This is a genomic window from Candidatus Omnitrophota bacterium, from assembly GCA_041649175.1.
GTDB lineage: Bacteria > Omnitrophota > Gorgyraeia > Zapsychrales > JBAZNR01 > JBAZNR01.
Map to the genome: position 1 here is coordinate 346,030 of JBAZNR010000001.1, position 115,343 is coordinate 461,372.

30 protein-coding genes (2 of these 30 only partly in view) are annotated in these 115,343 nt (G+C 44.0%); 1 reads left to right on the top strand and 29 read right to left on the bottom strand.

Translation table 11 applies throughout. The annotated features are described in order from the left end of the window. The 15 genes from aceK to WC676_01500 all read right to left on the bottom strand — a co-directional run. Positions 1-85,267, bottom strand: the 5' portion of a protein-coding gene (gene aceK / locus WC676_01430) for a bifunctional isocitrate dehydrogenase kinase/phosphatase (protein MFA5059275.1). 47,123 nt of this gene lie to the left of the window's left edge; only the first 85,267 of its 132,390 coding nucleotides appear in the window; the start codon lies at positions 85,265-85,267; its stop codon lies beyond the left edge, outside the window. Between the two features lie 944 nt (positions 85,268-86,211). After that, positions 86,212-87,117, bottom strand: coding sequence for a type II secretion system F family protein (locus WC676_01435; protein MFA5059276.1), 906 nt, complete (start codon positions 87,115-87,117; stop codon positions 86,212-86,214). Positions 87,118-87,271: 154 nt separating this feature from the next. Then, positions 87,272-88,129: a type II secretion system F family protein gene (locus WC676_01440; protein MFA5059277.1), complete on the bottom strand. Its 858-nt coding sequence runs from the start codon at positions 88,127-88,129 to the stop codon at positions 87,272-87,274. A 221-nt stretch (positions 88,130-88,350) separates the two neighbouring features. Further along, complete coding sequence (locus tag WC676_01445; protein ID MFA5059278.1) at positions 88,351-88,869, bottom strand: hypothetical protein; 519 nt, start codon at positions 88,867-88,869, stop codon at positions 88,351-88,353. Positions 88,870-88,872: 3 nt separating this feature from the next. Then, a complete protein-coding gene (locus WC676_01450; GenBank protein MFA5059279.1) occupies positions 88,873-92,022 on the bottom strand; it encodes a hypothetical protein in 3,150 nt (1,049 codons plus the stop codon). 10 nt (positions 92,023-92,032) lie between these two features. Further along, complete coding sequence (locus WC676_01455; protein MFA5059280.1) at positions 92,033-92,362, bottom strand: hypothetical protein; 330 nt, start codon at positions 92,360-92,362, stop codon at positions 92,033-92,035. Between the two features lie 168 nt (positions 92,363-92,530). Further along, positions 92,531-94,054: a hypothetical protein gene (locus tag WC676_01460; GenBank protein ID MFA5059281.1), complete on the bottom strand. Its 1,524-nt coding sequence runs from the start codon at positions 94,052-94,054 to the stop codon at positions 92,531-92,533. Positions 94,055-94,061: 7 nt separating this feature from the next. Beyond that, a complete protein-coding gene (locus WC676_01465) occupies positions 94,062-94,388 on the bottom strand; it encodes a hypothetical protein (protein MFA5059282.1) in 327 nt (108 codons plus the stop codon). 2 nt (positions 94,389-94,390) lie between these two features. Next, positions 94,391-94,720, bottom strand: coding sequence for a hypothetical protein (locus tag WC676_01470; protein MFA5059283.1), 330 nt, complete (start codon positions 94,718-94,720; stop codon positions 94,391-94,393). 3 nt (positions 94,721-94,723) lie between these two features. Next, positions 94,724-95,095, bottom strand: a complete 372-nt coding sequence (locus tag WC676_01475; GenBank protein MFA5059284.1) for a hypothetical protein — start codon at positions 95,093-95,095, stop codon at positions 94,724-94,726. Between the two features lie 236 nt (positions 95,096-95,331). After that, on the bottom strand, positions 95,332-95,655 hold the full coding sequence (locus WC676_01480; GenBank protein MFA5059285.1) for a hypothetical protein: 324 nt from the start codon (positions 95,653-95,655) through the stop codon (positions 95,332-95,334). A gap of 46 nt (positions 95,656-95,701) precedes the next feature. Next, positions 95,702-96,103 carry a hypothetical protein gene (locus WC676_01485; protein MFA5059286.1) on the bottom strand — a complete coding sequence of 134 codons (402 nt, stop codon included), beginning with the start codon at positions 96,101-96,103 and terminating at the stop codon, positions 95,702-95,704. A 48-nt stretch (positions 96,104-96,151) separates the two neighbouring features. Next, the gene (locus WC676_01490; protein MFA5059287.1) at positions 96,152-96,385 is read right to left on the bottom strand and encodes a class III signal peptide-containing protein; all 234 of its coding nucleotides are present in this window, start codon (positions 96,383-96,385) and stop codon (positions 96,152-96,154) included. Between the two features lie 60 nt (positions 96,386-96,445). After that, on the bottom strand, positions 96,446-96,601 hold the full coding sequence (locus WC676_01495; GenBank protein ID MFA5059288.1) for a hypothetical protein: 156 nt from the start codon (positions 96,599-96,601) through the stop codon (positions 96,446-96,448). 383 nt (positions 96,602-96,984) lie between these two features. Continuing rightward, positions 96,985-99,468, bottom strand: a complete 2,484-nt coding sequence (locus WC676_01500; GenBank protein MFA5059289.1) for a helix-turn-helix domain-containing protein — start codon at positions 99,466-99,468, stop codon at positions 96,985-96,987. 172 nt (positions 99,469-99,640) lie between these two features. On the opposite strand from WC676_01500, the gene WC676_01505 reads away from it, so the two are divergent. Beyond that, on the top strand, positions 99,641-99,877 hold the full coding sequence (locus WC676_01505) for a hypothetical protein (GenBank protein ID MFA5059290.1): 237 nt from the start codon (positions 99,641-99,643) through the stop codon (positions 99,875-99,877). Here the strand turns inward: WC676_01505 and WC676_01510 are convergent. From WC676_01510 to WC676_01575, 14 genes are all read right to left on the bottom strand, one after another. After that, positions 99,874-100,218 carry a DUF192 domain-containing protein gene (locus WC676_01510; protein ID MFA5059291.1) on the bottom strand — a complete coding sequence of 115 codons (345 nt, stop codon included), beginning with the start codon at positions 100,216-100,218 and terminating at the stop codon, positions 99,874-99,876. The two genes, WC676_01505 and WC676_01510, sit on opposite strands and share 4 nt — an antisense overlap. 10 nt (positions 100,219-100,228) lie before the next feature. After that, positions 100,229-102,394, bottom strand: coding sequence for an ATPase, T2SS/T4P/T4SS family (locus tag WC676_01515; GenBank protein MFA5059292.1), 2,166 nt, complete (start codon positions 102,392-102,394; stop codon positions 100,229-100,231). A gap of 8 nt (positions 102,395-102,402) precedes the next feature. Next, the gene (locus tag WC676_01520; GenBank protein MFA5059293.1) at positions 102,403-104,022 is read right to left on the bottom strand and encodes a TonB family protein; all 1,620 of its coding nucleotides are present in this window, start codon (positions 104,020-104,022) and stop codon (positions 102,403-102,405) included. Between the two features lie 35 nt (positions 104,023-104,057). Then, a complete protein-coding gene (gene cpaB, locus WC676_01525) occupies positions 104,058-104,867 on the bottom strand; it encodes a Flp pilus assembly protein CpaB (protein MFA5059294.1) in 810 nt (269 codons plus the stop codon). A gap of 4 nt (positions 104,868-104,871) precedes the next feature. Then, positions 104,872-105,801 (bottom strand): peptidyl-prolyl cis-trans isomerase, encoded by a 930-nt coding sequence (locus WC676_01530; protein ID MFA5059295.1) that lies wholly within the window; start codon positions 105,799-105,801, stop codon positions 104,872-104,874. Between the two features lie 148 nt (positions 105,802-105,949). After that, complete coding sequence (locus tag WC676_01535; GenBank protein MFA5059296.1) at positions 105,950-106,996, bottom strand: hypothetical protein; 1,047 nt, start codon at positions 106,994-106,996, stop codon at positions 105,950-105,952. Continuing rightward, on the bottom strand, positions 106,950-108,017 hold the full coding sequence (locus WC676_01540; protein MFA5059297.1) for a hypothetical protein: 1,068 nt from the start codon (positions 108,015-108,017) through the stop codon (positions 106,950-106,952). Before WC676_01540 ends, WC676_01535 begins: the two co-directional genes overlap by 47 nt. 99 nt (positions 108,018-108,116) lie before the next feature. Further along, the gene (locus WC676_01545; GenBank protein ID MFA5059298.1) at positions 108,117-109,280 is read right to left on the bottom strand and encodes a response regulator; all 1,164 of its coding nucleotides are present in this window, start codon (positions 109,278-109,280) and stop codon (positions 108,117-108,119) included. A gap of 97 nt (positions 109,281-109,377) precedes the next feature. Next, positions 109,378-112,572, bottom strand: coding sequence for a PAS domain S-box protein (locus tag WC676_01550; GenBank protein MFA5059299.1), 3,195 nt, complete (start codon positions 112,570-112,572; stop codon positions 109,378-109,380). Positions 112,573-112,576: 4 nt separating this feature from the next. Beyond that, positions 112,577-113,155 (bottom strand): response regulator, encoded by a 579-nt coding sequence (locus WC676_01555; GenBank protein MFA5059300.1) that lies wholly within the window; start codon positions 113,153-113,155, stop codon positions 112,577-112,579. A gap of 148 nt (positions 113,156-113,303) precedes the next feature. After that, positions 113,304-113,561 (bottom strand): hypothetical protein, encoded by a 258-nt coding sequence (locus WC676_01560; protein MFA5059301.1) that lies wholly within the window; start codon positions 113,559-113,561, stop codon positions 113,304-113,306. Next, positions 113,562-114,539 carry a malate dehydrogenase gene (locus WC676_01565; GenBank protein MFA5059302.1) on the bottom strand — a complete coding sequence of 326 codons (978 nt, stop codon included), beginning with the start codon at positions 114,537-114,539 and terminating at the stop codon, positions 113,562-113,564. A gap of 11 nt (positions 114,540-114,550) precedes the next feature. Beyond that, entirely contained in the window at positions 114,551-114,907 is a 357-nt protein-coding gene (locus WC676_01570; protein MFA5059303.1) for a hypothetical protein, read from the bottom strand. Between the two features lie 8 nt (positions 114,908-114,915). After that, a protein-coding gene (locus tag WC676_01575; GenBank protein MFA5059304.1) for a carbon-nitrogen hydrolase family protein crosses the window boundary here: on the bottom strand, positions 114,916-115,343 show its 3' portion. The gene runs 367 nt beyond the window's last position; the window shows 428 of its 795 coding nt (coding positions 368-795); the start codon falls outside the window, past its right edge; the stop codon is at positions 114,916-114,918.

Consider the following 115,343-nt stretch of genomic DNA (forward strand, 5'->3'; position numbering starts at 1 on the left):
CGAACATGTTGAATTTATCCGCAAAGTCATCACGCAGATCCGTAAGTGATCTGATGTCTCGGTCTATTCCGTAAGCTTTGCTGCGGGCAATAGTAAGCAATTCGTCAATGATGGGTAAAATAATTCTTGTCTGGTCATGGATATTAATATACTCCCCGACGTGCCCTTGTAATTGCGGGCTGTCCAAGCGATCAAGATAGATCTTCTTTAAGGCTTCGCTTAATTCTTCTTGTGACGGCCGAACAAAATTGTAAGCAATTAACTCTACGGCTAAGACTTTACTGATCATTTCGATCCAGCGCATCGACTTCATAAAGCGTTTTTCGTTGGAAGGAATTTCGGAGTTTCGGATGTAATCAAGAGAACGGCTTTCTTGGATCACGCCGCTAACAAGCGTGATCAATTCCTCAATGCTAAAGCCTAAAATAGCGTTTAATTGAGCGGCGTTCGCGTTTCTATTGGGATCGGTGGAATAAAAATAGTTCGCGCCGAAATTCGCCATTATTAGAGAAGCTGTCGCATCCACCGCTTCATAGCGGAAATTGCTCGGCCAAATGCCGTCTTCGGGGCCGATCATGGCCCAAAGTCCGCCGGTCGTTTCGTTTTGAGTTTCTGAAATAGAATCGATAATGGCGGCGGCCTCTTGTTCACCGCCCAAGGCTTTAAAGGCCGCCGCCATCCCTAAAGTCGCTTCCAGCCAAACGGATGTAGTGTCACCCATCTTTTTGGCATAACCGATAAGTTCTACGCCGTTAATGGAAACATGATTGGCATTGATCCAATGAAGCGCGGAAATATAATGAATGGGGTCAATATTAAGAATCGCGCGCGCCTGATGAAGCGCTAAAATGCTGATATATTGAACGTCTAATTTTTCATCCGTCGCAAAATCAATGATACCGTCGCGCGACCAAACAGATTCAAAATGTGTGGGGCGCCACATTTTCCCGGTTAACCAGTTAGCCAGTTCGCGGGTTATGTTGCGGTAAGATTCACGGGTTTCTTCGGAAATGGAAGTTTGTTGAGATAAAACATTGAATAACATAATAGCGCGGGCATTGTGTTCGGTAGAACTCCAAATGAAAGCTTGTCCTTGAGCATCTTCCCCGCCGCGCAGGAAATGATAAACAGTTTGCGTTTGAGGATCTGTCCAGTCGCCGTAAAAACGCATCATCCAAGTAGCGGCGCGCTGAGCGGCGTTTAAGAATTCTTCATTGCCGGTTTTTGTATAAAGATCTACCAAGGCGCGCGCCATCGTTGCCACCGGCCCAACCATACGAAGTTCGCGGACATAATTGACTAAAATTTCTCCACTTGTCACATCGTAGGCATTGGCCCACCAACCATCCGCGTGTTGAACATTGATAGCGCCTTGAGCCAAACGGCTGGCATTTGCAACATCATCCATCGCTAAAAAGGCACCAATTGCCAAAGCATTATTAAAGATCCATGACGCATTGTAAGACGCGTCTGTTTCGGGAACGCCGATAAAGCTGCGGATAAGATTGGTATCAGAATTAATATTATTCACCAAGAATTGTTTGGCTAAGGCGTTTCGTTCTTCCGGTGTTAAGGGTTCTTCTTCTTGCGGTTCGGTAGGATTTTTCTTACTGCAACCTTCTAATAATGGGCCGGAAACAGCCGCTAAGGCCACGATCACCGCGAATTGCTGAAGGAATTTCCGACGAGAGATCGCGCGCAAAGGCAGCGTTTCCTTGCCGAATAAAATAAATAAGGATTCAAAGATTTTTGAAAGAAGCCCAAATCCGGCAGGGATTATGGCGTTAAGTCTGGTTTTATCTTGATGCTTTTCTATTTCTTTTTGCTCTTGTTGTTTTTCATAAATACCGCCCGAACCAAAGACTTTATCTCCTAGCTTCTCTAACTTTTCTTGATATTTCTCTTCTAATTCTCCAAACTTTTCTAATGAGTAATGATCGCTTAAGAATTCTTCAATAAAATTAAAAACTTCTTCGCTAAGATCATGACCCCATTGATTCTTAACCGAAACCGAAATAACCTGATCTTCTAGGGGCATACTTTCGATATGATCGAAGAATTGCGCAATCGCCATATTGCTTTCGAAAGTATACAAATCGATGTCGTTAATGGAAATTAGAACTGTTACATGTATGTCAGAGTATATTGCCTCAATCATTTTTTTCATATTCCAAACAGGTGCAAAATGTATCTTATAGACCGGATGGTACTGCTTGATGATCCAGCCATTGACTTCTCTGGTTTCTGAAATTTGCACTATGCCAAATACCACCGGTGTAAATGCCACAAAACCATTAAGCGCTGTCGCGGCTGATGCTACACCCACCAGCCACGGAGAGGTTGGTAGCATCGGAATTGCTTCCTGCCGCGACAGCGCTAAAATGACAGATAGTCTTTCTATTTCTTTTTTATACTCGGCGGATACTTCCCCATCCGCAACTAAAGCATCGGCATCGTTTAAGAATCTTTCAATTAAGGCTAAAATTTCTTCCGTAAATTTATTGCCAAATTTATTTTGAACTTTCACGGCTAATACTTGCTCTTCTAAGGGCAATCCTGCTCGAGCGACGAAAAATTCCATTAAACCGGTATGGGCGTTAATAAAAGATTTTAAATTAACTCCGCCAAAATAGATCTCAACCGAAATGCCTAAGGTTCTCTCAATAGCGCCAGCTAATTTATTAATATTCGAAACAGGAACGAAATGAATTCTATGTTTGGATGTTATTTGCCGCTCGACCCAGATTTCTTGAATAGATTGAACTGTTCCAAGAAACAGGAAACTAGACGAAACAAAACTATTAAGTTCACTTAAGCTTCGTTCATGATCAATTTCCGATTTCTTTATGATTTCGGCTTTAAGGATCTGCAGAGACTTACTCACTAATTCCCCGAATTTGAAAATATAAAGGCTCATCCCACCCATGTAATTAAAATCCATCCAATCTTCTTGATCTTCAAACGCAGGATCCTGCCAGGGAAGCCGCTCTAAACGGCCCAAGAAAAATTCACGGTAAAATTCATCAATACGGATATCTTCAATAAGAATTTCAGGCGCCAGGTTCTTATGAAAAACAAGATTCGTCAATAGATCGTAAGCAAAAGCATAGGCATCAAAATAACGCTTCCATTGCTTGCGGTGATCTCCCATCGTCCCTAAACCAAGCTCCAGATTTCCCGCCGGAATAAGGCCGGTTGAATAAGTCACCATTTCTTCATAACTTGGGTCGGGTAAATTTAAGGATCCTGCATCGCCGTGGACAACAACGCCCGTTCCATGAAGAATTAAGGCGATATTCGTCCGGATGGATAATTGCGTAATCTGATTCCTATTGCTTAAGTTCTCTATACCAGTGACATTGTACGCAACAGCAGGTAATCCGTTCGAAATATGGGTCACGCCCGAATTCTGGGAGCTTCCTTTGACAATAATCACCACATCAAGGTCATTAGGTAAATTGTTCTGGGCGTGCCAAAGATAGTCGCCAAATACAATGATAATAGGATTTTGAATATCCTGTATCGTCAGCCCGTTGTTGCCTTTTTGGGCGATTTGCTCAAGTAAGTCTACTAAATTTCCGGCAACATCTTCTCTCTCTAATAATGTCGTTAATCTTTCTTTCATCATAGAAACAGCTTGCGGCTCATTTCTAATAAATGTCCACAGAGGTCGGTGGGAATGGTCAAGGTCAAATAAAATATCATCAACTGTTTTTCTGTTATTAATTTCTCTGACAAAACCGAATGCAGACAACCCAAATCCAAAAAACGCGGAAAGTTTTTCTTCTTTCGTATCTTTGACAAGAGAAGATGGCGCCGACTTTAAATATTCAATAATGGCCGGCGCTAAAGAGATCGTGCGCGCCGCAGAATCCAAAGAATTAGTTGCCACTACTTCGTTAAAATATTTTTCAAACTGTTTGAGGCCGGTGGAGAAAACACCGTGCGCCGCTCCGGCGTAAACTTTACTCGCGCCCAAAGCGCGCACCGCTTTAGCGAAAGCGTTCATCGTGCCACCGGTTGAGATAATGTCGTCCAAGACAATGATAACTTTTCCGTTAAAATCGATATGTTTGAACCTGTCGTTTAAAACCATCAATACATCTTCGGAACTTAAGCGAATTTTATCCATATGAGCGACTTGCGTATATAGATCCATCCCTAATTGAGATGCCGCTTCCCTAACATAATCATAAACTCCGTCATCCGGGCCCATCAAAATAATGTCTTCCAAGCGAAGCCCATGTTTCTGAATAAGATTGCGGACGATAAGGCCAAAGGCGTTAATATTAAAAACTTTTAGGTTTTCCGCTCCTTCAAAGGTGAATTCCCCGCTTTGATCCAAGAAATGAACGTTCACCGTAATGATACGATCGGTGAACTGACTGATCATCGACACAATGGCGCGAGCGCTATTGACCGCGCGCGCTTTGGGATAAATAAAACGCAGCTGGTCTTTTTCTTTTAGCGTATAGCTTTGATGCTGACGGGCATAAGCAAAATACGGCATAAAGACACCACGCAGCGACGCGTTCAGCACACTTCTTAATTCATGCAGGATCATCATTAGCTCCACGATACCCTTGTTGGTACGCGTCGCGTGGATCAAAAGATTATTCAATTCTTTTACCTGCGCAGGAATAAGTGTATTCATGTGCCGATGCTCTAGAGTATCAATTTTGATCTCGTGGATTTGCCCCTGCTCCATTTGCTTAGCTACTTCGCGTTTTAGATCAGCGTGTTCCGGAGTAAAAAGGACCGAATTGATATCGGGAAGGGCTGTTGCTTTTCTTTGCCGTAAAGGCCGAGATATGTGAACCAGCCGGATCAATTTTTCTCGGATATGATCGATCTTTTCTTCGGCTAATGACCTCTTAGAATAACGAAGCGGACGAATAGTGGAAAGTTCGCTTTTAATATCAAATACATTGTTATCCATCAGATAAATTTCAGCTTGGGCCGACAAAATATCTAAAATAGCGTCATATTGCCCGGACCGAGCAGGCAAGAAAACCCTAACCGAGCGCGCGCCAAAATCATTTTTGAGCCCATCGATCATGAAAAGCAGGATAACAATATCCTCGTCGGTCTCTAAGCTTTTGATGATGCTAATATCTTTGCCTTCAAAAGCTTCGGAATTTTTGGCAAGAACTTCTACTTCTCCGTCGGGAAATCGGCGGGCGATGATCTCGGAGGAAATGGATCCGTAACGCTTGGCTAGCTTAATACGAAGAGCGGCATCTTTATCATTAAAAATAAGATCTATCTTTTTGCTTTCTCCGCCCCGCTGGTTAATAGTATGTTTCCACTCTTTTATTCTTGACCGGGATGCCAGAGAAACGATCATTCTTTTGTGATTGCTCGGCGCGCGGCCTACCCCTAGCAATCCTTTGATGAGCTTCGCTAAATATCCGATCACCATACCAAAACTTGGGATAACGGCATTAAGCAAAGAAATGCTTCCGGCATTGTCAGGTGCATTTCGAACAACAGCCGGAGGATAAATGCGAATATTTTCCGGCTTTAATTGAGATATCTTCTTTGTTATGACAGGAACAGCGACTTCAAATCCTCCATAAATTTTATAAACGCTTGCAGCGCGTTCAACAACAGTAGAATTTTGAATAACAAAATACAAAATATCTTCATCTTTAAAATGAGTCACTTCTTTTATTTTAGAAACCAGAAGAACGGAAATCGCAGCCTGAGCTTTAGTAGAAATTAAATTACTATTGGGCTCTGATGAAGTTCTTCGAGGGGCGCGTGCTTCATCTGGAAAATACACAACATCTACTGAAATTCTTATCAAAGCCAAAGTTGCCGCGGCTGAAAAGAACGCTGCAGCAAAGCCAAACCTTAAGCCAAAATTATCTAAGGAGAAATAGAACATAACAATAGCAAATGCGGGTATCACTAATGCTGCCATTAAAGCCGGTACACCGGGATGTCTAAATATTTTCGTCATCAACGAAGTAACCTTTTTATGTTCTTTGTCTTGAGCGACGAAAATCACCATGCCAATTGCAAGTACCACAAGGATAATTTCAATGGCTCCTACCCCTAACAATCCTTTGATGAGCTTCGCTAAATATCCCACCATCATGCCAAAGGTGGGAATAACAGCATTCAAGGCTGTTAGCTGAGGCGCTTGCCCGCCATGATCGGCCATTTGTCTTTCCAAGAATTTAGTAAAGTCATAACGGTATTTGATATGCCGCAACCGGTCAATAAGTTTTCGCTTGCTGGAGTATTTAATATCGGAAGAAATATTAAGATATTCCTTGGCATTATCAGGGCTAATAACAAATCCCGGCAAACCATGTTTTTGTAAAATAAGGCTTACGATCAAAGCTCCGGTGCGATGGTTCCCTTCAATAAATAATTGCTGTTGGCTTAAAATCTGCACATAAACCGCTGCGGCCTTCGCGTAAACAGAAAAATACGAACGGCTTTGATATTTTTCCCACACAGCTTCAATACCCTTACCAAAAGATCTCTTTACCGCCTGCACATATTGATTTCGCTCTAAGCGGACGGCAAAAACATTTCCCATCAACACCAAGTGATTCAATTCCAGAAAATCTTCTCTACTGATTTCTCTATTCTTTCCAAGTAGACTGTTGACACACGCATAACCTAAAATAATTCTATCAATTGTCTCCTGTTCGGGAAGTTCGCGCGGCGTATCAAGCTGGTGATTAAGCTCGGAAAATCCTTCTAAGAATTCCTGCAGTGATCGGCGTACCGTATCCATATCCATTGCCAAGTCGGGAGTTTCTAATCTCGTGGCGGCAAGTAATTTATCTCGAGATAAATTTTTTCGTTGATGGCGTAAAGCTTTTGTTATAGCTACCACCGGCGCGATCATGGGATAAATGATCACATACCAAATCTTGTGGCGCAGATGTTCGGCCTTGATCATAAATCCGTTCTTATTGACCATCCAAGAATAGAATAAGGAGAAGAACTGCGTGGAAATTCCATCGACCACAACTTGAATAGCCGGATGAGAAGCCTGCACGGCGTAGGTGCGGATAATGGACGGCAAGCGCGTCATCCAAAACGCTTCATGTTGTTTCTCTTGGGCTAAAGGATTTTGATTGACCGTGTCTTTCTTGGCATGTTTAACGACCGCGGCATAAATAAATGTCCGGACTCTTACTACCGCCATCAGGCCAATAATGCGAAGCGCGGTGGCGGCATAAAATTCCGCGCCTTTATCTAAGGTAACATCAAATTGCGCGTGAATGAATTGAACGATCTCAAAAACAGCAATAACGGCAACACTTAAAATCGGAGCTAAGAAAAATGCTTTGGCGATGGCCGGTATTTCTTTTTTGCCTATTTTCTTTCTTTGAACAATCTGGCCGAAGGTAAACACGGTGACCATAAATACTGATACCGCCAAGATCGACGCGATAATTCCTGCTCCTGCAACACTCGTTGAAACCATCGCGTTTAAAAACATCATACTAAGGGCTGAAACAAAGGCCATTAAAAATCCACCCGGAACAGCCAATAAAACTTGTTTTTTATTGATGCCATGCCCGGCCATCCATTGGCCTAAAATATCCGTAACAACAACGAATTGCGTAAAGATGATGATATTGGCGATGAAAACTCCGATGAGACGGCTTAAAAGATGGGGCGCGTTAAATCCGTAGACAGTTGCGGCAAAAATCCCCAAAATGATAAAACTAACGGCAAATTTCTTACCTAACGACAACGGAATTTGACTTTTGGGCTTAGGAATAAAGTTGCTGTCTTGTTGTACCGGTTCGCTCGCGCTGTTGACCAAACCAAACAAGGCAAAAGGTAAAATAAACCCAAAGGTAAACGCATTTAATTCTTGTTCTGCGACATCTAAACGTTTACTTTCCGGATAAGGTAACAAATCAGGCGTTTCTCCACGCCTAACTTTTTCTTGAGTTTCTTTCCACCACTTTGCCGTCACCAAATCGCCGTGTACCGTCATAAAATGATCTTTATATCGTTCCGGAACAGAAAACTGTATTAGCTCGGAAGGAAAGACATCTCCATCGGAAACTGATATCCATTCGCTCTCATCCATCATGCTTTCCCAATCATCTTGTGGTTTCGGTTTGTCTCTAAAATTATAATTAAGAATTGAGTCAATTTCGTCATAATCATAACAGCAGACGCGTCCATGAGAAGTCACGCCAAAATTTTTGCTAAAATAATCACCCATAAAGATTCCCATTTCGGCTAGATCTTTAACACAATACCCATAATCAATAACGGCTCGTCGGGCTGATTCGGGATCTGCTTCTTCAAGGAAAATATTTAGCGGAGTAATTCTGCGTTCAATATAGACGTGATGGATAACCACATAGTCGCCGCTTAACGTAACAACATTTCCGGCTGTTTTAAGCAACTTTTCTAAAAGTTCGCTCGGAAATCTATGACGCCTAAAACGCAAGTGTTCGAATTCCTGTGTATCTAAAAGCCTCCCTCCGCGTTCGTGACGGAAAACAAAATTGTAACGGTCTTTGATCCTTTCTCGCGTCATGTCTTCTTTAGCCAAAAAGCTCTTGATCAGTTTAAATACCATATTGATCTTATTGAGGGCCGCAACGGTCATGGACATCCCCTCGATCCCGCGGGCGATCACAAAGGGTTCATTGGTTGTATCAAGATGGTTAATAAGCTCCCGATAAAGAACGGTTTTTCCATGCTTGTTGTAACCGATAGATATGTAAAGTTCGGAAACTCGTTTAAGTGGCATAATAGATTTAAGGAATGTGATCAACGCCACATGGTCACTAATATCAACATGGAAATAGGAACGTGTAAAACTAAAAACGATGCTGGCATCCGTCTGATTAAGTAAAACAGCATCGACCGCAATGCCTGCCCCTGTGTTGACCAACGGTAAAACAAACGGGACAGTCATAAAATCTTCTTCCGGAGTTCCGACAATGATACGCCCGATCATATAGGCGCGCTTGTCGCGATAGAATAGCGGCTTTAAGATCTCAACGCGAGCGATCTGAGAATCGCCCCAAACATTGATAAGATGATGCGTGATTTCTTCGGCAACAGCCTTTGAGTTTCTTTCCAAATCTTTAAAGCCAACAGAAAATGCATGCTCCGAAAGAATGCGCCGGACCATCTCTTGTGTTGTTTCCGTGCGGTGATATACAGTGTAGATACCATCCTTATCGCTCGTATACTCAACATTGGAATGAACAAATTCAATAGACGGATTGACGCCTTCGGTGGTAAATATTTTACGCGTAATCGAATTAAAGAATGTTTCCGCAAATTCTCCGTCACGATAGTCTTCTAACATTCTAAATGTGATCATTTGGTTATATTTGACTTTCATCGTCGACCATAATGTTCTATCGTATTTATTCTCTCCTAGTATTCCGCTCCATTGTGAACCGGCCAATGAAGCAACCGTTTCGCTGATGATCTTTCCATAAAGATCAATACGATCCATTTTGTCTTGCTGGTCACCCTGCCAATCTCTTTGTTCAAACCGTGTTTTCGCGCGCAAGGTGATCTCTCTAAACTCACGATGATAACGGTCAAAGGCGTCATAGATCATTTGGGCGCTTCTTTGCGCTAAGACGTCCCGGCTTTCGCTATTTGCCTGCACCGTCGCCCAGAACCCAAACGGCATCAACAATCCCGCGAAACCGTTTAAAGCTTCTTCAGGATCTTGTTCATTAGCATTTCCATTGATCGGACGTAAAGCATTATGCCAGCCTTCGGTTTTCTCGCTGTCGACACCCACCACCATAAGCATATTGCCCAGCACATAAAGGCTGGTATCGGTTTTTATACCGACCGCTTCGCTGGTGATCTTCAGATGGACTCCATTATCGCTAAGCCTGCCTAATTCCTTAAGGATCGGATGAGAAACCATCAGGGCATCTTTCATTAACCGGAGAGCGAGAGGAAAAATAATATAACGCGCTAACGGTGTCCTAAAATAATCATAAATATTTAATTTTCCGAAAGTTTCGATAAGCCAATTGGTGAGCTCGCGATTTCTTTTAAACGAGGTCCTCGAAAGCGCGGACCAGAATAACGGATCCAAATGATGAAAATAATGAAGCACCGCTTCGATGATCTGCGCATCCGCTAAGGTAGCGTCTTTGCTAAGATTCCGATGAGACAAAGCATTATGATAAAGCAGTTTAATAAGGCAAGGGATGTCTTTTAATTCATACAGCTTGACTATATCCCACAGCTGATGTCTTTCTAGTCTGGACAAAGAACGGCGCAAAACTCGCTCCATAATAAAAATATCCGGATCGTCTATATTAAGCCCGTCCATGTATCCTTTGAAGATAAGCGCTAAATCCGGATGATGTTTGCTTAAATAAGAATAAACACGGTCATAGATCTTTTCTTCTCCGGTCGGCAGATTACCGTCGCCAAATCCGATGATCTTCATGGTACGTTTATTCACTAAAGCCCTCATTAACCGGCGCCTGGCATCACGAAATACTTCAGGAATGATCCCCGGATAAGCCTTAACTGTAACTACGCCCTTTTCGTAGGCGTCCTCGTAAAACTCATGGCCGACAAGTTTATGGAACGTATCGACTAATTTTTGATAAAGCGATCTTTCCTGCGGAATATAACTTAAAACTTCCGCGGCCATATTGGCCTGAACATACCGAGGAATATCCTCAAAGGCGATATTTGTACGCAAAAGCCATGTTAACTTGGTCCAAACTTTATGATAGAGTGTAAATTTAGGGATAAGGATGAAGTGCTTTGACCCAATTTTCTCCCACACTTTTCGAGAACCAAAAATAATCGTAATTTTATTTCGATATAAATCTTCCAATACCCCTTTGATTTCTTTTAACCGCTTATTCCCCGAGAAATCTCCCTGGATGACTAAGCCGAATCTTTGCCCATGTTTGCTATTTTCTTTGAGGTTAAGCAGCCGGTCTGCGGCATCTCCAAAAGTCCCTAAGCCGGTCGCCTCCGTAACCACAATATGCTCAACATAACCAAACGGCCTTTGCGGATCTCTAGCAAGAGGCGGCAATGGGTCAGGCCTATTTTCAATGTATTTATCATGATAAAATTCAACCCTGCTATTTTCTGGATTTATCTCTCCGACTCTTCCCTGCAAAGAATCAAAATAAGGCTCATCCGGGTGGTCTTTCGGATCGGCCGCCATTTTACGCACGCCACCAGGAAGATGAATACTGCCTAAAATCTCCACATAAACATCCACCGGAATATCTTTGTCTAAAGCTATCAAGATTGCGTGGCGCAAGTTAGGAAGCGCGTCAGATGAAGCAATAGGATTGCCGTCATTATCAAAAGGCGGTGTATGAGAAGCCGTAAAAACAATCGGAAACGGTAACTGCCCCTTAAATTCCAAAGACATAATGAATGATGTAAATGACAGCGTATCAGTGCCATGAGTAAGCACAATGCCGGCCGGACGCGGCAGATCGCCAACGTTCGCCTTTTCCTTAAGGCGCTGGTAGGCATCCATTTTCAATGCGACAGCGGCCCGAATGGACCTTTCAATTACTTCCCAATGTTCCGGTGACATATTGCTGGAATCCGGAGGATTGTCAAAAATTCTCTGCTGGTAAAGAATACTGCCGCCAATTTCGCTTACTAATTTTTCAATACTGCCGCCGGCTGTACGCGATGTTTCTCCGGCCATGTTAATCGTTCCGCCGGCGTTAAGCACAATGACTTTGCCAAAAATATCTTCATCAGAATAAACTTGCGGCGCAACCGTTCCCCAGAACGCGAAGGGTACAAATAATCCTGCAAATGAATTTAGCCTTTCGGTATTTCTTAACGCATCGATCTGGCTTTGGGAATTTTCTTCAGTCAGTGTTTCTAAAAACTTCCCAAGCGCCTCATAATTGACCCCTGTGGTTAATTCATAACGCGTGTATTCGCGAATGCCTTCATCAATACTGACCCAGCGGATCGTATCAAACAGATTGGCTTCAAATAAGGTTTTGGAGCCGATAAATATTCGTCGTGACGTTCCAGCTTCCCCAAAAGTAATTTCGTCATCCGGATATTCAGGTTGTTTGGTTCTACGCTTATATTCAATGGCTGCATTTTCCCGGAAATGGTCAGCGAAAACTAAAATATGATTCCAAAGTATTTTTCGTAAATTCGGATTTCGGGTCGTATGCTTAATGGTGGCATAGACACCCAAATGATCCGTGTTGGCATCAAAACCTAAAGCCAGAACATTTTTAGAATCCATCTTCTTAGCGACATGCACGATATGGTTACCCGTAATACGGCCGATCAAGCGGCCGAAAATATTATAAAATAGGTAGGCATAGCTAAGAGGGATAGCGCTATAAAACCAGGAAATGATAAATAAGAAGAATTCTTCAAAGCTCACCGGAACGCCAAAGTCAACCCATTGACGGCTCCAAGCTAAATAGGTCAGCCCCATAAACGAAGTGATGAAAACCGCAAATTCCATCAGAAGATATCCCAATATAATTCTGGCAGCCGGAGCGGCAATATCTTCATCTCCATTTTCGATAAGTTGTTTACGATACTCGCGGACGGTTAAGCCTAAACTGATGATAAGCCAGGCGAAAACAATGCCCGCGAAAATAAGGATAAAGTTAGTCGTTGATCGGCCTTCAAAGCCCGCTCCTAATGCTGTTGTGAAAAGCCCAAGAGTCATCGCTATTGTCCATCCGGCAAAACTATATAAGCTTCTACTTCCCGAAAAACCTGCGCGGCCTAAAGGCCTAGCAAATTCACGTTCATCACCCATGAACCGATACCAGGGCGTCACAATTTCTTTACCTTGAATGTGACGCATTCCCTTCGCAAAGAATTCAAACGGTAATTGATCCAAAGTTTCCAGGCCTGTTCTTGTCAGGATCAATGAGCTTCCAATAATAATACTTCCATCTAAATGCGTCCTAAATCCGGATATCTCTACACGATCCTTGCCCAAGCTTTCCTTCAATGTGGCAATCAAAGCACCGTTAAGAGGGCGATCTTTGAGAAGTTCTTGAGATTGTGACGGAATAAGATCCAACTGGGTCAGATCGATAAACAACTTTCCGGCAGGATTAAGCAATCGATATAATCTCTTGAGGACATCGATCTGGTCGGGGATATACGCTATAACGGCGCGCCCGACAATGATCATGTCAAATTTAGATTGCAACTCAGCAAATCCAACTTGTTTACTTACGTCAAGAACGCGGTGATGACGATGGATCTGGTAAAAAACTCTCAAGGCAAAGGTTTCAAATCTTTCCCGGCTTGGATAAAAGACATCTTCTCCACTTTGCTCCAAATATTCAATAACGTGCGGTAGATCATACAAAAGCCCTTCTTCCTTGTTGATAGAGTGATACTCAAAAGCATCTCCATATTTTAAAATAAGATCAATAATGGCTCTGCCACGGCCTACTCCCACAAATAAAAGACGGAACTGGGTTTTGCGGCTTTCATAACGCTCTGATAACTCACCTAAAACCTCACGGACATGCGGAAAGTGTTGCTCGTAAATCTCTATTTGTTCGCTAAGATCACGATTAACATAATCTTCTCTTCCTTCATATGCCTGCGGAGCAGAAATTTGGACGTAAGTGTTGTGTTTTACTTCGGTCAAAGAGACATTTTCACTATCATCTTTAATTTGCGCGCGCACAAAACCAAAAAACGCAAAGAAAGAAGGTAAAAGAAAAGCGTTCAAGTCCTCTGACCGCGCTTCTTTAAACTCGATCAGCGAGGCATCGTAATCAGCGGGTTTTTCAAAGCCTAAAAGATTTAAGATGGTGGCGGCAATATTGGAAAGGCCGGTGTTTTCTACTTCGGTTAAGGAATATTCTCCGCTATATTGCGGATCAACGATAATGAACGGAACAGGATTAAGGGAGTGGCGGGTGCTGACGACCTTGTTCCCTTTCTTATCGAGCGTAAACATCTCATCAGCATTGCCGTGATCGGCGGTTACGATGGTAATGCCGTTCAACGCGCTCACCGCGTCAATAAGCTCGGCCACACACTCATCAACCGTTTCCATCGTTTCAATGATCGCTTTTTCAACACCCGTGTGCCCGACCATATCGCCATTAGGAAAGTTAAGGCTGATAAATTTGTATTTTCCCGTCAATAAAAGTTCTTTTACCTTTTTGGTGATTTCATAAGCCTTCATGGCCGGCTTTTGGTCAAAAGTAATATCTTTATCCGACGCAATCTCAATATATAATTCCAAACCTTCATTGATATAGCCGGATCTATTGCCGTTCATAAAATAAGTTACATGGCCGTATTTTTGTGTTTCCGATATACGCACCGTTGTAACGCCGTTATCACAAAGATATTCTCCCAAGGTGCGGGAAATGGCAGGCGGAGCAACCAAATAATTTTGCGGAACCATCAGATCACCGTCATAAAGCATCATGCCGGCATAAAGCACATCGGGGGTACGTTCGCGGTCAAATTCTTTAAAATCTTTCTCTCCAAAAGCGCGGGAAATTTCAATGGCACGGTCGCCGCGGAAATTAAAGAAAACAACCGAATCTCCGTCTTCGATCGTTCCCATCGGTTTTTCATTCTCGTCCACGATCACAAACGCAGGAAGATTTTGATCCTGTGCGTCTTTACCACTCGCCTCTTCGGCTTCCCTATATAATGTTTCAACAGCTTCTCGAACAGATCGAAACTTTCTGCCGCGCCCTAAAACATGCGTATCCCAGCCGCGCTTGACCATATTCCAATTATCGTTATATCGGTCCATAGTGGTCGTCATTCTTCCGCCGCCCGAAGCGAACGCGTAATCAAAACCAAATTCATGATTGATCTGCGCGAAAAATTCTTCCGCTCTATCAACGTAGGTCAAAGCTGATTTTGGATGAACATCACGTCCGTCTAAAAGCGGATGAACTCTAACGCGTTTGACACCCCTGTTGGCGGCTTCTTTAAGAAGAACAAAAAGATGATCAATATGCGCATGGACATTTCCGTCGGATAAAAGGCCGATAAAATGCATGGTTTGACCATCACGCTTCGCCCGTTCAATAAGATCATTCCAGATAGCCGTTGTGAAAATATCTCCGCTTTCGATGGCTTGATTGATCAGCTTAGCGCCCTGATCAAAAATACGTCCGGCTCCGATAGCGTTATGCCCGACTTCGCTATTTCCCATATTGCTGTCATCGGGAAGGCCGACAGCTGTGCCGTGCGCTTTGAGTTTTCTGAAAAACGGGCTTTTTAATAATGCATCCAGACGCGGCGTTTTTGCCAGATAAACTCCATCGGATTCATCATTGCTTCCTAAGCCAACTCCATCCATGATAATAAACAAAAGCGGCCCCTGCCGCCCTGAGAATTCCTTCAGCCGCGGTAAAACAAGTTTTGTCTCTGAAACAGAGCCGATGAATGCCAGCGGCGCGAAGATAAATGGAACAACAAATCCCTGCAGATCTTGTTGGCTGTCTTCTGTATTCCTCCAATAGGAATTCCGGCCGTCAAACTGAAACGCGCTTAACCCTAAAGACGAGAATTCTTGATCTATTTTTGTCACACGAAATGAGATCGTCGAGCGTTTTAAAGGCGAAAGCCGCATCATATGCTGCGCGCCTACAGTCTTTTCCACAGCTTGAGAAACTAATTGCGATATTTCTTCCGTCGTATGCAATTTTCCGGAAACCCTCTGGATCGCCATCGTAACAATGTAGGCGAATAATGTTCCGTTTGTCTTAAGAAGACGGTACAAGTTATTAGCAACCGCTACTTGATCGCGGATATATTCCATCACCCAAGTTCCGATAACAATGAGATCAAAATCAGAAGGAAGTTCTCTTAGTTGGGCGGCGCTCGTAACATCAGCACGGTGGAAATTCTTGTGCAAGATTTCAAAAGCCTTCAAGACATTGGGATCGGTTAAATCCCTATCCATAAAGAATGAAACCTCGGGTAAATCATATAGAAGATTGCTTTCAACATTGATGGAGTAGTATTCAAACTTGTCACCGAATTGTTCGATAAGATCAAGAATGACCCGCCCGCGTCCGGCGCCGACTAAAAGAATTTTTGGTTTATTCACACCATCTGAATTTTCTTTAAGTTCTACCAAATCTTGAAGCAATTGTTCTCTACCGGCATCATCACGATACAATTTGCTTAAGTCAAAAAGCCCGCGGTTGACAGCCCCTTCATCGCCGTACAGCGACGGAACAGGATGCGAAACATATGTTTTTGGATTTACGACAACTCCCAAAGCTGAAATCGGCGCGAAGACGAACGGCAAAAGGAAGCTGTTCAGGATTTCTCTTGATTGTTCTCTATCGTCCGCCAGTGCGTCTAAAGAAGTAAGCGGCAATTCTCCCTCTTCGCCCCATTCGCTTTCATCCGGCAGCACATCGCTTCGGTCGGTATGCGAATGCGGGAACATCACAATGAATTTTGTTCCAGCCTCATGTTTCAAAGAATCATCGGAAATCGGTTGAGGTTTTCCGAATTGCCCATTAACATAGTCCAAACGATAAGCAAGCTGGCCACTCACTCGGCTGATGACCGTGATAGTTCCGCCATACATATCCACAATATTTCTTACTTCGGCTAATCCAACGCCGCCACCGGCAAATTTTCTAAAAGCGCTCCCTTTTGTTTCGCAAACATAAAATACAGCTTCAAGCTTATCCGCCGGAATTCCTACCCCGTTATCTTCGATGGTGTAATAATAACCTCCATCGCGATCCGCATAGTCTTGATAGATCAACCCTTCTTTTCTGTCTTCACCCGGAATATTGGGTAGATACACAACCGCATTCTTAAATAATTCTGTAAAGACAATTTGGATCGTTAAGCCGAACACTCGACGATTCATAATAATTTGAGTATCTTGATGAACACGTGTAACACCGGAAATATCAATGTCTTCCTCTAATAAAAACGCCTCCTGAAAAGCTCTCCAGGGGTCAGTTTCCATTTCGAAACCAACGATCGTATCAAAACTTCCGTTATAAATAGCGCGAATGGCTGAGAATTGCCCTTCCATAAGGACAGGGACCATAAACTCAATAAGCCGTGCACTGTCAAAATCAATTTCATTCATGCGCTCTAATATTTCCTGTATCTTTGGCTCATGCGCTCTTTGCGCTAAAACCGCCGTGAATGTTCTGGTGACCATCACCGGGTATCGATTGCTGCCAAGGTCGCGATCTAAATCAAGGAATAGATCGGCTACCAATTTTATAGCTTTTTGATATGCCATGTATTCCCGGCTATTGTGTAGCGCATAGGCTTCTTCAAAAGCATTGATAATGCGTGACTTCATAAGGCTAATGGCTGTAATACGGTCATTGAGGATATGCCCTTGGAATAAGGGGCTATCTTGTCCCAAGCGTGAATCTAATTCTCTTAAAAGCCGGGCAAACTCATTGAGGAAAAGATACAACTTATTCATAACTACCATGCCCATCTCAGCAATATTGACACGGTTTTCCTGAAGCGGATAAATGCGAAGATACATTTCCACAAAATCTCTCATATTACGTATCCGCTTAGAACGCGGAGCGAGTATGACGCCAATACTAAATATTTTCTCATCAAAGATCTGCGGGACAGAAGTTTCATCTTGCCCTAAAAGAAACTCAGCCAAAAGAACATTACGAGTGCTTTCTTCCGGATTTCCCAAAGGCGGCCTCAAGCCTCCCATAATAACATCACGTTCAAAATCAAAAGTTGACCCGCCTTCTTCCTGGCGCTTGGTTATTTCATGATAAGCGACATGCGCGTTTATGACTTCTCGTTCGCGCACTTGGAGGTTTTTAAGGATCAAGGCAAAATTTGGTGACGAATCAACATGGGAAATTCTAATGAGCAAGTTGATCGCCTGGGAAAATTTTTCCGTCGTAGCGTCATTACGTCCAATAAAATTAGATAAAAATGTAACGCCTTCTTGATTTAAGGACATTGACCTGAAAGCTAGCTCTGCTCTTTGTTGTATTCCTTCGGGAAGTTTACTCCTAACGAGTTCTCTTAATCCAAAATGCAAAGGCCTGTTAAGATGCCATCCTTGGATATTGTCTCTGAACAGCGCTTCGGGAATTTCTGTTTCAAGAACATCGCCTGTTTGTTCAATGCGAACAACAACTTTCTCTAATTCGCTTTTGATCTGCTGAACTATCGCAGTGATATCATCACGCGTTAAAGATATTTCATCGGCCATATCCCAGATCTCATGGATGCCTTCGGGCACAGGGACAAATATTTCTGACAACACGCTTGCCCTAAATTCCTCATCGTTTAAGAATTTTCTGAGTGACGCCTCTTCGCGGATCTCTTCGGCCAAAGCATAGACCAAGCGCAGCGCATCATCGTCGAGAACGATCAAAGAGAAATGTTTCTTAAGCTTTTCCGTAATAATTGCCAGGCCTTCCTCTTTGGATCGGACGAGTCCAAAGATCATCGGAGCAAAGGGCAAGATAAAACTATTGGCAGTTTGCACGCCGTTTTGCGCCTTTCGGCGGTTAAATTCCTCAATGGCCGCAACCGCTTCCTGCGCGGAATCGACGATGGTATAAAGCGTTATATCTCCTTCAGAGACAACGCCGGATTTCACTAAGACTTCCTTAAAATACGTATCCCACGGCTGCCAAAATTCGCGGTCGATCAAAATAAGCGGCTTCTTTTCAACTTTACGTGTTTGCATCAAAACGATCGCTTCAAAAAGCATATCCATCGTTCCCATACCGCCGGGGAAGAAAATAAGTCCCTGGTCGCTGTGGCGCATAATGGCTACTTTTTGTAAGAACATATGCGAGAAACCCACGGATGTCCTTGCCCAGCTCAAATCGTCAAGGCCGTTTAAGCCTAATAAGATCAAACGCCCCGAATGATAAAACGCGTTTTTCTTTGCCGCTTCTTCAATGCCATCTTTGACCGCAACACCAATGCCTTTATCGCTTCGCACAATGGTGGAGATATGTTTTTCCGCTAAGCGCCGGGCAAGGTCTCTGGCTAAGATATAATTCAGATCGGATTTGGATGTTAAATGACCGCCCATAATTGTTATAACCCGTCCGGTATTGCTAAGCGCACCGGTTACTTCCGCAAACTCTCTTGCCACCGAGTCAAGGTCAAGCGGATCCACAACACGATTGGGAGCCGCATTCACTAAAGCAACAAGGTCTCTTCCTCTATCTAGCATCTGCACTAATTGATGAGCCGGTTTCTTTAGAAATCCGCGGCGCTCCATATCATTAATGCGTTCCATTAAGGGGCCATAAAATGTTTTTCCATAGACAATAACGGGCATATCTTCCGGTAAAGCGCCGGAATCTTTAAGCGCTAATGTCTCAAAAAGCTCAGCCATAGTGCCAAAGCCACCGCGCATATGGACAATTGTTTTAGCTACTCTAAAAAAGGTCGTTTCCCGCGAGAAGAAATAATCAAAAAATATCTGAATATTGGCAAAAGGATTGACGGCTTCCTCGAAAGGAAGCTTTATGGGCAGCGCGATGGAGTCATGCCCTGCGGCGGCCGCACCCTTATTGCCCGCTTCCATAACGCCCGGCCCGCCGCCGGTGGTAACGGGGCTATTGAATAAAGCCGCGACCATTTCGACAAAACGATAATAATGGTGGCCTAATGTTCTGCGCGCCGAACCAAAAATAATATCGGTGGCGCCGATAATGTTTTGGTAGAACTTTTCAACACGAGATAATTCCGCGATGGCTTTATCTAAGAAATATAATCCGCGCTGAATTGCTTCGCGCTGTTCTTTTTCCCAGATGGCGAATTCCCGTTCGGCTTGTTCGTTTTCTTCGTGAGTAAGTCCGTGTAGTTCGTGATGCAGGGTGCGGGCGAGATAGTTATTAAGATTGGTAGCGATGAGGAAGGTCTTGTCATTATTGGCTCCATAAAAAACGCGCTTTTCGTCAGGCCCGGCGAGTAATTTTCCGGAGCGAATAAGCTGTAAGAGGCGCTGATAGCGAATTTCATCGCCTTTATATTGATAATAAACTAAGTTAACCTTCACCCAACCCGGCATGGCATCTTCGCTGACCGCGCTAAATCCCGGAAATCCCTTTGCCTTCAGTTCTTCAAATCTTCTTTCAGCATCTTGCCGTACATATCCTTCACGCGGTTTGGCGGGATCAAGCGGAGCATTGTCTATAGGTTTCGCCGGATACGTGTTATTAATAAATGCAAGTAGATCTCGAATGGGTTTCGGTAAAATGTCATCAGATTTACTGCCCTCAGGTATTTTTTCTCTAAATAGTTCTGTCTGCCACCCAACAGTCCCTTCATTTTTATGCGTGGCAAACATCTCCGGGGTCATCTCCATAAGCCCGGCTAAAAAGATATAATTTTGGCCTCTAGAAAAATACCTCTTTATCAAAGGTGTTACTCCATAAACGTGAACAATATTGACAACGAGTTGGTTTAAGCGGTAAATATTATCGTTGTGTAGCTCATCACGCAGCGATCTTCCCTGCTCACGTAATTTAGAGGATCTAGAAATAAGGGCATCCGTGGCCTCTTGGGAACCGGAAATCCGCTCTCCCATGGAACTCGCTTCATCTACCAGCCTTGCGACTTCCTCAAGGTCATCATTGCTTAAAGCCTCATCCAAACGCGATGAAAGGAAGATAACAGAAATTTGCAACCGATGAGCTTCATCACTTAATTGATTTTCTTGTTCATTAAGATCATCAACTTCTTTTGTTTTCTTATTAATTTCAGTTACTAAATTTTTCATCCATCGGTATAAATCTTGCAAACTGAACCCTTTAGCTTGCAGCGCGCGTATTTTACCAAGGATCTCTCCGGCTTCTTTTTCCATAGCCGCTTTGCGCTCATTTTCATTTTGCTCTAAACCGCCATTAACCAAACCAAGGATCCCGAAAGGCAATAACGCGATAAAGCTGTTTAATTGAATACTCCGGGTCACTTTATAGAGGTCTCCCTGCCCGGACACGTGATCAGCAAATTGGAAAGGAACTTCGGAAAGCAATTGATGCGTCGGCAGTGATTTAACCAATCTGAAAGAAGCGTGATAATCATCCGGACGAAGAACATTGCCTGCGCCCAAAATTCGTGTTAGTTCACCGATGATAACATGGCTAGCTAAAACACCTTTTTCATAAGGCGATGCTAAACGAACGGACTCAAACTCCGTAACCAATTGCCCGCCCGGGACTAAAAGATCATATAAGTTAACATTCACTCTGATCTGATCAGGGATATACATAATGACCATACTTCCAACGATAACCAGGTCAAATTCACCTTGCGCCCTGACCTGCTCAAGGTTTCGCCCATAACTGATATTTAAAACAAAATGATGTTGATGAATCTTTTCTAAAAGATCTTTTGTCATTTGCGGATCTTCTTTCAAATCTCGATGATTACGTTTTAAATAGCCGGACAAGCCATTAAAGTCAAACAACAAATTCTCTTCCCGATTGATGGAATATATTTCGAACTTACCGCTCTTTTTCAAAAGATCGATCGTAAGCCCACCGCGCCCAACTCCTACGATGAGGATCTTGGCATTCGGCTTTTCACTAGCTAACACACTCAAAACCTTCTCTAAATCACCATGACGTATGGTCAAGTGACTTAATCCTCGAGAAATAAACCCTTCCGCCGGATACCTCGCCGGAGGCGGGATCTGCCTATAATCGATGAGGCCGGAAGCGACTGTCCCAAATAAAAATAACGGCACAAAACATGCGCAGGAACTGATAGGCGCTGAAAGTTGTTTTCCTGTCTTACGCAAGATCGTGACCGATCCTTGTCCGTTATATTCTTCCCCTTGTTGCACAACTGTAAATACTCCTTGGGTTCTGATCTCTTCGGGAAGATGAGCAAAACCTATAAACCATCCGCCCTTTTTAAGGAGCTGATGGATTTTTTGCCAAGACCTTACAAGGTTGATAAATCCTTCTTCTTGCACATCGTTAAGTAAAACAGCGTGCGCGTAAATAAAATCAAAACTTGCGCTCTGCAGCCGAAGCTCTTCGACCGCGCTGCTGTAAATCTTGATTTTTTGCCGGCTGCCGTCATATCGCGGGAACAATAGATCTTTGGCTAATCCGGTAAAATGGTTTATGGTAGGTTCAACGATAACCAAACGCCCTAACTCCGGAATTTCTTCCAAAAGCGCTGAAACTTCCCAATCGGTTTGCCCCGGGCCGATCTCAAGCAGTGTTTTTTCGGAGAATTGAACTGATTTACTCTTTAAAAGAGCAACGCTGTCTCTGACGGCGTCCCTTATGTCAGCACGAGTAACATGCCAATGGCGCTGAACCCGATTAAAAGGAACTTGATCAAAGATGTGAACATATTTGCGATGCCCCGCAATGATCCTATTTTCTCGAGGAGTAATAACCGTATGGGGATTTTCAAAACGTATTTCATAAGTCCAGTGGGGAGAAAGACGATTTAAATACTCCATCGCTCTGTCGCGGCTGACCAGCCAGGCTTCTTTAGGGAAATTGCTCGTAGATGTATTGACAACTTCCCCAAACAATACCGGCAACACAAACGGCGCAAAACCAAATCCGGCAAAGGCGGATAATGTTTCGCGCGAGTCTGTTGAGCGCGTCCTGTCATCGGAGACGCGGAACACAAGCTCATAACCTATCTCGCCTGTTCTTAAAAGCAGGTCACGAACAACCAATGTATCGACATCAACGGCAATGATCGGTTTTAAATCGCGAAAAACTAATCTCTTGTTAATGCTGCGTCCAATGGCGGCCGATATAATTTTATAAGAAGAACGGGCCATTTCGCCGTCAAAGAATTGAAATATTTCCATTGTGACACGTTCTTCTTCTTGTTGGGCTAAACCACTTTCCAAAGATCCAGAAACAAAGTTGACGGATAAGCCTTCACTTGTTAAGGCCATCAACTCAGCTATATCGCTATCCGCCTGCGGGTCTATAGCGCGAGATAATTTATCAAAATCAATCTTTATAATCCCCAGCGGATACTGATTGATCATAACCAAACCATATTCGCCATGAGTTATCCGGCTTTCAAAAAGTTCGTCTAAAAGACGTTGGTCTCCGGCCGTAACATGTTGGAATAAGGCAAAGCGAATTTGCTGAGATTCGAATGGAAATACAATGGCCTGATCGGTCAAGTAACGTAAGGCAAATTCTTTTCCAAAAAGCTCTCTGCTGGGCGAGCCTGCGCTAGGATTAACACTACCAAACAATACCGGCACAAACCCAAATCCGACAAAGGCGGGAAGCGCTTGGCTTCCCGATAAATATTCATACGTTTCACGGCCGGTTTCGTGTTCAACAAACTTAAACGGCAAGTCATCAAGAACAAAAGCTCCGGGCTCTTTTTTCATCATCAGGCTAACCCATCCTTGAAAATTATTATCAGTATCAATGCGAATAATATTTTCCGGTCTTAAACGATACTGGATTTCGTTGATCACCATAGATTGGGCAAGGCGGCCTGAAGTATTTTGAGACGTAAAATCAATTTGATTAAATCCACTAAATAAATATCCTCCCGGACGAAGTAAATGATAGAGGGCTCTGTTGACCGCAATTTGATCGGGGATATAGGATAAAACACAATATCCCATAATGATCAAATCAAAGTTTCCTTCAATTCTTTCGAGGTTTTTTCCGTAACTTATATCCATCACATAATGATGCTGATGTAAACGGGCAAGAAGGTCATCCATATTAGAAAATGGATGAGAAAAATAATCGTACCGTTGATGCTCAAAATATTCTTTTAAATGGGCAAGATCAAATAAAAGCCCTTCTTCCAGATTGATGGAATGATATTCAAAATCATACCCTTCTTCTAAAAGTTCAATGATACTAACCCCGCGCCCAACGCCAACGATAAGAACTTTAGGCATTGTTCCTTGTTCTCGATGTTGCCGTAATAACATTGTCAGAGCCCCCGTAAACCAACGCTTTTTGTCAGAATAAAGCTCGTGCAAAGACGCAACCCCGCGGCTCACCGCGTCTTCGCCGATCCGCTTCGCATAATTCTCAGGGACAGGTATTTGACGATAAGATGCTAGTGTATTCCCCATGCTATCAACCAATCCAATGATTACCGGCACAAATCCAAATCCGGCGAAGGCGGAAAGTACGCCAACAGTTCCAGCGGTTGTCCGAGCGCCTTCAAAAGCCGCCGCGCGCAATTTATCCGCGTCGAGCTTGCGCAGATCAATATAGATCTTTCCGTATGTTTCTTTGTGATCGGTTTTTCTGATCCGGTAAAGCCTTCCCGACTTCTTCCATAAAGAAAGGGTTTCAGCAAAGAACCTGGCGCCATCGGGCAAGGTCAGAGTTGAGCTAACAGATGTAAAGCCTCGGCCTTTGACCCAGAAAAGAAGAATAGCTAAAGCGGTTTCGGAATACTGCGCCCGTTGATCTTTGTTCATAATACTGAAGATCAACCTCGTAATACGTGTTCCCTTAGATTCAATGGCGAACACAATAGCGCCCTTGTCGGTTGTTATTTGCCCGTGAAGAATATTATCGCTGTTTTCTTCGATATGAAGCGAATCAACGATATCCTCTAAAGATGTCCCTGAAATCCACTCTCGGTATAAAGCCTTTTCTAATTCAAAGAGGTTTGGCGTAGCGGCAACCAGAAGGCTCGACACACCAAATCCGGCGAAAGCATGAACGGACACAGAGGCTTGTGAACCCGAAGAAACCGTTTTCTCGACGGGTAAAATAAATAATCCTTCCAAGCGCTTTACAACATCATTCATCGTTTTGGGCTTACGTTTTTTCCGATTTTCCTGCGACATCTGTTGGATAAGCAAGGAAATCCCGCTAATGCCGGCAATGTCATCATCCATTTCCAGGACGAAATCGATCACTTTCGCGAAACTATAAATGTCAGATGCAAAAAATCTTTTGGTTTCCGGCGCGGAAAAACCATTTGATCCACCTTTCATCGGCCGGCCCTTGCGTACGGACAAACCAAAATCAACGATCATCACTTCTTTAGCTGCGTTCACTAGAATATTGTCCGGCTTAATGTCGCCATGAACCCATCCGGCTTTATGGATACGCGCCAAGATCTTAGCGGCTTTGATGAGAATATCCATTTTGTCTTTGGCGCTAAAGTTAAGGAAAAGTTCTGAATCTAAATCGTAGCCGTTAGAAATTCCTTTAAGCTTGATCCAGAAATTCCCTGATTTATCATTGCCCGCCGAAATAATTTGCGGAATTCCCTCTTTAACACCACGCCTGCTTAGATCACGTAAGACAAGAACTTCATCTGTATTAAGATCGTGGGCTACACCGGAATTCGCGGTTACCTTATAAAAGACAGCTGAATCTTGCGGGTCTTGATAAATATTAGAGAAGCTGCCATTGCCCAAAACAATTGCAACGGGAATATCTTGCCCTGCGGAAATTTGAGCAGAAGTTGCTTCGGTCCCAATGCCGGTTTTTGGTAATAGGCTTTCATCGAATACGACTTGCCCTGGTAAAGCTGGGACATCGCCCCAGATAGACACATCCAATAGATGATCATCAGAAATAGAAGAGGCCGCTTGATGATTAAACTTTTTCCACCAGCCACGGTAGGCGAAAAGTCTCAAGCGGCCTTTTAAACCAATCCAAGATAATTGTAAATTTAAACTCAAGAATCTTAATCTGCTTTGAACAGATTCAAACCATTTCTTGATCTCTTGACGATAAATCCATCCAAAAACCGCTATGCCGATACCAGGAATAAAAACCAACAGATGAAGCGGCACTAAAAAGACAAAGAGCTGATTTTCATGTTCACGATCTGTGCTAGCAGCCGCTAATCCATTCGGAGAGCCTGCTGGTAAGCGCCTGCCTATATTTTCTTCATCAGCAACAAAAGCAACCACACCACCTTGCTGATCTCTAACCGTCCTAAACCCGGAATACTCTTCTTGACCTGTCAGATCAATCCAAGATTGCCATCCATCAAACCGCTTGATCCCCTGAGCACCGAAATTAGGACGATAAAAATTCCTGAGCAGCCCTTCCGTAGTCCATATGCTCGCCGTCGTTGCTTGATGACGTTCTCGGCCAATGGTCAGCGCCGCGGCTATAAGGACCCGGCTTAAAATACGTAATCCTTGTTTTCCTTTATTGCGATAATCAGGATGAACGAAAAGCCCGTCTCCTTCTTGAGAATACCTTAAGTCATTTTCCCGAAGGAAAATAATGCCATAACGCCTAAGGTTTTTCTCTGCTTCTTTATTAAAACCGATATTATTAGAATTCCTATCAGCCGCTTCAAACAACATTTTACGTCCTCTATCCTTAGATGACGGATAGACCGCAAAATCCAAATACGCGATGTGACGTTTTTTGCTTAGATCAAAAGTGTCTAATAAATAGTAGGCATTGCTCACCGTTGACACCACAGCAGCGCGCAAAGTAAAGAGAATTGTATTTTTCCCTGAACGATAAACCGTCCATCCTTGCTTGATAAGTTCGTCAAAATTTAAAACACCCTCCGGCCTTTTAACCATACCCAAGGCCACCAACCCAAATACCGGAAAGATCATGCTATGGAGAAGCTGCATTTTTTTGGCCTCGGAAACACCTTGATCGGACTCAAGCCGGTAGAAGTAAATCCCGGAAGCCTGGCTGGAAAGACCGAGAGAAACGGTGTGGCGCCCGATAGAACGTATTCCAAGGTCAACATGCTGAACTTCGCGGCCTAAAACATCAAAGACCTTTAAAACAATTTTACGCGGCCGGTCTAATTCAAATTCAATAGTTGTTTGTCCGTTGAACGGATTGGGATAATTTTGTTTTAATTGGAAGCTTTGTGCTATCGGATGGAGAGGGTCGACCGCTGTCGTCCCGGAAAGAGAATCAGCCATATTGATAATATCGTCTGCGGTCATTTCGTCGGTTACAGAAAACGCGGTCGCATCAAAATGAGTATCCAGCCACTGACGATCGTCATCGGAAATCGGACGCGTGTGCACATTAATGCCGATAAAATCATACCCTGTTGAGAACGGGCCGATCAAAGCCACGTTAAAGCGATAGACTGTATTTCCGTCAATAACAACATAATTTCTTTCAACCGTATACGTGGTATCTAATCCGGCAACCGCGCTATCAAAGGCGGCATATGTCGCATCAAGATCGACATTCGTTAAAGAAGCCATCGTATTGTCGATCCAGTTATTGTATTGCGTGTATTCTGTATACGCAGGTATTTCAAAAGAAGCAACTCCTTCAGATTGAAACATCAGAGCAAGTAATTGCGGGCTAAGATCGCGCTCTTCATCGTGAAAAGCAACCCAGGTTGTATCAACCCCAATACCATTTTGGCCCTGCCCGGCAAAAGCAGGAGTGAATGCAGTCGGAGAATTCGGCGGAGGAGGAATGTAAAGATATTCTAAAAGAAGTCCTTGCAGATCAAGATAATAATCCCTTAGACGAAAATACATATAACGCTCACGCGTTGTCACGTCAAGCTCGTCCAAGGTGTGACGAGGTTCTTTAGTGACAACAGGCGGAGCGCGCGGATCATAAATTTCATATTGTCCGTTAGATAAGATCTTAATATCACCAGAAGCAAGTGCCGCGCGCCAAGGCAAGACAACAAAGAATGCCATCATCATGCCGACAAATAACGTCATAAATTTTCGCACAATGGGGCGCGTGATCGCTTGATTGATAGACGTTATGACCCCTTTGGGATCAGAAGGCAACATTTGCGCCCTTGAAAACGTTTTCTTATTTTGAAAAATAAATCCATCTTTTTTAAGATGTGAATAATAGAGCCCGGCAAAAACCGCTAATCCAACGATGGGAACAAAGATAAAAGGCGTGATGGATAATAATTTATCTGTTCTTGTTCCGCCGATATGGTTGAGCGCTTTAAATTCTTGAGGCCGTTCGATATCAACGGTAACAATACCTTCGATATTTCTCACCAACGTATCAACAATTTCTTTATTGGTCACATAGTTAAATCCGGATAATCTAAAGACCAAAGTCCCTTCGCTGGGCTCACCGACCGGAACATCAACGCTTTCCACGTGCGCGACCAGCGGATTATCCTTAGCCACTAAAAGTTCTCCGATGCGCTTGGCAATGCCCGGAATATTTTTTACTAAAACTTTAACCGTAATACTAATACGTCCTGCCACATAGGCATAAACCGTAGCGGCGTCAACTAGCCCAAGGCCGATCGCTAAATGCAACTCATCGCGGTCAAATTGCGAAAAGCGCTTCGGAGAAAAACGAGCCGGAAGAAGAGATATGGACTTATCCGGGCCTACGAAAAGGCCCATCTTTTCTGTAAATTCATTGATCAGCCTATAGGTCGCTTCTGTCATTCCTACCTTAGAAAATTCTTCTTTCAAGCGCCGTTCGCCCTCACGAATAAGAGCTAATTTGAATTCATCGGCAGTCATTTTTCTTTTCTGCCCCTTGGTCATAAATTTCCGGACAAAATCTTCATTTTCAAACCTTGTTATTAACTCTAAGGATAGCCGTGTGCGCAAAAGCTTGGCCAGCGAAATAAGCCCTTTGTCTTTGATATTCTTGGCAGAAATAGCAAAACCGGTGATCTTATGGCTAAGCGCATTTTGAAAGATCATACCTGTTTCTAATGGAGTATTTTCCAAAATAGCGCGAGATAGCGGTGTCGCCGGAGAAACCGCATCCAATAAGGCATCATCAAAGATCATAAAACCTTGATACCCTTCATCAAGGCCAAGTTCGGGATAATACGCCAGATCAAGCGCGACAGCTCCTTGGGGAAGCTCAGTCACCAAAAGGCTTGATCCGGATTTTCGGTCTCTTTCCTTTAGGAATCCGACATAAATATTCCCGTTTAATGAGTTGTAGATCAGGTTCAAATTATCCCTCGGGTCTTCGGTGAGCATAATAGCGTCGGAGATCAGTTCTTGATTGATCTTTTGGCTTTTTAAAAACCCTTCTAATTTAAATAACCAATGAGGCTTGACCGCTTCACTGCCGATGCCATAACGATAGCGCCGGTAATCCTGATGGCTCATGATCTGCAGCTCCCAAGGACGGATGCGCATATCCTCTTTAAATTCCACCACGTCCGTAAAATCAACGTGAATAGCGTAATAACCTTTTCGTTTAAACTCCGCATTCTCGGCTTTGCCTTTTAGCTCCCAACTTAATTTTCCAAAGGCTTTATCAGGGTCACTTACTAAAACCATGACCCCTAAAAGATCGGGCAGTTCGGCTAAAGCACTACGGCTTGAGCGGGAAGAATGGATCTTTTCATAAATAGCGGCAATGCTTTTAGCTCGCACCATAACGATCACGCTATCATCGCCATCTTCCCTGATAAGAGCCTCGAAACGTCTTTTCACTTCGTCTAAAATAGCTTCAATATCGCCATAATTTTCCACGCCTAAATAGTCGGCAACAGCCGCCTTTGTTTCCTGATATTCTTTAGGCATGGTGATCATCATGACTCTGTTTTGCAAACCAATGACCATGCGGGGAAAATCAATACGGTCGGCCAGCGGAATAAAGATGTGTTCTATTTTCTTAAGCATCGCTTCTTTTTTATTCTTAGCATCTTCAGCCTGGCGGCTGTCTTTGCGGGCTTCGGCTTCTTTTTCCCTAACGGCGGCCAAACCGGCAGAAATAATAAGATCGGCCGCCGCTAACATCAAGACCCTGATCCGGCCGTCGGTCAATCGGATGACCATATTCATATAATATTGGACAGCCCATCTTCCTGCCAGCGCGCGGACCACTTGATTTAAATACGGAAGATTGATGATCTCACGGCTGCGCTTTATGGTAGGGCCGATCACTTTTAGATCTTCTGCCCTTGAGGGGAATTGGGCGGTTAACTGTTCTATGACCTCACGTCGGGTCCTTTCCGAAATATGCCAAGAATGAAGAAGCCCGGCAATGATCGTCGTATCCACGCCTAGCCAACGGGCTAAAACATAAGCCACATCTAATCCGTGCTGCATAATGCCTTCGGCGGTGTTGAAGCGTTCATCTAAAGAAGAAAGAGGAGTCGCTTTTAGTTTTTCTAATACAATGCGATAAGCTTGTTCAATGATGCGCGCATCAGCATTAGGATAATTGTTTTTAAAGGCACCGGTAACGTCGGATAATTCCATATTTCCTTCCCCATACGGAAAATCCGCCACAATGCCGAAAACCGACAAACCAAAAGGAGAGAAGATAAATGAGCTGAGCTTCGTTTCTCCTGTTTCTGCTATTTCAGCCGGCTTAGATACTTCTTCGACCAGTTTTATCGGCGTAACAGCTGCCATCGTCTCCACAGGCTTATGGTTCGGCTTTCCTGACCTTTTTGTCATACTGCGATCGGTAAAGTGAACAACGATCAAATAAACGATCATCCCGCCGATCATAGTCGCTAAGAACTTTGTCGTGCTCACATGATAGGAGCGGGCATACGCAGCTGCAAAGGCGGGAGAAGTAAGAATAAAGCTTAAAATTAAGGCGATCATTCCACTCGGTAAAATAGCGTTAAGGACTGTTTCGTTACTTTCTCCATCGACGGCGGAATTATTTTCCCCTGAGATTTTGATCTGATAAACTTCGCTGTTTTCCATGCTTAAGAAAGGACCCATATCTTGGCTGACAAGCTTAATTCCCGGGAAACGCGTTAGCAAAAGATGCCTGGTCGCCTCGGTGGTGACCACCATCGTAAAAATTCCTCCCTTAAAATGAGTCTTTACAAAATCCGCAAAGAAGTCGAAGACGCGCGACGCGAATCCTTGTCCGGCAAGGCTTCTATGAAGAGCAATGCTGCCGGAATCAATGTCGATCCGCCCGCTATCATGCCGCTTAACACTGAACTCTCTTAAGAATAAAACACTGCCATCACCTTCATAAACATGGCTGTAATAATGAACAGCGTTTTCTGTCTCGAGGTAGCGATTTCGATTAACATTCGATCTCCCTCTGCCTTGATACGGCTCAAAAAGAGCAGATTTTTTAACAACAATGAAGCGATAGCTTGTAATTTCATCCCGCTCATCGATAACAGAAGCATAAACATATTCATCTTCTACCTGGCCAGCCAAAGTAGACAGTTGCGCTTTCCAGTTCGAGTAAAATACTTTTTCTCTCTTAACCCCATACACATGAATAATAGACAGCGGTTTACCGCCATTTATTTCTTCTAATTTTTCTTTAAGCGGGCCGAGCCATTCCATATTTAAAAAACCAATCGGCAAAGAAACAAATAAGGCATAAAGTTTCCGCTGCGAAGACTGTTCAAATTGATCAGGATTAGCGGCTTTAACCATTCCAATAAAATGTTCCCTGCCAAGATCTCGTGACCGCAAGAAAGAAAGATCAATGCGATTGTGGCTTATTCCGTTAAGTCCGTACAAGCGCAACAAGGCGTTGGCAATATTCATATATATCGAATTGTTAACTTGCCTAAATAACCAGCTTGAGTAAAGGTTTGTAACGACGTCAACGGCGATCACTTCAACCGCGGCTTCCAAATTTTGACTTTCCGGTGCAATATTCATTAGTTTTCGTAAGCCAGCTAAAACACGTCCTAATTGTTGCTCGATGACCTCATGCTCCTGGATAAATTCTCCGGCAACATCTCTCATGTCGGCTTCGTTGTAATGCTTAACTCGGTAAACGGTATTGCCGTCTTCGCCTAAGATCATGGTCGTATTAAGTTTAAGCATAAGCTCGACGATGTCTTTTAAGCTTTTGAGTTCAATATTGCGTAAGAATTCTACGAAGATCCGGCGAACCGCAAAATTATTTTTCAGGTAATTTTTTTGATTTTCCGTTTTTGGAAAAGGATGTTCCTCTGGGTATCTGACCATCTCAACCCAAGGAGATACCAGGCTATAAGTCCAATTTAATTGGGCGACAAAACCGAAAACTCCAGAAATACCAAATCCCGGGACAAAGGCATTGATTGGGCTCGCTCCTTGAACATCTTCCCCGTTTTCATCGAAGGCGATCCGAATTAATCTTGCTTCTGTGTCTATAAAAACAACATCATTTCTATAACGGATACTGCCATTGACCTTTGCGTACAGCCGTTCGGCTTCTTGATCATGATGATTATGGCGCGCGATAGCCGCCAAGATCTCAATTTCGCTTCTGTGGCGTTCGTTAAACTTCTCATCATCAGAATTTCCAAAGCGCTTCAAATATTCGGATAAAAATTCTAAGATATTCTTCGCGCGAGTCGTTCCGACAACTTCCGCCATACCGCTTAATAACCAGCCGACATAATCATATATATTGCTGTACGGCTGTTCATCATCTTCCAAGGAAACCGAACTATAATCCAAAAGCACAATAAGAAATTCGAGTTTTTCTGTTTCCTGCAAATTAAACATGATGCTGGGATCTAAAACTAAACGATTAAAGTTAAAGTCCATCCAAACCTTATCGGTTGTTGGCATATTCGCTAAATAATAACCGTCAAACTCTCCTGATAACATGGCTAATCTCATCCAAGCCTCGGCGTAATGAACGATCATCATCTTAATATTGAGAGGATTACGATGGGTAAATTGCGCCGGATATTGATACAACATTTGTAAATTGGAAAATCCGTTGCGGCTTTCATGCAGATAAATTCCGGTATTGTTTTCTAATGTAAAAGCACCTGGCTTAAGGAAAAATCGATAACCTAAACGATGCTCTTCATTGACCGCTTCAATGGTTTCAAAAAGGCGAGAAATATCCTCGGCTGGCATGGCAAGTTGCTGCTTGGAAATCGCATAAATACCTAAATGATAAACCTTCATTCTGTTCTGGTAAGGCAATTTGGCCGTTAACGATAAGGGGAGCTTTCCTTCTTCTCGGGCAACGCGCTCCATACGAGCAAGTGATTCACTGCCTTCGGTAGCCGACTGCACGGTGATAACAGCGCCTTCGGGGATTTGTCCGTCAGATAAGATCTCTTTAATGAAATGATCATCACTAAAAACATTGAGAAGCGCTCGGGCTAAAAAGTTTGTTTCGCCTAATTGGCTGGATAAAGCGCGGCGCACGCGGTTACGGATAGGCGCGGGGATAAAATTGTTAGGATCAATAAATTGAAGGCCTCTAAAATCAAATGTGGATTCTTGCGAGAAAACGGTTCCCCATATTCCAAAAAATAAAAACATAAGAGGCGCAAACGAATGAAGTTTTTGAGTTTTTTCTCTGTATCCGACGGCACCAGTATTGTCTAAAGCGCTTTCAAATAATAATCCGTATTTTTGGATCATAACCGCAATGTCAACTTTTTGATGCGCGCCGATAAAAGCTTGTTTCATTCCATCGATCCATAACGTTGACCGGCCTGCATGGTATTGACGATATGAAGTTATTGCTTCTGTTAAATGTTGGGCTAATTGCAACATACCTTGTTCTTCGAAGGTGCGAATGATATTTCCGTCCCCGGATTCAAAGCGGCGGACAACATCTTCAAAATTCCATCCCTTGAACACATCTAAAAACCATCCTGTTTGACCGTGAATAATATATTCAAGCGGCCCGCCGGTAGCTGTTGCGATATTGTAATGGCCATTAAAAGCCGCACGCTGGTCGCTGGTGCCGCAGGCTTCTCTGGTGGGGCGCGGCATACTGACCCAAACATCACTGGCGGCAATAGCCTTTTGCATAAAATCAATGCCGCTTTCGGAAACGAAAACAAATTTACCCTTTAGTGCGGGATCTTCCATCATGGACCTGAATTGCCAAACCCAATGACGCCCGATATCATCCAAGCCGCGCCCGCCGATAAGAACATTAGCCCCTAATCCCGGTTTTTCTCCCCACGGCGTTTGATACATTTGATCGGGCTCCCCGGTGATCCATTTGATCAGAGGAATGATGATGCCTTGTTCTTTGTAAGCCACTAAACGGCGCACCAAACCGACCAAAGGACGGCTTGTGTCGTTAAAGGTGAATTCTGCGCCAAAATTTTCACTCATAAAATCATTAAGGACGCTCTTTTGTCTTTGACCGATCTCAAAGAGTTTTTGTCCGGAAATATTTTCTAAAGAATCCAGCTCTTTAACATATTCTCTTAAATCGCCGGAATACCAAAGGGTGGGGTCTGAGCCGTTAACGATCCCGACGATCTTTTCTTTAAATTCTGGGAGGACAACGATCTTTGTGATTTCGGCGTGTTCTTCGGCAACGCCGTTGATGACATTGGCCATGCGCGCCAAACCAATAGCCGCGTGGGCAACATAACCATCGGCAACAACTTCTCTGGCTCCATCCCAATCGCGGATCAGATCCGGCCCTAATAAGGTTTTAAGCCACTGGGCCGGCCAAGAAGGAAGCGCCGCGCGTTCGGGAGTGTGAGTAGTCATTACAATTTTTGTTTTATCAAAAATACTTTTCTGGTTTTGGCTATTGAACCAGTCAATATCATTTTTCATAGCGGTCGCCACAAAAACCAATTGTGGTTCATTGAGCCGCGCGACATTGGGGTGGATCTCTAATTGCTTCATTAATTCCACATAGGCGCGGGCAAAAAAGCCGAATTGGCGCGTCTGGCGTTCATCGCCGGGATACAGGCGGTTGAAGATAGAATCTTCGCCTAAATGGCGGATCAAGAATATCGGAATACCATTACGATTGATCCAATAAACCTGTACGGTATTATGCGGATGATGATTGAAATCAACACTAAAGGTAAGCGGCACGAGTTGATTGCGGTTATCTAAGATCACCACCGGTTTGATGCCGGATTCATTTTGCCAATTGATCTGGACACGGCTTCCCTGCGCGTCGTAATAACCTTCGTAAAGCGGCATCACGCCGATAGCGGAGAATTTTTTCAAGAGATGATATGCACCCCAGGTTTCGCCGGTTAAAAATCCAAGCCCGCCGGCGGCTAGGGCTTTTTGAGCCAGGCCTTTTAATTCCGGTAAGAAGGCTTCCAGGGAAACATCGGTCACGATCGGTTTGCCGGATGTTCTGATGCTATTTAACATCGGCCCCAGCGTGTCATCGGCGATAACAAAACCAAATATTCCAAATCCAAAAAAGCTTGGAGTAAAACTGAAAAGTCCCGTTCTTTCGCCTGTGGATAACTCATTAGGGACGTTTCTGTTCTGTATCTCAGAACTGTCCCTTTGAGCTATAGCCTGTGAATTCGGGGACAGTTCTGAGCGCTGCGGCAGAAACGTCCCTAAATCTAAAATAGACCGTATTAATGATTTGCCCGTAATGCGTTTAATGGCCGGCCCGTCTGTTTTTATGGAACAGCCCAGTAATTCTGATAAATGGAAGAATGTTTGAATACCAATTAATATTTTGAGAGAAACTGAATTAACAAAGAATATCGTGATGCCGCCGGCAACAAAAAGGAAGTGAGTGGCCAGCGGCGCAAATAACACAATGAGGCGTTGAGAATCAGTCGCACGTTCGCTTCTGTGGTGCCGCACATTATATCGGCTCATCAACCATGCCGGAATGATGTGCATCAAGGCATGAATAACGGGAACGCTAAACGTAGTAGCGGCAACAACGGCGCTCATCATGGTGATGCGCGATAAATCCAACGCTATTCCAATGTTATCTTCGATTTTTAACGCGATGAAAGAAGCAAAAATAGAGTAAACGAAGTATAGTAAAGACCCAAAGCCGATATCTTGTTTCTGCCAGTAATGATCACTGATAAATCCATTTTTGTTAAGCCCTAAGAGCTGACTTTTAATATATTTGAATATGTTTTGGATTCCCAAGCCAAAAACAATCGGGCCAAAAGCGAAAAGCTTTGAAGTGCGTCCGACTTCTGCCGTAACTTTCTCAACTAGATTTTTTTGCTCAACGGAGACAACGCCGAAACGCTCGGAAGAGTTCGGGATCCAGCCATGAGAAAAATCAGTTGTCACGACAACCGTTGGAGTTTTGACTAAGTAAGCGGCGTGAACAATAGCTGTATCGATGGTCACCACTTGGTTAACTTGGCGTAAAAGCTCAATAGTGGCCGCGCGGCTTTCCCAGTCGGTGTTGACTTGGCGGCTGATATCCCAAAGCTTTACGTTAGGGTGTTGCGAAAATCCTTCGATCAAATATCTTAAACGCGCCGAAACCACATTTTCAATATTGGTATTAACGATCACCGTGAAGCCTTTTTGCAAAAGCTGTTCAATGATCCCGGCCCAATTTTGCCTGGATGAATCTTCGGATGATGTACTAGCTAAGAAGTTAACGAAAATAACCGGCGATGTAGAGGAAATACTGTTTCCGGTAAAGAAATCCCGAACGATTTTCTGAGTTTGAGAGAAGCTCGGCAGAATATCTGTTTCGCTGGGAAGCTCAAATCCATATTCTAATAAAGCGGCGCGAATACCCACATGAGCATCTAATCTGCCCCATGTTTGACCGCTTAAAATATTGATCACATTACCGCCGTAAATATCAATGCCATGCATATTGATAACCATGTCGTACAACGGGAAGATCACGTCACGTAATGTCGATATCTGATAAAGGCTAGGCATATCAAGCTGGGCAAAACGAGCTGTCTTGTGATCGTTTAATTCTCGATAGGGATCCTCCATGCCGTTTAAACTCAAGGCAAAGATGCTCAAATTCTCTAAATTCGGGAAATTATGCGAAAGTGTTTTTGCGATGATCGGTAAGTAAGCCAACATCTTTCCCCATGTTCCGGTCCCGGCATAAATGAAGACTCTTTTTACTTTTGAGAAATCTAAGCTTCGCACTTCTTCTGCTCTCGGCGTTAAATCTCCGTTATTGAATAATGATTGGGATCTGGAATCTCCCTGCGTCGCTACAAAGCCAAAAACCGCCACAGGAACAAACGCGAAGCTGTGAAGAGCGCTGACACTAGAATTTGAAATAAAGGCTGCTGCCGGGTGATTCCCCAATCCAGCCACGGAAAGATTGGAATCATTTTTATTCGCCGGCAGCAGCCCAATATTTTTATTCGCTAAACGCCATACGCTATACGCTGAGCCTTTAACTCTGTCCCCTATTTTTACAAACCAATCTCTAAGCAAAGAAACGATTCCGGAAATTCCTAACCCCAGCACAAACGCGGCGAGGTTTTGGCCGGAGTTTTGATCGGAACCCTTAGAGCTCTTGGGATCAAATTTGACCATAGGAACAATTTGTATCTGCGCTTCCATACCTTCGGATTCAACCAGTCGACCTTGATCATTAACAAACAATCCTGCCTCTTTCGCAAACATTAACCCGGCACCAAAATCATCACCGTTTTGAAGAAGAGCGCGCACCGTATCAATATGTTCTTGCGTGGTCAGCGTATTCGGATCGATCTTCTCTTCTTTTAAGTAATTAATCACCCAATCGCCTAATTTTTCTATGATCAAAGCACGGATTTGAACGTCGGTGAGCTCGCGGATCTTTTGAGTTTCTTGGGTCTTTTGGGTTGATTGGGTCTCTTGAGTTCTTTGGGTCTTCGTCATATCCCAAAGACTACGTAGCCTAATATAAGCAAAGAATGCTCCCAGGCCAATCAGCGTTGAAGCAAAGATCGTGACAAGCAAAGTAAGAAGAACGGTTCCGACAACAATATCCAAAGCCAATTTAGATACGAATTTGATCGTTTTGACGGCAAAGTTTTTAACACCCTTCCAACCGAACTTGCGGTAAACAATAGCACTCACGACAATCGTTGCCATTATTTTCGCGACGGCCAGACTAAAAATGATCGGATGGGACGCAACAAAACTTTCCACAAATCCTTTAAGATTTAAGAATAATCCGGCTAACATAGCGATCGTCGCCGCAACAATTGTTGTCGGGTCAAAAAATCCTCGATCACTTCTAGAATGATAATGTTTCATGCGATAACTAAGCGTCACACTCGGCAACATAGCCGTCGCGAGAGTTAAAATCGCAACGCCCGCGCCCACGTAAAGCACGATGGGTGAACTTTCGATAACGTAAAATCCGAACGTAAATATCGTCGCCACAAACCCGATCATAAATGTCTTGGCGGCAAACTTGTGATTGTGATGACGGCGTTTCCAGGCAGATTTTAAATTTGATTTAGCAATGATCATCGCTATCGTCAGCGCGAGAGAAGCCGCGATCACAATCTTCATTCCTAAAAGAACATTATCTTCATTGCTCAACAAACCGTTTAAGGAAGATGTTAATCCGCCAAAAATTCCCAGAACCGGCATAAACGTGAACGCGTTGAGAGCAATTTTTTTGGTGAGTTCACGTTCTAAAGCGGCGATGACCGTATTGATCATGGCGTTGGCTTCTTCTATTTCTTCACGGGTCGTAAGTCTGCCTACCGCGTGGAATTCGGCAGAATCATATTTATTTTCAAAAGTTTCAAAGGCGGCGATCGTTTTAGAGTCGTTGATAAGTTTTTTCATGACGATCAGGCCAATTTTTCCAAAAACCAGAGACCACCAGCCGCGCTGAGCCTTATAGTTAACGCCATCGGTGCTATGAACAACACTATTGGGAAGCTCATCACGGTAATCGCTTTTCAGTTTTTTCAAATCAACAATGGCTTTTTCAATGGAAGATTGCCGCTCCTGAGCCAAGATACGCCCAAGGGATTTTTGTAATGTTTTAATGTCTTTTTCGATAGCGTCATGAAGAGGAAATGTCGTTATGCCGTTTGACCTTACGGGAATACTTAAAGCTCTCCGGGCTGATTTTTGTAATTGCTCAATGGATCGTTCGATATCTTCCCGGCCGGCTTTCGCGGCAATGACTTTGACGACTGTTTCACGTAAACTTACATCATCTAAAATTTGAATAATATATACGATAGCCTGATGAGTGCCAAATTCACCTAAAGCTTCAATGGTATCAAGCTTAAACTTTTGTTCTTTTTCTTTTCTTAATAATTGCTTTCCTAAGATCTCAATAGCTTTTTCGCCTAAAATCACTTGAACCGCTTTAGCCTCGCCGTGGCGCCTTAAGAAACGCACTTGCCAAGGCGTTGGAGTTTTTATTCCATAGGATTTGAGAATAATGCGTGCCAAAACTTTTTCATTTTTGATCTCTTTATAATTAATAACCCAGGCCAAAGCCACCACGGCTAACGAAAGCGCGAGTGTTTTAAAGCCGTCTGAACTTAAAATTCCGTTAAGATCCATCATCGCCAAAACGGGCATGAATGTAAACGCATTAAGAGAAACCCGCCCGCCGTTGGCACGCAAATCGGCCACTTCTTTCATTAGCGCTTCGTGGAATTCCGCAACCAATTTATGATCTGAGGTAGAATACAATCGTGATGTTGCGGCGATCACTTGCCTTATCGTCGTATAGCGAGAAATAGTTACGAAGATATTGTGAACTTCCTGGGCTACTTCGCCGGGGCGAAGTTCACGAGCGTGTTGGCCAAGAATGCCTTTGGTTAAAATATAGTCCAGGTCAATATTCAGGATAATGCCTTCGGTAAAATTAGGCGCATTGCCGCGCATGACCGCTTCTAAGTCGCTGGAAACGGCCGACCAATGGTCCATATCTTCGGAAAGGACTATGCGGCCGTGCTTGGGATAAATCCAATACACATTGCCGACCAAATTAAATCTGAGTAAGAATCCTATCCAATTGCCGCAGTCGATCTCTACGGCGCGGCTATTGGTTAAAATCCCGATAATATGCGTATCATCGCTATGATAATCAAGAAGGACATGCGGTAAATGATTGGAGATCACGCCTTGACGGATAGCCTGCTTGATGACAGAAAACGTTCCGCCGTGATCATCAAAAATATCGAACGGGATACGAGAGGCAGTTGCAGGCTGATTCCCCAATCCAGCCACGGAAAGATTGGAACCATTTTTAGATGCCTGCAACTGCCCAATTCGATTATTTTTTAAATTAGTTTTTCCATTTTTATTCGCGGCATTACGCGCGAGGACGATCAAGATCCCTAATGCAAAACCAAAAGCGGCCGGAATAAAGATAAAAGCTTCCTCTTGCCCTTGTTTGCCGAAATCCTTATGAACATCTTCCACAAACACCACTGTATACATCCAAGAGTTGCCGGGGCCAAAATCGCGGGAAAGACGCACCAACCCTTGTTGTTCTAATCTTTCTAAAGTTTTCTGCATACCAACATTGTCGTATTCGGTCGATACGGTCATTCTGTTCTTTTTATTAACCTGAAGGAAGCTGATATATTCTTTGACCAAGGCAAGGCCGATTCCGGATTTACGATATTCTTTTCGTACGGCAATAAAGTTAAGCTGAGCCTCATCATCCGTCAATAAATACACCAAATAACCGGCAACTTCCTTGCCGTTTTTGGCTAGAATAAAATTCATTTCAAAAGAAGCTTCGCTGGTAAGTTGAGCATCAGCCCATTCCGTTAACATTCCGTTCCAGTCAAACATCTTTTCCGGCGCTATGCTGGAAATCATTTCTTTAAATGATGGTTGTTCGCTATAACGAGACACCGGAATAAATTCGAACGATAATCCTAAAGACGGAACAAAAGCGCCAAGCGCAGCGCGCCCTGTATTGGCCGCGTCTTGCTTTAACATCTCTTCGGCGGTTTGAACGGCATCAAAGGTCGATTTAAATGTTTTGATCACCGCGCCGTCTTCCTGGAAGGCCACCGGATTCATTTCGGCAATTTGCGTCACGTCGCCGGTAATGGATTCCATAAATAGAACCTGCGGCAGGCCATCGGCTTCTTTATCTTCGCGAACATCCAAATAATTTGGCAATCCGTAAGCCGGCAAATAACGCAACAACGCCTCGGCTTTGTAATAATTCGCCATGCGGTTTAAGCCAATTTCTTCCTTAAAGAATTTAATGTATTCTGGATTTTCTTTTTGATCGATCTTTTCAGAGATCACGCGATGGATAGATAAGTCAACTTCATCTTTTCTGACGAGCTCATATTGATTGGTTTGATTATTGAAAACTAACTCGTGATATTTTAAGTTGAGGCCTTCCACCAACATTCTTTGGCCGTTGGATAGATCTTCCACCCAGCTGCCGCCTTTTTGGCCTTTTTCGTTACGCACGGTCTCAATAACTACATTATGTCCCTGACTCATTAAATAAAGAACAAGCGCTAAGCGGTCTAAGTCGATGGAAGTAGAAAGCTTCACCAGGTCATCCACATTGGTATTATTCATGATCAACGGCAGATCTTCGTTTGACGATTGATATTGACTTAAAAAGTATGCTAGGGCTGCTTCGCGGATACGTTCATTACTGCTATCGCTCGCCAATACCTTTAAGGCGCTACCGCCGTGAACTGTTTGCATCAATGTATATCCATGCCCGAACGGACGGCGGAACGACACGCCATTTTCTCTGACATATTTTGTAAATCCTGATTCAGCATGGCGGTAACCTTCAAATGTGTGCTGAATGATGAACAGCATGTTTTCCGGGTTAAATCCGAAGAAGCGATAGTTAACAAATTCTTCCATGATCTGCGCGCCCGTCGCATCATTAACGTGAATAATAACTTTGGCATTACGGATAACTTCCGCAATGTTAAGACCGTTTTCCCCGGCTAATTGCTCAAGCTCTAAGCGGTATTGGATCAAAAGGCGAGCACCTAAAGAAAAGTTCTGCGTGTTTTTAAATTGCGGATATGTTTGTTGCATATAAACTAGAAAGCGGTAAGCGACATATTCATCTAATTCTTTTTCACTAATATCATATTGCGCGTGCACGCCCGCCTTGATCATCGACTCGGCGTCATACTTGGCTTTCATAATTTTTTCATTAAGCTCTTGCTTGGCCGCATCATTTAATTTTTCTTCCACATCCCATCCGGCCATTTCGGCAACATCTTTTTGCATCAATTGATGCGGATTGAATAAATATTTGGCCCCGCCGCCTAAAATAGCCGCGGCACGCGTTGCCCCGCCGGCAAAAAGCATTTGAGCGATCAACCCGCCGGAGACCACTAATTGCTCAGCCTTTTGACGCCATTGGGTAAACACGGCACTTAAACGAAATTCGTTCAAGGAAACTCTATCGGCTGCTTTTAAACTATGCGGATAGCTATTCACTTTGGAGCCGTTAAAGTTAGTTCCGTTTTCGGTTAATTCCTGCAAATGGACGGGAACATAATTGGTGAAACTATCTTGTGAACGGTAGGCGTGAGCCTGTGCTAAAACAGAAACCCAGCTGTCCCGGCCCGACCCAATGGTTGTTGCGGCCAGTAAAGCGTCTTGGCTTCTTAAATGATTCAAGGCATCGGGTAAATTCTTCGGTTCTTTAAAATCATGGATGATGTCGCCGTCACGTTTGAAGAATACCGCGTTGGCCTCAGCCATTTGCGTAATATCACCGGTCACCGCTTCTAAGTAGAGGAAACCGCCTTTGAAACGCAGATTATAAGGAAGGTCATTACGTAAGAGTTTGCGCAGGCTCTTAACTTGATACAAAAGTCTGAAGGCATTATACGGTGCACCCAAACGGCCGGCTTCATCAATTAAAGCGGTTAATTCTTCGCTTCCCTTAACGTTGGATGTTTCAATAAGGAAATTCTTACCCGACTTGCTTCGCAAGGCATTGCCGCCTTTTTGTTTTCCCGGATTTTCTACCAGTTCGCCCACAATATCGTGGCCTTTGATTGTGATCAGATAAATGCCGTAAGCTAATTTTTCAATATTGATAACTTCATCCACCAAAAATTTGGTTAAGTCATTGATACGGTGGCTTCCCATAAAGGCATTGCCGTCTAGCAGAGATAAAATATCTTTTTCACTATCGGCAACTTTCACGAGTTGGGTAAATTCTCCAACAACCTTAAGCTGCATAATGCCATAACCATGACCATAGGGGATTTCCGGACTTTCGGCGGCGAAGATAAGCTGGCCGTCTTTTAAGGAATAGCCGTTTAAGGTCGGCTGAACGATAAAGTAAATTCTTTCCGGATTAAATCCGTAGAAATGATTTTCGGTGAAATCACGGACAATGCTTTCATGAACATCTTCATTGGTGTGGACAATGATGGTTTGACGCCCTAAAACGGCCACCGGATCAAGGTTAAATTCAACGGCTAATTTTTCTAAAGCCATACGATAAGCGATCAGTTGTCGCGGGCCCATGCCTAAACGGAATTGAGCCTCATCGACGCTAGCTAAGCCGGCTTCTTCGGCAAGTTCCCAAATATCAATGCCATACATAGGGCCACGGTTAAGGCGTGTGGCGGCCCCGGCGAAAATAAATTGAGGAATATATTGGCCGTATAATAAGGCTCTTTGGGCTAAGGTAATAAAGAAGTTATGGCCGGGTTTCTTTAAGAAATCGTCTAAAGAGAGGATTTCGGCCAAACTTAATTCGCTTGGAGCAATAGTGTCAAAGGCATTGATGCGGTCAATGATCTTATTAATGGCGGCTTCGGCGGCTTTAACAGCTTCTTCGTCTTTTGAGGCTTTGGCGCTATTGTATTGATTGATGAGGTTTTCTAATTCGGCTTTGATAGGTTCAATGAGGCGGGCAATGGTCGGAAGCAAATTGGCTTTTAGATCAGCCGCAACATTGTTCGGAGCAGACGTCTTTATAGCGAACCAGCCGCGCTCTCTGGCCAAGATGCCGAGGCCGGCGAGAACGATAAGGGCGCTAAGCGCCCCGGCAACGATATTGGAAGCAAAAATGGCGCTTATCGCCCCCGCTACCATTACAATCGTCGCCATTACAGACGGCAATGTAAAGCCGTTGGCGGAGGAAGATAGAGAATTATTTTTATTATTAATCGGTGTGGTTTTAATAATCTTAACTCGTGCCGGAACATCAACTACCCACTTGGGCTCACTCCATTTTTCACTTTCAATCCAAGTCATATAGCTAACATCCCATTCCTTTTCAACTCCAAGATAATGCCCTTCTTCTCTATGGCCTTTTTCAGGAGAATACACAACTTCAAAGTTATGACCTTCTTCTCGAATTCTCAATGCTTCACGCAAATAATCCCACGCCAAGTTGAGAGGCAATGTTTTCTTTAAGATAGACAATACTTCAATGGCTAATTGAGTCTTTCTAATATTGTTCTCATACATTCTAAATATCTTTATATTATCTTCTGTTGATTCAATTTGATGTCTACCAAGAACACGTGTAATTTCTTCTATTTCTCGCGCATTATGCTTGTCTTTCGATATTGCAATGATTGCTTCAAAAACATATAAAACTCCATAAATAATTGGAGACAATGTGACTGAGAAGATGTATGCAAACACCATAAAGAATACCATCCATGCCCCCCTAGTTGGATCCGTGCTAGGATGACTAATATCATGATAAATGCCAAAGGTATAAGATATAGCAATAAATGATAACGTTAAAATTACGAAGATTCTGCTGAACTTTTTATTGTCAAAGTTGTCACTTGAAAAAAGATAAGAATACAGGGCAAAATAAATAATTGCTACAAAAATAAACGACACTACAGGATGGGCCAAAATTAATGTCCAAAATAAACTTAAAATACCACCTGCCGTTACCATCGCCATCATGGGCGGAAGGATGAAGCCATTAGCAGAAGTATTGTGAGGATCTTTATTAGCATCATTTTCTTTTGCCGGTAACACTTTCTTAATTAAACTCTTAACGTCGTTTATAAAATAACCTCGGCGGATAGTTAATTCCATTTCAGCCTCCTTAGCAGATAATCCTTTGAAGAATGAACCGACAAGAATTCCGCCTAAGATCATCAAGAATGCGGCCGTTTTTGAATGAGAGCTGATCGTTTGTTGGAGGAGAGGAAGGATCTTGGTAGTGAACCACCATAATGTTACGCTAATGCCCGCTAAGAATATAGAGGCAGAAACTAATTTTGGCGCATCTTTCTTAATGATCATTCTAATTTTATTGCCGAGAGTAACTGGGATATTGTAAATCAACATTAACGCAAACCCTAAGAGGGTTAGCACAGTCATAATAAATGTACCAGTCACATACAGATCAAAGTAATCTCTTGCTATTTTTAACTTGCTAAAAATCCACTCGGCCCATTTAAGCCATTTTACATTCACAACTAAGGCATTCACAATACCTATAAAGGCATAAATAACGATTGTTCCTAAGATGGCATAATACTTATAGTCGCCAAAGAAGTAGAATCCTGCCGCTATTAAGCCCGCTGAAACTACGAGTGCAACAACACCTACTATCCAATTTCCTGCACCAAGCTTCTTAAAGAAATTACCAAAATCTTCTGTGAAATGTATTTTAGTCCATGTCCACGCTCCAACTGTCGCCGGCGTAGAACCAGGATTTAAGATAAACGGAGCCATAAGAGCGGAAACAAGCATGAGAATAGGGAATAAAGACCAAATAGCCGCCGGGCTTTGCCAGAGGAAAAGACCGCTGACCATTGCTAAGACAGCCGGAACGACCCACCCGAAACCAGGAAGCTTAATCTGAGAATATAAGTCACCTTCTGTAAAAAGATCCTTAACGCCGGCAAGCCACATGAAAGGCAATCTATGTTCACGGCCGGTTCTGCGGCCTGTCTTAACATAATCACCGCTATTGACCATGGCCTTCTTTTGACCGACAGAAAATGCATTGTAAACAAGCGACATATACACAATGGCCGCTTTAGGAAATACTCTTGCGAACGCTATAGATCCGTCAATAAACGTTTTCTCAAGAACCAATTGGAAATATCCGGTAAAGGTAATGGCCTGTGATAATAAAAGGCCAATGATACCAGCGGCTAATTCATCGGGGAATGTAACGAAAAGACTGGCTCCAAATAAAATCACCACTATAACGTAAAGATTATTTTGGATGACCACAAAAGATTTTCTTAAGAAATAACCGATGGAAGCAACAAAGTGCATAAAGGAACGGGAAAACCCGATAATGGACGAAGAATTATGCTGCGCGATTTCATACGATACGGCTTGTTCGCCGGCACCGGCACCGAATTTATCAGAAATACCAAGTAACCCGCCATAAACACCTTCACGCGCTTTAGCCGCCTGCATAATTTCTCTATTAATGACTTTTTCTCCGTACATCGTCGCTTTGTAAGCGCCAAAAATATCTTCGTTAACCCACGGGGCACTTAAAAGGCCTAACTGACGGAAAGAAACTGTTCTGACAAAATCAGGATGCCCGTAATGATAACGAATACCCATCCAGTTAAGCGAACGCTGAACCAATGTAGAGAAGGTATGATCACCAAAAGCGTGAACAGCACCGGCCGGCGTTGACACATCGGTAAAGATATCTTCAGGGAAACCGACGATCGCGACACGATTATCTTTAAATTCTTCCATCAGGTTAGGGGCTTTGAAAGTTTCTTCCAAATACATATCTTGATTCATATCCATCATCTGAACAATTTCACCGCGAGTGAATCTAAATATATTGTTTTGGTTGACCGGTTTACCCTGCCCGGCCAAAGGCTTCGAAGATAGATAAATTCTTCTCACTTCAACAATTCTTCCCTTGCCTCTGTGATCGTTGAAAACAACAACAACTGTTTCTCCTGGTTGAGCCGGCCCTTCACGATACTCTAAAAGAACACCGGCATAGGTATCAACATCAGGGCTGTGATAATCGGTGTTCATATTCTTGTCGTCTCTAGGATTAGCTAAATAAGCGACTCTTAAGCCGGGATATTTGCGAAGCATATAGTTAACATCGTTGATAATTAACTTTTTGCTCTGGTCAGTGCTTTTTAGCCAATCGCCATACGGCTGATGGCCGACAACATATTCAAATTTTTCAGATACTTTTTCTTTTATTTCTTGTTCATATTCTTGTTTTGCATCCGTACTCGTAGAATCTATTCCTAAGCTTTCTGGTGTGGGGAAATTGACCTTAGCAAGCCATGTGTACATTTGATAATAATTCATAATACCGCGAATGGTACGGGCTAAAGGTTGATAGCGGTAGGAGACCCAAAGCCTTACCTCAATAATCAGATGGTCGTTTGTAATATCAAGTTTTTGTCCATATTGTAAGTTTTCTATGGCTTCAATATCTTTTTCAACCGCATCAACATCATCGGTTCCATATGTCCATTTAAATCCAGCCTGATTGTATCTCAGGCTTTCGAATTCCCGACGTATACGGGCCTTAAAGTTTTCCCATTCATTAAGATGTTTGGTAATAAAGTACGTTAAAAGCGTCGCCTTAGTTTTGTAAGCTTCATTAATGGCATCATATTGCCCGACTGTTTTATCTGAGAATGGATACATGATCGGCTCATCAAAGATCGGTGTCGCAACGCTGAATAAATATAGCTTCTCCCAAATCGGCATTTGATCCATATCCATCAAGAAGGTGGAGAGAACAAACTGGATTCTTGCGCGAAGGCGTTGTGTTTCCGGGGCTTTGGAAAGATCCGGCCAACGAGTAACTGTTCCAGCTAAGAAATTATGTTCATCTATGCCATCAATAACAAATAACATTCTTTCTTTTTCTTCAATAGAGGCGAGGTCATCTTCCAAATACTGGCTGACGATCATGTTCCACGCTTTGGCAAAAGCAACGAGTTTTTCCTGTTCGGTAATAGCCCGGCGTTCTCTATCAGTACCAACAATAGAAGCAGGAACGATTTTCTCTTGGAATCCTTTAGCCGCCGCTTTAAATTTATCAATAACCGTATCGCCGCCTATTTTTTCAAGACCAATCCGGCCAAGCAAGGCATTAATAACGATAATACCAATCACAATGGCAGCCACAGCCCCGATAAGATAAAGCCAAGAGGAAGCAATCAAGCCGTGCACTCCGGCAATAAAGGCCGCTTTCCAAGGAGACAAATAAACAATACCCGCAACAGCCGCAATAAATGTCAGCGCTGATTTAACTCTTAAAGCAATAGATGAAATGCCTTTGCCGCCCCAGCTGTTAATACGGTTAGCCCCGGTCCATTTAGCGATCCAGTACCCTAAGGCTCCTTCGATAATGTAGAAATAAGCGAATATATCCATAAGGAATATCATGAAGAAAATGGAGAATGTGATAGCGATAAGAATATACTGGCCGCCCGGAACTATTGGCCCTATTAGAGCCGTAAGCCGTTCCCACGGAATATTCCAGCTACTATTTTGCAGGATAATGAAAGCCTTAGATAACCAGCTCCAAATCAATACGTTCGTAAAAATCTTAGCCCCTAAGGTCAACACCATAACTAAAGAAGCACGGGCTTTACGGCCCAAGGTGCCATCCGGCGGATTATCTTTATAGCCTGCTTCGAACGGTACGGTTTCGCCATATCTTTGGTTCTTTAATGTATACTCTTGCTGATTGTGTCTATCAACAAACCAAATTGTGAAATAAGCAATAGCTAAAACACTTGTAGCAATTAAAGCGCCGATAGCCCACGAACTAAATGCGATAACTCCGGTAAAATTCAAGCCGACCGCCGGAATACCGGATGTCAATCCGACAGAAGAAAGAATGATTGATCCGTAAAGAACCGCAAAAATCTTCTTAAAGTTAACGATAACTCTAAACCAGCCTAAACGACCAAACTTAGATGTCTTGATGTCGGGATAAACTTTAGGAAGGATTTTATTAACCGTGTCATTGCCATTAGCCAATTCTCTTTCAATTTCAGCCCGGCCACCGTTACGGTAAAATTTAATAAATCCAGGTGTTCTAAAATAACCTTCCACATCATTATGATGGATGGTCGCATATTTTGTTTTGCTCTTTGCTGACTCACTATGAGCAAAAATAATCCTGCTCCAAAGCGCCGCTTCAGCTTCAGCTTGTAATCCAAATTGATCATTACCGTTATTTAATAGTTCCATACCAGAGAAGAACCGATAGAAATCAAACGACGCTGTAACGTTGGCTAATTTATCTCCGGAAAGATTGATAAGATTATAAATGTACATCTCTCTTAATCCGTATTGGTCAATTTCTCTCAGCGCAGCTTCATAGTCGTCTGCGCTTAACACATCTTTCATAACCGGAATAAACCAAACATGCTTGTATCTACGGAAGAATTCTTTTCGGATATCATCGATTGATTCACCGGAAAATAATCTTCGGCTTACTTCGGCTAACAATAGATATTTGGCCTGGTCAACAACGCCGTTCTGGAAGCCATAAGATGGATAATTTTGAATTTCAGACAAGAAATTCTTAATTTCATCACCTGTATGTTTAAGAACAACTTGGTCAATAATATTTTTCTTAGGAAATAGAGATCTGAATAGTTGCTTGATCCAGGCGAGTAATTTACCGATGGTCATAACACCGGCGATATAAAGCGATATTAAAAGCAATATACCGCGCCAGATACCGATCTGGTTTAACCAATGCCAGAGTAAATGAGGCCTAATCTTATCAACTTGGTGATCGCCGACATATGTATACTGCTGATCATAGACTTTTGAAACATCCATGCCTTCAGATTCACCGATAAGGATGACTGTTTTTTGATACATACCATCGGGTAATTCAAGCTCATACTCCTCGTTTGCCTGCTTGGCACCAATGATACTGAAATCAATATCCTTATAAACTTTTACTAAGTCACCATTTTCTAAGAAACTGAATACCGGTTTGCGATAAGAAGCGGTGGGATCATAAATGGTTGTTTCAACTCCGTTAACGGCAACGCCAAGTTGTTCTTTCATGATCTGCATACGAACAAAAGCATATCGTTCGGCTAAGAGGCGTCCACCGGGAGAATAAAGGACATTTGATTTGAATTTTGAATCGAGAACATGATACTCATTACCAACAATTGCGATCCGTGATCCATCAGGGGTCGTCATAGACATTGTGAGCGGCCCCAACTTTTCTCTGGAAATCATGAACTCACGATCCAAGGTATCTTGATAGGCAAACGTAAACGCAGGATCTCGATCATTAGGGCCTTTATAGATTTCCACAAATCCAAGCTCACGGCCTTTTTCAACGACCATAACACCCGGCAAAAGATCTTCCGGCATGCGTACTGTGTCGGTTCCGCCGTTGGTAATAACTAAGGTCTGCGCTTCAAACCACCAAAGATTAAGGCCCAAATCGTTATTGGCGTAAATAGCGGCAATGTCACGGCCACGGCTATCGTTAGGAACTAAATAATGGTAAATTGATCTTCCCTCGATAGAAGAATAAGCCCCATCAATATTTATTAATCTCGGCTTTTCTTCAATAATAGATAATTGTGTCATCGGAGCGATACCGAGCTTATTCAAACCATCCCAAAGGTTTAATGTCGGATCATTAAATCTCCTGTTGGAAACATCGCTGAAGATACCCTCAACGCCCTGGTTGAATAATTGTCCGGCACTGATCGTTAATCCACGTTGTTGAGCTGCGGAATCAGATAATGTTCCAAAGGTAGATTTGACTTCATAATCCGGAGTTAAGCTATAGGATCTTGTTAATTCACCCGTGCGAGGATCAAATTGTTCAGCAACAATGATCTCCAACACTCTGCCGAGTTCTATGCGGATCGTTATGAATTTTCTGGCTAAGTGGTCAAACGGAATGCGGTAATCGATGGTTTGAACGCCAAAGTTATTGGTCACGATGGTCGGCTGAAGAACAGTGTTTTCATCAATGCCTAATGAACGAAGAGCTATGTTTGTTTCAGAGTTCTGGAAGACTTTTCCGGAATCAATCAAACCGGCTCTAATATTCTCACCTTGTTCGGCGATCCAGGCCTTTGCCCAATTGGATTGAGGATCCGGACGATATTCAACAACGCGCTGGATAAATTTGGAATCTTCGTTGTATCTATCGGTCGCTCTCCAGTAATAAATATCTCCGTTGATTTGAGCTAATAATTCGGTATCTTTCGTATATCCGACAGGAAGCTCGATAAATCCGATCTGCATATTTTTAACGTAACCATAAACTTTATCGTATTCCGTTCTTTCCACAGGAGCATATCCGCCCCATCGATCAATTTCACGAAGATTGATAAACGTTTTGATAACGGTTGAATCGTTTCTTTGAATATCATAGACACCGGTCACATTGTATTGCCAGCCGCTATGTCCGTTTTGACGGCTAATAAATAAGGAATCAACGCCAAGATCTCTCGAGGAATCAAGCGATGTTGCATAAACTTCATCCCAGGTGATCGGGTTGACATGAATATCTTCTTGCTGAACGGTGTGTTGGCTACGAACGAGATTGCCTTTACCTGTGAACGAATCAACCTGTTTAAATTGGCTTAATTTATTATGGATATACCAAGTTCTATTGTCAGAAGTCGTGCTGTCAGTGACACTGAACCAATTTAAGGAAATCAGGCCTTTAGCGGAATCTGCGGCCATTTTCTCGATAGCTTTCGGTAAGAATTCGAACGGAGCCGGATAAGGTTCTCTATCTCTTCCATTAACATAGTGGAGACTGACAACTTCATTACTCTTTTGTCTTAAATCTAATTTACGAAGGCTTTCAGGATATCGATGATAGATAGTTCCTTCGGGGCCGATTTCCATCGCGAAATAATTATCATGAACCCAGTTCATGAACGCCACGCCCTGACGGCCAAGCTCTAATGGAGCTTCTTTGTAGAATTTACCGGACGGTGAGGTGTAATTGGCGACGGTGGTGCGATAAACAGGGTCGCCATTTGCATCAACTCTATCTAAGACAATGCCCTTTAAGCGGCCATTGGTTCCATCCACTAAAGCCTGCAACATCGGTTGTGTGACAGCAATGGAGCTTCCGCGAATAACCCCAAATCCTCTGACATAGCTTAATTCACGCTCGATCGTCGCGATATTGCCTTCGACAATGATCGGATAAGCGGAACGTAATTCACTGGATAATTCACTGCCGCGTTTTGGCGTAATAACCATGGTGCGGCCGGTTTCATCGCCAATTTTGATCGGATATGTTTTGCCTTTATATTCCACGTGAATATAGTAGTTGCTGGAATCATCACGGGTAATACCGGCCGCTTTTAATTCTTCTGGTTTCATAAACGTAAGCGGTTTGCCCAGATCATAAACATCACTTGTCACCGCACGCGGCGCTTTTCCGTCGAAGAATATGGCATAACCGGCGTAAGAGCTGTCAGTTAAAGCCGCTAAGTGTTCTCTAATCACTCTAGGCCCGTAGGTAAAAATATCTCCGTCTAAGGTTCTATCCGCCGTAACGGTGTAGAATGAATCCGGAACGGTAACTTCTAATCTGGATGTGTCAGCTTGCGTCTTCATTTCAGCCGGCATAATTAGCGTGTCGCTTACAACCGGCGCAACAACAATGTTAGGAAGTTCTGTAATATTTTTGGATTTTCCACCGACTTTAACAATTGTCTTTTCAACAGATGCACCGGGAATAACTTGCCCATTGTTAAGATCGGCTGTCACTCTGGCACCGGCGGAAACATCACCATTATCCCGATAAGCGGATACGCTGCCGCGCCAATGGCTATCGAAGGCTTGTCCGACGTTAACATGAACGCCTTTAACCGGTGAAGCTTCTACCATCCAGGCAGGTTTTCCATCCACAAAACTAAAGGTTCCCTTAAAAGATTTGTATTGAATTCCGGCTGTCGTTCTGTCGAGCGTTTTTCCGCCTTTAAGATCAGCCGCCTGTTCAACACTGATGGTGATAGGGCCAAGATCTAATCCGGCACCGGCAACGCCATGAAGTTCTTTTGTTTTTCCCCAAAGATCATCGGTGCCAAATTGTTCGCTAAGAATAGAAAAGTTTAAAGTTAAGTTATCCGAAGCCTGAAGCTTGAAGGTCGCCTTCTCAAAACTATATTGATCTTGGGCTTTTAAGGCAACGTCGGATCTGTTGACAAGAATGCCCGTAAGACCGTCAAAAATTTCGATACGAGAATTAACATTGCCTTCGGATTGAGCAAGGCCGGCTTCTAAAATAACATTGGTGCGCCCGCTGGTGGAAATATCCAAAATACCGTTTAAGCCGGTAATGCGGTCCAGATCACCCTCATATTCTTCAACGCCCTGGCTTTTTTTGTTAATTTTTAATTCATTGGAACGATATGTTTCGGCTTGGAAAATACCGCTAATGCCTAAATAAACGGTATTGGATTTATTATTCACGCCGATATTCTGGATCAAAACGAAGTAACGGCTGGTTTGTGTTTCAGTGTACCCATCGATAGGCCACTCATTGAAGCTGTAGCTTTGCATTTTTCCGGCGATGGTCTTGGAAATCAGTGTCGCTTGTTTATTGGTCAGGTCAATACCGACTAAGGCGTATTTAGAACCCATTCCAAGCGCTTCCGGCTGGACCTGGCCGACAAAGGCGTTGACACCGCCAACACCTAAGCTTTTTAAAATATCAAAAGCGGCGATCTGATTGGACGCGGAAACAATGGGTTTACCATCGCTATCGGTAAGCCGGTTAATAACAGATTGCCAAACTTGAGGAGCGGTTTGATTATTGAGGGTGAATTGATCGAGGTTAACCAGAGGAACAACTTCGCCTAAGACGTGTAAATTGCGGCCGACGCGAACAACCGCCGGAGGGGCGTGTTCAAGAGTCGCTAAATATTCTTCGAGCGCTTTGACCAGATTTTCTTTTTCCCCGATGGATAATGTATCGTTGGCATTGATCTGAACGGCAACGCGCTCTCTTATTTCGCCTAAGATGCGGTTATATTGTTCATTGCCTTTTAAATAGCTTTCAAAAACGGCGGTAGCGGCATCATTGGCTTCTTTGGAATTTTGTTCGGCATTATGAACCGCGCGAATACCCTGCATTTGCTGACGAGTTCCTTGAGCATGATCGCCTAAACTGCTTAACATATTTCCGAGCGGATCGCGTCCGGCGCCGGTGCGGTCATTGATGCGTTTAATGGATTCTTCTATTTGTTTGGTCCAATAATCTTTGTATTCTTCAACGCTGGCAGAATCAGAACCGATATGAGAGAAGATATCATTGAACGCGTATAACCGTCTTAACAATTCAAGGCGCTCACTCTTATAGTTAAGCTGATTGATGTAGAATTCCAATTTTCTCACAATAACATCAATAATGGATTCTTCGTTGGTATTGCCCGTCTGGAACAATGAATCTGCTGTTAAGTCCGGATATCCAAATTGGATGATATGCTCCGCTTCGCGTTCGTAGTTATGGGCGAGGCTGCCGGCTAAAGATCTTACTTCGACTAAAGAATCAGGCAGGCTGTCTCTTAAGGCATTCCAGAATGCAATGCTTTGCGGAATGCTTTCTTCAACCGCCGGGTCAAGCCTGTCATTGTAATAATCTCTGGTTTCAGGGATCGTGTACACGCCAAAGGGACGTTTGCTATCTGCCGGCCAAGTCAAAGGAGAGATAGGAAGCAATAAGTGGTAGCTAACGGTCGTATTATTTAAGGCGTCGTTGATGATACGAATGGTATTTTCTTTCCAGGCGATATAGTCAATTTCAATGTCTCTTTTAACGGTTAAGATCTCTTGAGGCATTTCAAAGAAGGCAGGAGCAACAGCGTATTCCATGGCATCATTAGCCACTCTGTCTCTTTGTCTTTGAACAATACCAATACCGACTTGTGTATTGTGGATCATATCCACTGTTAATTGATGCCATGCGCCCTGTTGTCCGCGAGACACGATTTCTTGGCCTTGCCAGAATGGTAAGGCTTCATTAATACGCTGGACAGCTCCCATGACCGGCGCGTTAGGCGTTTGATCATCTTCATCAAAGTAACGAAACGCGGACGCAATGGAATCTTCCGGCATAAGGATATTGGCATAAGATAAGCTGTCGCCTCGTTCAAGCCAGATATTAAGCGTATCTAAATAACCAAAATGACGGGCTAAATCAGCATTTGCTGAATCAAGTGTTGTATCGCTCCAGCTATAAATATCAGAGATCGGGATGATCGTTCCTTCATGATTCCTAAGGTGATTTAAGTTCTCTATGAGGATATCGGTTCTATCAACATCAGCTTCGAGGCTGTCGAGATCAGAGGCCTTAATAATTCCTGAGCTTGAATCCATGGCCGCAAAGTATTCTTGGCGTAATCCGCGAATTGCATTGTCCGCGCCCAATGTATCGGCTTGGACTCTAATATCAGCCAATAAAGAATCGAATGTCATCTCACGAGAGGTCGCTACTTCGTGAATGAAATGATAGATATTTAATTTGGAGGAAAGCTTCACTTGTTCTTCCGGTATGGCTCTCATGATCTCATTAAAGCTAAGCCCTTGTTTTCTTAATCCTTCTTCAATGTCATTTGAGCGCAACTGAATATAAGCAGAATCGGCTTCTTGAGAAAGAAGTTGAGCATTATCAAATTGGCCGCGAAGCGAATCAATAGCGGATCTTTCTACCGCTAATTGTCTGGCTAATTGTTCTAATGAAGCGCTGTTCAATCCGGCTAAAGATAAGACTTCATCTAATTTTTCTACATCCGCTGACATCTGGCTGACGTAAAACGATAAAGGCATAACAACACTATCCGTAACGACTTCAGTCGTTCTTTGAGTAACCGGTAAGCTATCTATGTAGAAGGTTCTGTTACCTTCACTATCAATGCTGACACCAGAGGCATCACGCTCATAAAGTTCTTTTTTGAAATCAGGAACATTAGCGCCGTATTCTAAAATACCGCCTTCGTTGGCAGCCGGATTAACGCGCGGGCCGGAGATAATGGCTTTTGGCGGTAAGCGGCCTTCTTTAGGAGTAATAATGACTGAGTCAGTCACAACATCGTTCTTATCAAACCAGCGGTAAATAATTGATTGACCGGTTCTCAGATCCTTCGTGTTGATCGCATCCATTTCGGCTTGCGTATAAAGATAATAGCTTCCGTGAGGCGTGATAGCGCGGGCTAAAGGAACACGATTAGGCTTAGCAACTAAGATGCCAACTTCCCCTTCTTTAACGATAGTTGTATCGGTAACAACGGTTAAACCTTTAGGTAATGTCACCGCGTAAGAACTATCTCCTCTGGTTTCATGAACGGTTAAAAGAACATCTTGAGATTCTGTTAAGACGCTTGATGAAACCGCGCTCATATCATTCACAGCCACGGTTCTGGTTCCACTGGCGCCCATTACAATGACATCCGCTTGTTGGCCAACGTCTTCACGGTTGAACCAATAATCGGTCAGGGCTGTTTCTTCGCTGTAAATAACGACCGGATGAATGGCGCGTCCATCATTGTAGCGGCCAAGATCGCCCGCCGGGTTGACATCCGCTTCAGCCACACCGTCCACTAAAACATTCATTCCTTCGCGATGTGGGAGAACTTGTTTGACAGTTAACGGTACGCCTCTGGTTTCATAATAGGTAGCCAGGATCTCGCCGGTTATAGGATGGATCTCGGCACCGACGATACGATTACCTTTTTCATCAAACCCGACATAAATATTATATTGTTTTTGGATATTTTCCAACATCTTAGCCGACGGAACAATGTAGCGTTGGCCGGGCTGCATATCCCAGGCTTTATTTTCCGGATGTTTAGGATCATCAATGAATGTCTGGATCAAAGGAACATCGCTTCCCTCTTTGGTTAAAAAGCGTGTGGATGAAAATTCCAAGTATTTTCCTGCCTTGCCTTTGCTTTCCATATATTCTTGAAGATTATATTTAAATCCAAAGACATACCACTGGGCCGGATCTTTTCTTTCGCGGCCGTTTTCATCAATGACAATTAAGCTGTCGCCTTTTTGTCCGCGTTCGATCACATACATTAAATTATTATCTTTGTTGTCATAGGCGATTCTGTTGAACGCGACCTCTAATTGGCTTGGGATATACGCAACACTATAGCCGTCAAAGATCCAAGATTGACGTCCATCACCGAAGATTTGCTTTCCAATGCCGTAACCAAGTGCTTTTCTGAATACATCAGGGAAAATGGCGGCCGGGCCGAATTGATAAAAATTACCGTTATCGGAAGCGATAAAGCTGGAGTCTTTTAAGACCGGATTGGTATGGAATTTCGTATGTTTAAAGGTTAAGGCATTAATGAACACAGAATTGTCGGTGGATTCCCAGATCCCGCCGTTTTGTTCGGGGTCAATTTTATTGCTGACAATTTGATTACGAACACCGGATATGGCGTCGATCATATAAACGGCGCCGGCAAATTCACCGAGGGTCAAATGTCCGCGGAAAAGGTGTTTGAAGGATTCATCGGCGCCCAAACCTTGGTTGAGCAATTCAAAATACGGCGTGTACGGTGAATTGATAATAACGTTGACACCAAAACCCTTAAGGTATTCCGGTAAAACTCCATTGAGCGATTTATGATATAAGGCATTGCCCGGTTTCCAATTCCATCCTAAACCTAATCCTAAGCGGGTTGCGCCTGTATTATAGGTTCCATAAATATTCTGGTAGTCATCAATGATCTTCGATTGAACACTGTCAGGTAAGGAAACAAAGCTTCGGGCATGGGCTGAGATAACGGCATAGATGCTATTATCTAACTTATGAATTCTTTCTAAGGAAAGAACCGTATCGCTTAAGGCGAGGCTGTCCCATGATCGCAATTCTTCTCGCATATCTTCGATGTTGTGGATAACATCTAAAGAATCAGCGATAAGTTTTGCTTCCGCGGAATCAAGCGCGGCCGTTGTGGAGGCGGCCAGTGGGAAGCTGATATTTTTATTGCTTAAATATCCGTCCGGATCAACAGCTTTACCATTGATTCTTACTTCAAAATGCAAATGCGGTGTTGTAGTGTTATTGGCATTACCGCTGATACCGGTGAAACCTAAAGTGTCGCCTTTGCTGACTTCTTGGCCGGCTTTCACATTTGTTTCGCTTAAATGAGCATAAATAGCTTTCGTAGCGCCGCTATCAACCCAAACGTGAAGCCCGAAACCATCTTCGCTGTTACCGACACCAACGATGCCACCCTGCGCCGCAATGACCGGAGTTCCAACGGAAGCGGCAATATCAATACCGCCGTGTTCGTAACTCACTTCTTTTCCATCCACCATCTTGGTTCTATGGTCGCCAAAATGCCCGTTCGGAGTTAACGTGAAGAGGTCAGCGCTAAGATCTAAGGCTCTATTTGTTTCTAATTGGGCTGTTTCGGTAGGATCATTCTCAACCACCGGCGTAAATTCTTCGGTTGAGTTAGAAGCGCCAAATGTGCCCGGGCCTTCAATAGCGTAAGGATGTTGTTCGGCCGCGAAAACATCCGACGGCATCGCAACCAACATGCCGGTCAAGTAAGATAATCCTAAGAACACTGAGGTCAATCTCGGATGACGGCGATAAACATCACGGACGAGAGCAAAAATAGATTGTGGTTCGTCATAATACTCTTCAGCGGTCGTCTTTTCCTGGAAGGCCGCCCAATTTTCCTCCGGAGTAAGTAGTGTTTCCTCTTCGGGCTCTAAACCTTCTCCGCTGGTCGCGTTGACATCTTCTTCGGTGTAAAAACCAAATCCCGCTTTGTAAATCATACGGCGATGTGCATTCATTAATTGCTCATTTAATTCTTCTTCAGTCAATTCATCAAATGTTTTAGCCGGCTCTACGGTTTCTTCTGTTGAGATCTCTTCCGTTGCGGGTTCTTCTGTAACAGCCTCTTCTTGAACTTCTTCTTGCGTGGATTTTTCAGCGCGAACTCTCTTTGTTTCTTTGACAATGGCGGCAATAACTACGGCAATTGCACCTACCGCTAAAATACTGCCTCCGTTGTCGGGAGAAGCTGTTGTGCTAGCCGTCGTCTGGGCGAAGAGATTACTGCTTGGGGCAATGATCATGGCAATGATGAACGCGTCTTTGAGATGTTCTCTGAACCATGCAAAAACCGGGGAAAATTTTGATCGATGGGTGAAGTATTTGATTGATCTTTGAACACGTTTTAAGTTGTAAACGATCGGCGCTACGGCAGCCCAGAATATCATTGCGCCGATCGCATAAGCAATGATATCCCCTATGTCTTCGGTCAACGTAAGCCAATAAAGATTGTGCTGATTAATAAAGTCGCTAAAGAATTCTTGTATGCTTAAAGCAACCGTCACGGCCATCAGCGTCACAGGGAAAAGATTAGGATTAACAGGCTTAATGGGCCTGATCTTTTGTTCCGGAGAACTGTGTTCGTTAAACATGAACTTGGCAATGATCTTAGATTTTCTGGCGATCTCAACTAAACCAAGAACCACGCTTGTATACCACATCGGATCTAAGACATTAGCGAAATAATCATGCGCCAACGGGCTGATAGCTTTAAAATCTATATAAGCAAAGAAATAAAGGAAAATAGCGATCGGCGCGAAAACAAAGTTCTGTCTTAATGAGTAAACTCCGAAAAGGATCGTGCCGCCATAAATAATGATCGGGGATAAAATACCTAAAATGCTGGCATCCCACGGCCAAACATCGCCTTGCGCGCCAAAAGCCGCAACTGCCGTTACGGCTAAGGCGGCGAGAATTGCCGTTAAGAAGTTCGGAGCGACAAAAGAGTTCTTGGTTTTTTCTGATTTAGTTTCTGCTAATTCAACTTCCTGTTTGGCGGTTTCATTGTTCACAAATCCATACGTGCCCGGCCAGAACCAGAGGAGCGCGATCTGCCCTGCTGAAAACGCCAATTTTAAGATCGGGTCAACCACGCTTACGAACCATTGCGGCATATTGCCTTTACCGAAAAGTAATTGCGTGGCGTCTGTTTTGAGATAATTTCCGCTGGCGTCTTTGCCCGGGATAAGCGGAATGAGGTTCATAACAAAGAGGAATAAGTTAAGCCAGAAACTGTTGGATAAGGCAATGGTTATCAAAAGCTTGAGGCTGATCGCGCCGATCATGATGGATGCAGGGAAGAAAGCAATGACAGCTAAAAGCAATAACCCGGAAACAGCGAATAATTTAAAGTTATTCCCAGGGCCGGCAAAAATAACTTTTCGATATTCGCTTCCAGTCGTGTAGTCATGGTTGACGCTGACCGGAATAGCCGCGCCGACTTTAATACCTAAAAACGGTTTAAGAATCGTTTCTTTAAAACTAATGTGCTTCCAAATCTTCCAAACGGTCGCTCTTTCAGGTAAAGATTCTGTCTTATCGCCAAATAGCAAGGCTGTGATCGCGTGTCCATATTCGTGATAGGCCAAGTAGAGAAGAACGGACGGCCAGACAACAGCCATCCACAACCAACGTTCCCCAACGAAGAATCCAACAAAAGCCATAAGATCAAATTGACCTAAAGCTAACACAGCGTCTTTCATGGTCGTCAATAACCCGCCAACAGAAAGCATGGTCGGGTCAATACCGAAAAGTGCGATCGCGATCGCCATCAAGGCAACCGTAACAATTGTACCGACCACAGCAACCGCCACCGGTAAACCGATGCGTTTGAGCAAAGAATCTTTTTCACGTAATGGCTGACCGTCACCTTTAGTGCGCGGGAAACCTTCCCCGGCTAAACGGTCATGAGCGGCAACGGTAGCTATTTCTTTAATACGTTTTTCGCTCAGCAATTCAACAATATCTTTTAAAGGACGATTACCGATCAACATCATCTGTAAGACGCGGCTAATCGCTAAAGTCTCTTTGAATAATCTTAATTGGCCGTCTTCATCTTTTTCATCAAAGCTGACAATAGAATTTCCGTTAATGAAATCTCTATTAGAAAGATGTTGACCTATACTGCGGCGAATAACTTCTCTTTCTTCTTCAGAGGCTTCTAAAATCTTACTGAGGGAAATTGTTCTGTTATTCTGGTTCCAGATCTCACCTAACTGTTCTTCCGTTAAGTCTAAGCGGCCGCTCACTAAACTCAAGAAGATCGCTTTTTCTTCTTCGGTTGAAAATGACTGTACGGCCCCAAACGCTTGATTGATAGAAATTGACGCTACAAAATAATCGGAAAGGCCGAATAACTTTTTAGCTTGTTTTTGAGTTAAAGTACCACGTTCTAAAGCTTCTTTGCCCTTTGTGGTTTTCCAAAATCTCTTGAGCCACGGACGATCTTTGGTCAAACCTTTAAGTTGATCTTTATCAGCAACCAGATAAACGGGCTGATCTTTAATCGCTTGAGCGGTTTTCTTAACGACATCAATTTTGGCCGGATCAACTAAATATTCATTGTTGGCGAAGTAAAGTGCGGCGGCCGACGGATTGGAAAGAATGAAATAAAGTGTCGAGACATCAATGGTAGCTCTTAAGAATTCTTGGGCTAAAATCGCATTGTAAAAAAGTTGCGGATTGTTGGTTAAATCTTCAAATCGGTCTAAAGCTTCTTGCAAGGCGGTAACGTTCATATCATCCTTAATGAACGGCAGGACTTTTTCGTCTTCAATGCTTAAATCTTCCGTTGCCAATGTGCCGTTAGAAAGCCAAAACGCGCGTGCGTCTACGGTTAAAGCACCACGGCGCACTAATTCAAATCCTAATTCTCGAAGTTGACGTTCGAGAGCAATGCGGCGTTTTTCAATATCTAATTCTTTGGATAAATAACCTAAGGCTTTGATGATCTCTTCTGCTTCTTTTTGAGCGGATTTTTTGCCGCTTTGAAGAATATTCATCAGCTTTTCATTTAATTCTTTAGCAATATCATTTAACTCATTCTCGGCTTCTAAGATCTGTCTAGAGGCTAAACGCTCGATATTGCGTAAAGCGCGGTTGTAAGCTTGTTCGTCATTTTGAATTTCATCGGTTAAGTCTCTACCGGAATCTCTTCCTTCTTCTTCACGAAATTCATACGTTAAGGTGAAGACTTCAACCATGTGGCGGTCATAGGATTCTAAAGCTTGTTCGTCTTTTTTATTGAAGATAAGAACAGTTAAAGCTTTGATGGCTTCTAAATTAGCTAAGGCGAGCTTGGCGCGTTTGCCGTCATACAGACGATGAATGGCGCTAATGATCTCCTCTTCATTGTATTTACCCTTCTTTAGATCAAAGGCAATGCCTTCGGCGATCTCGGAATAATCGAAGAGATTGATCTCTTCATCTTCTAGGGTTAATGTTTCACCGGCGAGTAAGCGGATAAGAGCATCTTCATCATTGGCAACTAATCGTTCCACGAGGATATCAGCGGCGGCACCGCGTTCAAAAGGCTGTTGGGCGGCGTCTTCAGTGTTGCGAGTCTTTCCGGAGAGAATATCTAATAATTCACTTACCGGTTTATTGGCTAAGGCGCGATACGCGCGGGTATAACGGACATCATCAACTAAAGCGGAACCGTTGTTTTGATTTCTATTTAAAGGAACCACCCGGCCGGCGTCTTTTTGGCCGTTTTTGCTTTCAGCTGCCACGGAGACCGAGGTATCCCTCGGGAGGGGCCGAAGGGCCTCGGCTCCGTTGTTGGCAACTTTAAATCTGTTAGAATGACCGTTTAAAGACCGCGCGAAATCAACTAATTCCATCGTCATGGAGAAGTCTTCGTCTACGCCGACTTCATGATTAACAATAACCAATTGACCTAAGGAACGAACGGCTTTTAATGAAGATTTGATCTTTCCTAAATTGGATAATCTTTGATTGATCTGAATGCGTTCATCAAGCTCTCCTCTGCCGAATGTTTCTAAGGCGAATACAATAGCGGCTAAAGGATTCATCATATCTTGAACGCTATATTCATCGCCTACCATCAAACCGGAGATCAAAGCTTTTAATGTTTCATCTTCAGTAGCGTCAAAAGAATCATTGATGAAGTTTCTTAAATTACCGGCCTTGATGTAAAATTCGATAAATTTCGCTTGGTCAACAGCGCCGTTGGAGTTGGCTTCGTTCCAAAGTGTGAATAATTCCGCAATTTCGGCGATCAGGACATCAATGAATTCTCTTGTTTCTTCGGTCATCCGTCTTTTAGTTGCCGCGGAACTCAAGTCATTCTGCATAACAGAAGCTTGAGTTCCGTTGGCAACATCGGATCTGCCTTCCGCCACGGAAGAGGCAGATCCGTTTAATGAAACATGGATCCAATCAATGATCGTAATAAGCGGAAAATCTCTGGTGGTAATCGTCGGCCAAGATCCTAAAGAAAGCCACGCAATCACATTGGTTAATCCTTCGGAAAGGTCGTCGGCTAATTTCACCATTTCATCTTCGTTGTAATTTCTGGCTTGGGCCGCTTCGCCTAAGGCTTGGGCTTTCTTGGAAAGATTGATTTCATCTAAAACTCCCATTGTGCTCAGGAGAACTTGTTCCATGCCTCTGTAGCCTTCAATGTTTTGGGCGATCTTTAACAGAAGCTGATCAACGATATAGATGTATTCGCCGCGACGTCTCACCGACACTTTATCGCGGGCTTCGGCGAGATCGTTTTTGATGCGAGTAAGCATCTTGATCAAACGCTCGGCTCTTTGTTTGTTGACGGTCGTTCTGACGCGGTCGGAAATAAATCCCGGGAATATTTCAGCTAAGGATTCTTCTTGGTGTTCGGTAACCGGCGCAACAGGAGCTCTGTCAGCCGTAGGTTCTAATCCTTCGTTGGATTTAACCAACATCTCGATCGCACGGTTAATTCGGCTTTGGAATTGCTGTTCGGTTAAGATCCAGCTCATTTCAATTCGTTCAAACGCGGGATTGAAGAGGCGGATCACTTTATCTTCGAATTTATCAGTGGCAAAACTTAAAGTCGCCGCGAAAACCATGGCGAAAACAACCCAGATGAACCAAGGCTGATGAATAATATTCGCGATTTGATCAGCAAAGCTGACATGGGAAACAACGCTTAAAACTGTGTCTTGAGCGGCGTTGAATGTATCCACGGCAGCTTTGGTTAACGTATCAATGACGGTTGTATCTTGAACAACCGGCGTTGTCACAGTTTGAACAGCCGTATCAGCAACTGCCGAAACGTGCTCGACACCGGTTAAGGCGTTTTGCACCGTTTCAGGCAATTGCAAATTGGAAAGATCGATGCTTTCTCCGACGCGAATGACATCAGGATTGAAATTATTATTTACGCTTGCGGCAAGGCTGTCGGCTTTATGAGAAGCGCCGTTGAATAATCTTCCGGAGAGAAGCGATTGAACATATCCTTGCGGATCGACCATTTGGTAGGCCAATCTCATTTTCTCTAAGATATGGCCCCAGGTATCGCCGTTTTGGACGATGGCCTGAAGTTTTCCGGAAGCGTCATAAGCGAATTCAACAGCCTGGGCAACTTGAGCGTCAATTAATTTGGCGAGGACAACTAAGGCGGTTACGATTTTCTTGAGGTTAGATCTCAATGCGGGAATGACACGTAAAGCTTGGGGCGCCTTGTTGCCGTGCAATGACGCTGCGATGGCGAACAACAGTTTGCTCATTCTCTGCCAGAGGATGCCAGCGATTTTGTTGGCGCGTGTAGACGCGTCCGCTGTTGTGGATGAGGAAGAGGCAGAGCTTGTTTTGTTCCCCGCGGGCGGCAGCGAACGTGCAGTCGTCCTTGGGGTAATCAATGAAATGCTTAAATTGTAAAGTATCCATAATACACCTCCGTGGCTTGTAGGTTTATTGTTGGATTTGGTTTGTTGGCCTAACTGGGCTTTTGAAGCGAGATTGGAAGGTTCACTAGACAAGACGAATCCCGCGTGGCTTTCTCGCGAGATTTGAGGTATGTTGGAAACTATTTCTCGTGAAGATCCTGGTCTATTTGTAATATCTGAAGCTTGACCGGTAACTTCAGATACTGCCTTAAGGCCTTGTTCGTCTTCAGCAGCATAAGCTTCGTTAGTACCTACGATCGCCCTAAGGGCGTTCATAGACGCGGCGGCTAATCTTCCCCATATATAGGAAGCTACCGCGCTAAAGCTTACATTCCCGGCTTCGATTCGTCCTTCTTCAGGGCGGACTCCGGGAATCTGAGATAATTGAGTATTCTCATCCTTGACGGTGGATGAGAATCTTCCACTGACTTTAGGGGTGTGGCTGGTATCAGCAGAAGTTACTCTATTATCCTGGCCGTTAACATCTAAAGAGCGAACAGACGCCTTATCTCCACTAAAGATCCTAGTGGACGGTTTGGCAAATCCGGAGATCTCAACTGCCACTGCTAGTGTTTCTTGGCGCAGACCTCTCGCACCACCAGTTCTGAAGTTTCCTTCAGAGCTTGTTATTAAGCTTACGCTTAATTTTTCTGCTTTGTTTCGTATTTCTAGAGCCAGTCTGCTTAAAGCAGCAAACAACAGGCTAACTCCCGTGGTTTTTTGTTCCGCGCTTATACTTTGCTCTGTCTGCACCATTGCGGAAATGGTGGACAGCGAGACAATACCAGGATCTTGTCTGACGGTTAAACCACTGAAATGCCTCACCTGTCTTTCAACAGCAAATCCTGGGCTTTCTACGGAGTTGCTGGCAACAACGATCGTGTTCGGCTTGGCAAAATCCGGCTTCGTTACAGCTATTTCTGTTGGGGCTTTTCCTGAAGTGCTTCCCTTGGAAGTATTAGGCTCTTCCTGAGGCGCAGGAATGGAGGTTGTTGCTGAAGCCGCGCCAAACGGATCACGTTTTTCACTTAAAGGAATTCTTGTGCTACTGTCAGCGCTCTTATTAGAGGAAGTACGTGCTAAGCGAAATACGGCTTGAGTAAAGTCCTGCACTCTTCCCATAATAAGCGCCGGCATTGGCAGAGGCATTTGTAGCGGCGCCGGAGCCAATATCGGGCTTTGCTCTAAAGGTTGTTGTAACTGAATAGCAGGTAAAGCCGATTCTTGGGCTACATTTGGCAATATTTGCTTTATGCTGGCCTTATCTTCTGCCAAGACGCCTATCGCTGGCTGAATCGGTTGAACAACAGTACTTGATACGACAGGAATCGGCCTTAATCGAACAAATTCCTTGGTTCCATTATGACCTTTTCCAAAAATTGCTTTATACCCGTTTAAATGCGGAGCCCAATTTCTTGGAATATTGCTGGGGATAAGAAAATCATGCAAAATAAATCCAGTTTCATTCAAATATGGCCTGATATTCTGTAAGTGGGGCGCATATTTCTCATTCAAATGCGCCATTCCTAAAGTACTTAAAATAATATTGATCTCTCCGGGCTCAAAATAATCCGTAAAATGTTCTTCCGTATCCAAAATAAACCTGATGCCGGATGGAGCCTTTTGCCATTCTTCATGATACATATTGGCAAAACCAACAAGCTGGACATTGGTAATTTTCTTTCGTTTAAGTTCTCTGGCAATTTCAATAAGAGCCCTGGCTCTTCCAACGCCCCAATCCACCACAGTGATAACTTTACCTTTATTATGGCCGGCTAAACCGATAATTTCATTGACCACATTGGTATTAAAGGTTTCATTCATTGACCGCAAGCTTGTATCTAAACCAAGCCATTTTTCCAAAAATTTATTGCGCAAGTTCATGCCAATCCACTGGCGAGATTCTGTCGTTTCGGAAGCTAAGCCTAATCCTTCTTCGTCTTCCATCAAGATAGATTTATCTTCAAGTTGTGCAATATCCGGCCAACGGGTTTCAAGAACCGCGCCGCCGGTTAAAGCATATGTGTATTTTGAATTCGTATCGGAAAGTGCGCTTTCATTTTGCAGTAATACCACCATGCCTTTGTCGGCTTTTCCGGGTTGAAATTTTGGTAATTTCATAACAACCGTAATGGTTTCGGAAGGCGCTTGAGGTTTGGTTGTGGAGATAACCGGCGCATTGTGTAAGCTGGCGCGAACACTTTCGCCGAGTTGCGCGAGGCTAAAAACTTCGCCTTGAGTCTGGGCGAAAATAATTCCGCCTTTGGCAATGATCGTTTTATCGGCAACGAGCGTTTCCACAACGGAATTATTTTCGCCCAAAGTCAGCACGAAAATATTTTCGCCGGAAACACGATAAACAGGTTTATTTGTTTCTTGCGCCTGTTCGATCGTTCTTACTAAAAGTTGTTTCTTGGCTGGTGTAGCAACCACCACCAAATTATGCGAAGCCGCCGTTGTTGTGATCTTAGATAGAACATTCATCCACGTCGGCATACTGACCGCTTCCACGACGGAACCGACAGATGATTTCTTGCCGATAGGAACACTGCTAATTCCCCAAGACGAACCAAGATCTTGCTGAGCTGAGGCTAATTCTTGCGCCTGAATTCTTTGTATCCATTCCGTAACTCGTGAAGCCTGTTTAGCACTATCAACACCGAACATCGTGGAAGAATACGAAGAGATTTGATTTGCTAATTGATCTACGGCAATACCCCTATCCGCGGCTACCCGGCCGAATAAAAGGCTTGTTATAATATCATTGTCCGGACGGATATCAACGGCAGGTAAAGCAAGCGCCAAGAGATTGTTCTCAAAAGCCATTCTATCTTCGTGTTTTGAAACGTTTTGTAAAACTATTTTACCGGCCTCAAAAACAATAGACGCGCCTTGTGTATTTTGCCAGAAGTTTAAGATCATTTGTGACGCGTCGGCCGCTGAGACGTCACCCAAACGAGCAGCAGTTTCTTCTAAGTTTCTCGCTAATCTTTCAACGGATTCTTGACGAAGAGCTCTTTCTTGCTTTTGTTGTTCGGTTTCGGTTAGATCAGCAATCTCTAAATCCGCCCTGAATTCTTCTTCAAGCTCTGAACCCACGATATCATAATATGTATCCATCGCCTGGCTGGCACTTTGCTTAATTTCCGGAGAGACAAAAGATTTCGTGGTAAACGCGGCAAGAAAATATCCAATGCTTTTAGCAATTCCGAGAGGTTCTAAAGGATGTCCCGCCAATTGCTTGTTAGCGCGAAGAGCGTCTCGTTCTTCCAATTTCATTAAAAGAAACACGCTGAGAGCATTAAAATCACTTGTATTCATTTGTGCTTCAGATATACGACTGACAATTCCATCAATGCGGTCATATTGACCCATTTCCGCTTCCATCGGATCTTTGTCATCATCAAGCCACGATGTATCAAGAAGTGCCTGAGCAATTTCCGGAATGTTCACCACATGGCCTTTGTCAGCGAATTCTTGCTTCGCCATCGGTGCTGTCGCAAGTTTTTGAGATGTTTCAACGGATTTCCAATGATCATAATCAGACCAGGCCACCTTTAACGCATCCTCTACTGGGCCCATAGCTTCCTTAAGATACTCTGGAATCTCATCTGTTTCTCGATACCACTGCGTAAGCCATATTCCGCTATCCGGATAGGCGGCTACCATTTCTTTTATCCAGCTTTGAGCCAAGGCGACTTTTGCAAAAAGCGGCATCGGAGAGTTTTCAGCTAAACGATCTTTGAGCCAGCCTAAACGAAGGAGATTAACAGACGGTAAAGAAGCGCCTTCGCGAAAATCAATGATGGGGTTTTTCCCTAAAAGTCTATCCTCAAGATCTTTGCTCCAATGATTGTCGTGAGGAGCAGGCGTCAAACCTTCTTTTTCCGCAAGCTCATTGCCTGCATATGTCCATCCCCAGTCACTGCCAAACCATGACCAATGGCCCCCTCGTGTCGTTGTGTATCCTAAATCAGATATGGCGCTGCCCACATGTTCCGTAATCTCACCTTGAGCATCTAAGGAAACTTGTTTATACTGGGCTTTACCTAAATTTACTCCTTGTGCAAGAGGTTCACTGCCTAAAACAATAGTTCCTTCCGGTAATTCCAAATTGCCTCTTACCCAGGTATCAACTAAATTAAATCCTTCCACTTTTGATTTTGGTATGGATGTTAAAGGAAGGATAATCGCATACTTCTTTTGCCCCCAAGAAGAACTGCCCGCTAAACCACTATTTCCTACGGAGTGGTTAAGAGCAAAATGAATAGTGTCTCGCGGTATTCCTGCCGCAGATAGATCTGTTTTTATAATCCCGTTTTCTGGAAAATAGTCCGTGCGATGAACCATCACCAGATCCGCGGGCTTAAGTCCACCAAGTTCTTTTATCGTTTCAGATTCAGAAGAAAATGCACGCGGCGCCATTTCTGCGGTTTCCCAGCCATTATCTAAAGCTTGCTGGAACATTTTTTGAGAAATTGCAGCGGGCAAAGGCATATCATCCGGATGCGGCGGAATATTTTCATGAAGCGGCAAGGCTATGCCGATTTGTACCGCGTCGCCTTCGGGAATTTGGGAGATTTCAGTTGTTGGAGCCGGTAAAGCCGGGCCGTCTTGATAAACACCCGCGCCGGCCAAGATCGTCGGAGCGCTGACAAGAATAGGAGATTTTTGAGCTAAAGCTTGTTGTGTCTTTTTGCCAAAACCAAAAGCAGCTGTAAACGCATCCCACAATTGAGCACCAACGCTGGCATTTGAATTGTTTTGCAAAGCAACTTCTTTTTGGCTGTCTTTATTTTGACCGGCCTTGCTTGAGCCAACCAAGCTCAATAATCCCAAAAATCCAAAACCGGCTTGCATCGGGACGCTGACAGGCAATGACGCCGGCGCCGGCATCGTCGGAATACTTCCCACCGGCGCGATCGGAGCAGCCGGCACGACATCTTTTACTGAATCGGAAACGCTCGGTGTAAGAGTTTTTGTTCTGGCTTCCTCAAGGATTTTGGGATGAGCAGTATTAATTTCGCTTAAGACCGCCGCCGCTCTCTTAAGCGAAATGTTGCGCAGCGCGTCATTAAGCGGCGTGTGAATTCTTTGAAGCGCCGTCACCGATTCACCGTTAATCTCCTTGATAAAACTATACGCAGAGACGGCTCTAGCTTCAGTTTCTTTTCCGGTTTTTACATCTCGTAATCTAAAATCAGCCTGGTCGATCTGGCTAAAGCCGAAGCCTTTGCCGTGTTCGGTTGGAAATGTGATATCAATAACTTCGAATGTATGAAGCGCCGTTGTGAGGCGATCGCCGATTTTGACATTTCTCATACGCATCGCTTCCAATGACGCTCCGGAAAACATGACAACAGACCGGGGATCAGCGGGCATGTTGCTGTTAGGCAAGGTTATGTTTGCCGCCGCATCCGCTCTTATTCCCTGCGCGTCCAGGGCTTTGCGATCGGCGGTACCCACCGTAAACTTTCGCAGACGGTGGTTAAGATCTTCCACTGATGTTGAGCGCGGGAATAGATCGATTCTCATCCCTGGTTTTCTGGAATAAACTAGACCATCTTTGGTGGACGCAGTAGCGTAAACACTGTCGCGATTGAACGGGATGCTGACAAAAGCTCCTTCACTTTTCTTAACCGCCAGATCCGCTAAAATAATGTTCTTCGGATTTTGTTCGTCCTGGATCTGAACAATGGCATGATCCCATTTTCCGGTCGTAACATTCTTAACAAAAAGCACTTGAGGTTTAAGCCCCAAGGCTTTTCCTAAAATATTCGCCGTAATGGAAAACCCTAAACAATCCGGCATTTTTCCGTATTTCTTAGAGAGAACAACGCTGTCTAAACTGCTGGAAGAAAAATCAAGTACGGAATCGGCCGTCACATCACCGTCAGGGTAACTAAATCCTAATCCTTGCGGCGCGGATGCTTTGATCCATTTCACTAAAGTATCAACCTTGGCGCGGGTGTTAGATATAGAATTGAAGTGATCTTTGTTGAAATTCGGGATGCGGCTGACCATGCTTCCAAGCGTTTGCGCTGTTTGTTCGCTGTAGCCTAAATCTTGCGTGATGGTAACAACATTAGCGCGGGCATCTTGCGTGAGGTTTGTTTGCGCTGAGGATAAAGACGGCATTAGTAAGGCTACCGTCATGAGCCCGGCAACGGCTAAAGTTTTGAGTGTTCCTACTCTAGTTGGCTTGGCTATTGCGCTGACTGTTGGAACTTTCTGCGCTGCCATATCTCGATATTTCGTCCTGATCTGCTCAACCCTGGAATATTCAATGCTCGGGATCTGGCTTATCCCGGCTTGATCCAAGAGAAATGCCCGATGATGTCCGTCGGACAAAGCGACAAATCCGTCCGGTAATCGAGAAACGATGACAGGATTTTCTCGTGTAAATTCAAGAAGTCGATTAGCATTATTTTTGTCTGATAAAAATAGGCCGACCATTTCTTTCATGGTCGCATCTGGGGAAACTTCTAAATTTAAAACGTGCGTTAAAATATCTCTGACCTGGTTGGCTGCAACTCCTTGATTTCCGATCTGGCCGTTTGGTTTTTTCATATCAGCGATGTTACTCAAAACCGCGCTATTGGCGATCTCTTGCAACATGGGAGAAACCCAATCCGTTGACAATTCAAAGCTTTGATTAACCAAAGTAGCCCGAACGGTTTCGGGAAGCTTGCTAAGCTCAACATAATATCTTCGTCCGCTCGTGGTGGTTATAATACTGCGGCCGTGATCATCAACGCGTACTTTTCCGCCTTCTTGCGTTAAAACAGCTCCGTTTAAATCAGCAATTGCCATTGTTGACCATTGCCGGCCGTTCGTGTGAAGGGATGAAACTTGAATTTCTGTCGAGATAACAGGTTGAATATTTGTTTGCGGCAACACGGGTGTTTTACTGACGGCGATTTCGTGAGAAATTCCGAAAATGGCATCGGCGCTCTTAGCCTGATTAGAAACCTCAAAAGCGTCTTTTGCGCCCATAGCTTTTGCGGATTCTCCAGCGAGTCTACGGCCGATACGGGCAAGCTCGGCTAATTCTTTGATCTCGTGAATAATCACTTCATTGGACTGAATTTGCGGATTGGCCGCCCAAACAGCGCTATCGATAAAAATGATATTTCCTAAATTGCGTGCGGCCCCATGTCCGGCGGCTTCAAGCCCATTGACGCTAACAATTTGATAAGCATTTTGCGCATCTTGCGCTCTATTGCCATGCCAGCCGACGGTTTGATGAGAATTACTATCAACAAAACTTGATAATGCGGCTGCTCCGTTAAATTGTCCGTTTAATGCGCCGGCGCGATCACCGGACGGCGTGTTCCCGAGGCTTTGATTGACTAAGGCAACGCGGACAGGTTCAGGAAGTTTTTCAAGCTCAACATAATATCTTCGTCCATTAGCCATGGTGAGAATACTACGGCCTTGATCATCAACTCTCACGTTACTGCCTTCTCTCATGAGCGTTGCTCCGGTTAGATCAGCCGCTTTTAATGCTGCCGGTTTATTACCTCTTCCAAGAGATACGACCGGAATCTCAATATTAGAATCAATGCCGGCCATATGATCAATAGCCGGAAGGCCTAAATCAGTGCCGTTATGGCCGTTTATGCCATTTAAGGATCCTGTTGGATCAAAGGGGCGAACTTCCGGCATACCATTTTCTTCCATGCCGGGCAATGAAGTAATGGCAGGTGAAGCATCTGCTAAATCAGGAATATTTGTGCCGAGATCTTCCGCGCGCGGTAATTCAGCCGGAGGTAATCCATTGTCTGCTCCCATATTCGAAGCATCAACAAGAGGTTGCATAACGAGCTGTTCAACTCTGGTTGTTTCAACGGCAGATGCAGGTTGAGCCGATGGCATCGCGGGCTGTTCCACTCTCGGCGAAGGTGAAGCCTTAGGAGCTTTTGCTGAGACAAGCGCGACTCCGTCCTCATTTCGAATAACTTGTCCATACGCCGCGATCTGCCCAAAGATATCATTAAATCCGTGATCAAGCCCGAGTTTGGCGCCGAGTTCGTGAATAAGCATTTCGCTTACTTCTTCAACACTTCGCTCTCTTCCGGCATTAAAATCCTGACGGGTTAAATAAAGCCGTCCACCTTCTTTAAGCCAAGTTCTTTGCCGTTCGACAGTGCCATCTTCTTTTTGCACCAAAACATCCACATAACGCTGCCTGTCTCCGGATTTATTTTCGCCCCAATGTGCGTCTTGGACCATACTCTCGCCAATCACAAGATGTGACGCATCAAGTAAGAAAATAATTCCTTCGCGATTAGGATCAGACATCACTTGAAGTTCGCTGGAAATTCTTGCCAATAATTCCGGTAAATTTTGCCCTCTATTTTCCGCAAATTGTTGTAAACTTTCTAAGGCCCTTGTCTCGTCTTGATCTAATGGCGCTCCGCTTCCGTTAAGCGCACCCATAAATCGATTTAAACGGTTTAATGTCGTTTCAATAACCGGATGGCTTAAATCTAATTCTTCGGCTCTACCTTGATTCATTAAGTTGGAAATACGTCCATGGGCACGCGCTTCCATAGCCCGGCCAAAATTTCCTTCTTGATCATGATTGCTACCTGAAGCATTGACCGGGTTATCACGCTGTAATTGCGCATCGGCAACTTCATCTACCCCTAAAGGAACAAAACCCGGTTTAGGCTGAACATCCGCCGACACTGGTGTTTCTACTAATAATCTCGGAGCAGAACCAACGGCGTTGGCAACCGCTTGAGGAGCAGCGCCGGGAATTTGAGATGGGTTAAATGTAGGTGCTGTCGGAGTACTTGGTGTTGTTTGCGAGCCATCAGGCGCGCTCGGAGCTGTTGGGCTGGCATAAGGATTTGTACCTCTAAAAGAAGGAAGTGATGTACCGGAATTTCTACCAAATCCACGAGCAACACTACTGAATTTTCTTGAACTTCCGCCGTTTTTATCAAAACCTTCCTGCAGGGCTTCAATGCCAAGGTTATACAGCGAGAAATTCGGATCATTCATGTCGGGTGTGCCGAAATTCATTTGGTTTAAAGCTAAGCGAAATGTATTTCCGGCAATTGGCTCACGGACAAATTCTTCAATGATAAAGTTCTGCGCGTTATTGACCGCGTTACCAATCGCTTGCCCCGCCTTGCTCTCTCCAAAAATAGCCCGTGCATTAAAGACCTTATCCCCGATACCAGATTTTTCACTTTGCCAAACCGACATTATCTCACCAATGATCGGAACAGAATTTAATCCGGGTTGAATGACGGGCTTTAACGGATATAAAGCAGGGCCGAAATACAAACCTGTCTTTGCGCCTTCTGCCATGGAATTAGCAATAAAATAACGGACAAATCTAGAATCGCTGTCTTTACTTTTTAAATCGTTTAATTTTTCCCCGATTTCTTTATCGCCGGTACGTTTATACTGGATTTCCAACTCATCAATTTGTTGTTGCTTAACACTGGCAAAACTTTGCGGATCACCATCTCCAAACATATTTCCCATTAACCACGAGAAGTTAGAATTAAAATTGACAGCTCTATTCCCAAGTTGGTCCTCTTGAACAAAATCATTGGCATCTCTGACATAACTCGCACGTCTTGCGGCATAGTCCTGAGCAAAAGGAATGAGAACATTCATTGCCGCTAACTGCGGAATAACACTCGTAGCACTACTGGCCATTTTCTGTCCCATGATAAGCGCTTTGGAACTGGCTGTTAACCCTTTGCCACTTAGCTCAAGCGCTTCAATGCCAAAACCTTTGCCAAGAATACCGCCGGCCATCAAGATAAGACCTAAATCTTTATAGTTGTCTGATCCAAAGAATAAACCTGCCCCTGCGGCCGTTGTTGCCAATGTTAAAGCCGATAAAGTTCTTTGCCCTTTTTGCCAACCCTTAATAAGCATCCCTGGACCAACAATACCTAAACCAAACATGGCTAAACCGGCATCTTTATGGCCAGTCGCAATCATGCCGGCTGTTGTCCCCCAATAAGCCTTAATGCCAAGATTGGCTCCTATTTTTCTCCAGTTGCTTGCATTCTGTACTATTTTTCCTCCGGAGCGCTCTAACGTAAACCAATCATCAATATGAGTCGGCTGGCTTAAAAGCGGTTTGGCAAAAAGACCAGCTGATAAAAGCCCAAGCCCTGTCAATTTCTGATCGTCACGGCCAAAGAATGTTAACCCAACCCCCGTGCCGACAACACCAACTCTGGCAACATTCAAAACCCGGTTAAGCCCTTTAGATTGAACCAATGTGGGCCAGATAATTGCCCGAATAGTTTCTTTGCGAGTTTCTTTGGCAAACAATCTTCCCGTAGCACTGGCAACATTTTTTACTCCACTGAACAAAGACGTAACAAACGGCCCAGCAAGCAATATCGTCAGCCCAAGCTTGCGATACGCATCTTTTGTCAGATTATTTTGATTAAGCGCCGGAATAGTATCTCCTAACTGAAGAGCAACCGACAACCCGGCTTCAATACCGCGTATTCCTTTAGGGCTAAATATTTTCTGAAAATACGTTAAGGCATCGCCAGCTCTGGATAGAGACGTATTTGTTACTCTAAACGCAGAATTTTTAAGAATTTGACGCTGGGCATTTCTTGCTTGGTGAAAACCGTTGCGGCCAAACGACGTTAATTTGCCGTGGTGAAACAAGGAAGACGTTAATGCCACCCGGCCTATATCATTCCAGTTGATCTGGCCTTTATCGTTAACGACCAAATGCCGGCCGGTGGCCATTAAAGAAACCGTGTCAGCCACGGTTAAGTCAATACCGACATCAAGAGCTGTTTTGCCTAAACGTTTACCAATGGTTCTGGCTGTTGCCGCGGAAAGGATTTTAGCTGTGGCCGCGTTAACACCGCGCCCGACGATCATGCGGCGCATTTCCATATTAACACCGCGAGCGAAAGCTGATCGCCCTTCCGCTTTCACAAGATTTTTTACGCCATTCTTGAACACAATTCCGTTTATAATGGTTTTTCGGCGAAGTGAAGACAGAATAGCATCTTTACCAACTTTTCTAATAGCCGTCATCGTCGCTGTTCTTAGACTTTCCGATCCTGTTGCCGCCGCTCCTGAAATACCGGCAGTAGCAAGGCTACCGACAACTAAGAAAGCATCGACCGTCAACCAAACCGCATTGGCGGCATCAAATCCGACGACCATTCTTTCTGTTTTGTTGACTTCTTTAAAAAGATTATAGGCATTGCCGGCTTCCATGTATCCTAAGGAAACAAGATAAGAGTTCAAATCTCGCATGGTCGAGGCATCATAACCGCCGCGAGATGTTAAGACGTCACCAAATTCGTAGTTAATTAATTCTTCCGCAACACCTATGCCGGGATAAAGATCAGGATCGCCTAATTCCTCTTTAAGGTCGGCCGTACGCTTAGGATCCCAAACGAATTCATTTAAATTGTCTTTTGAGATCGCAAGAGTTATCACTTTTTCTTTTCTGTAATCATTCCACTTCTCCTGCGCTAACCCTTTAAAATCGTCAATGACAAAATCGCTGCGGTCATTCCTGCTGGTCTGCGGATGAATGGCATCGGTTCTCACCGTATAGGTTTTTCCATCCACAACGATATCCACATATTCCTGCAGATTTCTTAAGCTGGTAACGGTTAATGCTCCGATAGATACAGAAATGGGCTCCCATTTTCCTGTTGTAGAATTATAGGCATATTTCTTGGGATCAAATCGCTCATCCCACGGATGGATAAATCCGCTATTCGTCGGGCTTTGAGCTGTCGGAAAATGAGTTTCTGGCTTTGGCCCAACGCCGGCTTCACTCGGATTCATAAAGAAATAATCCATGAAATCTTTATCGACCCTAAAGCTTTGTTCTCGGCCGTTAACATCCTTGTAATACACTTTCGGACCAAAACCCCCTCCTGCCTGGCTGAGCATATCTCGGCTGATCCGACGATAAACTTTGTTGCCATTTTCATCTTCTCTCCAAACTGTAACGACTTTGCTGGGATCGTCTTTGCTGATGGTAATGTCACCATATTTTCCGTAAGGAAGAAGCTCAACAACATCCTGATCGACACCGCTAGCCTGAAAATATTTATCCCAAATATCTTCTTGAGTGCCCCAACCGGTATTGACCGTTCCTTCATAATTCAGTGTGGAGCGTAGCGCGATCTTTCCGTAATTATCATCTGTAGTATCTTGGATGATGGGATTATTCTCATCAAAGACAATACCCATCGATTGGCCGTCTTGGGTGAACGTCGCCGTATCAGAATCTTTGCCTTTCATAACAAATTGATGTTCGCTAAGTCTCGGAATGCCTAAACTAGCCGCATTATCTACAACACCGTCTGTGCCTCGCGTTGAAGAAGCGGAAGAATCTCGTTTTGCCGCCGCGCTTAAAGAATCTGCCGCAGCTTTTTCTTCAGGGGAACGGATAACAATTAACTTATTCCAAGGAATGCCGCTGGCATAAGCAATTCCGGAGCGATCCAGTGATTGTTGTGTTTCCGATGGCAAACGGCTGATCTCGCCTTTGGTATTAAACGCCCATCCGGTGATTTTGCCGTATTGGTCGGCCGCATAAAGCCATCCTTTGTCTTGACCGTATCCGCCGGGAATCATCTCAAGCGTATCATCACCGATCGTAACTTCTCCGCCGCTAATGAAGAATCTTTCTTGGTCGGGAAGGAAATTGCCCGTACCATCGGGAGTACTTATTTCTTCGCCAGAAAAACGAAGCGGTTTGTCAAAAGAGATAGCTGCTTCACGTCCTCCTAAATCTACATCTAAGTTAAGATCAACAGCAGCACCGGCGGCCTGCCCGTGAATAAATTTACGCGCCTCACCGAAGTATTCGCGAGAATCATCGGTCACCGCAAACCCATAATTATCCGCTAAACTTGTATTGCGAATACGACTGTCCTCGCTGTAATAGCTTGACAACTCATCAGTTGTTTTTCCCTTAGCATCTTGAGCAAAGGCTCGGACAAGTTTAGACGTATCGGCATAATCTCCTGGCTTGATCTGAACAGTGCTTCCCTCCCCTAACTTCGGCGTGGACGGATCAAGATAAGAAAATGTTAAATAAGAATTTGCGTCTTGGGCATTCCAAATATCTTTTTGCCCGTCATTTTTAACAAAGAATTTAGAAGGCGATTGTAAAGCCGCATTAGATTTTTGGGCTTGGCTTGAGCCGCCTTCGCGGGCAAAAATACGATAACCCGGAATATAAGAACCTTTGAATTGCGCAACAAGCTCATCTGTTTTTGTATTAAAGCGTAGCCCGGTAGCAGAAAGCGATTGAGTATATTGAGGATTTCCTATCGCATCAACCATTCCGGTTTCTATCGTGCCTCCATATAGGGCAACATCGTCGGAAACCGCAACGTCAGCAAAGGTTGTCATTATCCCATTGCTTGAGCCGATTCCGGTAATAATTGTTTTCGAAACACCGGGGACAACAGCCATGCCGACAACTTTTTGTGTTCCATTTTCTTCTTTGGTGATCGGAGTTATATAAGAATCATTGATCGTCATTAAATAATCCGAGAGATGTTGTGCTTGCACAGCTTCTGCATGACCGGCAAAATCAGTAGACGATTGGCTTTGACCAGATAAATCGATAACACCGTAAATTCCCTGCGCGGCATTAACATCTCGTTGGGCCATGGAATCTGAAGAAGTAACTTCCATTGGACGCAATCGTGTTTGGCTGCGGAAATTATCAACCACAACAAAACCATCTTGCTTCGCTGTTTCGACTTTTTTGTCTTCTCCAACAAGAGAAATGGTGGCAATTTTTTCTTTTGGTTTAGCGACAGAGACTGTAAACTGATCGTCTTGTGCCAAAATATACGGACGGCCATTTTCATCAACACCGGCTACCGGTTTGGGTAAAGATGTTGTTCTGGCTGTTAATGTATTCTCTTCTAAAATGGTTTGGTCGCCTTTTTTGTATAAGGCGCCGCCTAACAGATCCATGCCGCTGAATTTATAAGGAACGCTTCCCACTTTTCCAAATCCAGCCGTAATCGTATGACGATCTTCACCAACGCGGACATAAGATCTATTGGCCGGATCATTGGCTTTTTGAGCATCCGCATCAGAGATTTCTTTTTCGCTGTAATGAGTTTTTTGCGCATTGTCTAGACCTAAATACGTATCTACTAACATCGCCGCAGGCATGGCTTCTTGTCCGGTTAAGCTATCTAATCCGGCGATTTGAGCAAGCCTCGCTGTATACACATCGTGCTGCTCACCGCCGATTTTAGCAGCTGTTGACTTGTTACCATTGGTTAATTGTGCGATAACCGGCGCATCATCGCGGACAGATTGGTTAAGAAGGCTTCCTTCAAGGCCACGATTATTAACATTCAATTCGCCGTTGCCGCCTTTAGATTCAACGCGGCGTATGGCTAAATTAAATTCATCACCGGTAATAATGTCATTCTCAATTGAGGCGTTATCATTTTTCCAAACAGGAACAACCGTATTAGCACCGTCCCAACGGGCATCTTTACTCGTAAATCTTTGGTCTTGTCCATCCTTATTAGGAATAACGAGATCTGAGTAAGCCGGCAAATTGTCTTTGTTTGCCGGAGAATAGACCGGAGCACCGCCCACGTTAGTAGCTTTGAAATTTTGTCCCGCCTTATTTATCTTTAGCGCTAAAGCATTATCTTTGCTATCGGCGCCATTGTGGAAAGTTAAAGGACGCAGCGTATTAAGAGTAAATTTGCCTTCACCACTGCCGCTGTATTGCGGAATTCTGCCTTCAGCAAAAGTGATCTTTTTATCGGAATACGTAACGGGTCCAAGGAGAGGATCATTGTAAGGGGCTTCTTGATCAAACTGGTATTCTTTGGCGCGGAACACTTCACTTAGGTTATAAAGCGGAATATTCTCACCTTCATTTTGACTGGCATATTCAGCTCCATATTTTAACAATTCGCCATTTTTCTCAAAATTAATGGGATTAACTTTAAGGACTAAGCCATTGTCTTCACTGTTACCGCCTGCGCCTTGACTGACCGGCATAATGAAATACGGAACGATCGGCGCGGAGAAAAGCGGCGTTGTACCGCTGTAGCCGTCTTGCCGAACATCATAAAATTCAACCGGTGTTTTTTGTTCGGTCCCGTTTTGATTGTTTTGCGTAAATGAGGCCTTTAGTTTTATATCCGTAGAGGTGCGTTTTTCATCGCTAAATGTTCCGCCGGGATTGTTATAATTTTGATAGGATTCTACGCTACCGGGCGTGGAGAGAAAATCACCGCCGGTAAAAGAGCGTACTACGCCGGTTAATTGAACGGTTTCGGGAATTTGCGGGTTAACGGCAGACAGTAAATAATCTACGGCCTGTTGCGGATTTTCTTTTTCTTTGATTTCAAAGGTTCTGTTAACAATACCCTCGGCGCCTTCAACGCCGACCGCTGTTAACAATCCTGCCAGCTCTTCGCGTGTCCGATCATTGACCAGGTTTTCGCTTTGGCTAATTTTAGATTTTAATTCTTCCAGGATTCTGTCTTTCTTCAAAGTTTCATTGATCTCCACGACATGTTCTTTGGTGTCATCACGGCGAACGGTTGTATACGCCTGTCCGATCACAACTCCGCCCACGCCCATGGAAAGCTTTCCCTGTTCGCCTTCGGCGGAAAGCCAAGTGTTCTCACGGCCGCCGAAAGATGTCTCTTTCTTGGTACTGAATTTGATGGGACCTTTCACGGAAAATAATTCTTTTGTTCCTGTTCCTAATTTAAGCTCATATTCTTTTTCTTCATCTTGTGGTAATTTCCATTCGGCTCCGGCGGCAAATTGAAGCATTTCGGGAGATGTGGTGAGGGCATATTCTGTCGTTCCAGCAGAAAACTTTGTAAAAACTTGATTGCCGACAGCAACATTCTCAATGATGCCGTGTGATGTTGTGCTGCGTTCAATACCGGAAGAAATATTAGACGGTGTTCCTTCGCCTTCCTCAGGTTTATTGAGCGGCGTATTGAACGTACGGCCATAGACGGGCAACTTGACTGTGTCAATACTGGCTACCGTGCCAAAGGCTTTAGGTGTAGATTTATCTCCCGCGCCTAAAATATCCGTTTGAAGATCCCTGACAGTACCGCTTATGGCCTCTGCCTGAACAATGCCAACGCCTAAATTAACAAGCGATTGACTGGAGGAAGAAATCTCATCGATATTCCTTTTAATTAAAGCTTCTCTTTCTTGGGTTGGATCATTGCCCTGCTCAACGGCGAGTTGACGAGTCGTTTCAGCCAGATCAAAGAATTTCTGAACTTTTTCTTTGGATAGATCATCTTGGGCAATGCTATCATTAACATCTCCTGCCATAGAAACGATATCACTTAATGCCATACCAACATTACTGCTTAATCCTCCGACAACATTGCGTTTGATCTCTAATTTAATTCCTTGATCACCTGCGTTAATACCTTTGGCGTCCCATTTTTTGGATGTTTCCCACTTCTTTGTTGCAACATTATATTTTCGTTCTTCCCAGGCGCTTCCCTTTTGTAAAGCCATCGGCTTAACTAGTGTTTGGCCTTCTTCATTTTTTGCACCTAAAACAATTGGCGCGGCATCGGTGCCTGAGAAATCAAATCCGGTTTTGCTTTTATACTTTAAGCGGATAAGCCCGCCTGATTCGCTTAATCCTTCGATCACATATTTTTTGTTTAAAAGATGAACGTCGGCTGAATACATAAGGCCGGTGGGATTAACGGTCACGATATGTCCGTTAGTGAATTTAAGAGCTTCTCCTGCTTCGCTCACGTAAGATCCGTCACGCGGGCTAACGGCCACAAATTTTTCATAGACCGGTTTATTGTCCACCACGCGCCCCACCAGTCTTTTGACGTCGCGGTCAACGAGTTTAAATTTATCGTTGGGGCTTACATAAGCAAATCCGCCTTCGAATCTATTAGTATTCGGATTAAACGAAGGCTCTTCAACGTTAAATCCGCCGCCGGTAACGCCGGGTTTTTCATTGGCTGTTAGTGTTGTCCAGCGCCATTTGCCGGTTTCTTGTTGTAAAGCGTAATGGTATTGATCTTCCGCTAAAGGATCCTGGAGAGATACGACATCTTGGGTTGACTTAGGTTTTTCAAAGCCATTTCCGATCTGCGTTCTGTCAACATCTGCTGTCTGATTAGGATTTTTAGGCGTAGTGCCTTCTAAATTTCTAATGACGATATTATCTTTTCCTCGGCGGATAGAATCGGTAAGCCTGTCATTGATGTAACTCGTAGGACTGACGGCTGAACCGCTGTTGGCATGATAACTACGTGTCGCACCGGTGGTCCAATTTCCGCGATGGTCTTTGGAGGCAGTGAAATTAAAAGTTACTTGGTCTAAGCCAGCTTTATGTTGTTCTTGGTTAGCGCTGAACATACCGGCAGGGACCGTGATCGCATTGCCGCTGTCATCGTAACCAATAGTCATAGCGTCGTGCTGGACAACGCCACCGCTCGGAATTGCTTTTCCATTTTGTTCAACACGGCTTAAGTATTCTCCGGATACCGGAAGAGACATTGTTTTTGCTAATCCGGGATATCCGCTAAATCTTTCCACTATTCCATTATTCGCGTCATGGGTTAAAACCGCCGTTTGAAAATCAATGGAACCATCTGCATTTTGTCGGACAACACTTCCGCCGAAAGCGGCTTTGTCCAAACTGGCTTCGGCAACAAATTCAAGTCCACGGTCAGCTTGAACAGCCGTAAAGCCTTTCACCGCGTGAGCGCTGTAAGCTTTGACATCCCCACCGCGGCTTAGGCTATTGCTCTTTGAGAAATCAACCGCTTCTCTTCCTCCCACGCCGAGCTTTCGAGAATAACTCATTCCCCAAAATTCACCTTTTTTATCTGCCTTTGCGTCAATGATAATTCTGACATCACCTAATTTTTCCTGATCAAGAATAGAAACCCTATTAGAACGAATGCCCCCTTGCCCATCGCTTAAAGAAGCGCCTGTCGTATTTCCTGCTAAGGCATTTGCGCTCGCAACATCAATGTTTTGAAACTCCCCATTAACATTCACCTGCAGATTGGTATCTTTTTCCGTTACCCCATATTTTTCTTGAAATCTTTTAGATAATCCGCGGCCGCCATTGGTGAGATCTAACCAAACTCCTACCTTCCCGCCTTCTTTGGCTTGCGCGTAATCCACAACACCCCAAGAAACAATGCCAAGCCCCATCCATCCGCCAAAGCCCATTAAAGCGGCGTTTGTTTGCCCGGGTTCGATAATCGCGTGGCGCGTCAATGGCTTTTCTTTTCCGTCCGGGCCTAAGCCTATTCTCACAAATTTATCTTGAGGAAGCCCTAAAACAGCTATTGTTCCTTTGGCAAATTTTTCTCTTTGTTCTGCTGATTTGGTAGCGAGCCTGGCGGATAATCCAGCAACGCCTTCCACTAAGGCACCGGTCGTATACGTTATATTTTGTACAGACGCCTTAGCCAGCGTGGCGTGCATGTTATTAACGTAATAACTTTGCGCAAGCGCGCCGGGTAAAGCAATTAACTGCGCTTCATATTGCTCTTTCAAATAAATTTCTTTATTTCCATCGTAGGCCTCATATTTTTCTCTGATTTCCGCCCTAGATAACCCTTTATCTTCCGTTTCATTGAAACGGCGCATATCTTCCTTCATCCGGCGCGACTCACGCACATAATCAATGCCCATACCGGCTGCGGCCGTGACGGAATTAATATAATGATCAAATCCGCTAATGGTCCACTTTTGGCCGTTTTGAGGAATAGAGCCTTGATACGTATAAAAATCATTGGACATTCTGGCTAAATCGCCATAAGAAACCATGCCAAATTTTTGGAAGAATTTTCCGACTGTGGAAGCCACTTTAGCTATATCACTTTTTTTACCCCACACCGCTTTTTGCTTATCTATTGTCGTATCATCTTGGAGGTCCTCTACTTTTCCAAAGGCCCCCATATAAGCTCCGTGCGCAATAGCGGTAGCAAAGAAAGCAATGGTCAAAAATTGTGTAGCTGACATTCCTTTTTTTCCGGTCTCCGCATTGGCAACATTATTTTGATACGCTTGATCTAAGGCGAAAGCAAAGAGTGAGCCAACCATGCCCTGTCCAAAAGGAGAGGCCATAAACCGAGAAAGACTATCCCAAACAGATGAATCTTTGCTAGAACCACTCGTCCCCGCTCCGAAGAAATTCGTATCAAACCCATTCAAAGCATAACGGCTGCCGGTTTCGCCTAAAACGCCAATGGCTTCCACCAAATAATAATGTGTTGAAGGGTTAACGGGTTTCCCGAAGAAAAATTTATTTTTAGTAAAATACCATTTCATCAATGTCCCGGTACCTTGCGTGATCAAACCAGGTGTCAGAGATTTAAATTGATCGAAAGCCGCATGCAAAGGATTATTCGAAAGCTCTATCTGACCTCTTGGATTGTCTATATTAAAGTCGCCTTGTAACCATCCTCTTTCGAGACCCATCTTAGACCCGGCCCAATCCATACTGACCGTGGTGCCGGCTAAAACCGGAGTTGAAATCCCGGTCATCAGAATGTTGGAAACACCTTGGCGGAGAATATCGTTACCAATGTTTTTAACGAGAGGCTGGATAATATGCTTGTCGGCTAAAACTTCTATGCCGGCTTTAGCCGTGCCATAAAGAAGGCCTCTGGCAAAACCACCACCAAAAGCCGATAAAGCACTACCCTGCGGACCCATCTGCCCTAGCATTGCTTGCAACTGTGTTGGGCCGGTAAGATTGCCCGAATTCCATGCAATCTGCTCTCCAACCATTGAGGGAGTAACGCCTGACAACCCAGTAGATTCCAATGTTCCCCCGGTTAATTGTTGAAATTGCGTGGGGCCTGTGAGATTACCCGCTTCCCATGCGGCTTGTTCAGTTAAGATATTTGGATTTTTTAAAATTTCTTTGGAAGCCGCATCAGCGCCTGCTTTAGCACCTAAATTATTTGCGTACGCGCTAACCCCCATGGACACACCAACCGTAAATGCCGTCGAAAAGATAAAAGCACCGGTTTCATTCCACCAGCCCTTCATCACGCCGATCTGTCCTAAGGTACTTCCCAAACTTCCTATCCCGTTGCTTATGGCAAAAGCTCCGGGATTAAATCCGGTGGAAGCAAAATTGACCAAACTCATGAGCGCTTGCGTTCCCACAACGGTCCACATGTCGCTACGGCTAAAAGCTACTCCCGGTAAAAAGTCATGGGCGCGGCTGTGCCACTGAGAACCCCAAACAAAGGCTTGAGTAGCTTCGCTGACAATTTCCGCTTTTTCTGATTGGACAATACTTGGCGCTAAAACGAACCCGGTAGATTGTTTGGCAAAATCTTCGCGCGAAATGGTAAGGGACTTTCCAATATCGGTGTACGAAACCTCTTTGTCATCAATCGCTGTTACAGTAATGAAATGTTCAGATTTGAAGTTGGCGATGAATGGCGGTCTTAAATTGAAAATCTCTTCAGCCGGTAAACGAACAGCTTGGACATTTAATCCATAAGCATTGGCGATCTTATTCAAAGCAAAAAGAGAGGTCTTAAGCTTCGGCTCACCCGGCTCAATAATGTTGTTCAAAAGGTCCACTGCTAAAGTAACCACCGAAAGCTCTTCTAAAGCCACTTCAATGTCGCGGCTCATGAGAAGATCTTTAAGGGCGTAAACACCGCAGTTTAAAGGGTGAATACTGGGATCGCGCAGCCAAGAATAAATCTTTTTGATGCGGCTGTCGGTCACGGTTGTTTCTGACTTTATTTCAATGGTTCTGTCTTCTAATTCCGGATTGGAGACATTTTGACGGGGCAGTCTGAGGTTGATTTGGGGCTTTTCTTTGTAGGCGATTTGTTTTAAAAGATTCTCAACGCTTCCGGCAATTTGGGCAGAAGCGACTTCTTCGGGAGAGGCATCGGGGCTAACGGCATTGACAGCTTTGTCTTTCCAGAGAACAGCCGGATTATAGTTAAACGCCCAGCTGATCTGGTCAGGAATAAAAATGACAACAATGAGCAAGGCCACCGTTCTGATCCAGGCCTTAAACTTGCTCTTGAACGGAGCCTGTTCTATGTTGCCTTCAGCTGTGAGTTTATCTTTAATGTCCATTCTGTTCTCCATATGGTTTTGAAACACCATTGTCCAATCTGGAATAAACTAAAATGGCACCATTTTTACCAAACGCCAATGAGCTGAAAAAATCCATAAAATGAGAAATCTCCGGCAACAAATCCGGAGATCGGGATATAACATAGCCAATAAGACTATTATTGACAAATTCAATAATCCGTGGCTTTTTAATTGTAAATGTTTTCACTACCCTTCTCCGTGGCTTGTTGGCTTCGGTCGCCCCCAACCGAAGCATCAAAAAAGGCTGCTGAAAACGTTTGACGTTTTCGGCAGCCCAGGAGGGTTACTTAAAATTCCGACACTTCTTTTTCCCGTGGCTTTGCGGGCCTCATTTTTACTTACTTCCGGCCCACCTTTATCGATCCGTCAATTGCATTATAAATATAACATTGTAATAGGATGTGTCAACTTTTTATTTCCTTGATTTGGAGCAAAAGTGTCTATTTTTCAATGACTTATGAAATAAATAAAAAATAATTTATTTTTTTTGGAAATTATTCCCAAAAGCGAATTTTTCTTATGAAAATGTTTTAAAAAATGTTTAATAACATCCGGTGTTTGAAATAAAAAATTGACGGTGTTTTTTTATTTTACGCTTTCCGTCATGATCAAAAAAGAGAGAGAAAATGAGAAGAACGTTATGAGAAAAACTATACTTCCGTCGGAATACTACACTTTTCCGACGGAGAAATTGTTTTCCGCTTGATGATCCATTTTCGTTTTTAGTCAGGATCTTTCTGGAAATCTACGACAAGAAAAATGAACTGATGCGAAAGGAATATATTCGTAATCCATGAACGCCTGCGTGGATAAATTCGTGGAAATATTGCACGAATTTATATAGATTGGACATTAAATAAATATGATTGGACATTAATCTCTGTGTAATTATTCTAATTTAATGTCCAAAGATATATATGAATTTATCGTTTCTGTGAAGCGCCGCCAACCAAATTCTTCATAGGATTGTTCTGCATGAAATCCAAGAATATGGGAGCGCCAACGAGAATAGCAACAACGGGGAAAATGAAAAGCAAAAGAGGAACAAGCATTTTTAAAGGAGCTTTGAGAGCTACTTGCTCGCCACGGCGAAAGCGCGCCAGGCGCATATCTTCCGATAGGATATTGAGCGCCTCGGCAACCGAGGTTCCCATTCTATCCGCTTGGATAAGCGTACGGGTAAACGTGGTTAGATCCGGCAGGTCGTATTTTTTGGACAAATCGCTTAGGGCATTGCGGCGCGACTTTCCGACATTGATCTCCTGCATGATCAAATTCAGCTCATCCGCTAAAGCCGAAGGCGGTGTTTTCTCAATGACCCATTTTAAGGCCAACATAAAATCAAGGCCGGCATTAACGCATAAGCCTAGAAGGTCAATGGTGTCAGGAAGCTGTTTGACGATAGCATTTTTGACTTTACTGATCTTTCCTTTAAGCCAAAACTCCGGCAATATATAGCCAATGGCAAAACCCATCAGCGATGTAAATAGGATCACATCTGCCTGAATAAAGGGCAAAGTTGCCCCCAAAAGCCCTCCAATGATAAGCTCTTTAATGAGCAAGAATTCTTCGGGAGACATATCAACCTTGGCTAAAGCTAAATCCTTTGAAATACGGGCCCCTAGAGGGCCAATACACAGCGGTTTATTGAACATCGCCAAACCCTTAATAAGGGCTCGCGGAGCATCTGTCCATTTCTTCTTTCTATCGGTTGCGGCTTTTTCGTGAACCAAAGAAAGGGTAGGGCGAAGCACCTGGTCAAAAGGCAAAATGGCATAAGCCAGAAGCACTCCGGTAGCAAAGGCTAAAATAAGGATGACAATTTGCATTATTTTCTCACCAGTTAGTTAATTTCCAATAACCAAATGCCAATGACCAGATAAACTTCAATAACCAATTTTCTAATTTCCAAACGTTTTTAACATTGATTATTGATAAATTGGGAATTATCTGGATGTTGAAATTTGGTCATTGGTTATTATCCTAAAAATCCTTAAACGTACTTATTTTCCATATCAAAAATGCTCCGACGAGCTCGGAGGCGACAGCGTACATCAAAAGCATTTTCCCAATATCGGAATTAAACATCTGGTCAAAGAAATTCTTATTGGTCGCTGTCACAATAAAGGCAAAACCAATAGGTAAAAGCGACATAACAACGCCCTGAATTCTTCCTTGCATCGTTAAATTATCCAGGTTTTGTTTTATCTTTTTATTCTCCCGGATAACGCCGATGATGCGGGCAAAAATGACGGGTAAATTACCGCCGGTTTCCCGGGCTAAAAGAATAGCCGTGATCATCTGATTTAAAGCGGTGGAAGGCACCCGGTCATAAAGGTGCGCGAACGATTCTTCTAAAGACACGCCCATTTTATTCTCGCCGAGCAAAATGGCAAATTCCTGATTAATAGGGTCCGACATTTCTTCGGTGACCACTTCGATAGCTTGAATAAGGCTTAAGCCGCCGCGCAAAGAGCTTGACATGATCATCAGCGCGTCAATGAGCTGATCATTGAATTTATCCATTCTTTTTTCTGCTAAAACCTTGATCCAAAGCCCCGGGCCGATGAGGCCTAAAAATACGCCTAAGCCTAAACCAAACCAGCGAAATTCCGTCGGAGCGACAACAAATCCGGCTACCGCGCCGATCACAGGCGCGAATGTATAAAGCACCACAATACGGTTAATTTTTGAGCGCATGAACATGCGGTCCATTTTATCGGAAAGTCCTTTGGCGCGTTTTTGATTGATCTGCATAGCCAGATTAAAAGCGGAAGGGGCAATGACCCATGTTAAAAGGCCGGCGGCAGAGAAGATGAGCAGCATAATAAAAAGACGCATGGTACTATTTTTGCTTAAAGCCTTTCAAAAATCAACTTTAATATGGAAAATTAACTTTGCGGGTTGTGGGGATGCATTATGAGTTTTGGTCAATGACCAATCACCAAATTCCAACATCCAGATAATGTTCAATTTACAAATAACCAATGTTAAAAACGTTTGAATATTGATTATTGGAATTTGTTTGGTGATTGTGTTTTGGTTATTGGAATTTCAGAAGTCTACTGGCAGATATTATCATCCGCGTTGATGCAGTCTTCAATGCAGTTTTGTTCTTCGGTCAATTCGCAACTTCGTTCGCAATCTCCGTGAAATTGGCTGGGATTACCGTTGGATTGGTTGCACCGATCACGACAGATCGTTGCGCATGCCGGATCGTAAAACATGCTATCAGGATCACAGAACATATCATAACAACCGTTGAGACAGGCTTGATAGTGGTTATAAAGCCCTCCTTCACAGCCAGACACGCAAGACGTGTGGATGGGATCATAACAAGCATTGTAGCATTGCAGGCTATACCAGCCTTCGTGCTCACCTTGAGCCCAAAGGCATTCGGTTGTTTTTTGCGGGTCATACTGGCGGCCTTCGCTGAACACTTCCGACGCTGATTTCCAGCGCCCGGCAAGTCCGCGCAAAATATATTTTTGCATTAACAGAATCGCACCGATCATTAGAATGATCAAGGCGACATATTCTAAAGTTGAAGCAGCTTTTTTTTGACAAAAAAATTTAATCATCGTTTACCATTGGCATTGGTCGCTAAATTTGACATTAAATCCCCAGGGATTGCCGTTATGCCAGAAATATTCCGCGCAAGATAAAGACATGACCCCGTGAGAAAGCAAGCTTTCGGCGCGCGCCCGGCAATCGTCATCCTTCACCATAAAAGCACCCTCAGTCGGAGTATCGAGACAACCACTTAAACTATTGATATTGCCGACAGAAGCAGGGCCTTTTTGCGGATGAGAAAATGACATACCCCAAATCGGCATGGCATTAGCAAATCGAAATGATAAGTCTTTATCCTGATCCCAGCGGGTGACACGCACTTTTACTTTGCCGCCTTTGAAACAACCCGTATGATGATACTCGTCTTGTTCATTGCACCAACTCACCTTGTCATATACATCACCTACTGAATTACAGCGGTGTTGATTAAATGTCCCGTGGACAGAGTTCTTTACTCTTGGCCAGTCCGGTTCAGGAAGTCCAGGTCGTCCGCATCCGCCATCACAGCGCGTTGGTATCTTGGCTTCTACTCTCACAATATGCCAACAACCCTTTTCTGAGCCGTCCGGATTACGCCCGCATCCTTTATCTGTTTTCCATCCATAGATCGCGTAAGGCGGCAAAGAAGGAATATCGCCCAGAAGAGAATCTTCGACGCTGCTAATGCCATTGGGGAGGTTGGCTGTTGTTAAAAACTCACTGATCTTTGTTCGCGCGTCAGCAAGTTTGGTAGCAGCATCACCGGCTTTTGTATAGGCATCGCTTAGAAAATTGTAACGCTGTTGATATTTTTCCCTTAAAAGCGCTATATGTTCTAGAAATCCTGGATCAGCGCACTGCGGCCAAATACCGTTAACTGTATCGTATCCTAACGTGTTGTTGATAAAGTGAGTATTGAACAAGTGGCACGGCGTGACATCGCCGGAAGCATTACAGCTGTTATAGCAAGCCTGCAGCATTTCAATGGTTCCATTGCCGGCGGGATTTTGGTAACAGCTAAGAACTTGCGGAATAATAGGAACACCCGGATAAGGAGCGATATTATTATTGATCCACGTAACATTATTCGGACAAAATACCGATCGCATGCCTTCTGAATCCCAATATCCATGATACTGGCTATTGCCGTTGCGCCATCCGGATAATTTTGCCCGCCACATATTTAAAGGCCCGGAGGCTTTCGCTAAGTCATAAAGAGCATTTCCATTAGAATTATCAATCCAGGTCTTAGCCTCATTATACCAATCGTTAAACGAACTATAAATATCCTCGGGTGGCATGGCTAATGTTTTGGTGGCCCACACAATAAAATCATCCGTTGTTATTTTCATTTGGTCTAAGGAATCTTCCGGCCATTCGGAGGCGGGTGTGCCTGGGCTAGCGCTAAACGCATCCTCACAAGACTGATTGGCGGCGCAATGATCCGGATTATCATCATGATCTAGATCTGCCGAGGGATCTAAGCAGCTTGGACAATCCCCCGGGCAATGTTTTCCGACACAGTTTTGATTATACGGCCACGTTTCTGAACAAAACTGATCATCACCGCGTTTCCACTTAGGCCTGCTTCCGGTACAGGGAGCAGGCCCGAGATCCGCGTTGGTGACACAGCGGTCTTCTTGAGCGATCACGCATGTGGCATTATGAATATTATCAAAATAGGCATCATCGTCCTGGTTTGTCGTCGTTAAACAACAGCTTTCTCCGGAACAATTTCCCGTAAGCGAAAGGCGCCCGACGGCATCAAAACTATCGCATCCCGGATAACGCGCATCACACCAAAAACACCCCTCGGGATGGTCCGGATTATGACTTGTATTATTTTGCAAATATGTCCGGTCGGCAACTTTCCAAAGGGCCGGAAATAAGCCGGTGGCATCTTCCGCGCGGTATTTTCCCATCACGTCACTAATCTGAGGATTGTTGTAGTTTCCCGGCGGGGAAGTTTTAAGCAGAGGATTTTCATCGTCGTGACCGAGAATTTCTCGAAAAGACTTAAAAGCATTGTTGCCGTTTTCATAAATGGGATCATAGACATAAGGCCAAGAAGTTGCCGGACAGGAGCTTGAGGGATCTTCCGTCGCATTGCAACGCAGTTCAGCTTCATCTTCCGTGCAGCATTCCGGGCGGATCTCTTGAGTAACGCCACGCCTCCACCACCCACCGCCAACAGGTATTGTCACCGTTTCTTCCGGCAAACAACAACAATTGCATTCCGCAGGACGGTTAGGATCCGTCACATTGCAACAAGCATGCTCGCCGGCAGACTGCTGATGCGTATTTCCATCCGTACAGGTTGGCGTAAACGGATCCCACATGCCCCAATCATCATCGTGCACCGTTCCGCTTCTATCGGTATAAGATTCATAGATCAACTTTGAAAGAAGATCCTGAAACTGAGCAATTTTTTCAATATTTTCTAAACGCTCCTCCACCACATCAGAATTTTCTTGGATTTCCCGAACACGATTAGCATAATAATAACCGAACCGATTGGTTTTATCTCCTACGGAATCATCTGTCCCGCACCGATCACAAACTCCGTCCATATCTTCATCGAGATTATCTGGCATTTCTTTATTATCATCCACCACATTTTGAATCCCCATAAGGATCCCACGCTCTAAAAACTGGTCTTGCTGGGTCATTTTAGGAAACATCTTATTATAAAATTCGCTTAAACCGGGTTGAAGGACAGCAACAGAAAGAACGAAATTGATAGTAGCTCCGGCAAGCCCGGCACCAGCCGAAATAGTCAACACTGTGGCTGCTTGTATAGCTGCAGGTGTCGCAGCTCCCGCCGTAAAGATAATAACGGCAATCAAAATAATCGCTGCTATAACCAAAGTCGTTAAGTTCCTAAGAAAATTATGATCGGTCCCGCAAACATGCAAGTCCGCGCCGCCGTCTAAAACGTATTGATACAAATACTGCGAATAGCTGGCGATCTCAGATGCCAAAAACGCCGCGCCCAAATTAGCCGCGATGGTCACCTGCGCTTTTGTTTGCGCCACGCGCCCCAAATTCATCACCACCGCCAAAAAGATGATCAAAACCGCGGTGATCAAAATGAGGATAAGCGCCACTTGCCCTAAGCGTGCGTGCTTTGGCTTGATCGGCCTTAACGGATGAAGCAGTCTATTTAAAAATTGAAAAATCATTATGTATTTCCTATTCTATTTCCTCTTCCGAACCGTCATCCGGAGGAGTGTCCCAGCCGTTAAAAACAAGATTCATGTCTGTCCCATCGTAGAAATCTGTTTGTAGCTGGCGCAAAGGCCCCGACATTGGGGAAGTGTCCCAATTTGAACCTTCGTTCACGAATCTGTCCGATAAGCTTTGATCATGCGCGATGCGCCGTTCGGCTAAACTTACTCCCGCCCATTGAAACGCCTTAATACAGCCGTAAATAATAAGCAGGATCATAATGAAACAAAAAGTGAATTCCATTGTCACTTGGGCCTGTTTGTTGCAAGATTTCTTAAAAATGGGACTTATCATATTTAAAGTTCCAATCACCAAATTCCAATGGCCAGATAAATTTCAAAAACCAATTTTCTAATTTCCAAACGTTTTTAACATTGTTTATTGAAAATTGAATATTATTTGGTTATTGTTGCTTGTATCCTGCCTGCCTGCCGGCGAGGCAGGGTTATTTTCTTTTCTTTATCACTTCACCGGATTAACATCATCCACCGGCGTTACCCATTTACGACCGCCGCTATCGGCAATAGCGCTTCGGACATAAAGCATTTTCTCAGCCTTGTTATAACAAGTTTGATTAAGATTTGCCTCTGACGAACATTCTCCCGCATTGGCCACGCAAACTTCAACAGCCGGATTATCACAACCAGGATTCCAAGCACATTTATCGCCGTGGCTTCCGCAGCTGTCTGATCCATAGTTACAATATTCCGAATCATTAGGATTGAGATCAAGGCAACCATGCCGCGCCCAAAAGGGAACTTCTCCACAGGCCTCGTGGATATTATCATCTCCGGCTAAACAATTCCACATACGCCCCGTATCGTTGCTCAGTTGAAACTGCCGTTCAATAACATCGGTACAGTTTCTTTTTTGCGTATGACGAGTATATTGCTTGTCATCGTCATACAACTTTCCCTCTTCAACGGACATATGTGTTCCCTCAAAACACACCGAACGAATATAACTGTCTTGCTGAAATCCGGGGCGAGTTCCTTGCGGCCGTCCGGTAGCAGCTGTCGCCGGCGTATAGCCGCCACGCTCATCCCAAGTATTGTACGTTGTATCGATATCCCCATCCTGATAATCCATCACGTAAAACGTTTCAATGTTTGAAGTGCCTCCTTGGCAAATGGTATCTAGGCCGCCGGTGTTACGCATGGTGGCAATGGCATCGCATTTTCCGTCGAAACCGCAGGCTTTTTGCACAAATTCTTCTTTTAAATCTCCGTCTAGATCCAGCGAAATATTTTTTCCTTTATCAACATCGACACTGCCGCGTCTGATATCCACCGGTTTCCATTGCCAAGAAAACCTGCAGCGGGTGATGGGGACACCTTCTACATCCGTATCTCCGTCCCTATCGAGATCGAAACGTTCATTTATTTGCGCGGCATTACAACTGCCTCGTCCTTCCGAACAATACGGGGAAGCCGCCGGAGCACAAAAACTATCATCCGCATTAACGATCTTCGTGTAAGCAACGGGGCATCCGATATTACCCGGCAGGCACATTTCATTCCATCCGAAATGGGGATTGCCCGAAGCACCCGGAACTTGGATGATCTTAAAAGAAGCAGTAGAAAAATTGAATTGTTTTCCGTTAATATGAATGTCTTGAACAGGTATTTGTTCTGTATGCCCAAAGTCCGTTCCCATAAATAAATTGCGGGTAAATGTGCCTGTTCCGCCGAGAATATACGGCGTGCGGGAGCTGGAGCCGTATTTACCAGTTTCTACCGTTTTTCTATCTTCAATAAAAAGAACGCTGGCTGTATTGCGGGATGTGTTATTGGCTTGTCCGGAAAGAAATGAATTTTGCAAAGCTAAGCGCATGGCGCCCAAAGACTGATTTTGCACATAATTAAAATTGACCGCGTAGCGGATCATAGCCCCGAGGACAAAAATGAGGATAGCGCCAAAAATGGCCAACTCAGTGACTGTTTGGGCTTTTGGTTGGGCGAAAAACTTCTTTATTCTTTCTCTCATCAATATTTTATTCTCCGGCCACGGCGGAAGAGCCGCGGGTTCGCTCGACACTATTTGAAGAATCAATACGAGTCGTCACTATTCCGTCTTCTCCATTCACTGTTGCGTTACTTGTTGTGATCCAGCTCACAGCGTCGGAAGTGATCGTATGATTAATATGAGTATTCATCAGCGTCGGGTCATATTGCTCGCCTAAATTATCCACCGATTCTTTCCAGTTTCCCTGAATACCACGCTTCACATAAGTACTGACCGCCACAAAAGCCCCTAAAATAATGATGATCAAAATCGCGTATTCCAAAGTTGTCTGAGCCTGATGTTTTTTTATGCGCATATTTACTCCCCGGGCGTAAAGCCCATATTGACCAAAGAATCCGATGAAGATGTTATTTCGTCATTAAAAACATAAGTAATATCATTGACCTGATGAATGAGCTGGCGATTCATAATGCTATGACTATTTGAAACAGAATTGACCACATATTGATCCGTCGCTCCGGATTCTTGTTCCGACGCGCTTTGCGGAGCCAGCTGATCGGCGGCTAATCTTACCACATCTTGTAATCCGCGCCTGATGGGTGGGGACATCACCACCAAAGCGGTGGAAACAATTCCGACCAAAATAATGTATTCCATCAACGATTGGCCGCGCGTCATTTTTAACATATTTTATCCGCCTTCTCCCGGAGGAAGTTGTACAGATACCGTATTAACAGACGTTGTATCGTCCTGTGACTTCCTGGAAATTCCAGTGCTTCCGCCGGGCAAAAGGATCTTATTTTGTTGAATACTGCGTTCTATATCAGAATTCGTCGCGGCATAATACGGTTCATATTCGCCGTAAAGCCTGCCGACGGCATTCGCTTCCACGCTGGCGTCTTTGACGATGTCCATCATGGTTGATTTGGCGTCATGAAGCCGCCCTTGCAAAGCCCGTTTTAACACAATGGTCATCGCCATCAGCGCGGCGATCACCAGCGCGATCATGATAGCGTGTTCATTGGCCATTTGTCCGTTTTGACGAAAGAATATTTTACGCATAAATTTCTACGAAATGTATTTTATATTTTAGATGAAAACAAGGTAAATCAAAAACGAAATTTGTTGAAGCTGCCCCGACTCGTGTGCTGCGGCGAAATTCTTTTCAATAATTTCGCCGCACTCGTCGAGGTTCACTTTCTTCGTCTACAAACGTAGATGAAGAAAGTGAAAAAACACACATGGCTTACCCGAAGGTTTTTCTCTCCGGGTAAGCCATGGTTTACAAACAATACAGGTTAATTTCCCCAATACTCCTGCTGTTGGTTGATGATCACCGTTTCAGAGTCGACATTGACCGTTTCTGCCTCAGTCAGCTCTGAGCGTGTAACGCCAGCATTGAACGTTTCTCTCGTTGAGCTAGTGGAGCTGGTTGTGCTATTAACCCTGGTGTTCCCGGGAGAGAATTGTTCGCCGATATCGTCGGCGGCCGATCTCAAACGCCCCTGAACACCTCTTTTAATGTAGAATTGAATGGACAGCAAAGCGCCGATGATAATAATGATCAAAACAGCGTATTCCAACGTGCTTTGCGCCTTCATTTGTCTTAGTTTTTTTAACATTTTTATGTTCACCTCCTAAAGAACTTAAGTTAGTGTGATCGATATTTTACGGAACCATTTCTATTTCAACGGCGCCACCACCTCCACCACCGCCGCCACCATCAGCTCCGGGGCCATTATATTGGTATTCCTGGAAACCACCTTCCAGGCGCTGAATATCGCTATTAGACGTCATCCCGATACCGCTTTCCGCTTCATTCATCACAACCGATGACTCGGAATTACGCGAGACATCGAATGCACTGGTCAGCTGTGTCGGTTCAAACTGCGTCGTTGTACCCAGCTCTGATGTATTATCGGCCATATACTGAGTAGCGTCATAAACTCTGGCCTGCAGAGCACGTTTGGCGTAAACCTGCATGGCAATGACCGCGCCGACGACAAGCGCGATCAAAATCGCGTACTCGGCGGTATTTTGCCCTCTTTTTTTGTTTAATTTTCTGAACATTTTATTTACACCTCCTTAAAAGGCTTTGATGTTCACATTAAAAATTAGTTACGGAATGACCACATCTTCATTGCCACCGCCGCCACCGCCACCTGAAGTATGCGAATTGGAAAGTTTATCGGCCATGGTTTCCATTCCGTTAACGGTTGTCCCTAATGTACGGTCTAAGGCCGGGCGCAAAACTCCGCTGGGCCCTAAGAAAACGATGAGAACCGCCACAACTGCCGTCACTAAAATAATATACTCTAGTGTGCTTTGACCTCTTTTACTTTTTAGCTTCATGTTTTCATTCACCTCCTTAAGAGTGAACTTTTGTATGCTCCATAAAGCGAAGCAATATTTCTAGTTATCCCTCAATCCTTCTTCTACATTCTTTTGAGCTGCCTGAACCGCCCGGTAAACATAAGTACTCATGGTGATCATCGCCGCTGATACAAGAGCAATCACGAGGACATATTCTATTAGATTTTGTCCGTTTTTATTTTTCAGCCTCATCATCGCCTTGCCTATGTTTATCAAAGATTGTAGCCGCCCGCTTACAGCATCTCCGGCAACCGAAGAGCGAAGGATTTCATCCGCGCGGGCCCTCTATCTGTGATCGCCTCTCGAAGACGATCACGTGAAAACGCCCGAGAATATCCATCGGGCGCAAAATACGTCATTTCTAAGCGAAAAAAAATCTCCGGAAAAATTTTCCGGAGATCACAATAGCTCCTTAAAAAATCATTAAGTAACGTGATGCAATATGTGTGAACAACGCTTGGTACCTTCATCATTTCTCCGTGGCTTAAGAAACAATGAGACTTTGACTAAAATGGTATTACCTTTAATGCGTTATAAATATAACACATACAAAAAACAGGCGCAAGCACTTGTTTGGGTTAATTTTTCTCCTGATTTTCGATGCGGATTTGAAGCTTGCACCCCAAGGGATCACGCACATCGCTTTCGTTAAGGCGCGCCAGGGCATATTCCAGGTCTTTGCGGTAAAGATGGGTTGGGGGAAGAACAAGGCTCACAATGATACTATCCTTGCTCCTTTGAACAGAGCCGGATATTTGGTAAAAACGTTCTCTGATATCAGAAAAATTAAGCTTTTCATAGTGCAGTGGAAAGAAATGGCGCTGGCAATAGTTATTGAGCGCCGATAGAAGAAACTCAATATTCGTCTCCAAAGACGGCTCAGCCCTCAAAAGATTGTATTGGCCTCCTCCTTCTAACAAGTTAACTCGGTCATGGGACGGAGTAACGCTCACAACTCCATAAGAAGCTTTTTCGGTCCGGGCGGTAAAATCCTGATAACTTTCTTGAAAGTTTGGCCAGCGAGCAAGAAAAGCGGCGATTACATCTTCCGCCGACATTTCTTCCGAAAGGATATTGGTGACGATCGCCATCACCGGCCAGTCTAAGGCGCTATCACGCAAAAGAAGGGCTCTCACGCGCGTTTTTTGCCCAATGAGCGGTTGTTCCAGTTTTGTTTTAAGTTCGCTGTAATACACTTCTTTTCCGACGGAATCACAATAAAAATGATTGATCAAGCGCGCGTCTTCTTCGATAAATTTTCTGCATTCTTCCTGCCAGGGCCAGGCGCCGGCCATAAAAAGCCTTCGTTTGGCCGGAATAGCCGTAAACTTGGCGATCTCTTCTTTGTTGCCGTCAAAAATACCGATGCGGGATATGTTTTTTCCGGATGAATTTTCGAAACTTAAAAAAAGCTCATAGAACTGTTTCGCAAAACTCTTGTATCCGGGAATACTATTAATAATAACGGGCTGAACATTGCTAATGATATTTGAAGAAAGAGACTCAATGATCTTGTTCATGGGCATCGTAAATGCAGATTGAACATTATTTTCATTCCAAATCGTTTGAAATTGCCCGTCGACGCATATTTCAGATTTATCCTGCGCTGTTATCTTGATATAGCTTATTTCAGAAAATGTCTGCGAGTACTCATTGGCCATTTGCATGGAAAGACTTTTGAGATTTTGAACGCTGGTGGTTAGTTTTTCTAATATTTCCGCGTTAAGATGTTGTTTTTGTTTGATGCCGTTGATCCCCCAAAGGCCGTCTTGGGTATAATTCTTAATATCCCCGATTTTCTTAATATTAAACGCCGGAAAATATAAAAGCACTTCGCTGGCTAAATTGATATCGACCGGCAAATAAACTTCACTATGCTTGCTTAAAAGTCCGCCGAGCATAGACGCGTTCGATAACTGCCACTGGGCGGCTTTTAAAAAGAAACATCCCATCCCATCCCAAACGGGAGGTTTTTCTCCCGAAATAATTTCCGGCTTCTTTTCCGGAGAAAAATATTCCGCTTCCGGAGTCCATATTTTGTCATCAGAAGAGGCGGCCGGTTTTGGTGTAGCTTCTTTTGGCTTCTCTTCTTTGGAAGTTTCTTTCCCGGCAAAAGGATCGGCTAGTAGGGGGCTTTCCTGCGGAACCGTTGGCGCGATTTCCGGCATAGATTCCGGAACACTGTCCACAACAGCTTCGGGAACAGCCTCCGGTGCGGCTTCAGGAGCAGCTTCAGGAGCAACTTCAGGCACAGCCTCTGGCGCGACTTCAGGAGCGGCTTCAGGAGCGGCTTCAGGAGCAGCTTCAGGAGCAACTTCAGGCACAACTTCCGGGACAACTTCAGGGGTAATTTCCGGCGCAGGCTCCGGTACGGGTTCTGGGACACTTTCTTGAGGCGCGGGTTCAATTTTCTTTTCGGGAATAGATTGTTTTTCTTCCACGATCGGCGCTTGAGCCATAGGATCCGGAAGAAGTGAAATATATTCTTGCGGTTCTTCTTGTTCCGGTTCCAAAATAGGCAAAATAGGCTCTGTGGCGCTGGGCTCTTTCTCTATTTGAACTTCCTTAGAAATATCAGCTAGGGCTTCCGACTTCACTTCGGTCAGATCCGGTAAAATAATGGGAGGTTTTTCGGAAGACTTTTCAGGAAGTTTTTCCTCTTTGGACATTTTTTCTTGCGAGGCTAAGTCTATTTTTCCAAGTTCCACGGAAATATCTTTATTTTTTGACGGTTCGACCGGAAATTGCTCTTTCGTAACCGAAATTTTTGGCGGCTCGTCATGAACAGAGAGCAGTGCTTGTTTTTCCGTAAATAATTGTTCTTTTCTTTTTTCGGGAATCTTGAATTTCTGCGGCTTGCCTTCTTTTTCGGCCCTTCTTCCGACGGGACTGCTAAGAGCTGAACTTTTCAGAATGGCGTTGACGGAGGATTTGGAAACTTCGCATTGAAATTTTTCGCGGATCAAATCGGAGATCTTGCGGCAGCTAAGATCGGGATTATCCCGTTTTTGCGTGACAACAAAATCAATAACTTCCTGTTTTAATTTGTAAACAACACCCATAAATGACGGCGCAATTCTAAGTTAGCAGTTTGGACATTTCTTTAATAAGATTGGCTCTATCATATACTACCTATTTTAGGTGAGTCAAGCTTTTTATCCGCAAACAGGACTAAAAAAGCAAATAACCTTAGATTTTGCTTGCCAAATAACCTTTGCCGTAGTTAAATACCTTATGCTCAAAAAATGTCCTTACTGTTTTGAGATCGCCAGCGAAGGAATGAACAAATGCCCCGTTTGCCTTCAGTTCATTATTGACCCACTCATTGATTCGGAATATAAAAGTATTGATAAAAAGAAATGTTTTTTCTGCGGGAAGAATATCCTCAAAGAGGCTCGCATCTGCCGCTTTTGCCATCAATGGATCGACGAAGTTGACCGCACGGCAGGGGATATTGAGCGAATTGATTAACCTTCTTGAGTTATAGAATCTCCAAGGCAAGTACCTGAGGCCTGGATCGTTCCGGCGGGTAGTTCTATCGCGCGCTGCGCCTTCCAAAAAATAGGGCTTAATGAAAACGGTTTGATGTTTTTAACGAGCCCTACCACCGAGTTATCCTTTCCGACGAAGATCACATCAATAGAAAAACGCATAAAGAACATATGGATGGAATTGCAGGATTCGATGACCAACGCTTCCGATGGAAGGATTTGTTTTCTGTTCAAAAGTCCGATCATTCTCGAAAGCGGCGTATCAGCGATAGCCACCTGATCAGCGATAACCGTTTGGCGTGTCGTATTAATGATCTTCACGATGGATATTTTAAGTGTGAATTAGGAAAATTTCTTTTTTAAGAGGAATACCGCGCATCACCAGCTCATTATAACAAGCAGGCGTATAGCCGGTGGGCCGGTAATGGCCTAAAACTTTTCCGTCTTCACTCATACCGGTTTGCTCAAATAAAAAGACGTCTTTTAGATCAAGCTGGGTCGCATCTAACATTCCGACCACTTCGGTAATTCCGGTAATTTTTCTTGTCCCGTCGGAAAAACGGGCAATGTGGACAACAATGTCAATGGCGGTGGCGATCATTTCATACATGGCGCGAAGGGGGAGTTCAATGCCGCTTAAAAGCATCATGGCACTCATGCGAATAAGAACATCGCGGGTAGAGTTGGCATGCAATGTAGTCAGTGATCCGTCGTGGCCGGTATTCATCGCTTGAAGCATATCCAAAATTTCCGGCCCACGGCATTCTCCAATAATAATACGGTCGGGACGCATACGCAGCGTATTAATGAACAGGTCACGAATAGTGATCTCACCTTTGCCTTCTACGTTCGACGGCCGAGACTCCAAACGGCCCCAATGGCGCTGTTTGAGTTTTAACTCGGCGGCATCTTCAATGGTGATGATGCGTTCTCCCTCGGGAATAAAAGAAGAAATAACATTTAAAAGGGTGGTTTTTCCGGCACCGGTCCCTCCGGAAACGATAATATTTTTTCGCCCCACAACACAGGCATTAAGAAAATCCGCCATGGATTGCGACATGCTGTCAAAACGTTTTAAGAGATCTTCAATGGTGTAACGTTCTTGGCCGAATTTTCTGATGGTCACCATCGGGCCGTTCAAAGCCAAAGGCGGGATGATCGCGTTAATACGCGACCCGTCGGGAAGACGAGCGTCGACCATCGGGACCGATTCATCAATGCGCCGGCCTAAAGGAGCGATGATCCTTTCAATAATGGCGCGAACCTGCTCATTGGAAATAAATTTCTTATTGGTTAAGATCATCTTGCCGTTTTTTTCAATATAAATTTCATCTTTGCTGTTGACCATAATATCGTTAACATCCGCATCCGCTAGAAGGTCTTCCAGGGCGCCTAACCCTAAAGCCTCGTCGGCAATTTCTTTGACCAAGCGGGTTCTTTCTTCGTGAGAGGAAATAATAGCCCCGGCTTCTTGGGTTAAAAGATCCCCGATGATCTTTTCGGTGGTGGCACGCAGCGCTGGCGCCCGGCGAGGATCGCTTAAAGATTCGACGCTGATCTGTTGAAGATTTAATTTTTCTATTAATCGTTCATGGATTTTCTTTTTTAATTTAATAATGTCATCATCTTCATCCACCTGGGCCATAAAATCTTGGCCTTGGATGATTTTTTCGGTCAGCCCGAATTTATCCCAAAATCCGGCGGGCTTGGGCAGATCAGCGGTGGTGCGTAATTTGGCGATTTCCGTTCCCTGGACAAATAGATCTTCTTTGCTTAATTCTGCGGCGATCTTTTTAAATGCTTCCGCAACGGCACTGCGCGGGCTGTCCATCACGCATGGAACCCCGCGGTTTAAGGCCATACCGACCACTTTTCCGTCGGAAGGGACATGGGCAAAGATCTCACAGGGAAGAGCCATGCGCACTTCCTGCCAGGCAACGCCTCCGCGGCTTTCCGAACGGTTCAAGATCATCTTGACCATCTTGAGCGGAAAATGCAGGCTTTGGAGAACATCCAAGCTCCAGCGTGTTTGATAAACTGCTAAAATATCCGGGGTGGCCACCAGCATGATCAAATTGGAATGGTCAAAAACGGTGATGAGCGTTTCGCTAAAGGCTTTTCCGACGTCAATGACCACATAATCATAAAAAGCGGCAGCGGCTTTTAAAAACGGCTTGATATTGTCGGGCGTGATATGGCCAACTTGCTTGGTGTGGGCAACCGCCGGAATAAAATCTAATCCAGACGTGTGCGTGGTGACATATTTCTTGATAACATTTTCCTGGCCAGGTTTTTCCAGTTCGCCTAAAACATCGACCATGGCGTGGCGTGGCGCGACATTGAGCATGCGCGCCATATCCTGGCCGGCCTGAAAATCCATATCGACCAGTAAGACCTTTTGGCCCGTCAAAGCCAGCGCTACGGAAACATTCACCGAAATAAATGTTTTTCCGACGCCGCCTTTGTTGCTAAAAACAGAAATTGTTTTGGATTTCATCTGTGTATTTAAGATCTATCTAAATTATAAACGATCGGTATCGTCACCGTGATATCTTGCAGATTTAGCTCGGAGGGAAAAACCGTATAAGGCGCTAAGTTTTTAGCCGCGTTAACAGCGTCGCGGTCAAAAATATCATAACCGGAAGATTCCTGAACAGAGGCTGACGCGAGTGTTCCGTCTTTGAGGATATGCAGCATCAGCTTAACCGTTCCTTCCCAGCCATATTGCCGGGCTTTTTCCGGGTAAACAACCGATTGGGCGATCTTTTCTTGGATCGAGCGCACATACGGGATGAGTTCTTGTGGGATAAATGTTTTTGCCGACGCGGCCGACGGAGAAACCAAAGCCGATGTTACGTTTTGATCCGCCTTTTTTTCATTAGGCACGCTAAAATCTTCCGTGGTCACGGTTTGTTCGGCGGCGGCTCTTTTATGATGCGTTAAGATCGTCGGCGTTAAGCTGATGACAAGTTCTGTTTCTTTATTTGGCGTTTTATTGGTTGTGCGAAATAAAGCTCCTAAGACCGGGACATCGCTAAAAATGGGAATGCGCTTAATGGTCTCTCCGTTATCATATTTGATAAGCCCGGCTAAAATAACCGTTTGCCCGTTTTCCAAATACAATTGGGTTTGAGCGGTGCGCGTGGTAAAGGCCACATTATTCCCGACGGCATTGGTCGAGTCAATATCGCTGACTTCCAATTTTAATTCAACGTCGATCTTTTCGTCTTTGATGGTCGGCTTAACGGTTAAGTTAACGCCGTAATCTTTGTACTGCAAGTTTTCTTGAACATTCCCGCCGGAAGAAGTTGTCGTCGTTGAAACCGGGATTTGTCCTCCTACTAAAAAGCTGGCTTCTTTACCGCTGACGCAAACTAATTTTGGCTTAGATAAAATGCGGCCCTTGCCTTCGGTAATCAAGGCATTAATAGTGCCTAAAATTTGTGTGGTACGGCTAAATTCTCCCACGCGAAAAACATCTTTGATCTTATCAATTTTCCCCGACGGCAACGCTTCGGTAAAGGTCAAAGCGCTGGTCCATTCAATGCCCATATTTTTAGTATAGCTAGAGGTCAATTCCGAGATCTGCGCGTCTATCTGCACTAAATCATTGATATCTTCTTCTTTGGTCAAATTAAGAATGCTTTCCGAAAAACGCTCCAAGACTTTATCTAAACTTTCTTTCTTGTCCGAACCGATCGTTCCCGAAACCATCACTTTTCCTTCGAGTTGGTTCACTTCGGTATAAATTCCGGAAATATTGGACTCAGCTAAAAGTTCTTGCATGCGGGTTTTTATAAGATTGAGGTCTTCTCCGACAACGCGCAAGACCAAAGAACGTTTGCCGTAGCTATCCCAAATAAAAAGCAATGTTTTACCGGGCTGTTTGGCGATCATCAAGATATGATCATCCTCAGCTTTAACAACATCCGCGACGTTAGGATCGGTGATAGAAACACGCGTGAGGCTGTACGTTTTGATGGTTTCGAGTTCTCCGACGACCATTTGAATCTCTTCTTCTACCATGGAATCAAAGATGGCTTTGTTGCTATCAGCAGCCAAAAGGAAGGAGGCAGAGAAAAATCCACCGACTATCAAAGCTAAAAATAAAAATTTTTTCATCATTTAATAATTCTAGTCATATTCAAGTTGAAGCGTTTTTATTGTCCGCCGCGGAAGATCTCGACCGGTTTTGATTCTTCCTTAACGGGTTTATCTTGGTCCGCGTCTTTCCCGATCTTAAGATCGAGGCCTTGGGTCGTTTTAAGATAATTTGATAAAGAATCCCAGGATGCCGTCGGTAATTGATAGGACTCGCTTTCACCGGGCTGGCGCAAAACAAGCTGTAATTTTCCGTGCTGTTCAGCAAAGGCCAGAAGGTTCGCCTCATCAGGATTTAAAGCAAAGGTGATCGGCAGGATGCTCGCCTTTTGCTGCGCGTCCATGCCTTGGCCGGCTTGCGTATTATCGGCAATGGCCAAAACCAAAACATTTTGAAATAGTGTTACAGAAATTTTTTCCGTTTCTTTTGATTTCTCAGATTCCTTGGGGTTTGGAGTAGATAAATGAGCGATAATATCCACATAATCTCCCGGAGATACTAATCCTCCGACGGCAGAAAGCTTATCGATATTGACCGTCACCGCTCTTTTTCCCGGAGGAGTTTTAAGGCTAAGGGGCGTTTGCGTCTTGGTTGCCGCGGCCGCGGCGGCTTGCTGAGCTTTAGCGAAGGATTCCTGCTGTTTGGCGGCAAGCATTCTATTTTGCTGCGACAATTCCTCAATCTTCTTGGCGAGAGCATCGATGTCTTTTTTGGCTGTTCCGGCGCTAGCGACCAAAGCCGCCCGATCTTTTTCTTTTTCAGCTTCCATGTAACTATTAGCCAATACCAAAGAAACAATGCCCATCACAATAGCAATGCCGACTAAAATAACTTTTTTCTTATCAATTGCTTTTAAGTCAATGGCCATAAGATTATTTTAAAAGCTCCTCGTTGGTCACAATGGTCGTCTTAGATTTTAGCTCGTCAATGTATTTTAAAATAGCCTGCTGTTGCTCCATTAAAGTCAGGCCATTTTTAATTTCTTCTTTAACGACTGCGAAGCTTTGCGGATTACCGCCTTTTTTCTCTTCTAATTTGACGATGTAATATCCGTCGGGTCCTTTAAAAACACTGCTGATATCGCCCGTATTTAGGATGCTTACCGCTGTTTGCATTTGAGGAAATTTAAATTCCTTGATAAATCCCAGATCGCCGCCTTGAGCAGCGCTGGCGGCCTTAGAACGCGCCTGTGCCACCGACCCAAAATCCGCTCCGGCTTGATAAAGTTGCGATAAAATTTCCTTGGCCTCTTCTTGAGTGGGAACCATAATTTCTCTTAAGCGCCATTCGCCGGGCTCAGAGAAAACATCTTTGTTTTGATTATAATATTCTTCCGCTTGCTGGTCGGTAACGGCAATGCTGGACGTGACCCTGGTGGCTACTTCCTGCATCAATAAACTGCGGCGAAATTCATCTAAAGCGGTTTTAATATCTTTTTCTTGCGCTATGCCGCGGCTTTCCGCGTCCTGAACTAAAAGCTGTTGGCGAACGAGCTCGTCTAAAACCAATTTTTTTGATTCGACGGTGCTGGTATCGTAATCAGGAATGACTTCTTTGATGGCTTTAAGTTTTTCATTAAATTCATCTGCGGTGAGCGTCCAATTTCCAACTTTCGCAACAACATCCGCGGCTACGGCTGTTTCGCCCGTCGGAGAAGTTGAGCTAGAAGTCGTTTCAGCCGCCGGTTTAGCTTTAGCTTTTAAAAACGGGACATAATCAGAAAGAAAGGATAATTTGTCACATCCGGAAACGGAAACCAATAATAGAGCCGACAGTATTGCTGTCATGCTTAGGCGTTTCATAACAATAAACCTCCTCGTTTTTCTAAAGGGAACAAATAATTTAATTTATTTTATTATAAGGAGTAAGGGAAAGAGAAACAAGAGTTTTTATAGAAATATTTTTCCTAAAAAGTTCTTTCTCAAAGTAACAGCCGTTGAAACCTGCGCATTACGGAGCACAGTTGCAACCGGCCGGAACGGGAGAGCCTTCGTCCGGCGGAGGACATTGCATTGGGCCGCAATTATCACACCAAGTAGTGCCGGCACCATGACAAAAATTCTGTCGATGACATTCATAACGCGCATTGCAGCATTGGGGAGCAGGCGCAGACCCTTGCCATTTATGCATAATAGCCCTACAACATTCATTATAGGCGTAGCAACACCCGTTGCCGTCGCTGCAGTCTGTTGATAGGCCGCGACAAAATGCTTCCGTTTGAGCGGGGCATCGAACGTCACAATCATTATCTCCGCAATGTCCGGAACAATACTCCACACAACAGTCATTAGGCGTATTAATGATCGTTTCATAGCAAGGAGCATCGTTATTACAAACGCCATTATTACGCAATCTCGCACAGCAATCGGGAGGACAAGTATACTCATCTTCATTGGGCCCGCAGAAATTATTTCCGCAGGTGTCGATCCAGGGACAATCCGCATAACAGCCTACATCTCCGTCAATAGGCGTTCCTCCGGAATTGCTGGGGCCATTTTCCGTGCAGCAACTTCCATCACCGCATGCGGGACTTCCGTGACAATCTAGACAACAATTCGTGTTAGTTTCTTCTCCATTACACACATTATCTCCACAGTACGAACAATCGATCGGAGATATAGCGGCTGTTTCTCCGCCAATGGTGCAACATACTCCGTCACCATCAACCATGGGAAAATCTTGGCAGCAATAGGTTAATGTTTCGCCGGGATCGACAGCTCCGTTTCCACAATCGGGAGGAACAGGATATTCTGTGGCGGGCAAAAGAGGATCTTTCATAGAATCGCTGGCGGAGTCTTGCCAACTTTTAAAATGAGCGTTGATGCCGCGAATCGTGGACGGACCCATGAGGATAATGCCGGCTAGCACCAATACAACAACGACGGAGAATTCAATGATAGATTGGGATTTTTTGGAAGAAATCATTGGTTTTATTTCTTTTCCTATTTTATCAACAAGAATTGCAATGATGCGGCGGACTACTTGTATTACATGCATTCGGTACTCCGCAGGGGGCATCATCACAGCGACCAGGATTTCTCACTGAGACACAACTGCAGTATGTCCCTCCGGAAGACATTTGTTTCTGGCAACAATGACTCCCATTGCGCCAATCAACCAGGGAACAACAAGTGCCTGAAGTAAGATTTTGTAAACAAGTTCCACAAAGCCCAGGCTCACCACATGGATCGCAATCTGCGTAACAACGGTACGTATTAGGCACGCGATAATTGTCAGGGGATTCACAATCTTCATTGCAAATATGATCACCGCATTGAACCTCGCCGCCATAATCACAACAATCTGTGGGGCAGTTTTGAATAGTTTCACCAATTTCGACATCACAGCGTCCACTACCACAATACATGCAGTCTTCTGGGCAATTCATCCAACTTTCACCGCAAGCAGGCCTTCCCATATAACCGTCGGCGCAAATACCATCCGGCGGAGAACACATAGGACACGGAGCCGGGCAATCATTAGTTGAATGCAAGTCTCGTCCAACACCAACACAAGGATCACCGGCAGGACGAGCCAAACAATCAGCCCGAGATATAACACCATTAGCCGTACAGCAAAAGTTATCGTTGGGAGAAGAACAATCGCCACAACAATATCCTGACAAATTGCTCGTCGTCCACGTTTCAGGATTAGAAGGATGGTCGGCATTGCAGGTAAGATCACCACAATAAGCACAATCGTTGGGCGATGTAACGGCCGTTTCTCCGCCAACCGTACAACATACTCCGTCACCATCAGTCATGGGAAAATCTTGACAACAATAGGTTAAGGTTTCACCGGGATCAACGGCTCCGTTACCACAATTAGGAGGCGCGGGGTATTCAACGGCAGGCAAAAGAGGATCTTTCATAGAATCATGCCCGGAGTCTTGCCAACTTTTAAAATGAGCGTTGATGCCGCGAATGGTGGACGGGCCCATCAGAATAATACCGGCTAGAACCAGCACGATGACGACAGAGAATTCAATAATAGATTGGGATTTTTGGGAAGAGATCATCGGTTTGTTTTAAGTTTAAACGAAAAAGGCAGGAAGGGCAATAGTTAAGATGTTCTTTTTGACTTTGAAAAGAAAGCCCTTGCCTGATATGAAAAAACTTTAAGGGATCACTAGATTAAACCGTACCGAAAAACGAAATTCGCTTCCCTTACCTTGTTCGGAATGAAGCGAAATAAGCCCGCCCATCTTTTCCACCAAAACCTTGCAAAGCCAAAGCCCTAACCCGGAAGATTCTTTGCGGGCCTGCGAGCCGACAACAGAATGAGGCAATGCACCTGCTTCACGGGGCAAAACATGTTCCATGGAACGCGGTTTAAAAATATCCATCTGTTTTTCTTTTGGAATTCCTTCCCCGGAATCTTGGACTACAAAAAAGATATGACATCCGCGTCCTAAAACGGTCATCAAACGTGCTTTAAGACGAATTTCTCCTTCTTGGGTGTAGTGGATCGCGTTCGATAAAAGATTCATCAAGATCTGTTTTAAGCGATATTGGTCTCCTTTAAGATATCGTGGGATCTCTTTGTCAATTTCGTAGAAAAATTCGACCGGTTTTCCTTTAATGGCCGGATAAACATTCTTAGCAACTTCCTCCAGAACGTGCGTCAGTTCAAAATCCTCTTCCTTTAATTCCAATTTTCCCGTTTCGATCTTGGCGATATCAACGATATTATTAGCAAGATTGTGAAGAAAAAGACTTTTTGTTTTTAAGGCAGAGAGCGCTTCAACTTGTTTTTCACTGATGGGCATTTTAATAAGAAAATTAATATCCTTGATCATATCAATCATGGCCTCATCAATATCGCGGCTGATCTGCATCAAGAAAATTGCCTTTTCTTGATGGGCATGTTCTAGGGCTTCCTTAATGCGCCGGACACTGTTGACTTCCTCCTGTTGGTTTTTTCGCTCCAAGCCGCGGCGTATCGTTTCAATGAGGTCGGTTTTTTTGACCGGCTTGATCAAATAATCGAACGCCCCGACTTTGAAACTCCTGATGGCCGATTCTGTCGTCGGATAAGCGGTGATCATCACCACTAAAGTTTCCGAGTTTATCTCTTTGATCTTAGAGATCAATTCCAGGCCGGTCGTTTCTTTAAGGACAATATCGGTTAACACAAGCTGGTATTGTTTTTGTTTGAGAATGGTCAGCGCTTCGCGCTCATTTTCCGCCGTATCGACCGAGAAATCTTCTTTGCTTAAGATCTCTTTAAAACCGTCCAGAATAGATGTGTCGTCATCAACAATGAGAACGCTTGATCTCATGGCCCACCTCTTTCATTTTCTTTGCATTGAATATATTCCCTTTAGGGCTGGGCGCTCATTTTGTCATTTGACAAAATGAGCGCCACAAAAATAAATTTTATGTGATCGGTAATGTTATCGTAAAAATACTCCCTTTTCCCACTTCGCTTTTCACTTTTATCTCGCCTTTATGTTCTTTAATAATTCCTTGGCAGACAAAAAGCCCTAGCCCTGTCCCTGATTCCGCCTTGGTTGTAAAAAAAGCATCGAAAATATGAACAAGGTCTTTTTCCTGTATCCCTTCGCCGGTATCTTTGATCTGGACGATCACATGATGTTCATCATGCGTTGTTGTAATGGTTACCTCACCTTTTTGTTTTTTGATGCTGTCATGGGCGTTGAGCACCATATTTAAAAACACCTGATGCAGCTGTTGCTGCCATCCCATAACTTTAGGAAGATTTGGATCAAGATTAAGCGTTAATTTAATACCCTTACGGGACAGCTGATGTTCCACCAGCATCACCACTTTATCGATCACATCATGCAGATCCATTTTTCCTTTGGCTTCTTCTTCTCCGCGATAGATATCGAGAAGCTTTGAAACGATATTGCGGATCTTTTCAATATTATTTTTTACAAATTCGTAATTTTTGACCTTTTCAAACCCTTTGGGAAAATTGTCGTGGATGATCTCTAAATGAGTTGTGATCCCCTGTAGGGGATTATTGATCTCATGGGCGATGCTGGCGGCGAGCCGCCCTGTGGCGGCGAGCCGCTCGGATTGCCGTAAGCCGCGGGTACGTTCTTCTACTAATTCCTCCAAATGTTTACGGTACTTCTCAAGCTCTTCCTGAACTTTCTTACGTTCATCAATGTCGCGGACAACAGCTAAGATACGGTCTTCATCACCAATACGGGCGCGTTTTAAATTCACTTCCACCCAAAACGATTTTCCTTGCTTATTTTTGCTGAACCATTCAAACAATTGCGGTTGGCCTTGCGCGGCTTTTTGGATCAGCTCTAAAGCACGCTTTTGATTTTGAGAAGACCTATCGGAGCTGATGTCAATAACCTCTATGGATCTCATCTCTTCTGATGTATACCCATACATCTCGCACGTCTTTTGATTGACATCAAGAATTTTCCCTGTCTTTACATCATGAATAAAGATCGCGTCATTGGCAGAATTAAAAATAGACCGGTAATTGATCTCAGATCTGGCAATAGCCTCTTGGATCTTTTTAAGGACCGTAATATCCGTTGAAACGCCTAAAATAGCCGGCGTATTGGTCCCCGGAATATGAAAAGGGATCTTGGTCGTTTGCAAAATACGCTGTTCACCTTGGGCGCTGGTAATGACTTCTTCGGGAATAAATTTTCTTTTTCCACTTTTGATAACATCCAGATCATCTTTTCTAAAATGCTCCACTTCCTCTTTACTTTTGGCAAAATCGGCGTCGGTTTTTCCGACGATCTCCTCCACCGTTGTCCCATAAACTTCGGCTACGGCCTGATTAACTAAAATGAACCGCCCATCAATATCTTTGGCAAAAACAAAATTCGGCGTTAGATCGATCACTTGGCGAAGTTTCGCTTCATTTTCTTTGACAATATTCTCGGCTAATTTACGCTCGGTAATATCCTGAATCATGGTTTGAAAACCGATCATCTTTCCGGCTTTGATAAGGGGAGTATTGCTGATATTGGCATAGAACTCTTTTTTGGATCCCGTAACACATCTAACCTCGTGATAACGCGCTTGGACTTTCTCTGACCTTACCGCTTCCTGAAATATTTTTAGGATGCGTTCTTTTTCATCCGGATGAAGAAACATAAGAAATGATTGGTTGATAATATCTCTTCTATCTCTTTCGAACATCTCCAAAAAAGATCTATTCGCAAAAAGGACCCGGCCGTCCATCGCCACATGTAAAACACCCGCCGATATACTTTCAAAAAGCAATTTGTACTGTGCTTCGTTCTCTTTGAGCTTTTCTTCCGCTTCTTTTTTCTCGGTCACATCTCGCCAGCTAGCGACAATGCCATGTGTTTTCCCGTCTTTCTGTTTAATGACCCTTCCATTGGCTTCCATCCACAAATAATGCCCTTGGGCATGTCGGCAACGAAAAATGGCCCAACCGCTTTCCGAGGCCAGCGCTTTCTTAAATTCATTTTTTAATCTCGACAGATCCTCGGGATGAACAAAATCAAAAGCATTCGTTCCTACCATTTCTTTGGAACGATAACCTAAGATACTTTCGATGGAGGGGCTGTGATAAAGGATGTTTCCTTCCAGGTCAAGCTCGGTAATAAGCTCCACCATGTTATCCGTGATCCGGCGCAGTCTCTCCTCGGAATTTCGCAAGTCTTCTTGGGCGCTATGTCGTTTCTCCTCGACGCCGATCGCCGAAGCCAAAATACCGATAGTTTTAATATCAAGTTCTGTCGGCTCAAGATCTTTTTGATAAACAGCGCACAAAGACCCGACACAGGTATTTGAAAATTTAACTGTTTTCCCTAAATATGTTTTTAATTGGTACTTTTGGACATTAGGATCGCTTTGAGCATACCGGCTGTTTAAAAGATCGCGGATGATCATAACCTCGTCTTGTCCGCCTTTAATAACATCACAACAAATATGTCCCCGGGAATCATCTTTGATCTTGTAACCATCCGGAACATTCCAACGGCCTAAAGAGTGCAGTTTTCCATCTTCCATGCGATTATAAATAACACAGGTGGCTCCCAAAAGTTCTCCGCACACAGCCGCGATCTTATTAATATTTTCTACCGGATCATCACTGAAGTTTAAGAAACATTCATTGATCTTTTTTAACCTTTCCTCGGGATTTTTCCGGTCAGAGATATCGCGGACGATACAAATAAGCCCTCCGTCTTCCAGGGCCGTTAAAGAAATTTCCTGAGGAAAAAGTTCTCCATTTTTCCTTTTGCCGACAGATTCACCGCGCCATTTTTTCTCTCTAAAAAGAATGGGCATGATCTCGCTTTCAATATGCTTTAGCTCTTTGGGGCCATAAAGAACTCTCCACGATTTTCCGACGAGTTCTTTAGGGTCGTTATAGCCATAAATTTTGGCATGGGCATTGTTCATACAGGAATATTTTTCCTTGTTGTCCAAAATAGCAATGCCGTCCATCGAGGCATGCATAGCGCGCATGTGATGACGGACAAGTTCGGGATTTATGTCTTGTTCCAGATCGGTCAAAGAGCGGCTGCAGTCTTCTTTTAAAACGATCGGAGAAGACCCGCGAGAGTTACTCAAGAAACGTTTTATAAAATCGATCATCATCAATTTACGCTTTGTTTTTTAATTCCAATAATAGGCTTATTTCGTTAAGCAGAATCTTCGTTTGAACCGGTTTTGCCAGACAACGGTCGGCGCCCATTTTCAATATTTTTGCGATATTGGGCTTGGTCGGATATCCCGTTAAAATAAGGATCTTTATTTTCTTAAGAAGCGGATTGGATTTGATCAAACGGCAAGCGTTAAACCCGTCTAAGCCGGGCATTTTAATATCCAAAATGATCAACCCCGGCTCATACTGAATGGCTGAAACGCCGGCTTCAAATCCTTCCGATGCCGCATACGTTTTAAAACCTTCTTTTTGAAGGATCTCTTTTAAGCCTTCGCGGATGGATTGATCATCGTCCACAATGAGAATAGCCGGTTTCTTTTTTTGCTCAGAGACCATTTTATGGCGCGCCATAAAACGCTCGAGTTCTTCGCGGGGGATGCGCCGATGTCCGCCTAAAGTCTTAACGGCTTTAAGTTTTCCTGATTCGATCCAATCAATAACGGTGGAGTGGCTGACAAAAAGGCGGCTTCCGGCTTCATAGGTGGTATAGAATTCCTTTGGCGGGAGATGATTCATCAAGAACCTTTTTAAAATAATGGTTTTAAGTTCTTTAGCAATCTTAGAATTCTTAGAATTTCCAAATAAAGAGTAACACAAGAAAACGCTTTCGTCAAGCCTGGCGAAATGCCTTTAGGAAAGATATAACTAGTTATATTACAATAACTTACGTTTGCTTACTGCGGAAATTTTTAATTATTTCATCCAGTCTAAGAACGGCTTCGGAGTAAGCAAGAGAAATCTCTTGGGGTTCAGAACCCGTCTTTTCTTGTTCTGGCAGTTTTTCAGGGGTAGGTAAAACCAACGGAACGGATTTGCTTTCTTGGATGATTTCCGGCAAGAGCAACTTATCGTCTTTCTGCTGCGCATCCGCCTGAGAAAGGATATTTTTTAGATTCTTCAATTCTTGATCGTCGCCGGCCATTTATAACAATTCCTTAACCGCTTCTTTTTCTTCTAAAAGCTCTTTTAAAGTTAACTGAATTTTTTCTTTGGAAAAATCATTTGAGTCAAGGCCTTGAACAACGGAACAGTCATTCCCGTCCGAGCGCAAGGGAAATCCGAACATAATACCATCGGGAATTTCATAACTTCCGTCCGAAGAAATAGCCGCCGAGAAGAATTTCCCTTGCGGTGTCGGTGTGATGATATTTTTTACCGTATCAATAACCGCATTAGCGGCCGAGGCGGCTGAAGAAAGCCCTCGCGCCTTGATAACGGCGGCGCCGCGCTGTTGAACAGCTTGAATAAAGGTTGTTTGAAGCCATGTTTCGTCAGCGATCACTTGTGGAACTGGTTTTCCAGAAATTGTCGCATGATAAAAATCCGGATATTGAGTGGAAGAATGATTACCCCAAATAGCGACATTGTCCACTTCGCTGACCGCCACATTGGCTTTTTGCGCTAATTGCGTCTTAGCGCGATTTTGATCGAGCATGGTCATGGCAAAAAAGTTTTTCGCCGGAATATTTTTGGCGAATGTTTTAGCGATATAGGCATTGGTGTTGCAGGGATTCCCGACGACTAAAACCTTGCAGGTTTTTTTGGCATTCTCGGAAATAGCCTTGCCTTGTTCAATAAATATCTTTCCGTTGATCTTTAAAAGATCACCACGTTCCATTCCGGCTTTGCGGGGAACACTACCGACTAAAAGCGCCCAATCAATGTCTTTAAAAGCAACTTCTAATTTTGAAGTTGTGGTGACCGATCTCAATAAAGGAAAGGCGCAATCATCCAGCTCCATTTTAACGCCTTCTAAAGCGGGAAGGGCCGCTTCAAGTTCAAGTAAGTTCAAATGGACTTGTGTATCTTTTCCGAACATTTCTCCGGCGGCAATTCTAAACAAAAGGGCGTAGCCGATCTGTCCGGCCGCACCCGTTATAGCAACTTTTATATTTTTCATAAAAACTCTCCTTATTTCTTTTTTAAAACCGCCATCTTCAATGTGATCTGCTGGCGATTTCCCCAGGGCCAAAGCATAGCGATGACCTTCGTTCCGTTAAAATCTTTTCTAAAAAGCACCTGATTATCAAAAACACCTCCAAATTCTTCCGTTAGCGAAGAATCTTCCCTTGTAGGCGCTTTACCTTCGGGCTTTGCCACCGGGCCAAAGACATCTGTAAGGACTTTATGCCAAGCCTGCTGGTCTTTGACGTCAAAAACGACTTCCACATAATCGTCTTCCATGGCGCGTTGTTGATCGCATTTGAGGCTTTGGAATTTCTGGAAAATTTCCTTGAGGGAAGCAACGCTTGTATTATCTTGAGGCATAGATCTCCTTAAAATTTTACAGGGATTTTATCTCGTGTCTTTATTAGATCGTCTTTGGAAAGATCGGCAACGATAATTCCTTCCTTGTCGTTTGAGGCGCAGGCTAAAACCTCGCCCCAAGGAGAAATGATCATGCTTTTGCCGAATGTTTCCACACCACCATGGCCAAACCCAAACTGATCGGGCGCTAAAACATAACAACTATTCTCGATAGCGCGAGCGCGCAAAAGAATCTCCCAATGCGCTTGTCCGGTTGTTTTCGTAAATGAAGAAGGAACGCATAAAATATCAACACCTTTTTTTGCATACGCGCGATACATTTCCGGAAAACGCACATCATAACAAACAGATAATCCGATCTTAAAATCTTTAACATTGGCCGTTACAAGATCTTTTCCCGGCATAAAAAATCGCGATTCTTTGAGCGTTTTTCCGT

What these genes read in the sequence shown, in the direction of transcription:
- WC676_01435 (MFA5059276.1), bottom strand. Translation starts at nt 87,117, where the DNA reads ATGCAAATTGTCATCCTTATTTTAGCCTTTGCTACCGGAGTGCTTCTG.
- WC676_01440 (MFA5059277.1), bottom strand. Translation starts at nt 88,129, where the DNA reads ATGCGTCTTTTTATTATGCTGCTCATCTTCTCTGCCGCCGGCCTTTTA.
- WC676_01445 (MFA5059278.1), bottom strand. Translation starts at nt 88,869, where the DNA reads ATGATTAAATTTTTTTGTCAAAAAAAAGCTGCTTCAACTTTAGAATAT.
- WC676_01450 (MFA5059279.1), bottom strand. Translation starts at nt 92,022, where the DNA reads ATGATTTTTCAATTTTTAAATAGACTGCTTCATCCGTTAAGGCCGATC.
- WC676_01455 (MFA5059280.1), bottom strand. Translation starts at nt 92,362, where the DNA reads ATGATAAGTCCCATTTTTAAGAAATCTTGCAACAAACAGGCCCAAGTG.
- WC676_01460 (MFA5059281.1), bottom strand. Translation starts at nt 94,054, where the DNA reads ATGAGAGAAAGAATAAAGAAGTTTTTCGCCCAACCAAAAGCCCAAACA.
- WC676_01465 (MFA5059282.1), bottom strand. Translation starts at nt 94,388, where the DNA reads ATGCGCATAAAAAAACATCAGGCTCAGACAACTTTGGAATACGCGATT.
- WC676_01470 (MFA5059283.1), bottom strand. Translation starts at nt 94,720, where the DNA reads ATGTTAAAAATGACGCGCGGCCAATCGTTGATGGAATACATTATTTTG.
- WC676_01475 (MFA5059284.1), bottom strand. Translation starts at nt 95,095, where the DNA reads ATGCGTAAAATATTCTTTCGTCAAAACGGACAAATGGCCAATGAACAC.
- WC676_01480 (MFA5059285.1), bottom strand. Translation starts at nt 95,655, where the DNA reads ATGTTAAAAAAACTAAGACAAATGAAGGCGCAAAGCACGTTGGAATAC.
- WC676_01485 (MFA5059286.1), bottom strand. Translation starts at nt 96,103, where the DNA reads ATGTTCAGAAAATTAAACAAAAAAAGAGGGCAAAATACCGCCGAGTAC.
- WC676_01490 (MFA5059287.1), bottom strand. Translation starts at nt 96,385, where the DNA reads ATGAAGCTAAAAAGTAAAAGAGGTCAAAGCACACTAGAGTATATTATT.
- WC676_01495 (MFA5059288.1), bottom strand. Translation starts at nt 96,601, where the DNA reads ATGATGAGGCTGAAAAATAAAAACGGACAAAATCTAATAGAATATGTC.
- WC676_01500 (MFA5059289.1), bottom strand. Translation starts at nt 99,468, where the DNA reads ATGGGTGTTGTTTACAAATTAAAACAGGAAGTTATTGATTTTGTTGTC.
- WC676_01505 (MFA5059290.1), top strand. Translation starts at nt 99,641, where the DNA reads ATGCTCAAAAAATGTCCTTACTGTTTTGAGATCGCCAGCGAAGGAATG.
- WC676_01515 (MFA5059292.1), bottom strand. Translation starts at nt 102,394, where the DNA reads ATGAAATCCAAAACAATTTCTGTTTTTAGCAACAAAGGCGGCGTCGGA.
- WC676_01520 (MFA5059293.1), bottom strand. Translation starts at nt 104,022, where the DNA reads ATGATGAAAAAATTTTTATTTTTAGCTTTGATAGTCGGTGGATTTTTC.
- cpaB (MFA5059294.1), bottom strand. Translation starts at nt 104,867, where the DNA reads ATGGCCATTGACTTAAAAGCAATTGATAAGAAAAAAGTTATTTTAGTC.
- WC676_01530 (MFA5059295.1), bottom strand. Translation starts at nt 105,801, where the DNA reads ATGAAACGCCTAAGCATGACAGCAATACTGTCGGCTCTATTATTGGTT.
- WC676_01535 (MFA5059296.1), bottom strand. Translation starts at nt 106,996, where the DNA reads ATGCATGTAATACAAGTAGTCCGCCGCATCATTGCAATTCTTGTTGAT.
- WC676_01540 (MFA5059297.1), bottom strand. Translation starts at nt 108,017, where the DNA reads ATGATCTCTTCCCAAAAATCCCAATCTATTATTGAATTCTCTGTCGTC.
- WC676_01545 (MFA5059298.1), bottom strand. Translation starts at nt 109,280, where the DNA reads ATGAGATCAAGCGTTCTCATTGTTGATGACGACACATCTATTCTGGAC.
- WC676_01550 (MFA5059299.1), bottom strand. Translation starts at nt 112,572, where the DNA reads ATGATGATCGATTTTATAAAACGTTTCTTGAGTAACTCTCGCGGGTCT.
- WC676_01555 (MFA5059300.1), bottom strand. Translation starts at nt 113,155, where the DNA reads ATGAATCATCTCCCGCCAAAGGAATTCTATACCACCTATGAAGCCGGA.
- WC676_01560 (MFA5059301.1), bottom strand. Translation starts at nt 113,561, where the DNA reads ATGGCCGGCGACGATCAAGAATTGAAGAATCTAAAAAATATCCTTTCT.
- WC676_01565 (MFA5059302.1), bottom strand. Translation starts at nt 114,539, where the DNA reads ATGAAAAATATAAAAGTTGCTATAACGGGTGCGGCCGGACAGATCGGC.
- WC676_01570 (MFA5059303.1), bottom strand. Translation starts at nt 114,907, where the DNA reads ATGCCTCAAGATAATACAAGCGTTGCTTCCCTCAAGGAAATTTTCCAG.